Here is a 115,343-nt window from a genome sequence, read left to right on the forward strand (position 1 = left end):
AAGCAAGAACAAAGCAAGAACAAAGCAAGAACAAAGCAAGAACAAAGCAAGAACCTACACGAACTTATAAGAAGGCGGTCTGCGAAGTTTTTGTTGATGAGTACCGCCACGGCTGACGAGCACTCTGATCACTTCGCCACGGCTGACGCGTACCCTGATCCCGGACTGTTCACCGGCGCCGGATCAGATCAGAAACATCGCCACGACTGTGGTGACGGCCAGACCGATCATCACCGGCTTCAGGTTCCGCCGGGCCAGCTCGAAAGGATCGACGCCGCAGATGGCGGCGGCTGGAATAAGCGCCCACGGGATGAGTGTGCCGCCTCCGACCCAGATGGCCGCCACCTGGCCGAGAGCGGTCAAGGTTGCGGCTCCGGCGCCGAGGGCGGAGGAGAACAGGCTGGCGACCGAGCCGGCCAGCGAGATGCCGGAGAAGCCCGACCCGTCCAGCCCGGTGATGGCGCCCACGGCTGTCAGTGTGACGGCACTTGCGGCCGGATGGACGGGCACGGTCTGGGCCAGAGCCAGCCCGAGATCATTCACGATCCCGTGCGAGAAGGCCGGCAGGACATGCCCGTACAGCTCGGTAAGAGCCGCGTCGCCGAGGTAAAAGAAGGCGGCGATCGGAATGACGGGACCGAATACCTTAAAGCCGAAATGAAATCCGTCCACCAGGTAAGAGGTCGTCTTTCCGAATCCGCCCCGGCGGTGAGCCATGAGCGAGACGAGCAGCAGGATCAGGGCGGCCGTCCCGCCGATCAGCGCGGTCGCCTCCCCTCCCTGCAGGTTCAGCTCGAACATGGCCGCAATGTCGGCCGCGAACAGCAGAGGGATCGCGACCGCAAGAGCGAGGCGCTTCCTGCCGGTCAGCAGCTTCCCGGCGGAAGAAGCGCCACCGATGACGGGAGCGGGCGGCTTGATGGCGCTTTCCGGCTTCAAGGCTCCGCTTCTCAAATCGCGCCGCAGGAACCAGAAAGCCGCCGCGGTCGTGACGGCTCCCATCACGGCGACGAGCGGGACGGAAGCTTCCATGACGCTTCCGACGGGAAGTCCGGCGGCGTCGGCGGTCAGCTTCGGCGCTGCCTGGATGACGTAGTCGCCGGAAAGCGCAATGCCGTGGCCGAACAAGTTCATGGCCACGGCCGCCCCGATGGCCGGCAGACCGGCCCTGACCGCCGCCGGAAGCAGCACGGCTCCGATCAGCGCAACCGCCGGGGACGGCCAGAAGAAGCACGAAACGGTCATCATGACGATGCCGATGATCCAGAAGGCCGCTCCCGGGCTGCGGATGAGCTTCGCCGCGGGAGATATCATCGTGTCGCTGACGCCGGACAACGAGAGAACCTGGCTCATGCCGACAATGACCGAGATGACGAGAATGGTCGGCAGAAGCTCCTTCATGGCATAGATGAGGCTGGAGAAAATACCCCCGACCGATTGAGGAAGCGAGCCGGTAGCGGCAAGGCCCAGCACGAAAATGCCGATCAGACAGACCGGCGTCGTATCTTTGCGAAACAGCATAAACCCGATAATCAGGGCGATAAAACATACATAAACGATATGCAGACCCACCAGTTCCACACTCACGGGAATCCCTCCGTCTTGGGCTTACATCCTGTACTGCCTACAGCTTATGCAGGTCCCGGATGAAGGTTCCCGGCCGGTCCGGACCGGCGGAGGACAAAAAGAAACCCCCTCGTCCGAGGGGGTTTTTAGCAGTTAATAAGAATCGTTATTTATCGTCTGAAAGTTGTTCCTGCTATTTAAATAGGGTCCATTTGTAGGTTATGTAGGGTCAGCTTCATTTCATCTCTATTTATACGGGTTTACTGGCTTGCTTAGTTACGCTGTTCTTCCGCGCTTTCCATTTTGGCGCTGAATTCGCATTTTTCTCTTGAGTAAATCGTTGTACAGCTATTGAGGCTCGAACGGATTTTCACCTGGTCCTGGTTGTACTTTTCGATAAAACCTCGTCCGATTTGGACATACACATCGTTGTGATCCATTCCCCAGATGTAGACTTCGGTCTGCGAGAGTGCTGCGGCGAACAATTCGACATCCATTTCCAACAATTTCGTTCCATAAATCATCTCATCGTACACCCCAACTCCATAGTAAATCGTATTTCTATCGTTCCTACAAGTATAGACAGGTCGGAGCTTTCAATAATCACACACCTTGGCAGTTTTTTTGTCCGGAATCAGTTTCTTTTGTCAAAAATCGCGGGATTCGCTACAATCAGAGGAGGTTAGACAGCAGGTTAACGGATAAAGGGGAAAAAAGCATGAAATTCGAAGTGGAATTTATCTCATTTTTTGTCATACGCGAAGAAGGGCCCGGCAAAGCTTACCGTCATTTTCAAACTTTGGACGGGGACGCTTACGAAGGCAGCGCGCTGGAACAGTTTCTGGGCGGCGAATTTGCCCGGCTTGCCAAGCGCAAGGTGGAACGCAATCCGCAGTCCGAGCAGGTTCCGACCAAAATCGGACGATTTATAACGGAGCCGGGGTGCGGCCTCGAAACGAATCCGAACTACAATATGTTCGCCAGACTGCGCGGCGCCGCGTCCCGGGAGGATTTCCTGAAAGAAAGCGACGAACTGGCAAGAGCCTACATTCAGACGAGCTCGGTGCGCAGCGGAGCGCTTATTACGGCCAGCGCCAAGCTGCCGCAGTACTTTGACGAGCCGTTCGTATTCGTGATGAAATGCGATTTCGAGCCTAAAATCGCCCGCATTACGGACGAATCCAGCCTGCTTCACGAAGTGGAAATGGCGATCAACGCGAAAAATATGAAAGCGATCCAGTATCCGTATATGCCGGAGGTCGGTATGCTAGAGGATTGGGAGCTGAAAATCCATCAGCCTTCGCACGCCAAATATTTCGAGGATCTGCTGAAATTCGTGGAGTATGAGAAATCCATGCCCGAACTGCTTAATCATCAGGTGGTCAACCTGGTGCAGCAGCATATCGAGCAGACGCTCGAAGCCCATCCCGAGCAGAAGGAAGCGGAAGAACGGGATCTTGAACTCTGGGCCGCAAGCGAGAAGCGGGAGCTGCAGGAGAAGTGGGCGCCGGAGCTTGTCATGGAGGCCGCCAACTTTCTGGTGGAGCAGCAGCCCGATTTGGGCATGACCTTCAAGCTCGATCATCTGACGGTAAAAGGAAAGCTGGCGGATTACGGGAGGAAAGTTCATTTTGCCAAGTTCGGGGACCGGTACGTCGTACTGCTGAGCGGAAGCTCCCTTCATTTCGAGAAGGGGGTTTCACCCGTGGAGCTTCTTCAGCCCGAAGATATCCAGTCCGTCCTAGCCCGTCTTGAACGCGAAGCCGCAGAAGACGCCGAAGGCGGAGATTTTTAAAAGTCGCGTACGTCCGTTTCAGGGTGTGGTAAAATAAGGATTATGGCAAGGGAGTTGATGAGCTGTGGGAATTTTGGACGGTTTATTGGGCAACGCTTCGGAAATGTCTCCGGAGAAGCTTCAGAAGGACCTGGAGCCGTTTCTCATCCAGGGAGAGCAAGTGCAGGTCGCGTACAAAATTATCCGGGACGGTTTCGTATTTACGAACAAACGCCTGATTCTTATCGACAAACAAGGGGTGACGGGGTCCAAAGTCGAATATATGTCCGTGCCCTACAAGAGTATTATCCGGTTTGCAAAAGAAAGCGCGGGGACGTTCGATCTGGATGCCGAGCTTAAAATCTGGCTGTCGAGCACGCATGAGCCTATCGTCAAGAAGTTTAACAAAAGCGCCAACATCAATGACGTGTACGCGATGCTGAGCCGGTATGTTTTGGGATAAAACGAATGAATATGAAAAAGCCTTCCGGCCCGAACGGCCGGAGGGCTTTTTTGGCGTGAAGACGGAATCCTGCGGAGAAAAGAAGTTACTCCCCTAAAACGTTTTCGGGCTTCGGTTCAGGACCTTTGCCGTCGGCCAGCTTGTCGCCGAACTGATCGAGTCTGCCCGGATGACTGGCCGGACCGCGATTTTTGGGCTTGCTGTTTCTACCTGCCATGGAATCCACCTCCGGCTATTAGTTTGCTTGCAGAGGAAGCAATTCATGCACCGGCTGAAGCGGAATAGCGAGAAAAATAGCGAAGAGGCGCCCGCGAAAATTGGCGTACGATTCTAACTATACAAATTGTATTTATGTTGATACAATATGTATCGAACAGCCTATTAATCTCTCATGACGGCAAAAACAGGAGGTAGGGAATGGGAGGAGCGACGAAACGGTTTTCGCATCCTTTGGAACCGCAGCTTGTGCGGGTCAACAAAAATTTATACATCAGCCGGGGAGACCCGCAGTATTTCGATAAAGTCATCCGTTATGCCGATAAAACGTCTCCCGAAGCCCATTATCGGATGGGAGAGCGTGCGAGGAAGCAGGGAGACTTATCCAGGGCGCTTTTTCATTATCAAGAGGTGATGAAAACGTACCCCTCTCCGTATTACTCCGACGCCAACCGGGCTTTGCATGAACTGGCGGAGCGGGAGGAAAGCGACCTGGCGGGAGTCCGGAAAGAGCTGGAGGCTGCGACGGGAAGAAAATTCAACAAGTTTTTGCGGACTTTCCTTTACGCGCTCATCGTCATCAATCTTATTCTGTTGGTCGTTCTTCTCTCTGGAGAAGGAGGCAAGCAGACCGCTTCCGCCGCGGAAAACGGACCGCCTCCAAGCTATGAATCGCATGCAGTGCAGCCTCAACAAGGAAACAGCTTCTCGCCGGAAGCTGCTTCTTTACGCCCGGAGGGGTTTTCGGGTGTGGAAGCGGACGAACGGCCATATCTTGTGCGGGTTGTCCCTGACACGGACAACGCCCGCGCGGAGGCTTTGATTCGACGGGAAATGGAGCATCTTATCGGACGGAATCCGCAGAAAAGCCGGGTCATTTACGGAATCCGCCAAAGGGGCGGCACTGCGGATTTTTCGGCGGATACGGCAGCGGGACAAGCGTTTCCGGCCGGCGGCCCCGCGGAATTGGAGAATGCTTTCGTACTGGCGCAGTATGTGCCGGCGCTTCGCAAACCCGTGGAGATCACCTATCTGGGTGAAGGCGCTCCACGCGCCGAAGTGCTCACGCGGATAGGGACCCAGCTCATCCGGACGGCGCTCCGGACCTACGCGGCCGACCACGGAGGGAAATTTCCGGGGAGCCTGGACGAGCTGGTCCGGGACTATCCCGGAAATTACCTCAGCTTCGTGCCGCGCGAAGCCGTATCGGGCTCCATCCGGGTGAGCCCGTCCTACGACGGTGGTGGCGGGTGGGTTTACCGGCCCGCCGCCGGAGACGCCGGTTCGGCCTTGACGCCGAACCTGCCGGGAGCTTCGCTAGCGGGTGTCCTGCCTCCCGCTAGCGCCGCCGCACAGGCGAACGTCCCGTTCGAGCCTGTGCAGGTGAAGGTGATCAAGCGGGAGCACCGCTTGATCTTAACAGCCGGAGGCGCGGTGCTGGAAGCCCGCGCCGGGATCGGCCGTCCGGAGTCGCCGACGCCGGACGGCACGTTCGCCGTGCGGGAGCGGGTGATCGCTCCCGCGGGCGGGACGCCGGGCGTGTACGGCGCCGCGGCGCTCGGGCTTGGCGCCATAGCGGTGCACGGCACGGCGGATGCCGCGTCTGTCGGCGCGGCGCGCTCGCTCGGCTGCATCCGGCTCGGCGATGCCGACATGCTGGCGCTTTTCGCGCTCGTGCCGAAGGGCAGCGCTGTCCGCGTCGCCGAAGCTGCGTCAGCCGCCGATGGCCGGTCTGCGGCCGGCGTGGCCACCGTCGGCAGGCTGGACCTCGCAGCCGCAGCCGCGGCGCTGAAGCCGCCGGGAGCGCCCGGCGTGCGGGAGTCCGCCCCGGAGGGGAGCGTTTTCCACTGGCTGGGCTGACGGTCCCGGTTAGGCGGCTGTGCCCGGACAGGGAAGTTTCCCTGCCGCCCCTTTGTATTTCCTTCCCGCATCCCCTACAATAGGAGGGACAGTTGACGGAAACGAACCGGTTGTATAGCGCAGTAGCACTAGCGGCAGAAGTTTCCGGACAGCACACATCCGGGAGGAACTTATCATGCTTATTATGAACGAGAAAATAAAAGCGGCCGAGGTCGAGCTCACGGGATTGAACGGGGAAAAGCTCGGAGTCCTGACGAGGGAAGAAGCGCTGAAACTGGCGAAGGAAGCGGACGCCGATCTGGTCTGCACGTCTTTGATGAGCAGCCCTCCGCCATGCAAGCTTGCCTCTCGCGGAACGGCGAAACAGGCAGCCCAGAAAGACAAACAGGCGGCCCGCCGTCAAGACAAGCCGCTGAAAGTGAAAGAGCTGAGGCTAACTGTACATATCGAAGACCACGACTATGAAACGAAGCAGAGACAGGCCGAGAAGCTTCTGGCTTCGGGCAGCGCCGTACAGCTCGTCGTCCGCATCCAGGGCAAAGAAGGACCGAAAGCGAAGGAGCTTCTGGAACGGCTGGTTAAGGATCTTTCAGCCGCCGGTATGAAGGAGACGAACATCCAGGTCAGCGGCAAGCAGGCGGCTGTCCGGATTAATCCGCTGTAGAACGGCACATCCCAGGGTCCCCGCGGCCCTCCGTTACAAACTAAAGAGCAGTCTCCCGGACCGGGCAGACTGCTCTTTTGCGTTTACATCTGCCCGATCCAGTCAGGGCGGGCAACTTGTTTCCAGCGGGCGCGAATCGCTTCCACCTCTTCCCGGGGAAGCGGACCCTGACCGGCCAGGCGTGCGTTCTGGACCCAGCGGCCGGGCTTGCTCGTCCCGACGATCACCGTCGAGACGCCCGGTACCGATAAGGTGAAGCGCAGCGCTTTTTCGATGGAATCTTCCAGATCTCCGTTCAGAAAATCATACTGCAGTTCCTGAAGCCGGTCCCAGTATGTATGCCGATACGGACTTTCGGGCTTTTGGCCGGTCCGCCATGCCGCGTTGGCGATCGGACGTTTGACGGTAATGCCTATGCCTCTTTGAGCCGCTTCAGGCAGCGTTAATTCTATCGCTTCCTGATCCGCGATATTGAGCGAAGTTTCGAGTGAATCGAATACACCGGTCCGGATCGCGTACAGAGCCGCTTGATGGTCCCCGCTGTAGCCGATATAACGCGTTTTGCCTTGTTCCTTGGCTCTTTTCAGAACCTCGATGACTTCTCCCCGCCGCAAAATTTCTTCGGAGCAGCTGTGAAGGTGGATCACATCCACATAATCCGTATGAAGCCTCTTCAAACTGCGGTCGATACTCTGCTCCAGCAGCCTCGGATCCCAATCTTCGAAATCCAGGCCGGAGGCGTGACCGCATTTCGTAAACAGATAATAATCGTCCCGGCGGTGCGAGACTGTTTTGCCGATCAGCTCTTCGCTCGTCCCGTAGCATTCGGCGGTGTCGATGAGATTAAGCCCGGCGTCCAGCGCCGTACCGAGCAGCTTTTCGGCCGCGGCCGTTTCCAGACCCTCCAGTCCGATTTCCGCCGCTCCGAGGCCAAGCATGCTTACCTTCATGTCCGTTTTGCCGTAAGAACGTTTTTCCATGCTGCACCAGCTCCTTTCCCGTACGATTACCCGGGTAAACGTCCGGTAAATCCTTTTTGCCTGCAAGGGTCAAAAGAAAAACAGCTTCACCCGGGAAAGGGGAAGCTGTTTGCGGAAGCGCGCCGATTACTGCAATCGGCGGATCCGGCGTAAACCGAAGGCCAGGTTTACTTCAGGTTTTCGGGGTTCAAGCACTCCAGCTCGGGAATAACGAAACGTCCGTCCTTGCGGATGAGGACATCGTCGAACCAGATTTCGCCGCCGCCGTATTCGGGACGTTGGATAAGCACGATATCCCAGTGAACGGAAGAGCGGTTGCCGTTGTCGGCGATTTCATAGGCTTGTCCCGGCGTAAAGTGAATGGAACCGTCGATTTTTTCATCGAACAAAGTATCTTTCATCGGCTGCAGAATGTAAGGGTTCACGCCGATCGCAAATTCACCGATATAACGTGCGCCTTCATCCGTGTCCAGAATTTCATTCATGCGGACGGAGTTGTTGCTCGTCGCTTCCACGATTTTTCCGTTTTCGAATTTCAGGACGACATTCTCGAAAGAAGTACCGGAATAGACGGTAGGCGTATTATAAGAAATGACACCGTTTACCGTGTTGAGTACGGGCGCCGTATACACTTCGCCGTCGGGAATGTTGCGCTTGCCGCAGCATTTGATCGCCGGAATGTCTTTGATGGAGAACGAAAGATCGGTTCCCGGAGAAACAAGGCGGACCTTGTCCGTACGGTTCATAAGCTGAACCAGGGGTTCCATGGCCGTTTCCATTTTGCTGTAATCGAGGTTGCACACCTGGAAGTAGAAATCCTCGAACGCTTCGGTGCTCGTGTTGGCCAGTTGGGCCATGGAGCCGTTCGGATAGCGCATTACGCACCATTTCGTGTGGTTGACACGCTGGTTGGTCACCGGTCTGGAGTACACGCTCATGTACAATTTCAAACGGTCTTCCGGCACGTCTGCGGTTTCCGTTACGTTGTCGCCGGCGCGCACGGCCACGTAAGCCTGCATTTCTTTCATGCGGCTCAGTTCGATCTCGGCTTTTTTCTCCAGCGTTTCGCGTGTGGCGCCGAGCATCATGCTGCGGTTGATCGCCGGATCGCGCAGTTCAACGATAGGATTTCCGCCGGCGGCGTAAACTTCTTCGATAAAGCATTTCGCAAGCTCGGGATCTTTGACGCCGATCAGCTCGATCAAAATATTTTCGCCCGGCTGAAGTTCAACCGAATAGTGGATAATGTTGCGTGCAAACGTAACCATTCTTGGATCTCTCATGGGCAGGAACTCCTTCTATGTAAAAAATTTCAGTACGGGGTACTGAAGGCATGCTTCTTACCATTATAGTACATTTTGCGGATGTGTAGAAGACGGCTCCAAAAATAGTGCATAAACTGGAATATGCATTCTTCTAACGGTCAATTAATTTGTGGCGGCGCCGCATGTTCGCGAGTACGGTGTGTTCATCGGGACCGTTTCGGGTAAAATGAAAGCAAACATGAAATCCTAACGAAAAACGGCCGCAAGGAGGCGAAGGCAAGTGGCGAGAGGAAATACGATGGTGCCGTTCGGGTATGAAGAAGAGCCGCCGGCACAGCGGGGTACCCTGCTCATTTTCGAAACGTTCGAAGACTGGTCGGAGCACGAAACCGATATGGTGGCAGCAATCGCGGATGAGCGCAAATTCAGAAAAGTCGTCTTGTATCCCCAGCATGAAGAAAGCTTGAGACGAATGGGCGTTCCCTGCGCCGCCGCGTATCATAAACGGGTGAAGCTGCTGGAGGAGCTGCTCGGGAATAAACCTGCGGAACGGTACACGATAGACACGTGGGAAGGCAAACGAAAGAAATATACTCCGCTCGACACGTCGCTCCGGTTTTTGACCGACAAATACGCCAGTCCTTATTTTGTCATGATGAACGATCGTTATGCAGCGGAATTTGCGGGGTACAAAGGCTTTGACGAATGGATCCGCAAACTCCGGCTGATCGTCTGGAGACGGTTCGGCGTGCCGCTTCCGGGCAAACTGATGGCTTACGGGGACCGTTTGGACTTTATCGGGGAAAACGGGGAAAGCGTTGAAGTCCAAAAAAATTAACCGGGGGTCGATTCACAAGCGTTCCAGCCGATGTTACAATAGTCGGGGTGTTTTTCAATAGGCTGGGAGGTTTAACATCATGAACGTATCGTCGGTAAAGACGATGAGTCCGACACGCCGCCTGGTACTTCTGCTGCTGGTTGTCATCATTTCCGGTTTAAGTCAAGGACTTCTGCTTCCGCTGCTGACTATCCTGCTGGAACAAACAGGCGTATCGTCGGGAGTTAACGGGTTTAACGCCGCTGCCATGTATATCGGCAGCTTCGCGTCCATGTTCGTCGTCGAACGGATTCTGCTCGCGCTCGGGTATAAGAAAATTCTAATTCTCGGAATTGCCATGGAGACAGTGGCTATTTTGCTGATTCCCGTATGGGGGAATCTTACGTTCTGGTTCATTTTGCGGTTCATTATCGGATTCGGGAATTCCATCCTGCACTACACGACGCAGCTGTGGATACTGACCTCGGCTCCCCAGGAACGCAGGGGCCGCTATATTTCCTACTACGGCATGGCGTACGGAGTCGGCTTCAGTATCGGTCCTGCGGGCATTAATCTGCTCGCGCTCGGTTCATACGCGCCGTTTTTGACGGTGGCGGTGTTTTATACGGTCGTTATCATGCTGCTGCAAAGGCTTCCCGACCAGAAGGTGCAGTCGGAGGGAAAAGAGTCGCCCGCCCAGAAGCGGTACGGCACAGCGGCCAAAATCGCCTGGTTCGCGCTTATCCCGACCTTCCTGTACGGCTACACCGAAGCGGTGCTGAACAGCAGCTTCCCGCTCTACGGTCTGCGGCTGGGACTCAGCGATACGTCGGTATCCATGCTGCTTCCGCTGGTCGGCTTCGGCGGGCTGATTCTCCAGCTTCCGCTCGGCATGCTGAGCGACAAAATCGGCCGCAAGCCCGTGCTTCTGGCGGCTGCCGCGATGGGAGCCGCCGCGTTCCTCGCGGTGCCGTTCGCCGGAGATTCCGTCTGGGGAATCGGCCTTCTTCTGCTGACGGCGGGGGGCATGATCGGTTCCTTCTTCTCGCTGGGACTCGCGTACGCGGCCGATCTGCTTCCGCGGGAGCTTCTGCCGTCGGCCAATGTGATCGGCTCGATTCTGTTCAGTATCGGCAGCGTGGTGGGGCCTAATCTGGGAGGGCTCGGCATCCAGTATATCTCCCTAAGCAGCCTCTTTTTCCTGCTGGGTTCCGTTTATGTCTTGTTCGTTTTTACGGGACTTGCGATCCGGATCCGGAGCAAGGGAAGAGGAGACGGTGGAATCCGGGAAGCGTGAAGTGCCACGCGCGCTCCCTGCCGCAGGCTGCCTGCCGGCTGTCGGCGGCCTCGGCATCCGTGCCGGATCAATCCGTCAGGACGGGTTGTACGCGTGCTGTTACAGCATGCAAGACCCTCAAGTTTGATTACAAACTTTGAGTCAAACCAAAGGCTCCGCCTTTTCCAACCCAAAAAGAAAGACCCGGACACAGCCGAGGCTGAATCCGGGTCTTTTTCATGTGTCCGCGTACTGCCGCCGCTTCTTCAAGCAAGCGTATGACAATCGGCGGGTTTAACTCGATTGATCAAGAGCTGTAAAGCGGTAATGGAAAGAGCGCTTCGGGTTTAGTTAAGATCCGTCAGAAGCGTATCCATATAGCTTTCCGTCAGCGTCGTGAGCAGGCGTATGCCGATCTCGTTTTCTCCGCCTTCGGGAATGATGATGTCCGCATACTTCTTGGACGGCTCGATAAAGGCGTCGTGCATCGGTTTTACCGTCGTGATGTATTGGTCGACAACCGATTCCAGAGAGCGGCCCCTTTCGTTCGTATCCCGCATAATGCGGCGCAAAATCCGGACGTCCGGGTCCGTGTCGACAAACACTTTGATGTCGAGCGCTTTGCGGAGATGCTCGTCCGTCAGGACGTGGATGCCTTCGATGACAATAATCGGCGTGCCTTGGATGAGCAGCGTGTCCGAAGAACGGGCGTGCTGTGTAAAATCATATATCGGGACCTGAATCTCGCGGCCTTTCCGAAGCTCGCTGAGATGTTTCAGCAGAAGTTCGTTTTCAAAAGCGTTGGGATGATCGTAATTGATTTTCGCGCGTTCATCCATGGACAGCTCGCTGCGGTCCGCATAGTAATTATCCTGGCAAATAAGTGTGACGTTTTTCGTTCCGAGCTCGTCTATGATCGAACGGGCGACCGTTGATTTCCCCGAACCGGTTCCCCCGGCTATCCCAATGACTAACATAAATTATGAAGGCCCTCCCTGTTCAGCGCCTTTAAGATAAGGACGGCGCTTTATATACCCTGAATAGTTTATCATAATGTAGAATTTTTTCAAAAAGAAAAAGCTCCTTTCGGAGCGTAAATCACCGGACTTGCTTCGGCGTGTGGTAATGATCTTCGTTTGCTTCCAAGTCCTGCTTGGCCTGGTGAAGCTGTTCGATCGTCTGCTGGAGCTGCTGGCCGTACTGATCCCCGTCGAACGAAGAGATTTGGGCTTCCGCTTCGGCTACCTGCCGCTTGGCGGAACCCAGTTTGGCCTGCGCCCGCTGGATCGCATTCGGATCGGCCTGTGTAATGGCCCCCTGAAGCTCGTGCTCCGCTTCCTGCGCCGCCAGAATGGCCGCGTCCGCCGCCTCGACGGCATGCCGGATAAACTGCTGGTGCTGCTGACTTTCTACCATGCGTGAACAACCTCCTTTTTCTATACGATGTACATTCTCGGGCAGATTCATTCGGTTATTTCCCGGAGCGGAACTATTTCCTGGGCAAGCGCAAATTTCGACACAATATTCTGAATATTCAAATGAGATCTTCAGTTCATGGACGACCCGTTATGGAGTGACGTGATTTGGGCATCCTACGAAAGATAACGACAGCGGAGGTGAATGTGCAAATGCCTTTCAATAAATCGACCAAAATCGACGACAAACAGAACAAAAGCCGGCTGAAAGCGGAAGCCGTGACCTTAAATTCGCGCAAAGCGTCGGAGTATCCGCCGAACTTAAACGAAATTAATAAAAATGAATCGTAGTATGTCAGGCTGAATCGAAGCTCATGTTCACTGGTTTAAAAGGACGCTGTTCCCGCTGAGGACAGCGTTTTATTTTTACTTGCAGGAAAGCGGATTTGTCAGGGAAAGCACGGGACTGCCTACAAACCCGGGAAAATCCCGGTAAAATCAGGATGGGCGCCGTTTTGTTTAGCGGTAAAATTGTAGTATGCTAATCATAATGGAACGAGAGATATATGGGGAGGGGCGGAAATGGCTTCACTTGGTTTGGTGCTTGAGGGTGGAGGAATGCGCGGCGTTTATACCGCGGGTGTCCTTGAGTATTTAATGGAGAAGGAATGGTATGTTCCTTACGTAATCGGCGTTTCTGCCGGCGCATGCAATGCGGCATCGTATCTTTCCCGGCAGCCCGGGCGCAACAAGAAAGTGACGATCGGTTACATTACCGACCGCAGATATATCAGTTACCGCAATCTGTTCCGCGAAAAGAGCATCTTCGGAATGGATTTTATCTTCAACGAGATTCCGAATAACCTGGTTCCTTTCGATTTTCAGACGTTTTACGGGGAAAGTCATGAACTTGTGATCGGAACGACGGATGCCGTAAGCGGAGAAGCTGTCTTTTTCCGCAAAAACGAAGCGCCCGAAATGTCGCTTTCGCTTATCCGGGCATCAAGCTCGCTTCCGTTCGTTTCCCAGCCGGTGCTGTATCAGGAGAGAACGCTGTTTGACGGCGGAATCACGGCGCCCATTCCGATTCATCAGTCGATAAAAGACGGGAACGAACGCAATATCGTGGTGCTTACCCGTCCGAAGGGTTACCGGAAGAAACCGTTCAAGCAGCAGTGGCTGGCCCAGCGGTTTTATCCGGCTTATCCCGGCCTTGTCCGCGCTATGGTGGAACGCAGCCTCGTATACAACCGGACGCTGGATGAAATCGAGCGGCTGGAGCGGGAAGGCAAAGTCATCGTGATCCGGCCCTCGGCCCCGTTCAAGGTAGGGCGGATGGAGAAGGATTCATCCAAGCTGGAAGCCCTGCACGATCTGGGCTACAAAGATGCCGCGGAAGCGAAGGGGAAATTGCGGGAGTGGCTGTCTTAGCGGACAAGGTGATGACCATCATCTGGACAAATGGGGGCCGTATGCTATAATAGACCCAGAAATGCACGACAACCGAATAAGACGCAGGGGTGCTGGAATCGGCCGGCTGAGATTGTATCCCATAAAGATACTGACCCTTACACCTGATCTGGATAATGCCAGCGTAGGAAACCGTACGGATACTACCCGACTTTATGTGCGCTCCCGATCAGGGGGCGCTTTTTGATTTGTCTGCGGATAAAGAAGGGGAGAGAAGACCATGAAGCGGGTTATACGTACAACAGCGCTTGCCGCGGCTTTTGCCGTTGCGCTTGCCGGATGCGGCAAATCAGGGGGAACCGAAGGAGGGCAATCGTCGCCGGGAGCGGCGCAGACGCCTGCCGCGGTTCAGAAAACGGATATCAAGATCGTTCTGGACTGGTCTCCGAATACGAATCATACGGGCCTTTACGTTGCCAAAGCCAAAGGCTATTTTGCGGAAAAAGGGTTGAATGTCGACATCATCCAGCCGGGAGCGGGAGGCGCGGACGCGATGGTCGCTTCGGGTGCCGCGGATTTCGGCGTAAGCTACCAGGAAGGCATTACGCAGGCCCGTACGCAAAGCGTGCCGATCGTATCCATTGCGGCGATTATCCAGCACAATACGTCGGGTTTCGCATCTCCGGCCGCTAAAAATATCAAGAAGCCTAAAGATTTCGAAGGCAAAACATACGGCGGATGGGGATCTCCGGCCGAAAATGCCATGATCGACTCGCTGATGCAGACCGAGAAGGCCGACCCGTCGAAGGTGAAAATCGTCAATATGGGCGACGCGGACTTCTTCACTGCAGTGAAACGCGATATCGATTTCGCCTGGATTTATTACGGATGGACGGGCATTGAATCCGAGCTTCGTAAAGAGCCGTTAAATATGGTTTATTTGACCGATTATTCGAAACAGCTCGATTACTATACACCTGTTCTCGCCACCAGCGAAAAAGTGATTCAAGAAAAGCCCGAACTCGTGAAATCGTTCCTGGAGGCGGCTTCTAAAGGCTACCAGTTCGCGATCGATAAGCCCGAAGAGGCGGCCGGCGTTCTGTCGGAAGCGGTCCCCGAACTGGACAAAAACCTCGTGCTCGCGAGCCAGAAATGGCTGAGCCCGAAATATAAAGACGATGCTCCGCGTTGGGGCGAGCAGAAAAAAGAAGTATGGGAAAACTACGCGAAATGGATGCTCGATCATAAGCTTCTGGAGAAAAGCCTGGAAGCCGACAAAGCTTTCACGAATGACTTTTTGCCGGCTGCCGGCAAGTAATGTCCGGGACGGACACCTCGTCCGTCCGGCATTCTTTCATACATAATGCCGATCTGTAAAAGTCGGCCGGGAGGACTATCTTATGGCTAATGCACTCGTCAGTATTCAAATTATCCCGAAGACGAAAAACGGGGAAGACGTGATCCCCTATGTGGACCGCGCAATCGAAGTCATTCAGCAGTCCGGCGTCAAGCATGAGGTTCATCCGCTGGAAACGACGATGGAAGGCGATTTGAACGAACTGCTGGACGTGATCCGGAACATGAACGAAGCGATGATCGAGTTCGGCAGCCCCAATGTCATCTCGCAAGTGAAGATCTATTTTAATCCCGAGGGCGCTTCGATGGACAAGCTGACGGAGAAATACCGTCCATGATCCGTTCCTTATGGAAGAAAGGATGGCCGCCTTTACTGACGGCCATCCTTCTGCTGCTTTTATGGCAGCTTGGCGTCACTTGGGCCGGTACGCCGGCCTGGAGGCTTCCGGCGCCCCTGCAGATCGTGGAGGAAGGCATCCGGCAGGCGCCCCTGCTGGGCAAGCACGTAAGCTTTACGGTCTCCATCACGCTGCTGGGCTTTGCCATCGGATCGGTGCTGGGACTGATCATCGCCTGCCTGCTGCATGTAATCCCCGGAATGAAAGCGGCCTTCTATCCGCTGCTGGTTTTGTCCCAGAACGTTCCGACGATCGCGCTGGCGCCGCTCTTGATGATCTGGTTCGGTTTCGGACTGCTGCCGAAGCTTATCGTTATTACGCTTGTCTGTTTTTTTCCGGTAACGGTTGCGGCGCTCGGAGGGCTGTCGAATCCCGATCCGGGCATGCACCGTTATCTGGAAATGATCGGAGCGCGGCGCAGCCAGCTGTTCTGGAAGCTGGAGCTGCCTTACGCGCTGCCGTCCGTCTTTTCGGGGCTGAAAATTTCCGCCACTTACAGCGTCATGGGCGGAGTTATCGCCGAATGGCTCGGTTCCGATAAAGGAATCGGCGTTTTTATGCTGCTGGCCAAGTCATCCTTCCGCACGGACCGCGTGTTCGTGGCCATCTTCCTTATTGTCGTTCTGAGTCTCCTTCTGTTCGGAGCCATCGTGCTGCTGGAAAAATGGACCGTCCGCTGGAAGCACGATAAACATTAGGAGGAATGAAACGATGAAAAAATTGGAGCTAAAAGAAATTTCGAAGTCGTTCTCCACAGGCGGAAGCGATACGAAAATTCTTAACGGGATTAACCTTCATGTGAACGAAGGCGAATTTGTCTCGCTGATCGGTCCTTCCGGAAGCGGGAAAACGACGCTGTTTCATCTTATAGGAGGACTGATCCGGCCGTCGTCGGGACAAATTTATATGGAAGGCCAAGACGTGACCGGCCGTAAAGGGCTCGTCAGCTATATGCCCCAGCAGGCGTCTTTGTTTCCATGGAGGAATGTGGAAGAGAACGTGATCATGGCCCGGGAAACGGCGGGACTGCCAAAAGCGGAGTCGCTGGCTCTTGCGAGGGAATGGCTGGCTAAAGTAGGGCTCCAAGGTTATGAAAAGGAGCATCCCCACGTCTTGTCCGGCGGAATGCAGCAGCGCGTCTCGTTTCTGCGGGCTCTGCTCAGTCCCCGGGAGCTGATGTGCCTCGATGAACCGTTCGGTGCGCTGGACGCGTTGACGCGTGAAGACATGCAGCACTGGCTGCTTAAGATATGGGAACAGAATAAGCGATCCGTCCTGTTCATTACACACAGTCTGGAAGAGGCTCTGCTGCTGTCGGACCGCATTTATCTGTTATCGGATAAACCGACAAGGGTCGAAAGGGAAGTTATCGTTCCTTTCGAACGCCCGCGGGCGCTCACGATTACGGAAGACCCTGCGTTTATCTCGATGAAAAGAGAAATGATCAATTTGATGAAGTCCGTAGGAAGCGGAAGCTGAAACATTGGCTCCCGCTGCCTGCGGGCTATCTTGTATAGGGGGGCGTCACGAAATCGACCCCCGGAGCGGAGGCTGCGGCATGAAGGAAACGGAGGTTGAATCGATGAAGGAACCGATACAAGAAGCGACAACGGACACGGCAACGAACACGGCAACGAACACGGCAATGGACACGACAATGGAGCAAATAAGGGAACCGTTAAAAGAACCCGAATTTATAAGAGAATCGGTAACGGACCAGATAATAGATCCGATAGAGGGAGCAACGGAGGAGCCGGGGGTTGAGACGAACAGGAGCGCAGCCTTGGAAGACAGCCAGGCGCTTAATCCCGACGAACTCCGTTACATCGATGCTCATATCCACCTGGAACAGTATGGGGAGCGAGAGCTGGATTTGATTTTCCAGGATATTGCGGACGATATTCCCGTCTCCATGCTGCTTGCCGTGTCCATGAATCTGGCTTCTTGCGAGAGAACCCGCCTGCTGCACCGCCGGTATCCCGGCATTGTCCGGCCCGCCTACGGATTTCATCCGGAGCAGCCGCTTCCTTCGGCGGATGAGCTTGCGGAGCTTCTCGGCTGGATTGAGGAGACCGTTCACGAGGCCGTGGCTGTAGGGGAAATCGGTCTCCCTTATTACATGCGGACGGAAGCGGAGAAGGCCGGCCAGCCATTTTATCTGCAGCCCTATGTGGATTTGCTGGAGCGCTTTATTGCTTTTGCCGCTAAACATAACAAGCCGGTCGCTTTGCACGCCGTTTACGAGGACGCAGACCTCGTGCTTGACCTTTTGGAGAGGTACGATATAGAACGCGCTCATTTTCACTGGTTTAAGGGTTCTGAAAAAACAGTCGAACGTATGATCGGTTTAGGGTATTATATATCTATAACCCCGGATATCTCCTATGAAGAGGAAATCAGGCAGCTGGCGGCCCGTTATCCGCTGGAGCTGATAATGGCCGAAACGGACGGTCCGTGGCCGTTCGAAGGACCTTATAACGGCAGGATGACACACCCGTTGATGGTGGCCGACGTCGTACGGCATATTGCGGGGATTAAATCGGTCAAGCTAGAAGATGCAGCTGCTCAAGTTTACAAAAACACCTGCACCTTCTATAGGTTGCAGCCGCAGTCTTCCGGATGACAGATCTTACAGAAACGGGAGGGTACATACAAATGGAACTTACACGATGCGGCTGGGTTAACCAGGACCCGCTCTACGTGAATTATCACGATCAAGAATGGGGAGTCCCGCAGAGGGACGACCGGAAGCTGTTTGAGATGCTGTGTCTCGAAGGAGCGCAGGCGGGTCTAAGCTGGTACACGGTACTTAAGAAGAGGGAGCACTACAGGAATGTGTATGACGGTTTCGATGCGGAGAAAATGGCGGAGTACGGCGAGGACAAGCTGGCCGAGCTGCTGCAGGATCCGGGAATCATTCGAAACCGGCTGAAAGTCGGCGCGTTTGTCCGCAATGCGCAGGCTTTTCTGAAAATCAGGGAGAAAACGGGCAGCTTTGCCGACTATATCTGGAGTTTTGTGGACGGGCAGGCCGTGCAGAACCATTGGAGTTCGCTGCAAGAAGTACCTGCCAGTACACCTCAATCGGATGCGATGAGCAAGGCGCTTAAAAAAGAAGGATTTACTTTCGTAGGCACAACGATCTGCTACGCGTACATGCAGGCAACGGGACTGGTCAACGATCACTTGACGACATGTATATGTCATCCGTCCAACCGAAATAAATAGGACGTTCCAAAGCGGGCTGAGTACATGGTGCTCGGGTCACATAACGGTGGCGATGCAGGGTAAAGGCCGGGTTAAAAGAGGAATCATGCATAGTTTGGGAGGATCAGGCCAAAATAGGAGAAGAAAAAGGGAACCTTTAAAGCGGGGTTCCCTTTTGGTTTGTAAAGAGGGGATAGGCGGGCGGTTCAGGCGTACATCAGGATCTTCTCCTGCAGGCTCGAACGGATAAATTCGATGCGCTTGCGGATATAAAAATCGAGTGCCGCGCCTTTAAGCTCTCGGGGAGAAACTCGTGTGTCTGTATCGTTATCTATAATGGTGACGGAGCCGTCATCAAAAAATTTAAAAGTCAAGTCATCCCATTGAGCATTCGCTTCGCCCAGCAGGTCGTCGATCTGCCATGAATGCAGAGCCTCTGTATCATTCAACATTTTCTGAAACCAAAAATCGCGTTCGATGAAGCGGACATTTTTCCACAGACTCACAGCAAAACCCTCCTTGGGGTCGCATACGATAGTATGCGAACGAATGTTTGTTTTTAGTATACCAAACGTTCGTTCCCGTGTGAAGTAGTTTTGCCATATTTTTTCTGAAAATGGCAATCATTTTCGTGAAAACCCGTCATTTTTTAACCGGAAGCGGGAATAATAGGGCAAACGAAGGCTCCGGGCAATTGGAAATTATCCAAAAGGCTGTACAAAATGCGCTTAAACAGGAGCAAAAAGACGCAGAATAAAGAAAACGGGGTATTTGAAGATATTCACCCCGTATCAATAAGGAATTATTTTCTATATAAGAAAGCGGAATAAAAGAACATTATTCCGTTATATAGAGCGCTTACAAAAAGAGTGTTTACAGAATCCGCGAACGGAGTTATGATAAAAACATATCTTGTATACAAGTATACCAGAAGGGGAAATTGACATCATGAGAATTGGTATGATCGGTCTCGGTAAAATGGGTTACAATCTCGTTCAAAATTTGCTCCGTCACGGGCATGAGGCAGTCGTATTCGATAAAGATCCCGCTCCGGGAAAGCGGCTCGCCGAGCTTGGCGCAGCAGCATCGGAAAACCTGGAGGAACTGGTTGCGAGCCTTCCCGCTCCGAGAACGGTGTGGATGATGGTTCCGGCTGGGAAAATCGTCGACAGCGTAATCGATTCTCTGCTTCCGCTTCTCCAAGCGGGCGACGTGCTTATCGACGGAGGAAATTCCCACTATAAAGAGTCTGTGGAGCGCTCCGAAAAGCTCGCCGCACAAGGAATTCATTACATGGATGTCGGAACTTCCGGAGGAACGGAAGGAGCCGAGCACGGCGGCTGTTTCATGATCGGGGGAGACAAGGAAGCGTTCGGTAAAATCGAGCCTCTGTTCCGCGACATGGCCGTTGATAAAGGGTATTTGTACGCCGGAAAGAGCGGTTCGGGCCATTTCCTTAAAATGGTTCATAACGGAATCGAATACGGGATGATGCAGGCGATCGCGGAAGGCTTCGAAGTGCTGGACAAAAGCGGCTTCGACTTCGATTACGAGAAGGTAGCGGAAGTATGGTCGAACGGCTCCGTTATCCGGGGCTGGCTGATCGAGCTGGCCGGACAGGCTTTCTCCAAAGATCCCAAGCTCGAAGGAATCCGTGGGGTTATGCAGAGCTCGGGCGAGGGCAAATGGACCGTGGAGACCGCACTGGATCTCGGGGCGAACGCGCCGGTTATCGCGATGTCCTTGTTCATGCGCTACCGGTCGCTGGAAACGGACACGTTCCACGGCAAAGTCGTGGCCGCGCTGCGCAATGAATTCGGCGGACATGCCGTGGTCCGAAGCGGGGATTGATCTCAATACCCGCCGGATACCCGCCGGCCGGACAACGGACCGGAAGCTTCTCCGGCATGGATGCTCCGGCTGAAGATGTGCTACAATTGACGTGACTTTGAAGGCGGGAAGAGGATTCCTTCGGGACTGCTTTTCAACCGCCGGACAAGGTCAGCGTACGTTCAGCCCATCGGTAAGGAGAGTTGTGCATTATGCGTTATCCGTCCGCGTGGCTCAGAGGCGTTTCATTGGGAGAGTCCATCGCCAGCGAGTTAAGACTGCAAATTATTAGCGGGAGCATCAAACCCGGTGAAGTGATTTCCGAAAACCGCGTCGCATCCGACTTCGGCACAAGCCGTTCGCCTGTCCGTGAGGCTCTGAAAGCGTTATCCAACGAAGGACTGATCCGGCTGGAACGCATGGGAGCCGTCGTGCTGGGGCTTAGCCAGACGGATGTGCAGGAGTTATACGATGTCCGTTTTATTATCGAAAGTTTCGTGCAGGACCGGCTTGCCAAAGCCAATCAGGCTTCGCTGATCGGTAAACTGAACCAGATTATCGACAGGATGGAGCTGGCTGTAAAACATGGCGATCCTGAGGATTTCGCCTTTCAGGACATCACGTTTCACGAGACGATTATCGAAGCGGCTCGTCATAAAAGGGTGCTGCATTTGTGGACCAGCATCCGGCAGATCGTCATCACGGTTCTTCTGATTACAACGGATGAAATTTTTTCGCAGGGAGAAGACAAGCTCCTGGAAGTCATCGAGAAACACCGCGCTATCGTGAGGGGTCTCGAAACCCATGATCCCGCTGTTATCGGGCAAGTGGTCCGCAATTATTTCGCCGATTCCCGGCAAACTCTTGAAACCAGTTTACCTTCCTGATAGGCGGGTGAAGGTGTAAGCGACCGGTAGAACGGCGCTTGCGCACAAATAAACTTGTCGACAGGTATACAACATAAATGTTTGATCGAAAACCGAATGAAAGCGCTATTAGGCGATAAAATTTTGAATTTCACCTGGAGGTCAGTCATGAACAGCATTTTCGGACTTAGTCATTCCGTCACTCTATTAGTCTGGACTCTGATATCGATCGTGTTTTTAGTGGTGTTTATCGCTAAATTCAAATGGAATCCGTTTGTTACCCTCATTATATCGGCGCTTATGCTCGGCCTTCTGTCCGGAATGAAAGCGCAGGACGTCATTAAGGCGGTCACCGGAGGGCTGGGCGGCACGCTGGGCACGATCGCGATCGTCATCGCGCTGGGCACCATGCTCGGCAAAATGATGGCGGAATCCGGCGGCGCCGAAAAAATCGCGACGACTCTGGTCGACCGGTTCGGTGAAAAACGTGTCCACTGGGCCATGATGGTTGTCGGCTTTATCGTCGGGATTCCCGTGTTTTTTGAAGTGGGTCTGATTTTGCTCATCCCGATCGTCTTTACGGTAGCACGCAAAACGAAAATGCCGCTTTTGCAGATCGGGATTCCGATTCTGGCCGGTCTTTCGACGGTTCACGGCCTTGTGCCGCCACATCCGGCGCCGATGATCGCCATTGATGCGTACAAGGCGGATTTGGGCAAAACGATTCTTTACTCGCTGCTGATCGGATTGCCGACGGCGATTATTGCCGGACCTCTGTTCGGTAAATTTATCGGGAAACGGATTCAAGCCGAACCGCCGGCCAAATTGGCCGAACAATTTGCCGTCAGCGAAAACCGGAATTTGCCGGGCTTCGGCATTACGCTGTTTACGATTCTCCTGCCGGTCATTCTCATGCTGATCGGTTCCGTTGCCAACATTGTCGATCCGAAAGGCACAAGCAGCCTGACTGTTTTCTCCGAATTCATCGGGCATGAAATTATCGCGCTGCTGATCGCCGTCGTCTTTTCGTTCTTCTCGCTCGGCTTTGCCCGCGGCTTCAAAAAAGAAGATATCTCTCGCTTCACCAGCGAATGTCTGGCGCCGACGGCGACCATTATTCTGATCATCGGCGGGGGCGGCGCGTTCAAGCAGGTTCTGATCAGCAGCGGCGTGGGGGCGGCCATAGCAGAATTCGCCACCCAGGCTAACGTGAACGTGATCCTGTTCGCTTGGCTCGTAGCCGCGCTTATCCGGGTGGCCACGGGTTCCGCAACGGTAGCGATGACTACCGCAGCCGGCATTGTCGCGCCGGTGCTCGCGCTCACGCCGGGCGCTAACCTGGAGCTTGTCGTCCTTGCGACGGGCGCGGGTTCCATCGTCCTCTCCCACGTCAACGACGCCGGGTTCTGGATGGTGAAAGAATTTTTCAACCTGTCCGTTCCGCAGACTTTGAAATCCTGGACGGTCATGGAAACGCTGCTGTCGGTGATCGGTCTCGCCTTTATTATGATTCTGAGTGTTTTTGTTTAAGGAACGTTCCGCAGACAGCCCGGACAGGCACCTACGTCCGGGCCGTCAGTCTTAACAGAGAAAGAAGGAGTAGGAAATGAACAGCATGACCCGCTATATGATCGGAGTCGATATCGGAACAACGAGCACTAAAGCGGTGCTTTTCGAAGAAAACGGAAAGGTCGCCGCCAAAGCGGGCGGCGGCTATCCTTTATATACTCCGACCTCATCAACAGCCGAGCAGGACCCGGACGAGATCTTCCAGGCTGTCCTGAAATCGGTGAGAGGCGTCATGGACCAAGCCCGGATACTGCCGGGCGAGGTTCTTTTCGTTTCTTTCAGCTCCGCCATGCACAGCGTGCTTCCCGTAGATCGGGACGGAAAACCGCTGATGCGCTGCCTGACCTGGGCGGATAACCGGAGTGCGGAGTGGTCGGGGCGTCTAAAAAAAGACCTGGGCGGCCACGAGCTATACCTGCGAACGGGCACGCCGGTCCATCCGATGTCGCCGCTCACCAAGCTGATGTGGCTTCGTCACGATCATCCCGAGATTTTCGGCCAAACGGCCAAATTCATTTCGATTAAAGAATACGTATTTGCCAAGCTGTTCGGGACGTATCTCGTCGATCACTCCGTCGCTTCGTCCACGGGCCTTTTCAACCTGCAGGCGCTGGACTGGGACGCGCAGGCGCTTGAGCTTGCCGGGATTACTCCCGACAGGCTGTCCATGCCCGTACCGACGACTCACGTCGTCGAAGGCTTGAACGCGTCTTACGCGGCCGAGATGGGGCTTGCGCCGTCTACGCCGTTTGTCGTCGGAGCAAGCGACGGCGTCCTGTCCAACCTCGGCGTAAACGCGATAGAGCCCGGCGTCGTCGCCGCGACAATCGGGACCAGCGGGGCCATCCGCACGGTCGTGGACCGGCCCGTAACCGATCCCAAAGGGCGCATTTTCTGCTATGCGCTGACGGAATCGTACTGGGTGATCGGGGGGCCGGTCAACAACGGGGGCATGCTGTTCCGCTGGGTGCGCGACGAGCTGGCCGCCTCGGAAGTGGAGGCCGCCAAAAGGCTCGGCATCGACTCCTACGATCTGCTGACCCAGATCGCGGGGCAGGTCCGCCCCGGCTCCGACGGGCTTCTTTTCCATCCTTACTTAAGCGGGGAGAGGGCTCCCCTGTGGAATCCGGATGCGCGCGGTTCTTTCTTCGGCTTGACCCTGCATCACAAAAAGGAGCATATGATCCGCGCGGTGCTGGAAGGAGTCATTTTCAACCTGTACACGGTGCTGCTGGCCATGGAAGAGAAAATCGGACGGCCGGCGCGAATACACGCTACAGGCGGGTTTGCGCGTTCGGCTCTCTGGAGGCAGATGATGGCCGACATTTTCGATCAGGAAGTCATCATTCCCGAAAGCATCGAGAGCTCCTGCCTGGGGGCGGCCGTGCTGGGCTTGTACGCGACGGGCCGGGCCGATTCACTGGGCGTCGTTTCGGGAATGATCGGGGCAACGCATAAGCATGAGCCTGACAAGGCCAGTGCCGGCATTTATCACAAGCTTCTCCCGATCTTCATCGGCTTGTCACGGAAGCTGGAAGAGGAATACTCGGCGATCGCCGCTTTCCAGCAGGAAGTTTTTAAGGCATAAAATGAACCTGTCAGATAGACGGTATAAATCTTCTATAAAATAAAAGCATGACGGAAAATTCCGTTATGCTTTTTTGGTGTAAATAACTATTATTTTGATGTTTGATAAATATATTTAATCAATAGAATTAAAAAAGTGTTCACCACTTCTTCAAATAAGCTTGAAGACGCTTCCTTTTCATGTAAGAATGGAATAGATTCAACCTTATAGATGTGGAGGAGAAGGAGAAGCATGTCAAAACTTAAAATCGGCGTTATTGGCGCCGGCTCGATTTCCGAACTGCATTTCGGCGCGTACGCCAAAAATGAGCAAGTTGAAATTCATGCCGTTTGCGATTTGAACGAAGAGCGGGCCAAAGAGAAAGCTAAACAATACGGTGCTGTGAAAACGTTTACCGATTACAAACAACTTCTGGCCGATCCCGAAATCGATGCCGTCAGCATCTGCACCTGGAACAATACGCACGCGGAGATCAGCAAAGCGGCCGTTGAAGCGGGCAAGCACGTGCTCGTCGAGAAACCGCTGTGCAAAACCGTGGAAGAAGCGCATGCCGTGCAGGAAGCCGTCCGCAAGTCCGGCAAAGTGCTGCAGGTCGGTTTCGTACGCCGCTTCGGCACGAACACGAAGGTTGCGAAACGCTTTATCGATTCCGGCGAGATCGGTTCGGTTTACTATGCCAAAGCTACCGTTCTGAGACGTCTGGGTAATCCCGGCGGTTGGTTTTCGGACGTGGAGCGTTCCGGTGGCGGCCCGGTTATCGACATCGGCGTTCATGTGATCGACCTCTGCTGGTACCTGATGGGCAAACCGAAGGTGAAATCCGTTTCCGCCGTTACATATGACAAGTTAGGCAACCGTTCACATATCGAGAATTTGAGTTTCTATAAAGCCGCGGATTACGATGCGGCAAAAAATACGGTCGAAGACATGGCTTCCGCTTTGATCCGTTTCGAAAACGGCGCGGCGCTGTCCGTTGAAGCCAGCTTCACGCTGCATGCGAAGAAAGACGAAATTTCCGTCAAGCTGTTCGGAGACCAGGGCGGGGCCGAGATCGAGCCGGAACTGATGCTCGTCACTGAGAAGCACAATACGATTCTGAATGCGACGCCTCAGATCGATCATCTGACATTCGACTTCGAAGCGGGCTTCCGCCGCGAAATCGAGCACTTCGTTGACTGCTGCCTGGGCAAGCATGAAACGATTTCACCTGTGGAAGACGGTCTGGAATTGATGAAAATTCTTTGCGGAATTTACGAATCCAGCGCAGCCGGCAAAGAAATTCAAGTAAACTGATTATAGTCGAGGGGAGAACTCCAATATTATGAGTATCCGCGTTCCGAACCCGATCGGGGTTATCGTAGACAGTTTCGGGCTGCCCGTCCGCGAAGGTCTTCAGAAAGCGAAGGATGTCGGCGCCGACGGCGTGCAGATTTATGCCGTTAAGGGCGAGATGTACCCGGACAACCTGACTGCCGCGCAGCGCAAGGAGCTTAAAGCTTATATCGATTCGCTCGGGCTTCAGGTTTCGGCACTCGTAGGCGATTTCGGGGGCCACGGCTTCCAAGTCCGGGCCGATAACAAAGAAAAGATCGAGAAATCGAAGCGCGTTCTGGACCTGGCTCTGGAACTCGGCACCAATATCGTGACGACTCATATCGGGATCGTTCCGTCCGAGAAGGACGACGTTTACGAAGCGATGCAGGAAGCGTGCGAGGAGCTGGGTCAATACGCCAAGAGCGTGGACGCGTACTTCGCGATCGAGACCGGTCCTGAGCCGGCCGCTCACCTGAAGAGCTTCCTGGACACCCTCAGCACGAACGGAGTATCCGTCAACTTCGACCCGGCCAACATGATTATGGTCACGGGCGACGACCCGGTGCAGGGCGTCTATACGCTGAAAGACTATATTGTGCACACGCATGTAAAAGACGGCCTGCGCCATAAAGAATTCGATCCGCGCATCTTGTACGGAGCGGTCGGTTTCGAGCCGATGGCACATGAGCGCATTGCCGAAATGCTCCGCGAGGGCGAGCTGTTCGAGGAGCTGCCGCTCGGAGAAGGCAAGGTCGACTTTGACCGCTATTTCCAGGCGCTCCAGGAAATCGGTTATGAGGGCTACCTGACGATTGAGCGCGAAGTCGGCGACGATCCTGCGGAAGATATCCGTAAGGCCGTCGAATTTATTAAAGCTTACCGCTAAGCCTCAAGACGCCAATAAAAAAACCTTTCCGGCCGGTTATACGGCGGAAAGGTTTTTCGTTCCTGTTCGTCGTTCTTAGAACGCAGGCAGGACGGAGCCTTGGTATTTGTCTTCGATGAATTTCTTCACTTCGGGCGTTTGCAGAGCTTCAATCAGCTTTTGAACAGCCTCGGATTTCGCGTTGTCTTCGCGAGCCGCGACAATGTTGGCATAAGGGGAATCTTTGTCTTCAACGAACAGAGCATCTTTGGCAGGTACGAGCTTCGCTTCAAGCGCATAGTTCGTATTGATCAGGGCAAGATCCACTTCGTCCAGAACACGCGGAAGCATAGCCGCTTCGAGTTCTTTGATTTTGAAATTCTTTTTGTTTTCTACGATATCTTTTGCGGTTCCGGCAATGCCGACGCCTTCTTTCAGCTTGATCAGGCCATTCTTCTCCAGAAGAGCGAGAGCGCGTCCGCCGTTGGAAGGATCGTTCGGGATGGCGATCGTTGCGCCGTCTTTCAGTTCGCCGATCGCTTTCACTTTACGGGAGTAGCCGCCGAACGGCTCGATATGAACAGTGCCTACGCTGACGAGTTTAGCGCCTTTGCTTTTGTTGAACTCTTCCAAATAAGGAAGGTGCTGAAAGAAGTTGGCGTCGAGCTGCTTCTCGTTAAGCTGCGTGTTCGGAAGAACGTAGTCCGTAAACACTTTAATGTCCAGGGTAACGCCTTCCGCTTTCAGTTTCTCTTTAACGGACTCGAGAATTTCGGCGTGCGGTACGGCAGTGGCGCCGACTTTCAATGTAACGGCGGCTTTCTCGCCGGCGCCTGCGCCGGAAGCCGGTGTAGCCGTAGCCGAAGGTTCGGCTTTTTGTTTGCCGCAGGCTGCAAGAGCCGTCAGTGCGACGATTAGAAACAAGACGAGCAGTGAACGTTTTTTCATCAGGGTTTCCTCCTTGGATTGGGTTATCTATCGCATCATTTGCGCGTGAAATAGAGAACGAGACGGTCTCCGATCATCTGCAAAATTTGCACGAGAATAAGCAAAATAACGACGGTTGCGATCATAACTTCCGTCTGGAAACGCTGGTAACCGTAGCGGATCGCCAGGTCACCGAGACCGCCGCCGCCGACCATGCCGGACATGGCCGTGTAGGATACGAGCGTAACGGTGGTGATCGTAATGCCGGCGATAAGGCCGGGAAGAGCTTCCGGCAGCAGGACGCGGCGGACGATCTGGAACCGGCCCGCGCCCATGGACTGGGCGGCTTCGATAATGCCGCGGTCCACCTCGCGCAGAGCCGTCTCGACGAGACGGGCGAAGAAAGGCGCGGCCGCGATAACGAGCGGCGGAATTGTTCCCTTGACGCCGATGGAGGTGCCCACGAGAAGTTTCGTCAGCGGGATCGCGGCGATCATCAGAATGATGAAAGGGAAGGAACGCAGCACGTTAACGATAAACGAGATTACGATGTTGAACGTGCGGTTTTCCAGCAGACTTCCTTTTGAAGTCAGATAGAGCAGCACGCCGATCGGCAGCCCGATTACGAACGTGAACAGGGCCGAAAGGCCGAGCATCATCATCGTGTCGTTCGTCGCGGTACCGATCTCGCTCCAGTCGATTTTAGACCAATCCATTCGAATACACCTCCACATCCAGGCCGTGCTCGCGCAGCAGGCGGATCGTATTCTCCGCCGCATCCCGCGGCCCTTGCAGACGGACGACGAGCTGGCCGTAAGGCGTGTTTTTCATCCGGGAAATGGTTCCCTGAAGGATGGAGAACGTTACGCCTGTCTGCTGGACCGTTCTGGATAAAATCGGCTCGTACGTAGTTTCACCGAGAAAGGTGATTTTCAGCACCGTGCCGTCCTGGGCAGGAATTCCGTCCGCGTCCGGCTTGTCGATTTCAACCGAATCCGCAACCTGTTCGATGAACTGGCGGGTTACGTCGTGCCGCGGCTTCAGGAATACTTCCGCCACCGGCCCCTGCTCCACGATCTGGCCTTCATGAATGACGGCGACGCGGTCGCAGATGGAGCGGATAACCTGCATTTCGTGCGTAATGAGCACGATGGTGATCTTCAGCTTGCGGTTGATATCCAGCAGCAGATTGAGAATGGAATTCGTCGTCTGCGGGTCGAGGGCGGAGGTCGCTTCGTCGCACAGCAGGACATGCGGATTCGTCGCAAGCGCCCGCGCGATGCCGACACGCTGTTTCTGGCCCCCGGACAGCTGGGCGGGGTACTTCTTGCCGTGCTCGGTCAGCCCGACCAGGGCCAGGAGCTCGCTGACGCGGCGCTTCGCTTCCGACTTGGCCGTACCGGCCAGACGAAGCGGGAACGCGATGTTCTCTTCCACTGTGGCGGAGGAGAGGAGATTGAAATGCTGAAAGATCATACCGATCCGGCGGCGCTGATCTTGAAGCTTTTTGGTGCTGAGGGCCGTCAAGTCAACGCCGTCTACGATGACGCTGCCCTCCGTCGGGCGCTCCAGAAGATTGATCGTCCGGAGCAGGGTGCTTTTGCCGGCGCCCGAGTGGCCGATAATGCCGTAAATCTCGCCTTTTTCGATCGTGAGATTAATTTCTTTCAGGGCGTGTGTTGTGCGGGATCCGCTACCGTATTGCTTGCGCAGCTTTCTGATCTCAATCATTGCTTCACCTTCTTTGCTTGAAAAATAAGAAAAAGCCCATTTTGTAAAGACAAAAAGGGCTTTTCCGGTATCGAAAACGACCTTCTCATCTGCCAGAATCCGCCTGGATCCTGAAGGAATTGGCACCATTGTCATCGCGCATATTGCTGCGATCGGTTGCCGGGCTTCGCAGGGCCTTGTCCCTCCGCCACTCTTGATAAGAATCGGTATAGTTATGAGGTTGTCCGAAATGAATCGGTAAAACGACAATTCCGAGTATAACCTATGGTTTTTTTGAAGTCAACGGTTATTTTACCGCAGGTAAATATAAACATTTAGGAGATGTACAGCATGGCTTTCATCCAATGTGATTTTTATTCCGAAGTACTAGGCATGTCCACTTCTGTTCAAGTGATTCTGCCTCAACGGACGACCGGCCAAATCGGGCTGGAGGGCAGCGCGGCGGGCCGCAGGCACCCGACCTTGTATCTGCTGCACGGGTTGTCGGACGACGAATCGATCTGGATGCGAAGAACCGCTATCGAACGGTATGCCGCTCCTCTCGGGCTGGCCGTCGTCATGCCGAATGCGGCGCGCAGCTTTTATACGGACATGGAGAACGGGTACGATTATTGGACATTTCTGTCCGAGGAGCTTCCGCAGCTATGCCGTTCCTTCTTTCCGTTATCGGACCGCCGGGAGGACAACTTCGTGGCCGGATTGTCGATGGGAGGCTACGGAGCTTTCAAATGGGCGCTGAAAAAGCCGGAACAGTTTGCGGCCGCCGCCAGCTTGTCGGGCGTTACTCGGGTGAGTGAGATCGAGCAGCGGTTTCCGCGAGACTTCCGGCTCGTTTTCGGAAACAACCGGGAGCTGCTGGAAGCAAGCGATCTGTTCGGGCTGGCCCGGCATGCGGCGGAGAAGAAGCTGGAGCTGCCGGCGCTTTACCAGTGCTGTGGGACGGATGATTTTCTGTATAAGGAAAATATCGCCTTCCGCGATTACGTGCGCGCTCTGAACATTCCCCTCCTATATGAAGAGGAAAAGGGGAGAATCCACGATTGGAGCTACTGGGATCAACAGATCAGCCGGGTTCTGGATTGGCTTCCGCTCCGGGATCAAGCGGAATAGAGCCGCGTTTCCCTCACTCTGCGGAACTGCCGCAGCACCAAAAAAGCTTCCCCGCCGTATGGTTGGGGAAGCTTTTTTTGTTTCACGCCGGGTTTCACGCCGGGTTTCATGCCGGGTTTCACGCCGGGGGCGTTTACGCTTCGAGTTCAATCTCGAACGTTTTGATTTCATAAGGCTGAAGCACGAACGAAATCGTCCCGTCATGGACGACAGGCCCTTCGGGCTTCTCCATCAAGTTCGTCTCCCGCCAGGAAACGATGCGGAAGTCGCTCGTCAGCTCCAGCATATTGCGGCTGCCGGAGTAGTCGTGAACACGCACGATGACTTTGCCGGAATCTTCGGCTTTCTTGACGGCGGAGATCATCGCGGTGTCTCCCGACAACGTGAACATGGAACGGGACGGTACCGCGGCGGTTCCCTCCGAAGCCCGCAGCGGACTGTTCAGCATCCACGCCTCTTTCACGGTCCCGCCCTGCAGCCAATCTCCCCGGTGGGGAAGCAGGGAATAGGTGAACGCATGATGCCCCTGGTCCGCATGGGTATCCGGGTGGGTCGCGCATTTGATCAAGGTGAGACGCATCATATTGCTCTTGATATCGTATCCGTACTTGCAGTCGTTGAGCAGGCTGACGCCGTAGCCCCGGTCCGAAAGGTCGGCCCACTGGTGCCCGACGGTCTCGAACCGCGCCCAATCCCAGCTCGTGTTCCAGTGATTCGGACGCTTCACGTTGCCGAACTGGATGTCGAAGGTCGCTTCCGTTGTTCGGATATCGACAGGGAAAGCCGCTTTCAGCAGCTGCTTCTGCTCGTGCCAGTCGGCTTCCGTCACAAAATCAATGCGCGGGTGGCCGGCGTACACCACCAGATCCTGGCTGACGGACGAGTTCCGGTACACCCATTTGAAACGGATCACGGCTTTAAGCGGTCCTTCCTCGACCAGCTCGGCGCCCTTGAAATCCACGATTTCTTTCATAGTCTCCTGATAAAAAAGATCAATATCCCACGCCTCGTGAGCAAGCGGTTTATCCTCGAAAAGCTGAAGCACGTTGCCCCTTGCGCCGGGAGCCAGCACTTCGCGCCACTGTTTTTTATCATATATGCGTGTCAGTTGGCCCTGGGCGTTCCATTCCAGCACATAAAACGGCGTGCCTATCCCGTCACCATTCCAAACGAAAGGAAGCGGTGAATCTTCACGTCCCGGACCGGCCTCAAACTTAACGGTGGTGTAGCCCATCGGCGGAATGTTTTCCACTTCCACGGTCCACACATTATCGTGAAGCTGCGCCACAAGGGCATTGCCCTTGTGGTCAAACCACTGGCCGGATTTTCCCGGCTGCGGAGCCGCAATCGACACGAGCTCCGTTACCGTCCACGGCGACGAGTTCCAAACGGTGTAGACGTCTGCGCCGGAAAGATCCTTGCCTGAGGCAATCGCCTCGACCGCTTGCGAATCTACGCCGCGGCCGATCGCTTCCGCTTCTTCGTACTCGATAACGCTGTCCTCGTACACTTCACGGATGGAAGAACCGGGGATGATGTCATGGAACTGGTTGCGGAGAATGATTTTCCAGCCTTCGGTAAGTTCTCTGCCTTTATACAGGCTCCAATCGTTATGGAGAACGCTCTGCATGGTATTGAGCCATTCCGCTTCGCGGTAGGCGAGCTCCAGCTTGCGGTTCATCCGTTTGTTGTAAGCTTGGCTTGTGTAAGTGCCGCGGTGATATTCCAGGTACAGCTCCCCGTCCCACGTGTGTACGTACGCGTCGGTCTCCGCCACGGTTTCCTGAAGCCGTTCGAAATAGGCGTCCGCGCGCCCCGTTTCCACGTTAGGCAGACCGGGCAGGCTGTTCAGTCTGCGGCGCATCTCCAGCATGTCGCGGTTCACACCGCCGCCTCCGTCCCCATAGCCGTAGGAGAGCAGCAGTTCCCGGTTCATTTCCTTATCGCGGTAGCCGTCCCAGATTCCTTTTACCGTTTTCGGGATGATCTGGCCGTTGTACGTATAGAACCAGGAGTCGGGCCCGGACCAAGGCTCCGGCGTCGTAATGAAGTGCGTGAGCACCTCGGAACCGTCGATTCCGCGCCAATGGAACGTATCGAACGGCATCCGGTTGTACTGGTTCCAGCTGATTTTCGTCGTCATAAACGTATGAATGCCGGATTTCTTCAAAATCTGCGGCAGGGACCAGCTATAGCCGAAAACGTCCGGAAGCCACAAATATTTGCACTCCGTGCCGAACTCGTCCGCGAGGAAGCGGGTGCCGATCAAAAGCTGCCGTACAAGCGATTCGCCGGAAGTGAGGTTGCAGTCGGCTTCCAGCCACATGCCTCCGCCCGTTTCCCAGCGGCCTTCCGCCGCGCGCTCCTTGATCGCCTCGTACAGCTCGGGGTAGTCCTGCTTCACATATTCGTAAAGCTGAGGCTGCGTCTGAAGGAAGGTGTAGTCCGGGAACAGTTCCATGAGCCTCATCACGGTGGAGAAAGAACGGGCGCATTTCTCCCGGGTATGTTTAAGCCGCCACAGCCAAGCCACGTCGATGTGCGTATGCCCGACACAGGTCACGGTGACGTCGGATCTTTTGTCCATTCCCTCGATGCGGGTATTCAGATCTGTTCTTGCGGCATTTACCGACGCGTAAAAATCTCCGCAGCCGGGCTCGGTCCAGTCGATCAGCTTAAACGACTGATTCAGAGCATGAAGCAGCGCCGTTCTCTCGGGGGCATTGGCATCCAGAATCCGGACGGTGTCCAGCGCCGCCTGCGCGGTGAAATACAGGTCGTCCGCGGCTTCGTCCAGCCAGCAGAACTCGGCCTGTCGGATCGCATGCGTCTGATCCTGAGGCTGTCCCCCTCCTTCCAGACCCGACCAGAGACGGAACAGAAGAGCCGGAGACGTACCTGCGGCATCATCGGGAAGGAACACTTCCTTGTGATTGGAATCGACCCCTTGATACGGCTTGCCGTTCCAGTAAAACAACGACTCGAATCCCGAATTGTTGCCGCCTCCCGTATCGCCGAAATCGAAACGGCCGAGAATGCGTCTGCCGGACCAGCCCTCAGGAATATGTATTTCAGCGGACAGCCACAAATAAAGATCGCGGCCTTTCCACGAATTTCCGACGTTCATCGTCTTCCAGTCCCCGGCGGGAGCGGGAAGGCCCGGATTGATTTCTTTGCGGTGGTCTTCCAGAGAAAGAAAAGACGGAATGGGATGTTTATCCCGGTAGCGAAGCTCGGATAGTTCACGGATACGTGACTGCAATTTGTGTTCGGTGAGGAACATGTCGAAGAAACCCCCTGTTGGAACCTGATTAGGGAGCGAGAAAAGGAGGAAAATCCTGTCTTTATGGAGCTGCGGATGATTATAGGGTAGCTCCATTATAGTCCGCGGAGTGAGGGGAATGCAATTGCCTAATTTCCCCCTTCGGTGATAAGCTTATACGCGAATTGAGCGAAAGTGACGGTGCCGACTCATGCCGAGCTTAAAAACGTTTTACCGGATTCACCTGAAAAAACGGATGTTTAACAAAATTCTTCTTTTTTACTCGATTGTCATGGTGCTGCTGTTTCTGGGCGTGTCGATCCTGGCTTATCAGTACTATGAGCAGCGCAGCGTGCGGGAGCAGACGGACCGCGTCCTTAAAGATCTGGATATTGTAAGCGTTAACTTGAATCAGCTGTACGAACGGATGTATTCGGCTATCCAGCAGTTGTACACGGACGCGGCGGTGAATGAGGATTTGACTTATTTTTTGTCGCACGAATATGAGGAGTATTTAAAAAGGCGGCTGAACCAGTACATCCAAAGCAGCGGGACGGAGCCCAAAAATTTCGACAGCCAGCTCCGGTCGTTTCTCAAAGACGAGCCTTCCATCGCGAATATACTGTTGTACAGCAAGGGGCAGCGGTTTTTTTATTTTATGAATCCCGTCAGCCAGCGGTTTTATTACCCGTCGGAATTTCCGCAGGACCGCCCCGGGTGGTTCGATTCCGTAGTCAATCATCAATGGCAGCTGACGGACAATCAATCCGTCCTCTGGGAGGCGCGGAAAGACAGCGGACCTGTCTACTCCTACACCCATATTTTAAAAGATACCGTATCGCTTCAAAAATACGGGGCTATTGTTTTCGATCTGAATACGGATACGATCAAGCGGCTCGTCGAGAGCAAGCTGAAGGACCGCGGGGCTAAAATGTTGATCATGACGTCCGGCGGACAGGTTATTTACGATTCCGAGAACCGGTATCAGGGGCAGGCCTATCCGTACTGGCATCGTCTGCAGGAGCAGAAGGACTGGGTGGAGCTGGAGGAGCCGTCCAAGGTGAACGTGCTGACGATCGGCAATACCGGGATGACGATCGCCGGAATTATACCGAAATCGCAGATCGAGCAGAGTATGCACGCGATCCGTCTGAGTCTGATCGGAATTACCGCGCTTTGCATAGCGGTGAGCTTTATGTTCACGTTTACGATCATCCGGCAGTATTCCAAGAAGATCCGCAAAATCGTGACGCATATCCGGCGCCTTCAGGAGGGCGATTTGAGCGCCCGCATCGTGCTGGACGGCGAGGATGAGCTGCAGGATATTTCGCAAAATTTCAATTACATGTGCGACCGGCTCGAAACGTACATCGATCAGGTATACCGCTCGGAAATCAAGCAGAAAAATGCCGAGCTCGTGGCGATGCAGGCGCAGATCAATCCTCATTTTTTGTATAACACGCTGGAAAGTATCCGCATGAAAGCCATCACCTCCGGGGCGAGAGATGTGGGGCAGATGATCTATATTCTGGCCGCCCTGTTCCGGGACATGATCCGCAAGCAGACGAACGTGACTCTGGCGGAAGAAATGGAGATGAACGGCATGTACTTGAAGCTTTTTCAGTACCGTTTTGAAAACAGGCTGAACGTCGAGACGCACCTGGATAAAAACGCGGCCAACTGCCAGGTAGTCAAGCTGCTCATTCAGCCGGTGGTCGAAAACTACCTCGTGCACGGGTTCCGGCCCGAATCGGATTCGAACCGCATCGCCGTAAGCATCGTGCGCGAGGATGAGATGATCGTCGTCCGGGTGGCGGACAACGGCAAGGGAATGCCCTCGGAGAAGCTGGCCGAAATCCGCAAACGGCTGGAGAGGAAGACGGATTCCGAGGCGCTCGGCGGAGGTTCGCTGGGCCTCGTCAACGTCAACGAGCGGATACGCTCCCACTATGGCGGCGAATTCGGCCTCACGATCGACAGCGGGCCGGATCAAGGCTGCGAAGTGACGTTGACGCTTCCGGCGATACAGGGGGAGATGCTTTCATGAGAAAACTGTTTTTTGCCGACGACGAGCCGCTAATCGTCCAAGGACTGTACAACCTGCTGCCATGGGAGCAGTTCGACCTGCAGATCGCGGGCTCCGCCCGGAACGGCCTGGAAGCGCTGGAGAAGCTGAAAGAAGAGCCCGTGGATCTGCTCATCACGGATATTATGATGCCGGAAATGACCGGCCTGGAGCTGCTTCGCCGGGTCAAGCTGCTGAATCCGCGGACCAAATTCATTATTTTGAGCGGCTACGACGAATTCAAATACGTGAAGGAAGGTATTTTGCTGGGCATTGAAAATTACCTGCTCAAGCCGATCAATATCGACGAGCTGGAATCGACGGTCAAGCATATTTTGCGGGACTGGGAACGGGAAGAAATCAGCCGGTTCCGCCTGGACGAAGACTGGAAAATACTGCGGAACAATATTTTGCACCGCTGGGCGAACGGGACCATCGATAATAAAGAGTTCAGGGAGCGGGCGAGAATGCTCGGCATTCCCATTGATCACGGGGTTTACCGCTCGGCGGCGCTGCGGATCGTGACGGAAAACGAGCCCGCCTTCCAGTTTTACCGCCTTCCAGGCCTCGCCGAGGAAAGCGAGCGGATCGGCACGGAGGAGCTGCCGGAGAGCTGTGAGGTGATCGCTTTTCCGAGGGACGGCGATGAAATTACGCTCTTGTTCGCTCTGAGCGGCAGCGAAGTGAGCGTGCTTCCGGCCTTACGGAGAATGTCGGAGTGGATCGCAAGCTTTACGGGGTTTCGGGTCTGGTGCGCCGCCGGGCAGCCCGAAGAGCTGTATCAGGGCTAACCCGCCAGCGCCCGTGCCGTGCAGGAATGGTTCGGGGACCACTTGATGAGCGAGCACGCGGGCGTGGTGATTGACGACCTGGCGGCTTACGCCTTTACTGAGGGGGAACCTCCGGCTCCGCCCGAGCCTGCGATGGACATGTTCGTCAAGCTGCTGGCTGAGGGAAGACGGAAGGAAATCGGCGAATTTGCGGATTCGTTTTTTCACCGGAGCGGCAGTGCCGGGCCTGTACCGCGACAGCCTTATTTCAATTCGGCTATCCAGCTCATGCTGGCGGTCAAGGAGATGGAGAAGCAGCCGGATTACAGCGACATTTTCGCGGCCCTTTCCCGGATTCAGACGCTGAGCGGACTTGCCGCACAGATTAGGCGGGTGGCGGACGCGATGCTGGACAGCCGTTCCGACGCGGCCCGCGAGTACAGTCCTCACGTAGCGGCGATCCTGGAGCAGGTGAAAGAGCACTATTCCCGGGAGCTGTCGCTGAAGACGCTTGGCCAGAAGCTGCATATGCACCCGAATTATCTCGGGCAGCTTTTCCAGCAGGAGGTGGGAACCAGCTTCTCGGATTATGTGAACCAGTACCGGGTGGAGCGGGCGACGCACCTTCTTCTCCATACGGACCGGAAGACGGCCGAGATCGCCCAGGAGGTCGGCTATTGGGACTCGTCTTACTTTTACCGGACGTTCAAGAAATACGCCGGCGTATCTCCGACGGAACTCCGCTCCATGTATACCAAAAGGTAAAAATAGGAAAAGCATGCGTGTGCACCTGCATCCGCGTGCTTTTTTTTATAAAATCGCCTAAGGTTTCTTTAATTTCTCCATCTTGGATTAGATTTTTCAACTATACGGCGGAGGCGGTCAGCGGAGATAATGAGAACGGGAGCGAGACGGAAAGTCCCGCGCGAGCTGCCGTTGTTGATTATAGGGGATTAACAACCGTAGAAGACAACCTAAGAAAAGGCAAAGGAGGGAAAAACGCCGTGCCTGGCATCGTGAAAAGTTTAGTGAGAAACCGGGCGTTTCTCTTGTTGGTGCTGCCGGGAGCGATCTGGTTTATTATTTTTGCCTACCTGCCCATGTTCGGTACGATCGTGGCGTTCAAAGACTTTCGTATTCATCCGGACGGCTTTTTTGCAAGCGTTTTTAACAGCGAATGGGTAGGACTCAAAAATTTCGAGTTCCTGTTCTCCACCAACGACGCGTATATCATCACACGCAATACGATTTTGTACAACCTGGCTTTGATTTTTCTGGGGCTGGTCTGTGCGGTAGGTTTCGCGATCGTCATGAACGAGCTGCTGAACAAACGGCTGACCAAAGTGTATCAGACGGCCATGTTTATGCCTTATTTCCTGTCCTGGGTTATTATCAGTTACTTTGTGCTGATTTTTCTCAATATGGAAAAGGGCGTGTTTAACCAGATTCTCGCGTACTTCGGGGCCGATTCCGTCAACTGGTACAGCGAACCGAAATATTGGCCGTACATTCTGATTTTTATGGGCATCTGGAAAAACATCGGCTACGGCAGCGTCGTCTATCTCGCCGCAATCGCGGGTATCGACCGTTCGTATTACGAGGCCGCCATGATCGACGGAGCCAGCAAGTGGCAGCAGATCAAGTACATAACGCTTCCGCAGCTCAAACCGCTGATGATTATTTTGACCGTACTGGCGCTTGGCGGCATTTTCCGTTCGGACTTCGGCTTATTCTTCCAGGTGACAAAAAACTCGGGTGCTTTGTATCCGGTTACAGACGTGATCGACACGTTCGTTTACCGCGGTCTGACAGTTATGGGCGATACGGGAATGAGTACGGCTACCGGGCTTTATCAGTCGGTTGTAGGTCTGATTCTGGTTTTGACGGCCAATTATGCGGTGCGGAAAATCGAAAAAGAATATGCCGTCTTTTAAATGTAAAAGCAGCAAGGATCCGGCTAGGGGGTGCCAGCAATGTCAGACTTGAGCGGATCGGTTAAGGCAGGAACGACGGCACAGGCCCGGAGGGGCAAGAAGCCGAAAGATTTGAATGCGATATCGCCGTTCTGGAATTTCGTATTCTCGACCGGCGTGGGTTTGTTCGCTTTGTCCTGCGTGTTTCCGTTTCTGTTTATTATTATCATCTCGTTCACCGACGAGAAAACGCTCGCTATCGAAGGCTTCAGCCTGGTGCCGAGCCAGTTAAGCACAGCCTCGTACCGGTTTCTGATGAACTCGGGGCAGCAATTGCTCCAGTCATTCGGAGTCACGCTTCTGGTGACGGTGCTGGGTACTCTGCTGACGCTGTATCTCGTCGCCACGTATGCGTACGCATTATCGAGAAAAAGCTTCGAGCAGCGGAGATTTTTCAGCTTTCTCGCTTTTTTCACGATGCTGTTCTCGGGAGGCCTGGTGCCGTCGTATATCGTGGTCACCCAGTTTCTTCATCTGCGCGATTCGATTTGGGCGCTCATTCTGCCGTCCGTGCTGAACGCTTTCTATATTCTCGTCATGAGGACGTTCTTCTCCACGACGGTGCCGGACGCTATTGTAGAATCGGCCAAAATCGACGGAGCGACCGAATTCGGCGTATTCACGCGGATCGTGCTGCCGATTTCACTGCCTGGCATTGCGACGATCGGTTTGTTCAGCACGCTCGCGTTCTGGAACGACTGGTTCAATGCGCTGCTTTATATCGACAAGCCGACGCTGATTCCGCTTCAAACGATGCTGATGCGCATTCAGAACAACATGGATTTTGTCGTTCAGAACAGTTCCAAGGTCGTGTCGTATGATATTGCGGCCTCGCTTCCGACGGAAACGGTGCGTATGGCGATGGTTGTGCTGGCAACACTGCCGATTGCGCTCGCTTATCCGTTTTTCCAAAAATATTTTATCCAGGGGCTGACGATCGGATCGGTCAAGGAGTAGGCTTCGGCGCCTTCTTCTTTACAAGGCCGGGGGAAAGATCATGCCTGTAAAGAAAGCGTTATCATTACTATTTTGTCAGGGGGATTCAGGAATGGCGGGAAAAAAAGCGCTTCTGTTTATGCTCGTACTGATGCTGGCATTCGGATCGTTGCTCGCAGGCTGCGGAAGCAAAAGCGAGGGCGGAGACAGCAAGCAGGGGGCCGGCGATTCGACCGAGAAGGAAGTTAAATTGAAAGTGTACCTGATCGGCGGTCCGCAGCGGGACTTGCCTAAAGTTCAGGAAGAAATCAATAAATATGTGAAGGAAAAGATTAACGCCACGCTTGATATTACGATGATCGACTGGGGCGATTATTCCAAACGGATGCAGGTGCTTTCCGCGTCGGGGGAAAATTTCGATATCGCCTTCACGTCTTCGTGGGCGTTCGAGTACCGGACGAATGCGGCTAAAGGCGCGTTTATGCCGCTGAACGACCTGCTCGACAAATACGGCAAGGGCATCAAGGAAGAGCTTGATCCCCGTTTTCTCGAAGGAACCAAAATCGACGGAAAGAACTACGCCGTTCCGGTCAACAAGGAGCTTGGCGAGCAGTGGGTATGGCGCTTCAATAAGAAATACGTGGACAAATACAAGATCGATATAACCAAAGTACGTACGCTTCAAGACCTGGAGCCGTACCTGAAGCAGATCAAGGAAGGCGAGCCGGAAGACATTACTCCGCTTGCCGTGCCGAAAGGATTCAAGCCGTATATTCCGTACGACTTTATTCTCGGAGACGAATTCCCGGTCGGAATGAAAATCCAGGATAACGCTTCGGATTTCAAATTCGTCAATATTTTGGAGACTCCCGAGCTGAAAACTTCTCTGGAAACGATCCGCAAATACTACCAGGCGGGATATTTGCGCAAAGATGTCGCCACGCTTGACGGCATCGACAATATCAAGACGGGCAAATGGTTCGTGGACCGCGAAATTACACAGCCGTACGCGGATCTGGGCTGGTCCCGGAGCGCAGGCTACGACATCGTGTCGACCCCGATGCAGGACCCGGTCGTGTTCACCGGCTCGGCTTCCGGCGCGATGCACGCGATCTCGGCAAACTCCAAAAATCCGGAGCGCGCCATGATGTTCCTGAACCTGCTCAACACGGACAAATATTTGCGCAACCTGTTCAGCTTCGGAATCGAAGGCACGCACTACAAGAAAGTGTCCGAAAATGTCATCGAAGATCTGCCCGCTATGAAAGACGGCTTCCAGATGCCGGGCTTCGCACTCGGAAACATGTACCTGACGTACCTGCACAAAGAAGAACCGGCCGACAAATGGGAGGCGTTCAAGAAGTTTAACGATTCGGCGAAAGTATCGCCGACGTTCGGTTTCAACTTTGACGTCGATCCGGTCAAAACCGAAGTGGCGGCCATTTCCGCCATCTCCCGCGAGTTTTACCCGGCCATTATGACAGGATCCGTAGACCCCAACGAATATTTGCCGAAAGCGATGGAAAAAATGAAGGCCGCCGGCCTCGATAAAGTCATCGCCGAAGCTCAAAAACAGTTTGATAAATGGAAAGCGGAGAAAAAGTAAGGCACCTTCTCCTCCTATAAAAGAAGCGGCCGCGGTCGTGATATTCCCCCCATTTAAGCGGATAGTATGCGAAAAACGTACTATCGTTTACTTGGAGAGGCGATGTCAGAGATGCGGCCGCTTTTTTACATGGATTCCGGACACGGCGAGGCCATGAAGGAAATTTCCGCCAGACGTATTTAATATGTACATGCAACCTTTAATTCGTCCACTAGGAACGGATTTAACCCCATTGTTATAATGAAAGCGTAATCATTGCCAAGCCGGCGACAAACGGGAGGGAAATTATTCAGAATGCTCATCAGGCAGCGAGAGCGGTCCGGCGCGTCATTCTCAAAGGGCTGTTGCCGTTCCGCTGCCTACGAAAGTCTCAACTTACATAGGAGGTCACAAATGAAAAAGATTGGCGTCAGTCTGGCCGTATCCATCACGGCGTTCGCGGCGATGGGGTTATCCGCTTCCGCGGCGCAGCCCCATTCCTCGTACTGGTATCCGGAGCAATTGCTGAAATGGAGCCCGGGTTCCGATCCCGACGCGAAGTTCAACCGCGGCTCGATCCCGCTGCAAGAGCGCTTTACGGGCGATAAAGTGAACGCAAACGCGTCCAAGGAGCCCAAAATCGTGGCGCTTTCCGCGCTTAATGCGGGAACGAGCGGCGTTCCTTCCCAGGGCTCCGACAAATTTACGGCCAATACGTTCGGATATTGGCAGTACGTGGACAAGCTCGTCTATTGGGGAGGCTCCGCCGGAGAAGGCATCATCGTGCCTCCGAGCGCCGATGCGATAGACGCGGCCCACAAGAACGGCGTGCCGATCATGGGCACCGTATTTTTCCCGCCGAGCGTGTACGGGGGCAAGTACGACTGGGTGAAGCAGACGCTCCAGCAGAAGCCGGACGGATCGTTCCCGGTAGCCGACAAGCTGATCGAGGTGGCGAAAACGTACGGTTTCGACGGCTGGTTCATTAACCAGGAAACCGAGGGCGGAACTCCGGCGGATGCGCAGAAGATGAAGCAATTCCTGGCTTATCTGGAAGCCCGCAAATCCCCGTCCATGCAGATCATGTGGTACGATTCCATGACCAAAGACGGTACGATCAGCTGGCAGAACGCGCTGAACGACAAGAACGAGATGTTCCTGCAGGACAAGCAGCAGAAAGTTTCGGACAGCATGTTCCTCAACTTCTGGTGGAAGGACCTGGCCGGCTCGGCCGCCAAAGCGAAAAGCCTGGGCCGGAGCCCGTACGAGCTGTTCGCGGGCATCGACGTCGAGGCCAAAGGCTACGATACCGGCATACAGTGGGACATGCTGTTCCCGAAAGGCAAGCTGGCGGCGACTTCGCTGGGCATTTACCGTCCCGACTGGGCGTTTAACAGCGCGGAGAACATGAAGGACTTTTTCGCCAGGGAGAATAAGTTCTGGGTCGGCCAGAACGGTAATCCTTCCGATACGGAGACAAACCTTGCCTGGAAGGGCATGGCTCATTATGTCGCCGAGCAATCCCCGGTCAACAAGCTGCCGTTCGTGACGCATTTCAACACGGGAAGCGGGCAGCAGTACTACGCGGACGGCAAACTAGTGCGCGATAAAGGCTGGAACAACCGCAGCCTGCAGGATATTTTGCCGACCTGGCGCTGGATGGCGGAGAGCAAAGGAACCGCGCTTAAACCGAGCTTCGACTGGACCGACGCCTATTACGGCGGCAGTTCGCTCAAGGTGGAAGGGACGCTGAGTCCGGCCAATGCCACGACGCTCAAGCTGTACCGGACGGACCTGACCGTCGAACCGGCCACTAAACTGTCGGTTACCTATAAAACTTCACAGAAGCCGGGGATGAAAGTCGCCTTGACTTTTGCGGGTCCGAAGGAAGAAGTCGTTTATCTGGACGTGAAGGATAAAGTTCAGCCGGGCTGGACGACCGAAACGTTTAATTTGACGCCTTATAAGGGAAAACGCCTGACATCGATTTCGCTCGTCTTTGGCTCCAAAGAAACGATTCCGGCTTATGCGATCAACATCGGCAAGCTTTCGGTCAGCAGCGCCAAAGAAGAAAATCAGGCGCCTCTGCCGGCCGTTAAGGACCTTAAGGTCACCGGCTCCGATTTCCGCGACGGCATTTACGGAGATGCCCGCCTGGAGTGGACGGCTCTAGGCAAGGATGTGAAGCAGTATGAAATTTATCGGGTGCTTCCGGACGGTAAAGAGGAGTTCATAGGAGCTACTCCCAATAACGTTTACTATGTTCCCGAGATGAAAAGAAGCAATAAAGAAGACACGACCGTACTGAAGGTGGTCGCGGTCAACGGGCAGTACCGGGCGGGGCAGGCCGCCGAGACGGCGATCGGGTGGCCGGCTTATCCGAAACCGGAGGCCCGTTTTAAAACGGATAAAACGCTTGTCGCTCCCGGTGAGCAGGTGAAGCTGATCGACCAGTCGACGGAAGTCACCGAAGAGTGGCAGTGGACGATCAAGGGAGGAAGCCCTTCCGCAAGTACGGACAAACAGCCGGTCGTGACGTTTGCCGAAGAAGGGACGTACAGCGTAACGCTTACGGCCAAAAACAGCTCGGGCCAAGATTCCGTGACCAAACAGGCGCTTATTACCGTCCGCAAAGACGCGGGGGAGGCCGTTAACCTGGCGCTGGGCAAAACCGCCAAAGCGGACAACGCCTGCGGTCCCGCGGAAGGAGCGGCTAACGCGGTGGACGGCAAAGTGACGGACAACAGCAAATGGTGCGCCTTGGGCAATCTGCCTCACTGGCTCACGGTAGATCTGGGAGCGGAGAAGACCATCAGCGGATTCGTCCTGAAAAATGCCGAAGCGGGCGGCGAATGGGCAGGCTTCAACACGAGCGGCTACACCGTGCAGGTGAGTGCGGACGGCGTTACGTGGACAGACGTCCTTGAGGTTACAGGAAACACCGCCGGTGAAACCTATGATGCAGTAGCACTGGTGAAGGCGCGCTATGTGAAGCTGAACATCGTTAAAGCGAGCCAGGGCGGGGATACGGCGGCCCGGATCTACGAATTCGAGGTGCGCGGACTTCAGTAAACCGGATCAACGGATTCGCATAAGCAGCCGCCAGGAAATTGCGGCAACAAAAAAAGACCGTTTCGTCAGCCTGCGGAGGCTGTGCGGAACGGTCTTTTTTGTGCAGGTAAAGCGCTCTGCCGCGGCAATAGCGCTGTGGAGAGCGAAGCGGACGGAGCCGGCAGCCGCCAGGTCAGCCGATGCTCTCCGCGCTCCCGGCGGCGGTGCCTGTCCCGCCGGCCGACAGCCGGGGCCAGGAGGCCTCCCACTCGCGCAGGCCTGCTTCGACTTCGTCGCGGGGAAGCTTGCCCTCTTGCAGCGCTTCGTCGCTGCAGTCGAGCAGCCGCCGGTAGAAGGCGGCGCCCCACCCGGGAAGATCGGCGTCTTCCGGAGCGCCTCTGTCTTTCAGCTCATAGAGCAGGTTCTCCGCTTCGTCATAGCTTCCGGCGGCGGAGCAGTACTCCATGAGCTTGAACAGGACATGCGGAGGCTGGCGGTACGCTTTCAGCCGGTGGTTCAAGTAGGCGATCTCCGCATGAAGGGAAATATCGTCCGATTCCGCGCCCAGCTCGGCCGCCATCAAATAAAAATACAGCGCATTGACTCTGCGCTGGTAAGCTTCGCGCTCCCCGGACATTTCTTCGTAAATGTCCGCTTCCTCGCGGAGCAGCTTGGCGGCTGCCAAGAGCTTCTCGCCGCTCAGCGAGGCCCCCGTCATCAGCATGCGCAGAGCGTCTTCCTCCGGAACGGAGCCGAGAAGCTTGGACGGAGGCAGCTGCATCCGTCCGTAGAGCTCGCCGAGCGCGGCCAGTGCTTCCGCATGCTTTTTCTCTTTGCGGAGCTTGAGGATACGGGTGGCAATCGCTTCGGTCATCTGCGTGATCATCGTCAATAAGTAATCTTTCCGTTCGAACAAGCTCGTTCCTCCTTATCGCGGCGGCGCGTTCTGCCAGGCAGCGGCAGCCGGGGTGATTTAGCTGTTGGCTTCGTTATCCCGCTTCGAGGCGATGTGGCGTGCGATGGCCACGCCATGCTTGCGGCCCGTCTCGATGAAAATCTCGTTGGCGTTGTGGCCCGAAGCGATAACGCCGGCGACATACAGACCCGGCACGTTGGATTCCATGGTCTCGGGATCATAAAGAGGCTTCAGATGCTCGCCTTGAAGCTCCACGCCCGATTCGATCATCAAGGTCCGGTCGGGCCGGAAGCCGGTGAGAGCGAGAACGAAATCGTTATCGAGTACGGTTTGCGTCCCGCCGGTGTCGACGGTTACCGTGAGATCGTCGATCTGTACGACACGGGAAGAGTAAAGCATGCGGATATGGCCCTTGGAGACCATGCTTTCGAAAATCGGTCTCACCCAGGGCTTGATGGACGGAGACATTTGCTCCTGCCGGTACACGACCGTAACTTCGGCGCCGACGCGCATCAGATCCAGTGCCGCATCGATGGCCGAATTGTTGCCGCCGATAATGGCGACCTTCATATTCGTATAGGGATGTGCCTCCCGGTAATAATGAGTTACTTTCGGAAGGTCCTCTCCCGGGATTCCGAGCAGGTTCGGCGTATCGAAATAGCCGGTTGAAATGACCACATGCTTTGCTTCGGTTTCGATCTGCCGCCCGCCGCGGTTCACGGAAGTGACGATAAAACAGCCGTCCTTCTTACGAATGGAAGTGACTTCTTCGTAGCTCCGGATGTTCAGATCGAAATGGCGGGCAACGTTGCGGTAATAAAAAAGTGCTTCCTGGCGGCTGGGCTTGTCGCTTGGCGTCGTGAACGGGATATCGCCGATTTCCAGCAGATCGGGCGTACTGAAAAACTGGAGATGGGTCGGGTACAAATAAATGGAATTCACGATGCAGTGCTTCTCGATCACGAGCGCGGGGATGCCCGCTTTCTTGAGTTCGACGGCAGCCGAGATTCCGCAAGGACCGGCTCCGACAATGATGACTTCTTCCATAAGATGGTGGCCTCCTTCCGTCACGGATGAAGACAGGCGTAAATATTCCTACTTGCGTCTGACAGTAAGCAGCGACGGTTTTTATTCCATAGTAACGCAATCGGAGATAAAAACACAACCTGACGGCCCATGCATGTCCCGGCGTTTTTTGCGTCTTATTGAATCTGAACCGTGATCGGGCGGGCAAAAGAAAAAGCACGTTCCGGCGGGGAACGCGCCCATGTACAAGACGGGACGGTTCCTTACTGCCGGAACGTGCTTCTTTTAGCCGTGTCCGCCCGGGGCCGCAAGGCCGGCCCGCTCTACGAGCCGGCGGCTCTCTTCATTGAGCCCTGTAACGGATACGTGTTTCTGGAGAAGATCGTATTTCAGGATTACTTTGGAAATAGCCGTAACGGCCGAATGATCCCACACGTGGGAATGGGAAAAGTCGATCACGATCCGCTGCGGATCGTTCATATAGTCGAACTGCTCGATGAAATGCGTCATCGTGCCGAAAAACATTTGTCCGGATACGGTATATGTTTTGGTACCGGCGGCATCCATACTTGCCGTCGTGCGTATTTTGGCCATTTTCCAGGCGAAAACGACCGCGCTGATCAGAACGCCAGCGAAGACGCCCTTGGACAAGTCGTGAGTGGCAACGACAATCGCTACCGTGACAATCATAACCAGCGCGTCGGACAGCGGAATTTTCGCCATTTGGGGAATGGACTTCCAATCGAACGTACCGATGGAGACCATGATCATGACGCCGACGAGAGCCGCCATCGGAATTTTCTCGACGACGGGGCCGAGCACAAGGATCAGGAACAGCAGGAACAGACCGGCAACCAGCGTGGACAAACGGGTCCGCCCGCCCGACTTGATGTTGATGACGGATTGTCCGATCATGGCACAGCCCGCCATTCCGCCGAAGAAGCCGGTAACGACGTTGGCGACGCCCTGACCGCGGACTTCGCGATTTTTGTCGCTCGGCGTATCCGTCATTTCATCGAGGATCGTGGCCGTGAGCAGCGATTCGAGAATCCCGACAAAAGCAAGTGACAGAGAGAACGGGAAAATGATTTTGAGGGTTTCCCACGTAAACAGGACTTGCGGTACATGGAACAAAGGCAGCGAGCTTGTGATCCGGCCCATGTCGCCGACCGTATTGACCCCGATGCCGAAAGAAATGGTAACAATGGAAACCAGGATAATTGCCGCAAGTGCGGACGGAAACGCCTTCGTGAATCTCGGCAGAATGTAAATAATGGCAAGCGTTACGCCGACGAGCGCGTACATGACCCAGCTTTGACCGGCAAAATGAGTAAGCTGCGCCATAAAAATAAGGATCGCAAGCGCGTTCACGAATCCGGTCATAACCGATTGGGGCACAAAGCGGACCAGTTTGCCAAGTTTAAGCAGACCGAGAATATATTGAAGGATTCCGGTCAGGACCGTCGCCGCGAACAGGTACTCCAGGCCGTATTGTTTGACAAGCGGAGCCATAACGAGCGCCATCGCTCCTGTGGCCGCCGAAATCATGCCGGGTCTGCCGCCGAAGAATGAAATGACGAGCGCCATCGTAAACGAGGCGTACAGTCCGACCATGGGATCGACCCCGGCGATAATCGAGAAAGCGATAGCTTCCGGAATAAGCGCCAGCGCTACCGTTATCCCCGACAAAATGTCGCTGCGCGGATTGGAAAACCAGGTTTTATTCAGTTGTCTAAGCAAGTTGAGAATCCTCCTCTGGTATAAGTTCAGCTGGTGTATAGGGTGACTTTCCACTCTCAGGAAAGTCGGGGCCGTTGATCACTACAAGACATTATAACGAAGAGAGGAAGGCGTTTCATTTCGAATAAAGACGGTGATAGCGCTTAAATCGCCTTTTTTCTCCCGTTTTCTTGTTTTTTCGAAAAAATAAAGACTTCTTATTGATGATTCCACGCGTATAAGAGGATGACGGACAGGGGGAAGAAATTCAATCAATCATCCGTCATTTGGAGCGGACTTTCTTTTTTGGAGTAGGAGGAGTAGAGTAAAAGGGTGCTCAGTTATTATTTACATAGGGGGTTGTCGTTCATGACATCATTCCAGAAACAACTGGAGAAATATGCCGAACTGGTCGTAAAAGTAGGCGTTAACATTCAACCGGGACAGATTCTGTACATCGAATCGCCGATCGAAAGTGTGGAGTTTACGCGTCACGTCGTAAGAAAAGCTTACGAAGCGGGCGCCAAATTCGTTGAGGTTAACTGGAGCGACGAGCAGACGACGCGCATTCGGTACGAATCCGCGCCTGACGAGTCGTTTGATTTCTACCCGGAATGGACGGCGAGAATGATGGAGCAGCTTGCCGAAGGCAACGGGGCTCTGCTGAATATCAAGGTGCCCGATCCGGAACTGTTCAAGGGCATCGATACGGGCAAAATTTCCCGTGCCGGCAAAGCGGCTTCGATCGCGAGACAACGCTTCCAGAGTTATGTGCGCAACCATAAATTCAGTTGGTGTCTCGTCAAAGCGCCGACTAAAGCGTGGGCGGACAAAGTTTTCGCCGATTTGCCCGAGGACGAGCGCGTATCCGTCATGTGGGACACGATCTTTAAAATGAACCGTGTCGACAAGGACGATCCGGTCGCCGCCTGGAAAGATCATATCGCTCAATTGTCCGAGACGCATGAGCGGCTGACCGGCAAGAAGTACCGCCGCCTGCATTATAAAGCGCCGGGAACGGACCTGACCGTGGAGCTGCCCGAAGGCCACTTGTGGCTCGGCGGCGGGGGCGAAAACGAGCAGGGCGATTATTTCGTCGCCAATATGCCGACCGAAGAAGTGTTCACCATGCCGAAGCGCGACGGAGTAAACGGAACGGTATCAAGCACAATGCCGCTGAACCTGGGCGGCCGTCTCGTCGATAAGTTCAAGCTCACGTTCAAGGACGGAGTCGTGGTCGACTATACCGCCGAAGTCGGGCAGGAGCATCTCAAATCCCTGTTCGAAACCGACGAGGGAGCGAAGCGTCTCGGAGAAGTGGCGCTGGTGCCGCACGATTCGCCGATTTCGAATTTGAACCGGATCTTCTACAACACCGGCATCGACGAGAACGCGTCCTGCCATTTTGCCGTCGGAAGCGCGTATCCGTTCACTCTGGAGAACGGGACCAAGATGAGCCAGGAAGAACTGCTGGAGAGAGGCGCCAACGTGAGTCTGACGCACGTCGACTTTATGGTCGGCTCCGCCGATCTCGACATCGACGGGGAACTGGCTGACGGCACGATTGAGCCGGTCTTCCGCAAAGGCAACTGGGTAAAATAATGGGTTATTCCGTGCAAAAAGCGCCGGGGACTTTTCAGTCCCGGCGCTTGTTTTCTTTTATTGCCGTATGGGCGTTCGTCCTTATAAATTGCGGCTGTTCTCGTCCTGATGGGTGCCGCTGATCTCGTTGCGTGTATTCCATTCCTCCGCCTGAGGCTCGATGTCCTGTTTGCGGTCAACTTTGTGCTCCTGCTCGGGAGAATTGCGGTCGGGATTTTTCTCGTTGCGAACTTCTTGTCCTTTGGGTTGTTCCATGTCCATTCCCTCCTAAATGTGTCGGTTATGTATACATACCCTTCCCGGAGCGGGGGAAAACAAGCGGTACTTGCGCCACACGGCCGTGTAAGGCTTATAATAAGGAGGAAGCGGATCGGAACGGTCCGGAACGAAACTACGTACATAGCCGACTCATCGTGAACCACGGTTCGGGAGAGTCATCGGGAGGAGGAGCCGAAGCATGCAAATTAAGATCACGGAAACCGCATCGGATCTTTTCAGGAAAGACTGGGGATTCGGCGACGGGGATCAAGTTCGCATTTTCGTGCGTTACAGCGGCGGCGGCGAGGATGCCTTTACGTTCGGAATCATTAAGGATGCTCCGCATTACCCGGCCGTTACGGCCGAAGCCGGAGGCGTCACCTTTTTTATGGAGGAAAAGGATGTCTGGTATCTGGAGGGCAAAGATCTCCACGTAGACGGCATCGCCGAAGAAATCGTTCTGAAACGGCTGTGAAAAGGTCAGTCTTATAACCGGAAGGAGTCGGATACGCATGGCCCCTGTAGTCGCTTTTATATACGCGCACCCGGACGACGAATCGTTCGCGAGCGCCTGCCTGATCCGTTCTCTCGCGGACCGGGGAATACGCACCGTCCTGCTGTCCGCCACGCGCGGAGATGCGGGCAGACCGGGACCGCTCGGTCCCATGACTCCCGAGCAGCTATCCGCCGCACGGGAGATCGAGCTGCAGACCGCCTGCGATCTGCTGGGCGTATCGGCCGTGAAGCACCTGGGGCTGCCGGACGGCAAGCTGGCCGCGCTGGACAGGGCGGTGCTGGCGGAAGCGGCGGCGGAATTTCTGAACGAAACGGGAGCGTCCGTCGTCGTGACATTTCCGGCGGACGGAATCAGCGGCCACCCGGATCACATCGCCGTTCATCATGCGGTGAACGAGGCCGTTCTCGGCGGACGGTGTCCTCACGTTCAGAAGTTGTATTACAACCTGCCCTTCGCGGGCGTAAAAGCGGATGAGCCTTCCGTACTCAGGCTCGAAACCGCGCCCTGCTGGAAGATCAAAGCCCGGGCCCTTCTGGCGCACCGGTCCCAGCAGTTTTCCGTGGAGAAGGCGTTCGGTCCAAGCGCAGCGCTCCTGGAGAACAAAGAGTTTCCTTACGAAAACTTCAGGCTCGTCTGGCTGCGCGGCGAGATAAACCCCCTCCGCAAAGAAGAATCCGTATTGGACGATTTGATGTAGCGCCCAGACAACTACGCTGCATCCGGCGGCTTAAACCGCCTATTCCGCCAAGCGCCCGTAAGTCAAAAAGCTCCGTACAAGCTGTATTCAGCCTGTACGGAGCTTTTTCTGCGCGAATCGTTGTGTGCCGGTATTACGCCTGCCGGAAAGAGAAAAATTTGCGGATCGTTTCGTTGACGGTCCGGCTGAATATCGGTTTGCTGATATAGTCGTCCATGCCGGCGGCAAGGCATTTTTCCCGGTCGCCTTTGAGTGCGTTTGCCGTAACGGCCACGATAATCGGATATTCTTCCGGTTTGAGAGCTTCCTTGATCATCCGTGCCGCATCCAGGCCGTTTATTTCCGGCATATGCACATCCATGAACACGAGGTCGTAACGTTCGGTCAGCGCAGCTTCGACGACCTCGCTGCCGTTGTCCACCACGCGGACAGTATGACCTTGGTTGGACAGCATTTTGACCAGGACGAGCTGATTGATCCGGTTGTCTTCCGCCACGAGGATTTTGAGCGAATGACCGGGAGATTTCTCCACGGTCGTATTCTCCGGGAGAGGCGTGACAACTTCCGGGTCCAATTCTTTGAGAACGACGGTGAAAAGGAAATGAGCGCCGGATTCTTCCGGCTGCTCCACCCAGATCTCGCCTCCCATAAGCTCGACGAGTTTCTTGCAGATGGCGAGCCCGAGCCCGGTTCCCTGCGTTTCGCGCGTCATGAAATTATCAAGCTGATAGAACGGCTGGAACAGCTTGCCGGCTTTTTCCTTCGGAATCCCGATTCCCGTATCCTTGACCTGGAACAGAAGCTTTACGGCTCCTTCCGACTGGGCCTGCTTTTTGACGGAAACGGTAATACTGCCTTCACTCGTAAACTTGACGGCATTGCCGATCAGGTTAATAAGGACCTGCTTTAACCGTTTGGCGTCTCCAAGAAGGACCGAAGGCATATTCTGGCTCATGGCACAGGTCATTTCCAGATTTTTTTCCATCGCTTTGGACGTCAGAAGATCGACGGACTCCAGGATGCAGGAACGGATATCGAACGGTTCCTCGGTGAGGTCCGTTACGCCCGACTCGATTTTGGAGAAGTCGAGAATATCGTTGATGATGCCGAGCAGCGTGTTGCCGCTTTTGCGGATAATATTCAAATATTCTTTCTGTTCCGAGCTGAGGGTGGTTGTTTCAAGCAGAAGGTCCGTCATCCCGATTACCGCATTCATCGGCGTCCGGATTTCATGACTCATCATGGCCAGAAACTCACCCTTGGCTTTGTTGGTGGCTTCCGCGGTTTCCTTCTCGATCATCAGCTTTTTCTGCTCACGGATATCTTTGGCGATAATGTAGTAGCCCACGTTCGCTTCGCTGATGATGATGGGAGCGATCGTTGTCAGCACCTCCACGATGTTGCCGTGCTTGTCGGTAATTTTGTCGATGCGCTTTTCAGCGGAGGTGTCTTTCAAAGAAGCTTCGAGAATATCCGTAATATTTTCCGTACAGAAGAGCTCGGAGAATTTGGCGCCGATCATCTCGTGAACCGCGTAACCCGTCATCTGCTGCGCCATCAGGTTGCTGTTCAGGATTTTTCCTTCCAGGTCGATCGATAAAACGGCGTCGTGGTTGTATTTTTTCAGTGAAGTATAGCGTTCGACCGTTTCCTGGAGTTTGCGCTCCACCAGCTTGCGGTCCGTGATGTCTTGGATCGTTCCGTTGATTTTAAGCGGAATGCCCTGAGTAGAGTACGTGACAAGACCGCGGATATGCAGGTATCTGTCTTCGCCGTCTTCCCTCCGGCTCCGGTACTCGAAGCTGAGCTCTTTGTCGGTCAAAGCTTTATCGAGCTGTTCTTTAAAAGCGGGGCGGAGATCATCGCTGACCAGGCTCAGAATGCCGTGAACAACCGCTGTTTCCGGATCTATGCCCGACACCAGGAAGAGCTGGTCCGAGAAAAAGATCTCGCCGCTTGAAATATCCCATTCCCAGCTCCCCATCATGGCGATGCGCTGGGCTTCCGCGATAAATTGTTCGTTCTTTTTGCGGTCTGAAATTTCTTGTCCTATTCGCAGAAAAAGCTCTTCGCCGCTGTCGCCGCTTAACGTTTTCGCGCTTAAATCAAACCAGAGCTGTCGGCCGTCTTTGTGAATCATTTTGATTTGCCGTATGTTTTCTTCACTGACGCCGGCAGGGGAAGGTTGAATTTGTAAATGGGAGGGAGAGGCATAGAGCATATCCTCGCTGTTCCCGATAAGCTCATCGGACGAATAGCCCAGTATCCGCCGGATGGAAGGCGAGCAGTCCAGAATCGTTCCGTCCGGGGCCGTATAATAGAAAATATCCCGGGAATGTTCGGAAATGAGCCTGTACTGCTGCTTGATTTTATTCCAGGCTTGCGCGTCTTCAAGGTCTGATGAAAGCTCGGACGCCTCCAGGACATAACAGTCGGGAGTGCCGGGCAAGTTCCCGGTCAGACGGCTTGTTGTAAGCAGGACGGGGATTTCCCGCCCGGATTTATGAAGGAAGCGGATTTTTTGTACATATCTGTCGGGTGCGGAAGTTGCCGGGTCTTCATCTCTCCGGTCGTCCGGATGGATTAGGTCCTTTAAAGTGAAGCGGGCGAGTTCCTCGGTAGAATAACCGCACAGCCGGCACCAGGGCTCGTTTACCTGAATCCAGACACCGTCGGGGGAATATAAAGCAAAGCCGTGTTCCGCATGCGTAAATAAATAGTCCGCGAGGGACTGGGGATTAATTTGCAGACCGGTCATGTAAGTTACCATCTCCTTGAGACTGAATAAAATGTGTTTCAAAATTAATCCGTTGGGTTTATATACCCGAATTTTAACGAATGAAACAGACAAATTTCAACAAAAAAAGATGAACAGCCATTCGGGCTGTTCATCTCCGTACATTACCCGGTCAGGAAGGCTGTCCGGTTTTTTCTTTGGCGGGTACGACGCGGGCGTTCCCCATAAGAAATACGATAATCACGGCCAGAACGATCGGTATGACGGCGGCCATGAAGGTGAAGGCGATCGACTCGGACAAAGCATGAATAATTTTGTTTAAAATCTCCGGCGGAATCAGGGCGCGTTTGTCCGCCTGGAAAATTTGCTGCGGATTGCTCATATCGATTCCGGTCATTCCGCCGCCGTTCATTCCCTGGAAGGCGGCCTGGATTTTGTCGGTAAAGACGTTCGACTGAATGCTGCCGAAAATCGTAATGCCGATCGTCATTCCGAACGATCTCAGAAACGAGTTCGTGGAGGTCGCCGTGCCGCGGTACCGGGGTTCCAGATCGTAGGTCGAAGCGGTAGGCAGCAGGGAGAACGAGAAGCCGACGCCGAAACCGGCGATGATCATAAACACGGTCAGCAGCGCTCTGCTCGTTTCGGGCGTCAGTCCCCCGAGGAGGTACATGCCGGCGAGGAACGAGAAGACGGAAATAATCATCAGATTCCGGAAGCTCGTTTTCGTCTGGAAAATACCTCCTATCGCGCTGCCCGCCACGCTGCCCAGCATCATCGGCGTCAGGATAAGGCCCGCGTTCGTCGCGGAACCGCCGAAGACGGCCTGCACATAAATGGGGATATATACCGTCAGAATAATGAAGGTGGCCCCGTACAGCAGCGCCAGAAGCTGGGAAGTCGCGAACAGGCGGCGCTTGAACAGCCAGAACGAGATGATCGGGTCCTTCGCTTTCCGTTCGATGATGAAGAAGAGAATGAAGAACACGGCAAAACTCGCAAACAGGCTCAGGATCGGAGCGGAGTCCCACGCGTATTTCTTGCCGCCGAGCTCAAGGGCGAACATAAGGCTCACGACCGCGACGACGAGCGTAATCGCTCCCCACCAGTCGATGCGCTGCTCGACATGCTGCGGAGATTCCTTGTAGGCGCGCATGATGAGCAGCAGCGATAGGAGACCGATCGGCAGGTTAACGTAGAATACCCAGTGCCAGCTTATGTATTCCGTGATGTAAGCGCCGAGCAAGGGGCCGAGCACGCTCGCCGAGCCGAATACCGCACCGAGCAGTCCTGTCATTTTACCGCGCTTCTCCGGCGGGAAAATATCGAACACGATCGTGAATGCGATCGGCAGCAGCGCGCCGCCTCCGATTCCCTGAATCGCCCGGTAAATGCTGAGCTGCACGATGCTTTGGGCTATTCCGCACAGGGCGGAGCCCACCAGGAAAACGATCAGCCCGAAAATAAAGAACCGTTTGCGTCCGTACATGTCGGACAGCTTGCCGAAGATCGGCATCCCGGCCATCGTGGTTACCATATAGGCGGACGTGACCCAGACGAATTTGTCGAAGCCGCCCAGGTCCGAGACGATGGTGCCCATGGCTGTAGCGACAATGGTGTTATCCATAGCCGACATCAGAATGGCCAGCAGCAGCCCCGCTACGACCTTGTTAAGATGGTTGTCTTTCTGAATCAAGGGGAAATCCTCCTCTGAATAAGTTTCGGTCCTAGATTAACGATCCTTCTTCGGCGTCTGGAAGACATCTCCTTTGCAAAAAAAGGTTTATTCGATAAAATAATAAACATCCCGTCAACCCAATTATCTTGATTTTCAAGATAATTTCTAGTTTATGAGGAGGAATTTTACTTGTCAAGCGTTTTACCTGAATATGAAGAGAAAGTGCTGGAGCTGACAGGGCTTATGCGTAAACTATCTACGCGTATCGTTCTTTTTCAACAAAATGCGGCACATTCCCTTGGGGTCATACATACCGATCTGAAAACGGCGGATATTCTGAACGAAAAAGGACCGGTCACGGCCGGAGAGCTGGCCAGGCTGACCGGATTGACGACAGGCACCGTCACGGCTCTGATCGACCGGCTGGAGCAGGCGGGATTCGTGCGCAGGGAAAAGGACCCTCACGACGGCCGCCGCGTCATTATCGTTCCGGTCAAAGAAAAGCAGAGTGAAATCAGGGCGCTGTACAGACCGCTGGGAAATATGACCCGGGAAGTATGCAAGGACTATACGGCGGATCAGCTGGATCTTATTAATACGTTTCTTTCGCGGATGGTCGGCGTGTTCGAGCAGGCGAACGGCAGCGTGAGCATATCCAAGCAGGAAGGCTGTTCCTGTAAAAAAAGCGGCACCGGCAGAAATGAGTCTCAGTAAGACCCGCCGGCTGCTCCTGCAAACAACGCGGGAAGCTGCCGGATGTCCATCCCGGTTCCCGCTGCTCCTGGCAAATAAAGCGTCATGCTGCCGGTTGGCGGCTGCCCTGCCCGTGTGTGGGGGCTGCCGCGATTTATATACCGGGAGGCCCACGGGCTCCTTATGCCGGAGATGTTGTCTCCGGGTCCGTCGTCTCCGGTTATTATTCCGGTGCGTACACAAAAAAAGACATCAAAACTTCCCCTGAACGGGAGTGTTGATGTCTTTTTTAGCTGAATCCGTTTTCACCGATGCATACGGGGGATAGCCCGGCGTAACAATCTCCGGGCGGATTAGTCGCAGCGGGCGAGATCTCTTACGACGTCGGCCAGCGTAGCGCCGGCAAGCTCCCGTTCCATAGCGAGCTGCGCCCGGTTGAACCGGGTTTCGAGCGTGCTTTGAATGTTCTTGCCGACGGGACAGTCGGGATTCGGATTCTCGTGCATCGCGAACAGCTCGTCCTGCATGTCTCCCTGAACCGCCCGGTATATATCGAGCAGGGTAATTTCTGCGGGAGGACGGCCCAGAGCGGCACCGGCGACTCCGGGGCTTGTCCGGGTCAAGCCGGCTTTATTCAGCATGCCGGTAATCCGGCGGATGACGACCGGATTCGTATTGACGCTTCCGGCTATATACTCGGACGTGTTGCGTCCTTCTTTATTCAGCTCCAGCAGCGATAAAACGTGAACGGCTACGGCAAAGCGGCTGCTGATGGTCATAGGTCTCACCTCCGTCAAACAGATGCGGACGATTTTCATTTACGCGCAAATGCGAACTCTAAATAGTATAGGTACGCATATTCCCGCTGTCAATCCTCGCACGTCACTCGGGCTGAAGCCACGCGGAAGACCAATGTTCCACTTCACGGATAATCGGTTCCAGGGCAAGGCCTTTCTCGGTCAGCGAGTATTCGATCCTCACCGGAGTTTCGGGATACACATTCCGCCGGATAATCCCCTCCTGCTCAAGCTCTTTCAATCTTTCGGACAAGATTTTCCCGCTTAAAGGCAAATTCGATTCTATCGTACAAAAACGCTGCGGACCGGCTAACAGCTGATAAACGATAAGGCCGGCCCAGCGTTTGCTGATGAGCTGCATTCCTTTTTCGAAACGGGGACATAAGTTCGATTCTTTCATCAGGCATCCCTCCTTCCTCCAGTATACGCTCATTTAGCTAATAAAAATATAGTAACGGCAAATAAATAAATTACTTGACATTATAAAGTTACAATCATACACTAGGTTACGAAAAGTAACTTAATAATTTTTATAGGAGGACCTGCATATGATTCCTTCGTTATTTTTAGCCCACGGTTCACCGGCGCTGGCTATTCAAGATACGAAGTATACGGCATTTTTACGTGAATTGGGACAACAGTGGAAACCGAAAGCGATCGTCATTTTTACGGCTCACTGGGAGAGCGAGGTTCTGACTTTGACTTCGACGGACGGGGCGTACGAGACGATTTATGATTTCTACGGTTTTCCGGACGAACTGTATCAAATTACTTATCCGGCCAAAGGATCTGCCGGGCTGGCTTCACGGCTGGAAGGCATGTTCCGGGAAAAGGGGATCGAGACCGGCACCGATTCCGGAAGAGGGCTCGATCACGGTTCATGGACCCTTCTTTACAAAATGTTTCCCGAAGCGGATATCCCCGTGATCCAGCTCTCCGTCAATCCCCATCTTCCGCCTGAGAATCAAATTCTTATCGGTGAAGCTCTGCGTGGACTCGGAGAAGAAGATATTCTGGTCATCGGGAGCGGAGTAACGGTCCATAATCTGCGGATGGTGAACTGGGGACAGGAAGAACCCGAGCCGTGGGCCGTCGAATTCGACGACTGGCTTATCGAACGCACGCTTACGCGGGATACGGACAGTCTGGTCCGTTACGAAACGCTCGCTCCCCACAGCCGGATGGCCGTGCCCAGAGCGGAGCATTTCGTGCCGTTTTTCCTGGCGCTCGGCAGCGGACAAGAAGAAGCGGCTCCCCGGGTGATTTACCGGGATTACGAATTCGGAACCTTAAGTTACTTGTGCCTGCAGTTTTGATTCTGATTCCCGGGCCGAATCCATATGAATAAATCGAAAACCAAATAAAACCAATAATGGGAGGATGTTAGTAATGAACGGAAAAACGGAAATCGGTCTGCTGATCGTCAGACTGGTGTTAGGGGTAACTTTTCTGGTCCACGGACTGGACAAATTTCAAAGCGGGCTGGGCAATATCGCCGGCTGGTTTGAGAGCATCGGCCTTCCCGGCTTTCTGGCGTATGTAACGGCCGTTATTGAAACGGTAGGGGGAGCGGCAGTCATTCTCGGTCTCGGAACCCGGATCGCTGCGGCCTTGTTCGGCGTGCTGATGATCGGGGCGATGTTCAGCGTCAAATTTTCCGCCGGGTTTACCGGAAACGGCCAATCCGCGGGCTTCGAGCTGGATCTTGCGCTGTTCGCTCTTTCGCTGCTTCTGGTATTGACGGGCAGCCGCTATCTGGCGGTAGACGGTCTGTTCCCGGGCTCCCGGCAGACGGAAAGCTGAGCGGAAGCCGCGGCGAAGCTGCCAAGAGCGGTAACTGTCCCGGTCATAAGGGCGCAGCCCTATACAAAGCAGAGGTTTATTCGGCCCAGGATTGCGGTTTAAGCCGCTGTCCGCAGTTCGAAGCGGAACACGCTACCGGGCTGAAGGCAAGAAGCATGGCGACCTTGCCGATGAGCGCGGGCGATCCGGGCAAGGTTTCGTTTCAAGCGGGTAGTCGACTGTCATCCGTCTTTATCCGGCCTTACACGGCCGGCACGAACTCAGCATCGAAGCGATGCTGGGTTTTTTTGCTGCGCGGAAGCTGCATTTACCGGGGAACGACCGGATACAAATATCCCTTGGAGGCAAAAGAAACACGGCCCGTTTCTTCCGAAACGACAAGGACGATGGCGTCGCTCAGTTCCGTAATGCCGATGGCCGCCCGGTGCCGCGTGCCGAGCTTGGGCTCTGCCTGGACGATATGGGACAGGGGGAGAATGTTTTTGGCGGAAACGATCTCGTTGAACTTGATCAGGACGGCGCCGTCGTGCAGCGGTGTTCCGGGATAAAACAAAGACTCCAGCAAGGACTGTGTAACGGAAGCCCCGATGTTCACTCCCGGCTGGATCAGCCCGTCGAGCGAGTCGTTGCGCTGCACGACAATCAAGGCGCCGTGACGCCGCTTGGACAAATTTTGTACACTGACGGACAGCTCCGTATATTTATCGGTAAAAGGCGAGAGGTAACAGTTCAAATAGAAAGTGGAAGCCCGGGACTCGATATTCAGGAAATTTTCCTTAATGCCTTCAATTTCGCCCAGCATACAGTGATTTTCCTCGTCGAGTGTCTGGATGCTCCGCTGAAGTCGGGAAATCAGCTTTTCCAGGTCGTCTTTCAAATTCTGCTTCATCGGTGAAAAATCGCAATCGGCATAAGGGATCGCCAACAGGTTCACATCCTTTTCGCACAACGATAGTTGGTTTCATTGTTTGCATCCTGACGGCATAATACACGTCCGTCGGGCAGCTAAGTCCTGCCACCTGCCGGCGTATGCTGGTAAACGTACGAATGCAAACCAGCCCTGCCGGGCGAGCCGGCAGAGCTGGTTTCTAACACGGTCAGAAACCTTGATATTGCGGTTCTTCGTTTTCCAGCTGCTCAACGCGCCCTTGTACTTGGGAAACGACTTCCTGAGTAGTTTTGGCGGCATTTTCGAACAGCGATTTCGCTTCCTGGTTTTGCGTGCTCAGGGCAAACGCCTCCAGGCTCGCCTGGGCGCTTTTCAGGGAAGCGAGGCAAGTTTTTACTTGGGAGCCTACTGTCATGGTCAACACCTCCTTATCAAGAGTTCCTGTTTCTCAATGAACAAGACGTAATCTAACCGCACCTAACCCGTTTCATTCACGTTTGCGGCTGGAAAGAAAGGCGGACAAATGACGGCGCGAAAGAATAAAACGCCGCGGAAAAGGACAACTTTTTTTAGGAACCCCAAGGATGAATTCAAGGAAAGACGAAGAAGGAGGGACCGGATCATGCCGGATTGGATCGTGGTTGCTTTGCGTACCGTGATGGTCATCGTCATCGTACTAGCCGCGGCGAAGCTGCTCGGGAAGAGGCAGAACAGCCGGTTGACGTTTTTTGAAGTGACAACGGGAGTCGCGGCGGCCGTTCTGGCCGTCTATATAACGCTGAACCGCACCGCCGACTGGTATTTGGGAATTATAGCTCTGCTTGTGTGGATTTTGGCCGCCGTCGGAATCGGTTTTCTCCAGTTGAAAAGCAAAGCCGCCCGGGATCTCATCGATAACCGGGAGACGATTCTTATCAAAAAAGGGAAGATTATGGAGGAAAACCTGAAGAAGGAACGGCTGACTACGGACGATCTGCTGCAGAGCCTGCGCCGGAAAAACGTATTCCAGGCAGCCGACGTCGAATTTGCGGTGATGGAAGCGAGCGGTGAAATCAACGTGCTTTTGAAAAAGGAAAATCAGCCTCTGACCCCGAAGCATCTCGGCATCAAAGTCGGTCCGGCGGAAGAGCCGCAGGCCGTTATTATGGACGGCAAAGCGCTTGACGAGCCTTTGGCCGCCATCGGACTGAACCGGGGCTGGCTTCAGACGCAGCTCGAAACGATGGACGCGACCATCGACAACGTTTTTCTGGGACAAGTGGACTCGTACGGAGAGCTTTACGTCGATTTGTTCGACGACAAGCTGCAGGTTCCCCAGCCTCAGAAGAAAGCGGCCCTGCTCGCCCTGCTTAAGAAATGCGAGGCCGATATCGAGATGTTCGGCCTGTCCACGAACGATCCGGAAGCCAAACGGATGTTTGAGAAATGCTCCCGGTCCATGGAAGGAATGATTACCGGGCTTAAACCGCTTTTGTCCCGCTAGTAAGGTAGAGCGGAGGAGAGAAGCGTTCGGACACCCATCGGGGAAGTGTCTCCCTGTATGGGTGTTTTCCGTTTTGGAGAACAAGTTTGATTTTTGCGGCAGGAAGCGTGTACATTTAGAGGAGAAAGCGCAGCACTTACATAACATTACGGGTTGTTCAAGCACTTATCATGAGGAGGAATGTGAATGTCCGGTCAAGGAGAACGTTTGCTGGTCTTTGTCGGTTCTTATGCGGAACCGGAAGGTCCTGGTGTCTATGTGATGGAATTAAATGAAGAAACGGGCGGGCTCACGAAGCTGGATGAAGTATCCGGCCTTAAAAATCCGACGTTCCTGAATGTGGACGTGCAGGGACGCAAGCTCTACGCCATTTCGGAGGGAACGACGAGCGAAGGGAACCGGACGGGTTCCGCGTACTCGTATACCGTCGATCCGGAGAAGGGGAGTTTGACGGAAATGAACCATGCCGTCACCGTAAACGCGCCGACCTGCCACATCCAGAGAGACGCAAGCGGACGCTACCTCGTTGTGGCGAGCTATCACGGCGGCTTGGTCGGTCTCGTCGAGCTGCGGGCGGACGGCACGCTCGGCAGACTGCTCGACGTGAAGCAGCATGAAGGCCATGGCCCCAACCCAGAGCGTCAGGAGCAGCCTCATCCGCACTCGGCTTTCTTCAGCCGGGACAACCGGTTCGTGTTCGTGCCGGATCTGGGTCTGGACCGGATCGTATCCTATGCCCTGGATACGGAGAACAACGTGCTGAAGCCGCACGGGGAAACTCCTGTGCCGCCGGGTGCGGGTCCGCGCCATATGGCCTTTCACCCGGGCGGCAGGCTGGCGTTCGTCATCAATGAAATCGACTCCACGGTAACGTCTCTTCGTTATGACGAAGAGACGGGTGTGCTTGAGCCGATCGAAACGGTGACGACGCTGCCCGAAGGGTTCACGGGCGAGAACATCTGCGCCGAGATTGTGGTTTCGGAAGACGGCGCATTCGTGTACGGCTCCAACCGCGGTCACGACAGCATCGTGGTGTTCGCGGTGGACGAGGCAGGCGGGAAGCTCACGCTTGTGGAGCATGTGTCCGCGGAAGGCAAGCATCCGCGCAACTTCGCCTTGACGCCGGGCGGCGCGTTCCTGATCGCGGCAAACCGCGACACGGACAACATCGCGACGTTCCGGGTGGACCGCTCCAGCGGCAGGCTGCAGTATACCGGGCAGTCGGCCGCGGTGTCGAAGCCGGTCTGTGTGCGTCCGGCTTATTTGTAAGAGCCGCCGCGCGGCGGGAGTGCATGCTCCCGGGGGCGTGTTCACGCTTTGAAGGGCGGCGCAGCTTCCGCCGCAGCCGGCATGATGGCGTTGCCAGGCCGTGAAGGCTTGGGCGAATGCGGCGGGCTGGCTGCGGGGCAACCCGCACGCCCGCACGTGCAGCCCGCATGCCTTTACGGGCAAGTCGTGCGCGCGAGCCTCAAGCGGTGAGTCTGCACACTGGCGCGCGGCGGGCTGCGATAACGGGAAGGAAAAGGAAAGCGGAACGTCTGCATGCGGACGTTCCGCTTTTTTTGCCGCTTTCCCGGAGGGTGTTGACAGCTTGTAACTTTATAAGTTACAGTAAACGTTGTTCTTTTTACGGGAGCTTTCGTTTATAGTAGGAACGGACAAAGCAATCAAAATTTCACAAGATAGGGTTGAATCGGATGAGTAACAACAGTCTTGCCTCATCGGAAGGGGCAGGCCGTTCGCGGAAAATTACGCTTGCCGTCATTCTCGGTTCCTTGTCGGCTTTCGGACCGCTGTCGCTGGATATGTATCTGCCGGCGCTTCCGCGGCTGGCGGACGATCTGCATACGACGGCTTCACTGGCTCAGCTGAGCCTGACCTCCTGCCTGCTGGGCCTCGCGATCGGGCAGGTTTTCGCGGGTTCCATCAGCGATATCAAAGGCCGCAGAGCCCCGCTTATGACCGGACTTGCGATCTATACGGCCGCATCCTTGCTGTGCGCTGTCGTCCCATCGATCTGGGGACTTATCGTGCTCCGCTTCATACAGGGAATGGCCGGGTCTGCGGGCATCGTGCTCTCACGCGCGGTCGTGCGGGACATGTACAGCGGACCGGAGCTGACGCGGTTTTTCTCGCTCCTGATGCTTATTAACGGAGTGGCCCCGATCCTTGCGCCTATTGCGGGCGGGCAGCTTCTCCAGTTCACCTCCTGGCAGGGCGTATTTATCGTGCTGGCCTTGATCGGCGTCATCATGCTGCTAGCATCCTGGAAAGGCCTGCCTGAAACGCTGCCCCCGGGCAGGAGAACGAAAGGCGGCGTCAAGCAGACGGTCGCCGTATTCAAAACCTTGCTGCGCGACCGCATCTTCATGGGCTACGCGCTGTCGCAGGGGCTTGTGGCCGCGGCCATGTTCGCCTATATTTCGGGATCGCCGTTCGTGATCCAGAACATTTTCGGCGCATCGCCCCAGATGTTCAGCCTCTTCTTCGCCATCAACGGCCTGGGCATCATCCTGGCGGGTCAAATCGCCGGGCGCCTCGCCGGAAGGGTGAGCGAGACGAAGCTGCTGGTCAGCGGCCTGGTCATTGCCGGTCTCGGAGGCGTCGCGCTCCTTACGATGATTCTTGCCGGAGCCGGACTGGCGGCTATCCTGATTCCGCTGTTCTTCGTGGTGTCGAGCGTCGGGATCGTAAACACGGCGGGATTTTCCCTGGCGATGCAGAACTACGGGCATTCCGCCGGCAGCGCCTCGGCCTTGCTCGGTCTGCTTTCGTTTATTTTCGGCGGACTCGTCGCGCCGCTGGTCGGAATCGCGGGAAGCGGTACGGCCGTACCAATGGGCATCGTCATCGCATCGGCGGATGTCGGCGCCATCCTTTGTTATTATTTCATGGTCAAGCGTCACGAAGCGCGCACTTCGTAGTCGTCCGCATCGGCGGCGGGGCTGCGGATGCACGCGGACGTGGCTGCAAAACGGTTGAATACTCGTTGCTTCCGATTAGTGAAGCAGGAGATTCAGCCGTTTTTTGTGCGCGAAAAAATACTTTTGGGGGGCTGTAAAAAAAGGATGCTTTTTTGTTTGAAATAGGTTACACTATAAAAGTAGGTAACTTACAAAAAAGAGGTGGCTAAGAAATCATGGATTTCAATACTGCTGTAAAAAACAGACGCTCGATCTATGCGATCAGCAAAGACGCCGTCGTCTCGGACGAAAAAATTGTAGAACTGGTAAACGAAGCTGTTCAACATACGCCTTCATCTTTTAACTCCCAAAGCGCGCGGGTGGTCGTTCTGCTGAACGAACAGCATGACAAGTTCTGGGATCTTACTACGGAAATTTTGCGCGGCATCGTCGGTGACGGCGAGAAGTTCGAAGCAACCGCCCAGAAAATGACGCTCTTCAAAAACGGCTACGGAACGGTGCTGTTCTTCGAAGATCAAGCGGTCGTGGAAGGGCTGCAGCAGCAATTCGCGGCCTATGCCGACAACTTCCCGATCTGGTCCCACCATTCTTCCGGCATGCTGCAATTCGTCGTTTGGACGAGTCTGGAAGCCGAAGGCTTCGGCGCTACCCTGCAGCACTACAACCCGCTCGTAGACGAAGCGGTGCGCAGCGAATGGAACGTGCCGGCCACCTGGAAACTCGTGGCTCAAATGCCTTTCGGCAAGCCTGCCGCGGAAGCCGGCGAGAAACAGTTCGCGCCGCTTGAAGACCGCGTGAAAGTGTTTAAATAAGCATTTCGGCTCTATTCTAAAGACCTTCTCTTCCGGGAGAAGGTCTTTTTTGACTGTCTGGCGGGTTAAATTGCCTTCTTGCGGATTTTTCTCGCGTGTACAAGGGCGTTTGAGCTATATTCGAAGGGGATAGGACATACACACTCGCCGCCGGAAGAAAGCCGGCATATTCTGTCCTATCACACATGACGTTGAAGAGGTGAGGAGAATGGCTGTATCCCAGCATCCGATCATGGGCACTTCGCAAGCTTCGTTAGATGTCATCACAGCATTCATTCGCAAGGTTAATCCGTCCTTCAACACGGAAATAGCCAGGCAGTTTCTGAGCGTGGGTGCCAAATACGGTGTCCGGGGCGATGCCGCCGTCGCTCAGTCCATTCACGAAACGAATTGGTTCCGGTTCGGGGGAGACGTCAAGCCCGAGCAGAACAACTTCGCGGGAATCGGGGCGACGGGGGGAGTTCCCGGCAACAGCTTTCCGACAATCAAGGACGGGGTTACGGCTCAGATTCAGCATCTTTTCGCTTACGCGTCCCAAAATCCGCTCCCGGCGGGGGAGACGGTCGTCGATCCGCGGTTTTCGCTTGTCACGCGCGGCGCCGCGCCGAACTGGGAAGATCTTGCCGGCCGCTGGGCCGTTCCCGGCTACGACAAGAAAAAATATGCCAGCCTGCAGGCTGCCCTGGAAGCGGGAGAATCCTACGGGCATTCCGTCTTGAAGCTTTACGACAGTATGGTGGCGGCAGCTCCGGCGCCCGGTCCTTTGAAACCGCTTATCGTGATCGACGCCGGCCACGGCGGCACGGATTCGGGCGCTTCGGGCAGCGGACTGCTGGAGAAAAACTTGACGCTTGCCCTGGCGCTGCAGGTCCGGGACCGGCTCGTAAACGGGTACGCTGCCAATGTGAAGCTGACCAGGAGTACCGACGTTTTCGTCGCCTTGTCCGAACGCGCCAATCTGGCGAACGGCTGGGGAGCGGCTTATTTCGTCTCCATTCATATCAATGCCGGCGGAGGACAAGGATTTGAATCGTATGTATATCCGGGCACTTCGGGCGGAGTGACGGGTCAGAAGCGCACAATTGTGCATGATACGGTTTTCAAGTATTTAAGCACCCTTGGGGTCGCGGACCGGGGCAAGAAAGAAGCGGATTTCGCGGTATTGCGGGAGACGGATATGTCCGCCGTGCTTCTTGAAAACCTGTTTATCGACAACGCCGTGGACGGCAAGCTGCTCGGCAATTCCGACGTACTTCAAAATCTGGCGAACGCCATAGGGGACGGGGTGGCAAAAGCGATGGGACTGAATCCGGGGGTTCAACCGGAAGTACCGGACTGGAAAAGAGAAGGCGTGGATTGGCTTTACGAGAAAGGCTTACTGACCGATCCGGCATGGAAAGACAAACTCGACGAGCCGCTTCCTTTGTGGGCGGAGGCGGCTGTTCTGAAGCGCCTGTACGATCTTCTAAGCGGAGACGGCGCGTAATAAACGCAGCGGAAAAAAGCTGTCGGCAAACAGGCCGGTCCGTACACGGGAGCGGCCTTTTTTATGTGCGGATTCCGCCGGAACGATCTTCAGGCCGGAGCCATTTTCGCCGTTCAAGTGGAAGGCTTTCTAACGGGCTGCCTCCTTTTGAACCGGGAACGGAACATGTCGGCCAGCAAATACAAGACGGGAATCAGCTCCGCCAGCAGCATCATGGGTACCTCGGCCGTACCGGCGAACCGGTCCAGTGTTTCGGACGATTTCACCATCCAGAGGCAGAGGAAGACGACTGTAACACCGAAAGGCAGTGTGAGAGTCCGGGTATCCTTCATTTTCAGAGTCTGCGTGATCGCGATCACCGAGATATACAGGAAAAGGCTGATTTTGACGAGCAGCGTAAATAACCACATCAGAATGAGAATCGGGTCCATGTTCTGGATAAAATTGCCGAGCTGAATGTAGCGGGTCATTTCCAGGTTGGCATAAGTCAGATTGGCTGCCAGGGAAGGGCCGAAAAGGAGCACCATCGGAATGAGATTTCCCAGCGTCAAAATCCCGGCGGTGACGATCGCCCATACCAGTGCCTTCATCGTTTGTCCCGTTCTTTTGAATTTGGGGAAAAACAGCGCGATAAACGTCATTTCTCCGAAAAGGCCCGTAATAATGGCCGTTGCTTTAAAAATGCCGTGACCGTCAAAATTGGTGATGAGGGATACGGCCGAATAGGGTACGATATCCTGGCAGGAAGCTACGGCAACCAGCACGACAAGAGCCAGCGTCAAGAAGAACACACCTTGCGTCGAGCGGAAAATATTCGTCACGCCCGAGTGGACAAGCCTTGTCGTGCATAGTCCGAGCAGGCCGGCCACGGCCCAGAGAGGAGTGCCCGGCAGGTAAATTTCGACGATGAAGTCCGTCAATTGCCTCAGGACAAGCGCCGCCGTAAACAAATACACGAAAGCCATAAACAGGACGAACAAGTAATGCAGAGGCCGTCCGATAATCTCCTGGCCATACTCTGCCATATAGCGTCCGGGTCTGCGGCAGCTTAATTTGTAAGCCAGGTAGGTGAGAACGCCTCCCAGGAGGCAGCCGGCAATGACGGGAATCCAGACCGAATATCCCGCATTATCGATAAGGGGTGCCGCAAGAAAACTGACCAGCGTAGACAAAAGATACTGCGTGAACAGCATATAAGTCTGCAAAGGGGTTATTTTGTCCATGTTTGCCTCCTTTAGCGGATTAAGACGTCACATTCATGGAGCCGAATACGATTTCGAGCCATTCGATCAGCGATTCCCCGTTCGCCGAATGCTGGAGAAGCAGCATGCAGACGCAAAGAACTCCTGTTACGCTTAGCGAAACGGCGAAAGTCCGTTTCTTTTTGCCGCAGCGTACAAGATATCTCCACTGGAACCTCATGACAATTGCATACGTTAACAGGACGGCAATCATTTCGAAACCTCCTTGTCCTTTCGCGGCTCGATCGTGAACGTTTTCTTGACTACTCCGATTCGGCGGATGGTGGCGTCCGTCGTGCAGCGGATCTCCACATTTTTGCTGAAAAACTCATCCCAGTCTTTACTGAGCCGGTTCCACTGCTTGGGGTATTTCCATTCCAGGTATCGGTTGAGCTGGAATGCGTCGGTGCCCATCTGCCGGGTTAATCGGATCGAGTGTTCGACATCTTGCCTGATTTTGTCTTCCACGCTTTTTTCCATTTTCTTAAGCTGCTTATGATCCTTTAAATTAATCGAGGAGTAAGAAGCGACGATATCCAGGTCCGTTTTTACGTCAATGTCGAAAGTGAGGGTATCCCCCATAAACAGCGGCCGGATCCGCGTCGAATTCCGTTCGACGAGCAGGCTTACGACTTTACCGTCCGTCGGGGAAGGCACCGTGATCTCCCGGGTTTCGGGCTTGCCTTGTATCCATAATGCCCCGGCGGCTTTTTGGCCCGGCAGGGAGCCGATCATTTTGTCGCCCTTAAACACCGCCGCTCCGTCGGGACCCATCCAGTTCTGTTCGTTGGATTCGTTCATAATACCCGTCTTGCCGAATACGAGCCGGGTCGCCAAAAAATCCCCGCCCATGTAATGGGCTTTCAGAATATCCTTAAAATTGATCGACGTCGCGATTTTACGCCGGCCGTACGCGTAGAAGATGTCGGACGGAAAACGTTCCATCGTCAGAGGCAGCTGGATGACCTGGTCGGCGGGGCCGTGCGTTACGAACAAGTTCGCATTGATATGCACACGTGGCTCCCTGGCGATCAGATCCAGAAGGGAACCGATTCCTTCTTCCGCATACCGGTTCCCGATGATGACGACACGGGTCTGTCCGAATGTGATTTTCCGCGAGAGATCGTTCTGAATTTTACGGAAAGCGTCGCTTAAATTCGAATCGATTTTCGAAAAATACGTAAAAGGCTGGCCCTGGGATTGGGAGGAGCCGCCCACTTCGCCGGGTATCAAACGGTTCGCCAGGGGCATGCCCAGCACAAGCTCATATCCGTCGTCCGTCTTGTCCACCATTACGATCCGTACGAATGCCCGGTCGTTCAGTTCAACGGAGGACCAGCACCCGGCAAGCATGAGGAGAGAAAGGAAGATGCCCGCTAATCTTGCCGTCATGCGCATGCTCGTTCAATCTCCTTCCTCGGCGGGATTTGCCCAGCTGCGGCCATCGGGTTTCTGCCTGTGAAGATTGCGGGAGGAAGTAAACTTGGGCCGCGTGATCATCGTCCACCAGGGTGCCCTCACGAAAATATCTTTCAGATCTTTCGGAACCATCGGCACGACCGGTGACAGGTAGGGGATGCCGAACGACCTCAGCTCCGTGAGATGGATATAAATCAAAATCATGGCGCAGGCGATGCCTACGAGTCCGAATCCGCCCGCCAGAATCATGATGGGAAAGCGCAGCAGCCGGAAGGAAAGCCCGAGATCGTAGTGCGGGATAATAAAAGAGGCGATGCCTGTCAGCGAGACGATAATGACCATCGCCGCGGAGGCGATGCCCGCCTGTACGGCTGCCGTCCCGATAATAAGCGCGCCGATTATGGAGACGGCCTGTCCGACCGATTTCGGAATACGGGTGGCCGCTTCCCTCAGCGCTTCGAAGAATACTTCCATGATCAGCGCTTCGACAAACGCCGAGAACGGGACGACTTCTCTGGACGAAGCGATCGTAATCAGCATTCTTTCGGGGATCGTTTCGGGATGAAACGTCGTGACGGCGATATAAAAGGACGGCAGCAGCAGAGACACGAACAGGAACACGTAACGGATCCAGCGGATCCACGATCCCGCCCAGAAGCGCTGGTAATAATCTTCGGCGGACTGCATCATCATGAACAAGGTTGTGGGCGCCATAATGACAATGGGCGTGCCTTCCACGATAATGGCGATTCTGCCCTCGAGAAGGGCGGAGGCGACGACATCGGGACGTTCCGTATACTGCAGCTGCGGAAAAGGTGAGTACGGATTGTCTTCGATAAACTCCTCCAGATAGCTGGAGCCCATGACCGAATCGATGTCGATGCCGGCCAGCCGTCTGGCCACTTCTTCGACCAGAGAGGGATTGCAGACGTCTTCCATGTAGGCCGTAATGACCCGCGTACGGGTCTTCGTGCCGATAATTTGTTCCGTGCATTTGAAATCGGGCGTTCGGAGCCGTTTCCGCAGCATGGACAAATTGTCCTGGATACTCTCGACGAACGCTTCCCTCGGCCCGCGGATGACGGTTTCGCTGTTCGGTTCGTCGATTTGTCTTTTGATATAGGAGCTCAGTCCGAACGACATCATGCGGGGCTCCCGGTCAAGCAGGAGCAGGGCGCTGCCCTCCAGAATATCCTGGAGCGCGTCCGACATCGTCAGGAGCGTTTTCTGCCGGTCGGCGGGAAGCATTTTACGTTCGAACAGATTTCCGGCAAGAGTTTCTTCGTCCTGCACGAACCCGTCGCCGAGAATCACTTTCAGCACGCTCTGCTGCAAATCGTTCCGATCCACGGAGCCTTCGATAAAAACAAGGAGGCAGGGCGTATTCATCCCCGCCGTAAAGGTGTGATAAACGACATCGGAGCAGTGGGCGAGCCGAGCTTTCAGCCAGCCGGTTCTCTCGGCCAGAGAAGCGCCTTCCGGTTCCTCCGTGCCGCATGGTGCTGCCGGAGCGCCGCTGTCCGTAGTCTCTTTTGACGACTCCTTCGCCGGGCGTTTGGGAGGACGGTTTGCAATTTTGGAAAAACCGCGAAGAAAAAATGCCATGGCGTATCCTCTGCCTTTACTCGTGAAGTCTCCTTAGTTTGTCTTCAAGCGTTTTCTTTATTCTGGATGCGAAGGAATGAGAAGGAACGGCCTTTTTCAGGCTGGCACCGAATCGAGCTTGCGCTGTTATGGCAAATCTGATAAAATTTTCCGGCTGTCTCTAAAAAGAGCGAAAACAACCGCCTGATCGGGGGAGAACAGGAGAAGAGAAGGAATGAAACTATTACTGATCGGACCCGGCGGTTCGGGGAAATCGACCTTTGCCCGGGAACTCGGCGAGAAGCTGGAGCTGCCTCTTTACCATCTGGACGCGTACTACTGGAAGCCCGGCTGGGTGCCGACCCCCAATGAAGAATGGGACGAATTTCTGGGGAAGCTGATCCGCGAACCTGCGTGGATCATGGACGGAAATTACGGCCGAACGCTGGATATGCGCCTGAAGGCTGCGGATGCCGTCATTTTTTTCGATCTGCCGTCCTGGCTGACCGTTTACCGGGTCATCAAACGCCGCATCATGTACCACAACCGGACGCGGCCGGATCTTAATGAAGGCTGTCCCGAACAGCTCGATTGGGAATTCGTCAAATGGGTGTGGAACTTCCGCCGGGACAAAAGGCCGCAGCTTCTGAAAAAGCTGGACAACTGCGGGGATCATGTCCGGGTCTTCATTGTGAAGAACGGAAAAGACAAACAGACAATTTCGGAGGAGCTTCTTTCTCTCCGTTCCCTCCTCTGACTGCAAAGGCATTCTGCGCAGGCTTTCTTTTGTCAAGGAATGCCGGGCGCCCTAGACTCTTTTTCAGGCGGCTTTTGTTTGAAAGCGGGCGGTTTGAGGTACTTAGGTATATCTACGGAAGGAAGGTGAGTCCCATGACGGAACCGAAAAAAACGAGCCATGAACTGGAACGCCAGACTCAGCAAAAAGGCAACCGAGACCATCCGGAGCAGTATCCGACCGAAAACGAAAGCCTCTTCGATCTTCACGAAAGCGAACAAAATGTCGATCCGATTCCGATGGAAGATTTAAATATGGAGCAGAAGGAAGAGAAGGACAAGACCGCCACGAAGTCCAATTCTTCCAGCCCGGACAAGTATCATTCGGGCTTCTGAAACAGGCTCCGGGATGCTTAGGCAGTCCGGGCCGCACACGAAAGCCGGTGCCCGCTTAACGAAGCGGACACCGGCTTTTTCGGCGTGCGGTCTGTGCATGGAGGGGGGAGGCCACTTTACCGCCCGAAACGTCAGGCGCCCGCGGTTTATACGCTCCGGTCCATGAGCTGCATCAGCTTCATCTCCGTGGACGATTCCTGTGCGGGAGTATAGATGCTGCAGCGCAAATCCGTGCTGCCGCGGACCTGCAGGGACGTCAGCTCGAACAGCATTTTTCCCGCCTTGGCATGGCGGAACTCGATGAGGACTTCCGGGGCGGAGCTTACCTTGCTTTGTTCCCACAGCCGGTTGAACTCGGGATAAGTTCCCTTCATCCCGGCCAGGAAACCGTTGTACCACTCGTCTTCGAAATACTGGCCGTAATAGGCGCGGAAGATAGCCAGAAAGCCGCTGACGAAATCTTCCCAGTTTACCGCCAGCCGGCGGAATTCCTTGCGCGCAAACAAGAGGGAGATCATGTTGCGCTCCCCGGGCGGTATCTTCTCGAAATCGAGAAAAACTCGCGTGGCCGCTTCGTTCCATCCGACAATCGTACACCTGCGGTCAGAGATGATGGTCGGACAGTTTTTCAGCTCCTGCAATATTTTCTGCAGGGAGGGAGAGATTTGCGGCAGCTCTTCATGGAGCAGCCGGATGCCTGAGCTTGTTTCCAGCGCCAGGGAAGTGAGATATTTCCGCTCATCTACCGTCAGCTGCAGAGCGGAAGCGATATTTTCCAGCACGGAGGCCGACACTTTGATATCGCGTCCCTGCTCCAGCCACGTATACCAGGTAGTGCTGACTCCAGCGAGCTGGGCCACCTCCTCTCTGCGCAGCCCCGGAGTTCTTCTCCTCGTACCGGCGGGCAGCCCCAAGTTTTGCGGGAGCAGTTTGGCCCGCTGGCTTTTCAGAAAAGCCGACAGAGCCTCCAGCCGTTCTTCCTTGTTCATTTCCTCATCTCCTTAGGACCTTATCCTAGTAGTTATTATACTAAAATAAACTACAACTTGTAATAGGATACATGTGGTGACAAGATGAGGTTAAGGATTATGGACAGCTCTTATGGAGGAGGATATACGATGGAACGAGTCGTTATTACAGGAATGGGCATTATCTCGCCGCTGGGCAACGGGGTGGACCCGTTTTGGAAGAGTCTGGTGCAGGGACAATCGGGCATTTCCCTGATCGATACCTTTGATGTCACGCGTTACAAATCGAAAATTGCCGGTCTCGTGCGCGATTTCGACGGCGAGGCTTTGTTCGGCCGCAAGGAAGCGAGAAAAATGGATCGCTTCAGCCAGTTCGCTCTGGCCGCCGCCGATCAGGCCCTGCTGGACGCCGGGCTGAATCTGGACCGGACCGACCGCGAACGCGTCGGGGTGTACGTCGGCTCCGGCATCGGCGGCATCGGCACCCTGGCGGAGCAGAACCGGGTGCTGCTGGAACGCGGGCCGGAGCGGGTCAGCCCCACGCTCGTGCCGATGATGATCGCGAACATGGCGGCGGCCATGATCTCGATCCGGCACCAGGCGCTCGGGCCGACGATGTCGCCGGTCACGGCCTGCTCCATCGGCAACAGCGCCATCGGCGAAGCGTTCCGCACGATCCGCACGGGCGACGCGGACGTCATCATCGCCGGAGGCTCGGAAGCGGCCGTCAGCGAAATTTCGCTGTCGAGCTTCGGCAACGCCACGGCGGTTTCCACGCGCAACGAGGAGCCCGCGAAAGCGAGCCGGCCGTTCGATGCGGGAAGAGACGGCTTCGTGATGGCCGAAGGGGCCGGCATCCTCATTCTGGAGTCGCTGAGCCATGCTCGGCGCCGGAATGCCCGCATCTACGCGGAAGTGATCGGATATGGCGCAAGCTCCGACGCCTACCACATGGTGGCGACTCATCCCGAGGGAAGAGGAGCGCGGCAGGCCATGAAATCGGCTCTGGCGAGCGCGGGAATCGCTCCGGGCGAGGTGGACGTCATCAGCGCCCACGCGACGAGTACGGGGGTAGGGGACAAGTCCGAAACGTTCGCGATCAAAAGTCTCTTCGGAGAAGACGCCTACCGCATACCCGTCACGGCCAACAAATCGATGACGGGCCATATGCTCGGAGCGGCAGGCGGTGCGGAAGCGATAGCGCTCGTCAAAACTTTGCAGGAAGGCATTATTCCTCCCACGATCAATCTGGAGCAAAGGGACCCGGACTGCGATCTGGATTATGTTCCCGGTACGGCGAGAAAAGCCGAGCTTGAAATCGGCCTTTCGAACTCGTTCGGGTTCGGCGGACACAATGCGGTCATCGTGCTGCGCAAATACAGGGAGTAGCCGGATAAACGCTTTGGCATAACTGAGGCATGTCCATAACAGTGTTTCAAAACAATCCGCAGATTTGGAGAATATCTCCGGTGCCCGGCAAAGCCGACTCTCCGACGGTCATGCCGATTGCCTGGAGAAAAGACGGTTCACACAGCGTGAGGGTCAAGTAGAAAGCGGAAAAATCCGGCATTTAGAGACAGCTTGCATGAGCTGTCTTTTTTTACCTATAAAAACATAAAATCTTACATAGTCTTACATAAAAGGAAAAGGAATAAAGCGGAAGCCTGTCGAATACATGGCTAAGGAACAACAGACGTGAAGGCTGGAGGGGATAGCGCGGGAGGAGAACAAAACCAGTAACGAAGATGTCAAAAGCGGTTTTCCGGGTGAGCGGGCTCCGTCAAACGTTTCCGTGTCCCCGGGCAAAAGAGCCGGCAGCGGCTCTGCGGTGAGAGCGGCGGCTCTTGTCCTGCTGGCCGTCCTCTGCATACGGGAGTATACCGGGACCGGTACGCCCGACCAGGACCCGTATCTCATTACGGACTACAGCCGCCTGCATCCGGTTAAAGTGGAGCGTGTCGCGGAAGGCCGTGAGGAGGAACAGCTCGTCAAGCTGCTGGAGGAAGCCAAGGCGAAGAAGCTGAGCATAGCCATAGCGGGACAGCGTCACAGCCAGGGCGGCCATACGTATTACAAGGACGGAATCGTCTTGGATATGACGCCTTACAACCGTGTCCTTTCCTTCGATCCCGGGGCCCGCACCATCCGGGTTCAGGCGGGTGCGACCTGGAAAGACGTACAGGATTTCGTCCATCCTTACGGACTGGCCGTCAAAACGATGCAGTCCCAAAATATTTTCACCGTCGGCGGCTCCGTGTCCATTAATGCCCACGGCCGGGATATCCGCCACGGCTCTATGATCAGCAGCGTCGAGTCGTTCCGGCTCCTGACCGCGGACGGCGTCATCAAAGAAGTCAGCCGGACGGAAAACGCGGATTTGTTTGCCTACGTGCTCGGCGGATACGGCCTGTTCGGCGTGATCCTGGATGTCACGCTGACGCTCGCGGAAGATGAAGTTTACCGGATGACCACGGAAGCGACCCGGGTGGAGGATTTCGGCGCCTTTTTCAAGGAACGGGTGAAAGGCAGCCCCGACGTCCGCATGAGCATCGCGCGGATTTCGACGGCTCCGGAACATTTCCTGACGGAGATGTACGCGACTCTGTACACGGCCGATCCGTCGCTGAAGCTGGCCGATTATAACCGGCTTCAGACGAAGGAATACGGGGTTTTGCCGAGCAAGGTCCTGTTCCACTTGAACCGGAGCTCGAATTGGGGCAAAAATTTGTTCTGGTCGCTGCAAAAGAACTATTTTTCCTACCGCCAGAACGAAATCGTCTCCCGGAACAACGCGATGCGTTCGGAGTCCCTTTTCATGGAATACCGGGAAGCGGGGAAGAACGATCTGCTTCAGGAATATTTTATTCCGGTGGACGAATTCGCGAATTTTGTAAACCGCCTGCGGGGCGTGCTGCTTGAAGAGGACCTCAATCTGCTGAACATTACGGTCCGGTATGTGAACCGCGACGAAGAAGCCGTGCTGTCTTACGCGCAGGACGATATGCTTGCTCTGGTATGCCTGTTTAACACGTCTCTGTCGGAAGAAGCACAGTCGCGGTTTAAAGCGGGCATCCGGCGAATTATCGACGAGGTGATCCGGAGCGGAGGGACCTATTACTTGCCTTATGCCGCCTATCCGAGCGTGGAACAATTCCGCGCGGTTTACCCGCGGCACGAGCAATTTTTCCGTAAAAAAGACGAGGTGGACCCCGGTCATCTGTTTATGAACGCATTTTATGAAACATATAGAGGGGATAAATAGATGAATATCCGGTGGCTTATCCGCTTCCAAAGCGTAATCACGCTGGCATCCGGGATGATTTATCCGTATTACCTGCTTTTCCTGAAAAACCTGGGAAACAGTTATTCCAAGTACGGGCTAGCGTTCGCGGTTTTTACCGTCAGTTCCGCGGCGGTTTCCCGCTGTCTGGGAACGCGGCTTGACCGCTCCGGCAGGGAAATCCTGGCCCTCAGCTCGCTGGGGATGATGGCGTCCATGCTGGCTTTTCCCTGGGTCGGCTCCTATGCATGGGTGCTCGTCGTGCAGGCGTGGATGGGCATATGCAGCGCCATGCAAAGAATGAGCGAGAGGCTCCTGCTCGCCGAATACACGGACCGCGGAGCAAGAGGGCCCGCTCTGGGGACCTATCATTTCTGGACGTCGATTTCATCCGGATTTGCCGTTATTGCCGGAGGCTATCTCATCGATTGGCTCACGATCGACGTGCTGTTTTATGGGAGCGCGTTGTTGTATGCGGCAAGCGCCTGGATGATCTGGCGGCTCCGGGGAGGGGCGTCCCGCAAAAGGGAGACGGCCGGATAGTTGTAACGACAGCCGATAAACCATATACTGGAAGAGGCTTGGTTGGCGTCCGCGGGGAGTGAGTCCTATGAGGAAAGGAACGTATTTTCTACTCAGCTGTCTGCTGTCGCTGCTTTCCTGCTATACGGAATTTAAAAAGCTTGAGTACGTTGTCTTGTATGGCGATCTGAATGCGTCCGGAGCGGATAACATGGCCGGCGCAGCGGTTGCCATGGTCGTTTATCCCTTGTTTGCCGCTGTGTTTTACGGGATTATACACGTTGTTTTTTATGCATTTTCGCTGTTGAAATACAGGGACGTACCGGTAGAGCCGCTGGCCGTCCTGTTCCGCAAAGATTCGCGGCTCTTGAACGGAGTCCGCCTTTTCGGATGGGGGCTGCTGCTTTATATGAATACGCATCCCGAAAAATTCGGCTTATACACCTGGTGGATGTATCTGGTTTCTAATCTCGTTGGATTGAATTTATTGGTGTGGATCGTGGGAATCATCCGGGAAAGACGCACAGAAAGGCATCTGCGCTCACTATAATAAGGAGAAGAAGATGAAGAAATATATTCAGCATCAGGCACCAATACTGCCCGTTAAGGATGTACTGAAGGCGCTTGAATTTTACCGCGACGTGCTTAAGTTTGACCTGGCCTGGGTTCTGGAGGATACATACGGATCGGTTTACAATGGGAATATCGAGGTTCATTTTACGAAATCGGACAAGGTGGAAGCCCAGACGCTTTATTTTTTTGTCCGGAACGCGGATCAAGTCTATCAATTTTTGAAAACGCAGCAGGTGGATTTCATAGAGGAAATCCAATCCAAGTCTTGGGGAATGAGAGAGTTCGTGATCCGGGATTTGGACGGACATCGTCTCCGTATCGGGCACGGGGAGCGGAACAAACACGAGATAGAAGTGCTGTCGAGAGAAATCGGCTGAAAAGGCGTTAGACCGCCGGGCCGAAAGACTGCAAAACCGAGGACGCAAAGCTTGAAGACACATGCATAAGGATGCAGGTCTGATTTAACGAAACGGGGTCGGACAAAAGATGGACACGATTGGATTCATTTCCTGGGCCAGCATCGTTTATCTGCTAGTTATCATCGGAATCATCGCCATTTTTATTACCAGCTTATCGATGTTTATCCGCACGAGAACTAACCGTAAACTGTTTACGCTGTCCAAGCTGCAGAGAATCGAGGACAAGCTGGATCGTTTGCTGGATATGCAGGCTCAGACACAAAACAACAAACCGGATCAGGGGCGTTCGGGCGAAGGGCCCGAGAATGAGCGGAAATACTGAGTCCGGGCAAGAAAATCGGGAGGCCGTCTTCTCATTGGGGAAGGCGGTTTTTTGACGGATCTGTTGACAGATCCCGGAAATCTGTGTACGATACGATTTATCGTAATAGTTACGAATAATCATTCAGATTTTTATACCTTAATTGTAAAAAGGAGACCGTGATGACAACTTGGAATCTGAACGGCATGAAGCATCATCTCTTCTTCTGTAACGGAGGCAGCTGCACCAAAAAAGGGGCGGAAGACGTTGTCGAGGCGATGCGCGATGAAATCAAGCGGCAGGAAGCCGACGTCCGCATCCATACAACCCGGACGCGCTGTCAGGGCAGATGCGAGGATGCCTGTGTTATTACCGTGTACCCGGAGGGAGTATGGTACAAAGAAGTGACTCCGGAAACCGGCAGGCGTATTGTCCGTGAGCATCTGATCGGCGGCAGCCCCGTGGAAGAACTCATCAGCTATACATATGAAGACGAACTCGTAGCCAGACCGGCTGCAAAAGAAGGACAAAGCAAGACGAAACGGAAAGAAGCACAGACGAAGTAGGCGCAGGGAAAGCGGCAAATGAAGGAAGCAAGCGAACAAAACAGTGAGGAAGCGGACAAAGTTTTAATAACGAATGTCCGCCGCGGCAGGTCGTCCCGAATTTCCAAGCGAACCGCCGCCGTTTCCGGTTTTTCCGCCGCTTCTCTATGTCTGGTAAACGAAAGACCGGTTCTGCCTGGCGGAATCCGGTTTTTTTCGGTTTTTTGGGGGAGAATCCGGGTTAAGGGGTAAGAAAGATAAGGTAACTCTTAAACCCGAAAGGAGCCAACCCATGAAAGCCGTAACTTACCAAGGGAAGAAAGACGTGAAAGTCAAAGAGGTCAAGGACCCTATTCTCGAGAAAAAGGACGATATTTTGGTCCGGATTACCACTACCGCCATTTGCGGTTCCGATATTCACCTGGTAAACGGGATGGTTCCGGGGATGCCTGAAGGCTACGTTATCGGGCATGAGCCGATGGGGATAGTAGAGGAAGTCGGTCCGGAAGTGACCCGCGTGAAGAAGGGCGACCGCGTGATTATTCCGTTTAACGTTTCCTGCGGGGAATGTTTCTTTTGTAAAAACCAAATGGAGAGCCAATGCGACAACTCCAACGATAATCCCGCCAAAGACACGGGCGCTTATCTGGGCTATTCGGAAACCTACGGGGGGTATCCCGGGGGCCAGGCCGAGCTGCTCCGCGTCCCTTACGGCAATTTCATGCCGTTCGTCGTTCCCGAAGATGCGGAGATGGAGGACGAGCAGATTTTGTTCCTGTCGGACATTTTGCCGACCGCTTATTGGGCGGTTGAAAATTCGGGAGTCAAAAAAGGCGATACCGTCATTATTCTCGGAAGCGGCCCCGTCGGCCTGCTGGCCCAGAAAATTGCCTGGCAGAAGGGTGCCAAACGTGTCATTGCCGTTGACCACGTCGATTACCGGCTGCAGCACGCCAGACAGATCAACAAGGTCGAGGCTTACAATTTCAAGGAAAAAGACGACATCGAAAACTATTTGTTCGATTTAACGAGCGGCGGCGCCGACGTGGTCATTGACTGCGTGGGGATGGACGGCGAGAAATCCGTCGTGGAGAAGGTAGAGACGGTCCTTAAGCTCCAAGGAGGAACGCTGGGACCGGTCCAGACCGCCACGAAGGTCGTCCGCAAAAACGGCACGATCCAGCTGATCGGCGTTTACGGGTTAACCTACAACATGTTCCCCTTGGGAGATTTGTTTTCCCGGAATATCACACTGAAGATGGGGCAGGCACCCGTCATTCATTATATGCCCGAGCTTTACCGGCAGATTAAGACCGGCGAGCTTGACACGACGGATATTATCACCCACCGGCTGCCTTTGACGGATGCGGAGCACGGTTATGAGGTCTTTATGAACAAGCTGGAAGATTGCATCAAAGTCGTCCTCAAGCCGTAACGGCCGTTCATAGATTCGTGTGAAAAAAAGAGCGGTGATTCTTGACGGAATCACGGCTCTTTCTTTTTTGCCGGATCAATTAGCTCGTCCAGCATGTCAGGTAAAACAAGCCGGACTTTATCGATTATTTTCGGGAAGCCTTGCGGCGCCTGATTTTGAACAAAATAAACCGCCGTCTGTCAATTCGACGGGCGGCTTTTTCATGTTAGGCAGCGGGGGACGGCGGGGAACGAGCGGCAACGGTATTTCAAAAAAAATTGTCTGATGCCATCGCTTCATTTCCGCCTGCGACAATTAATTTAAGCCCTGTCATGAAATTTTCGTCATCCGTACCGCCGACATTAATAGCTTCCATAATGTTTGTTAATTCGCCGCTGTTTATTGTACGCTCGGGCAGCGTTTCCCAGCTTTGCTCGTCCGCCTGTTCCTCCATCACACAGCCAAACGTATAACGAATAACGGTAAGCATAACAATTCTGGCTGTTCGTATATCCATTCCTGCACTGCGAAGGGAGGCAAAAGAAACTTCCAAAAACTTCGCTAAAGTTCCATGGGGAAAAGGATGCGCACCGGCTATCACACGCCCGCCATCAGGATAAGAGAGCATAGCCTTACGAAACAATGCGATATGCTCAATCAGCCAATCCTGCCAGGACTGCTCCCTTTCTCTTGGAACGAAATTTCCCATCTTTTTTTGTAAGATGTGCTCGGCCATGTAGTCCACAATCATGGCTTTGTTTTTGAAATGCCAGTAAATGGCCGGGGCTTTGACATCTAGCTTTTTTCCGATATCACGAATGGATAATTCGTCATATCCTTTTTCGGCCAGTAATTCAAGCGCCGCTTCGACGATTTCCTGTTGTCTTTCGCTTAGTTTCAATTGATCTTCCATGTTCGCACCTCTTTTGTTTAATTATAAGACATAACATGCGAATTTAACAGTGTTACATTATTTTTGTATACTCACTTGACAAATTTCCTTTAACACCGTTATAGTAAAAATCAATTCAATATAACACTGTTAAGGAGGGGGCGCAGAGTTACCGGCGATAGAAATACATGGTTTAGTCAGTCAAAACAATTGGAGATAAGACAGAAAGGATGGATTGGATATGATGTCTGAAAAAATCACTCATGTTCCTGTATTGATTGTCGGAGGGGGATTGGCGGGTCTTTCCGCAGCGTTATTCTTGTCGCAGCATAGCGTACCCTATGTACTTATTGAACGTCATGGAAAAACAAACATTCATCCAAGGGCGAGGGGCTTAAACTTTCGGACAATGGAATTATACCGAGAACTGGGGCTGGAACAAGCAATCGAAGAGATCGGTGCGCAGTTGGCCAAAGGCAAAGGGTGGTACACGGCCCATACATTAAGAGAGGCAGAGTTTGATCCGGATAAAATGGATATCCCCAAAATACTGCCGGAGTCTGTGAAATCGTATTTTGCTACCCTTAAAAAGATAAGTCCTGCTTCCAGCGTCCGTACTGCACAAAATCTGGTCGAGCCCATCTTGCTTGAAGCAGCTCGCGAACGTGGGGGAGATCTGCGTTTTCATACGGAATTGACTGCTTTTGAACAAAATGAAGACCATGTTAGGTCTACCGTTCTCAATCGTACAACGGGTGTGGAAGAAACCATAGTAGCAGACTATATGATTGCTGCTGACGGTGCAAAAAGCCCGGTTCGTCAAAAGCTGAACATCAGGATGACCGAAATGAATTCGCACGGTCATATTATTAATATTTATTTTGAAGCAGATCTCGAACATTTTGTAAAGGGACGCGAATTCAGTGCGTGCAACATCACACGTACGGGGGCGGCAGGCGTGCTGCTTGCAATTAATAATCGTGACCGTTGGTGCTATCACGTTTCTTATGATTTTGAAGGCGGTGAGACTGCTGCTCATTTTTCAGAAGAACGATGCCGGGAAATCATACAAAAGGCGATTGATTTACCGGATCTCCAAGTAAAGATATTGAGTGTGCTGCCTTGGGAAGCAGCGGAAAAGGTCGCTGAGCAATTTCAACAGAATCGCGTTTTTTTAATCGGGGATGCAGTTCACCTCATGCCCCCGACTGGTGGTTACGGAGCCAATACGGGTGTACAAGACGCTCATAACTTGGCATGGAAATTGGCGGCAGCCGTTCATAAAGCGGCCGGCCCTGAACTGCTGGAAACTTATGAGGCTGAACGTCGTCCCGTCGCCCAAATGACGGTTTCAGAGGCCGGGCGAATCGCTGACTCGGGTGTGTTTTCGGCCATGAAAAAACAGACGGAAAAGAGGACATCTCCGTTTGACGATCTGATTGTATCGGTTGGCTATCATTACAAATCCAAAGCCATCCTTAAACAGGATGCCGCTCCTTCATCGCTCGATCATTTTGAACTAAAGGGGCGTCCCGGTACGCGGGCCCCTCATATTTGGGGCGAATATCAAGGTAGGGAATGTTCCACGCTTGACTTGTTAGGAGTAGGATTTGTTTTGTTTGTAGGGGAAAAAGCCGAGGGATGGGAGGATGCGGCGAAGTACGTATCCGGGCAGCTTGGTGTCAAAATCAGTACTTATAACGTAGGACAGAATGGAGATTTCATTGACAAAGATCATGGCTGGCAGAATGCTTATCAAGCCAAGGAAAAGAGCGTTGTTCTCGTTCGCCCGGACGGTTTTGTGTGTTGGCGCTGCGAAGAACATATGGAGCAACCGACCTTAACATTGGAAAAGGTGTTTGCCCAGCTTCTCGGCAAAAAATGAGCTTAACGTAAGCGCCAAATAACCCACGTCTGTTGTGTCAGATGGGGGTTATTTGACGTTTAGACTCCAAACGCGCAATTATTAATAACTCAATTTTCGGTGCGCTCAAGCTTAGGTTGTGAAGTTTAGCAGGTGGAAATCCTGCTTGGGCAGGCTTTAATTCATTCGGCAGTTGATTCAGCTCCGTCTGATGGTCTATCATGATGGAAGTTACTTCATCTGTCTGATAGTGAAAGCCCGACTCTTACACTTTACCAAACGAAGCGGTGTTTTTTCTATTTTGCGAGACCGTCTATCTGATCGCCTATAAACCTTATAGCTACAATGACTCAAGCCGATTTTTGTTCTGCGAAAATTGAGTTACGGCATTATGAAAGACTGCCGCAAATTCATCCGTAAAGGAACGGGGCGTTATGATGTATCTGCACGAAGTGATCAAACTGAACGACAACATCCGGAATCCGCACGAGTATCCGTTTCATATTCCCGCGATCGACAAGCTTGACCGGTTGAAATTCCATAAAAACGTCACGTTTTTCGTCGGCGAGAACGGCTCCGGCAAATCGACCCTGATGGAAGCTATCGCTTACCAATGCGAGTTCAATACGGGCGGAGGAGACCGGAACAATTTGTACGAGCTGGATTCGTCGGAGGCGAAGCTGGGAGACTATTTGCGGCTGTCCTGGATGCCGAAGATGAATCAGGGCTTTTTTCTGCGGGCGGAGTCGTTCTATAATTTCGCCAGTCATATCGACGAGATGGCACGGGAAGACGCGAGGGCGTACGATGCCTACGGCGGCAGGTCGCTTCATGAGCAGTCCCACGGCGAATCTTTCCTGTCCCTGTTCAAAAACCGCTTCGGAAGAAGGGGCATTTATCTTCTTGATGAGCCGGAAGCCGCGTTATCTCCGGCCCGCCAGCTCGCTTTTCTGAGCATTATCCATGAGCTGGCCAAAACGTCGCAGCTTATCATTGCGACTCATTCTCCCATTCTGCTGGGCTACCCCCATGCGGATATATACAATTTCAACGAATCGCCGGTCAGACTTACCTCGTATGAAGAAACCGATCATTACCGGATTACCCGCAGGTTTCTGGAAAATCGTTCGTTTTATCTCCAGGAACTGTTGGATTGATCGCGGCTCGACTCCCCAAAAAAGCAACCCGTCCTAAAGGAAGGATTGCTTTTTTTGTGTCCGCAGTAAAGCGGCAGGCTATGGGGGAAAGCTACAGCAGCGTCCAATGCTTACCTGCATCGGACGTCTTGAGCAGCTTCGATTTCTTGCCGTCCTCCGAGCCGAGCAGCAGCCAGCCTGTCTGCGGGGTTGCGAACCCCATCCGGATCACGTTCGGATTGGCTTTGAGCGTATCCGTCAAAACCGGATCGGCAGGGACAGGATTCCAGGTTCCGCCTCCATCCGAAGTCGCATGGAGAACTTTATTCTTGAATCCCCAGCCATGGAGGCTGTCCGCGAAAGCCAGGTTGTTTTGCATACCGGTCCGCTTATACGTCCATGTTTCTCCGCCGTCTTCCGTTACGTAGGCATCGCGGCTGTCCGTACTGCCGTTCAGTGTCTGTACCGGAATCCAGCCTTTGCGGGAATCATCCTTGAAGAAAACGGGCGCTCCGTCCAGTGTAACCGATGAATCGTTCAGCTCCTGCGGAAGCTTCATGGGGACGCTGTTCCACGTTTTCCCTCCGTCCCGAGTGCGGTACAAGACGGGCTTTTCTTCGTTGCCCGCGAGAGCGATCCAGCCGTTTCCGGTGTCCCTAAAGGTCATGCCGGACGCATGTCCCGACAAGGGGAGCGTTCCCGGCGCTGGTTTGTCCATGGAAACGCTCGTCAGCGGTTTCCAGTCCTTGCCGCCGTTGTCCGTGCCGTACAGCGTTTTCTCCGATTTGCCCATCGCCGCATCGGAGGAAGTAAGCATCCAGCCGTGCAGGGGATCGGCAAAGGAGAGGCCGGCGGCGGAAGTCGGTTTATCCAGCGTACTCCGGGTCCAGCTCCGTCCGCCGTCCGCCGTATAAGCGGTCACAGCTTGCCTGCCGTCATTGGCTGCGGCCGTCCAACCGTGCCGTGCGTCGAGGAAGTAGAGGGAGCCGCCGGCCAGAGGCGCTCCGCTTTTGACCGTATCGTCCCAGGGGTGCAGGAGGGTCCAGTTCCGCCCGCCGTCATCCGTACGGTACAGCCGCAGGGAGCCGTTCGTTTCTCCCCAGGCGAAACCCTCCGTCTCCGAGATTAACTGAAAATCGGCCAAGCGGGTCTGGATCTGAGCCGGATTCGCCGATGCGGTAGGCTCCGCGTTTTGGGAAGCGGCCGTTCCGGAAGCGGGGGCCGGGCTTGCGGCGGCGGATGCCGCTGCGCCTCCGGTACCCGCCGGGCCGCCCGCTGTCTCCGTGCTCCCAGGGCTGCAGGCGGTAAGGGAGACCGCCGTGAGAAGCGCGAGCAGGGCGGTTTTTTTTACGGGAAGATTCGTCGTCTTCATTGCAATCACTCCGTTTCGATACAGGCTGTTCGACATGTTGTTGTCTGGTTTATCCGCTGTCTTCTAGTATTCTTACCCTTCCGCTCGTCTCGGGGAGCACATTTTGGAGGATTGTTACTTTTTTGAAATAATTCGAGCATGACTCTTGCAAAATATAGGGTAGGGGGGTATACTATGACCATACGAATGAACAAGAGGTACTTTTCCCATCTTATAAAATAAGCGGATATTGAGGCGGAAAGAGGTGTTTCGAAATGACGGCAAACGTGAAAGCGGCCGGGGAAGAGGCAGCGAAACAGGCAAACATGCAGATAGCGGGTATGACCTGTGCGGCTTGTGCCAACCGGATCGAGAAAGGTCTGAATAAAATCGAGGGCGTACAGGCGGCCAATGTAAACTTCGCTTTGGAACGCGCGACGGTTACCTACGATCCTTCCCGGGTGAATACGGCTCAATTGGAGGAAAAAATCAGCAAGCTGGGCTACAGCACCGTGAAGGAAGCCGTAGATTTTCAGCTCGAGGGCATGACGTGCGCGGCCTGCGCCAACCGGATCGAGAAAGGGCTCGGCAAAATGCCGGGCGTCACGTCCGCGACCGTCAACTTCGCGCTGGAAACGGCGCATGTCGAATATCAGGCCGGCGAGGTTACCCCCGCGGATATGCAGCGCAAAGTGGAGAAGCTCGGCTACAAGGCTCTTCTCAAGCAGGAGCAGGGAGACCCGGCGGTACACAGGCAGGAGGAGCTTAAGCGGCACAAGCGCAAGCTGATTCTTTCGGCGATTCTGTCCCTGCCGCTGCTCTGGTCGATGGTCAGCCACTTCACCTTCATGTCATCATGGGTCTGGCTGCCCGACTTGTTTATGAACCCATGGTTCCAGCTGGCCCTTGCCACTCCGGTGCAGTTTTATATCGGACGCCAGTTCTATACGGGAGCTTATAAAGCTCTGCGCAACAAAAGCGCCAACATGGATGTGCTGGTGTCGCTCGGTACTTCCGCGGCTTATTTCTACAGCCTCTATCTGACCGTGGAGTGGGCAAGGCACGGCGGGAACGTTCACCATGGGCCGGAAATGTATTACGAAACGAGTGCGGTTCTGATTACGCTCGTTCTTCTCGGCAAGCTTTTCGAATCACTGGCCAAAGGCCGCACCTCGGAAGCGATCAAATCGCTGATGGGACTGCAGGCCAAAACGGCGCTTGTGATCCGGGACGGAAAAGAAGAAGCGGTACCGGTCGAAGAAGTGATCGCGGGCGATATCGTGCTGGTCAAACCGGGGGAAAAAATACCGGTAGACGGGGAAGTGCTGGAAGGCAGCTCTTCGGTGGATGAGTCGATGCTGACTGGCGAGAGCCTGCCTGTCGGTAAAAAAGCCGGAGATCCGGTCATCGGGGCGACGCTCAACAAAAACGGCAGCCTGAGAATCCGGGCGACCAAAGTCGGCAAGGATACCGCGCTGGCCCAGATTATTAAAGTGGTCGAGGAAGCTCAAGGCTCCAAAGCGCCCATCCAGCGCGTGGCGGACGTCATATCCGGCATATTCGTACCGATTGTCGTCGGTATAGCGCTTGCGGCGTTTGTGATCTGGTATTTCTGGGTTACGCCGGGTGATTTTGCGGGAGCTTTGGAAAAAGCGATCGCCATCCTCGTGATTGCCTGCCCTTGTGCACTCGGCCTGGCGACACCGACGTCGATTATGGCAGGGTCCGGACGCGCGGCGGAGCTCGGCATTCTTTTCAAAGGCGGAGAGCATCTGGAATCGACGCACAGAATCGACGCGATTATTCTGGACAAAACGGGAACCGTGACGAAAGGCAAGCCGGAGCTTACGGACGTGTTGACCGCCTCGATGGACGAGAAACGGTTCCTGGAGCTGCTGGGCGCCGCGGAGAAAAATTCGGAGCACCCTCTGGCGGAAGCGATTGTGAGCGGCATTGCGTCGAAGGGCGTTCAGATTCCGGCCTCGTCCGAATTTGAAGCCATTCCCGGCTTCGGAATCCGTGCGGTTGTGGACGGACAGGAAGTTCTGGCGGGAACGCGCAAGCTGATGAGCCGCTACGAGGTAGACGCCGGGCATGCGGACGAAACGATGGCGCGGCTGGAGCAGGAAGGCAAAACGGCGATGCTCGTGGCGGTCAACCGCAGCTATGCGGGGCTCGTGGCGGTCGCCGATACGGTCAAGGAGACGTCGAAGGAAGCCGTTGCACGCCTGAAGGCAATGGGCATCGAAGTTATCATGATTACCGGCGACAACGAGCGGACCGCCCAGGCGATTGCCCGACAAGTCGGGATCGAGCAGGTAAGGGCGGAGGTGCTTCCCGAAGGCAAGGCTGAGGAAGTGAAGAAGCTTCAGGCCCAGGGCAAGAAAGTGGCGATGGTCGGCGACGGCATCAACGACGCCCCGGCGCTGGCGCAGGCCGATATCGGCATGGCGATCGGCACCGGCACGGATGTCGCCATGGAGGCGGCGGACGTCACCCTCATGCACGGCGATCTCAACTCGATCCCCGACGCGATCTATATGAGCCGCAAAACGATGGGCAACATCCGCCAGAACCTGTTCTGGGCGCTCGGCTACAACACGCTGGGCATACCGGTCGCTGCGCTCGGCCTGCTCGCCCCGTGGATCGCCGGTGCCGCCATGGCGCTCAGCTCGGTGTCCGTTGTGCTGAACGCGCTGAGGCTGCAGCGGGTAAAGCTGTAAGTCTCCGGCCCCCGTGCCCGGCCGCAATACTGCCCGCGTGAGCGGGGCTGCCGCCCATTTGCAGTTTGGCGCTCCGTGTGAAGCACCCAGCGTGCGGTACTCCGCTCACATGACGGCGGTAAGCAGCTCGCACGGGAGCCGCGGCAAACTTGTAAAGAGCCTTTCCGAAGCGTATGAGGCTTCGGGAAGGCTCTTTCTTTTCTTTCCCGTTCTTTCTGGTATCATAAGAGGACGCGACGTCCGAACCAGGACGGACAAAAATAGAGAGTTTTTTGGCCGGAAAGGAGTGCCGGATGAGTTCTGCATTGACACGCAAAGCGGTCCAGCTGTTATGCGGCCGGACCGCTTACGATAAAGGAGAGGCGCTGAACCGCTCCGGAAAAGTTGTTTTTACCTACCATGACCCCGTCCTGCAAAGTGTGGAAGCGACCGTGGACGACCGCGAGAGCTACCTCGTCAAAGTGACCGTACAGTCCGGCGGCGGGATCGACGCGGAATGCACGTGCCCGTCGCTTCCTTCTTTCAGACAGCCCTGCAAGCATACGGCGGCCGTGCTGCTCAAGCTGCTCGATTCCAGCCGGACTGACAAGGACTTCCCGGGTGCGGCTCTGCTTGGCCGATCATCCGGAAGCCCGGCTGAGAGCGCGGCGGCACCCGCGGGATCGGCGGAGTCCGGTCAAGAGGGGGAAGATTCCCCTTATGACACCGAACTGACGAGCAGCATGCTGGGACTTTTCGGGGGAAGCCGGCGGCCGGGGAGCACCCGGTTTACGCGGGATGAACGGGACACGCTGGAGCTGGAAATCGTGATCCGGCCCTTCGCCTACGGGTTCCGTAAAGTCATGCTCGCCGCCGAACTGAAAACCGGACCGAAACGATTATATATCGTACAAAAAATAAGAGATTTCCTGGAGCGGCTCGACCGCAGGGAAGCTTACGAATTTTCCAGAGTGTTCACGTATGAACCGAATCTCCACGGTTTCCTGCAGGAGCACGATCAAATTTTGCGGCAGCTTATCCAGATTTACCAGAACGAAAACCTGTACAGGGAAACCGGCTATTCGTCCGGCTCTTCCGCGAAGGCGCTGCCGGGAGGGGAGCGGCTGCTGCCCATTCCGCCGTTTTCGTGGACGTCCCTGCTGCCGCTGCTGACTCAAGCGCCCGGTGTCAAGCTGGAGCTTGCGGAAGGCGTTTACGACGGCATCCGGATGTCGGAAGAGCCGCTGCCGCTCTCGTTTGACTTTGACCGCTCGGAAACGGGCGGCTACCGGATGGACGTAGAAGGGCTGGACCGCATTACGGTTATGGAAGCGTATGGAATCGTCCTGTACAAAGGCGAGCTGCTGAAGCTGCCCGCTCATCACGGCCAGCGGCTTGCGGAACTGAAGCGGCTCATGGAGACGGCTCACCGGAACCGGCTCACCATTACGCCCGGCCAGATGGAGCCGTTCATGGAGAAGGTAGTCCCCGGTCTGATGAAGCTCGGACAGGTCCGGATCGCTCCTTCCGTGTCGGACCGGATTTACCAGACGCCGCTTAAGGCCAAGCTGTATCTGGACCGGGTCCGGGACCGGCTGCTGGCGGGTCTGGAATTCCATTACGGCAATGTGGTGCTGAATCCGCTGGAGGAAACCGGCCGCCAGCGCGGAACCGACTATATTGTGATGAGGGACACCGAGAAAGAAGAAACTATCATCCGCCTTATGGAACAGAGCTCGTTTGCCAAGACGGAAGGCGGCTATTTCTGGGACGATGAGGAAGCGGAGTATGATTTCCTCTATCATACCGTTCCCCTGCTGGAGCGGATGCTGGATATTTATGCGACCTCGGCCGTAAAAGAAAGGCTGTATACCGGTTTCCCGCCCCAAATCACGGTGGAAGTGGACGAGCGCACGGATTGGCTTGAGTTCAAATTCGAGCTGCTCGGTCTGCCGGAAGCGGAGATCCGGGATCTGATCCGGTCCATGCAGATCAAGCGAAAGTATCACCGGCTGCCGAACGGCTCCCTTGTTCCTCTGGAAAGCGCCGAGTTCCAGGAAATAATCGCACTGATGAACGAAGCCGGAGCCGGAAAAGGCGATATGACGGATACGGGCTTCCGTCTGCCGGTTACCCGCGCCATGCACTTGACCGACACGCGGGAAAGGGGAAGCTCCGTTAAACTCGGCAAGTCGTTCCGGCGACTGCTGGACAATATGCGGAATCCGGACAACCTGGATTTCCCGGTGCCGGAGCGGCTTTCTCCCATACTGAGGGATTACCAGAAGTTCGGTTACCAATGGATGAAAACGCTGGCCCATTACCGTTTCGGCGGTATTCTGGCGGACGATATGGGACTCGGCAAAACGATTCAGAGCATTGTCTTTCTCGTGTCCGTTCTGTCGGATATCCGCAAAAAGAAGCTGCCCGCTCTGATCGTTTCCCCGGCCTCGCTTGTGTACAACTGGCTTCACGAGCTGGAAAAATTCGCGCCGGAAATCCGCGTCGTTATCGCCGACGGGACTAAAACGCAGCGAAGCCGTGCGCTGCGCAAAGGAACGAGGGCGGATGTCGTTCTTACCTCCTACCCGCTGCTCAGGCGGGACATGGATCTTTACGCGAAAGAATCGTTCCACACGCTGATTCTCGACGAGGCGCAGATGTTCAAAAACTATACGACGCAGACCGCTCATGCCGTCAAACAAATCCGGGCGCTCTACCGCTTCGCTCTAACCGGCACACCGGTTGAAAACAAGCTCGAAGAGCTGTGGTCGATCTTCGACGCGGTCTTCCCGGGGCTTTTTCCGGCCCGTCAGGCGTTTAACGAACTGTCCCGGGAGGCGGTAGCCCGGAGATCCAGGCCGTTTCTGCTGCGGAGGCTCAAAACCGACGTGCTCAAGGAGCTGCCGGACAAAATCGAAACCGTGCAGGCATCGGAGCTGCTGCCGGAGCAGAAGAAGCTGTACACCGCTTTTCTGGCGAAGCTCCGGCAGGAAGCGCTCAAGCATCTTCACGAAGAAAGCTTCCAGCAGAACCGCATCCGCATCCTGGCCGGCTTGACGAGACTTCGCCAGATTTGCTGCCATCCCGCTTTGTTCGTCGACGGCTACGAGGGAAGCTCGGCCAAGTTCGAGCAGCTGCTGGAGATTGTCGAAGAATGCCGAAGCGCGGGCAAGCGGATGCTGATTTTCTCCCAGTTCACCGAAATGCTCGGTCTTATTTCCCGTGAGCTCGGCTATGAAGGAGTGCCGCATTTTTACCTGGACGGCAAAACGAAGGGAAGCGAGCGGGTGGAGCTTTGCAGCCGTTTTAACGAAGGGGAGAAAGAAGTGTTCCTCATATCGCTGAAAGCGGGAGGAACCGGACTTAACCTGACGGGAGCGGATACGGTCATCCTGTACGATTTATGGTGGAATCCGGCTGTCGAACAGCAGGCTGCGGACCGTGCCTACCGGATGGGCCAGAAGAAAGTGGTGCAGGTGATCCGCCTGGTCAGCCAGGGTACAGTTGAGGAGAAAATGTTCCAGCTTCAGCAGAGAAAGCGCACGCTTATCGAGGAAGTGATCCGTCCGGGAGAAGAATCGGTGTCCACGATGACGGAACAGGAAATCCGCGACATTTTGATGCTGGATGAGAAAATGGAAATAGGCGAAAGTTAAGATTGACCCTCCCGTAACGTGATAGTGTAAAGTTCATAACGAGGTGATGTTGTGGCTTATAAGGTGAAGGAAGTGGCGGATCTGGTGGGCGTGAGCGTACGCACGCTTCATCATTACGACGAAATCGGCCTGCTTGTACCCGACTCGGTTAACGCAGCCGGCTACCGGCTGTATACGGACCGGAATCTGGAAAGACTCCAGCAGATTTTGTTTTTCAAAGAAATCGGCTTTGCGCTGCAGGAGATCAAGACGATGCTGGAGAGTCCCGATTTTGACCGTAAACGTGCGTTAATCGGACACAAGGAGCTGCTTCTCCGGAAGAAGAAGCGGCTGGAAGACATCATCGATACGGTGGACAGAACGATTGCTTCTGTCGAGGGAGGTATTCCGATGAGAAAAGAACAATTATTCGAAAGCTTCGACCGGACCCCGCTGGAAGAGCACAAAAAAAAGTATGCCGCCGAAGCGCGCGAAAAGTACGGCATTCAAACGGTGGACGCCGTGGAGAAACGTGCAGGTTCTTATACCAAAGAACAGTGGGCGGATATTATGGGGCAGTCCGGGCGGATTTATGCCAAAGCGGCTGCCGCAATGGAAGAAGGCCCGTCAAGCCCGATGGCGCAGGAAGCGGCGGCGGAACTCCGGCAGTGGATTACCGGCCACTTTTACGAATGTACGCCGGAAATTTTCAGGGGACTCGGCGATCTGTATGTAACGGACGAACGGTTTACGGCCAACATTGACCGGCACGGGGTCGGACTTGCCGCTTTCCTGAAAGACGCGATGCATATTTACTGCGACCGTCTGGAAGAAACGGGTGAGGACCCGGCATACCGATAAAACTCAAAAAGATCCGGAGCCGTTTAGGCTCCGGATCTTTTTGGCTGCGCGGTATTCGTGGTTGACTGACGTTATGTGGCGCCGAACACCGCGCACCGGGAGCTTTACGCGGTACGGGTTGCGGATGTTCAGGAACCCGGTTAATACAAGGGTGCCCCCGCGTTTCAACCGGTAAAATCAATCTCCAGAACGGCGGGTTTCCCCCCGGTCTGGAGAGGCACGTTACTCGGCCGGGGTTGCGGATCCTTCCGTGATCCAGACGGTTTTGTCCTGCACGGGGTTACGCTTGCCGGCTTGCGGCGCAATTTGCGGGTAGCCGACATAGACGAGGGCGACCATCTCGTCTTTCTCCTGCAAGCCGAAAGCCGCTTTCATCCGGGGATGATACATCGGATCCCCGGACCGCCAGATGGAGGCAAGCCCCAGCCCGTGCGCGGCAAGCAGCATATTCTGCACCGCGGAGTGGGCGGCGGCGAATTCCTCCATCCGGTTCACGGCCGGATCTTCGGAGGGAGAAACCGCGACGCCGATGATGACCGGAGCGCGGTAGGCTTTGCTCCCCTGCTTGGCCCGCAGCTCTTCAAGCGCTTCGCCGGAAGCGTCCGAGCCCTCTGCCGCGATATCCGCGTAGGCTTCGGCGAGGACGCTGCGCCCGTCTCCCGTCATGACGAAGAAGCGCCAAGGCTCCGTACACCGGTGGCTCGGTGCCCAGTTGGCCGCTTCCAGCAGCTCCTCGATGATTTCGCGGGGAACCGGGTCGGCTTTCATTCTTCCGACGGATCTCCGCCCGCTGATGGCTTCGGTCAGCTTCATATCTGTAGGCATGACTGCACCTTCCTTTTCCATTGATAAAAGTTCTCAATGATTCAAGCATAGGCGGGGCCGGCAAAGATGTCAACCGCACGTTTCAGAAAGAAGCCGGGGCTGCTTTCCCGCATAGTTTTTTCCGGGCCAGGAAAACTAGAAAGAAAGCTTTTTTACAAGCGAAGGGAGAGTAAAGCGATGAGTGACAAGCATCCTAAAGGCCGCGTGGAATTCAGACAGCCCCCGGTCAAACTGACGGCCGATCTTCCCGGCGATCCCGAAATGCGCGAGCATCTGGACGAAATGAGAGAAAACGACGGGTACCCCGGGTCCTGCGGAATCCTGAACACTCCTAAAGAATCGGGGGAATAACCCGCTTCCGCTCCGCCCGGCGAGCTCCGCCACTGATAACCTTGACTGCCTGCGGTCACGGTTTTTCTTTTTATACGCGCATGGGTAAGCATATAAAGCCGCAAGGCGGCTCCGGGGTTCAAGAGTTCCGATCCGTCGGTTGGGAATATAGCAGCCTCTTGCTGCTGTACAGCAACGGATTCGTCCAAGGTTACATCTTCTTGACGTGCAGGGGCAGCTTGGTCGTGTATAATATGGAGAAAAGTTCGGAGCGAAATCGGAGGAACGGCATGGACTACAAAATACTTGTTGCAGATGATGAACAGACGATAACGAACGCAATCGCATATGGCCTCAAACGGGAAGGATTTATCGTGGAAACGGCCGCGGACGGGGAGGAAGCGCTGCGTAAAACAGAGTCGTTCCGGCCTCATGTGCTGGTCATGGACGTCATGATGCCCCGGCTGACGGGTTTTGAAGTGTGCAGAAAGCTGGAAAACCGCAAAAACCTGGGCATTTTGCTTCTTACCGTTAAAAACGACATTGTGGATAAAATACTCGGGCTCGAATTGGGCGCGGATGATTATATGACGAAGCCGTTCGATTTGCGGGAGCTGATAGCCCGCGTAAGGGCGCTGTGCAGACGGCTGGATAAAAGCGAAAAGGGCGAAGAGCTCTCCGTTTTGAAGATCGGCGAGCTGAGTCTACATCCCGAGCAGAGGCTTGTGAGCCTGAAAGGGGAGGCGCTTAATCTCACTCCCAAGGAATTCGATCTGCTTGCACTGCTGCTCTCGAATTTAAAAAGAGCGTTTTCGCGCGAAGAATTGCTGGATCTCGTGTGGGGAATGGACTACGCCGGCGGAACGCGCACGGTCGATATTCACATCCAGAGACTGAGAACGAAGCTTGGCGAGCCGTACCAGAACGTGCTCCAGACCGTCTACGGAGTCGGATACAAAGCGGTCGGGGAAGTGCCATGCGGATAAGCTTGAAATGGAAGTTTGCGCTGTTTATCGCCGCGCTTCTTCTGTTCGCCGTCGGTGTGCTCAGCGTGCTCGTTTTGACCGGCGTACACAGGTATCAGAAAGAAGAAATGGAGAAGACACTGAACCGGCAGGCCGAAATAGCGAATAACCGGATCGGGCAGCAGTACGTGACGGGGACACGCTTCGATCCTCAAACCTTCATGCAGCTGCAGGGGCAAAATCTGGTCGTCGAAATCGGAGCGGCGAGCGGCATGAGGTTCCTGCTCTACGATATGACGGGCGCCGCAGCGGGAGATTCGCTTCCCATGGCTGAATCCCCCGACGTAAGCGGCGTGCTTTCCCATGCCCTGAACAACAAGATCGTCTACAAGGTCCTGGGGGATACGGAGGATTATTTGGCACCGGTGCGGGGCCCCGACGGACAAATCGGCGTTCTTCATTTTCAGGTGTCGCTGGCGGCCCAGAACGCGTTTTACCGGAATCTGCAAAATTCCTTCCTTGTGGCGGGCAGCGCCGTCCTGCTGCTCAGTTTCGTCCTCGGTCTCTTGTACATGAACCGCCAGGCGAAGGCGATCCGGCGGCTGAAAGAAGCGGCCGACGACATCCGGATCGGTGAATTTATCGCCGCTCCGCCCTTCCGGCGCAAAGACGAGCTGGGCTCTCTCAGCGCCGGCATTTACGAGATGAGCCGGGCTTTACAGGCCAGTCTGCGGACACAGCAGCAGTTTATCAACAACATCAGTCACGAACTCAAAACACCGCTGACCTCCATCCGTGCTTACACGGATTTGCTTCATATGTATGAGGATGATCCCGGGCTGGTCCGGGAGGCGCGGGACGTTATCGATAAAGAAGCGGTGCGGCTTTATGAGCTCGTCGAGAAAGTGCTGAAGCTGGCCGCGCTGGAAAAGTATGAATTCGAACAGCAGCCGGAGAATGTCAGGATCGACCTCCTTCTGGAGGATCTTGCCTCCCGGATGAAAGGAAAGGCGGAGAAGTTCGGCGTGACCATCTCCCATGAACTCTTTCCGGCGGAAGTGTGGGCGGACCGGGAAAGCCTGATTCAGATTTTTCTTAATCTGCTGGACAATGCCATTAAATATAACGTCGAGAACGGCACCGTTCTGATCCGCAGCCGGACCACGGAGGAAGGCGCACTTGAGATCGAGTTCACCGATACGGGCCTCGGGATTCCGGAAGACCGCAGAGAACGCATTTTCGAACCTTTTTATACGGTGAACAAGGACCGGGCCCGGAAGTCGGGAGGCAGCGGCCTCGGGCTGTCGCTCGTCAAGCAGCTTGTAAACAAGCAGCAGGGGCAAATCCGGGTTGAACATCCCGTAAAAGGCGGGACGTCGTTTATCGTGACTCTTCCGTTAGGGCCAAGGTGAAAAGTTTTGCCGAAACATTTACAAGTTCGAAACAAGTTGAAATCTTGCGGAAAACTTTGAGGGGTATAGTCTAAACAGAGCTTGAAAGGAGGACATCATTCTGAAGCTCGGTACAATCGGTAGGCGGCTGACCGTATGGGCGGGTATGATGTTCCTGCTCGCAGCCGCCCCGGGATGCGAAAGGTCGCCTTCCCCGTCGGTGACCGTAGTGGATCCGCCTGCCGCGGAAAACAGCGGGGATACCGTGCTGGCAGGAATCCGGCACCTCGATAAGTTTTATGCGATGGGCTGGAGCCCGCTGGGCGAACTAATCGGCATCCCGGGCGCTTCCCCGGTCGGCGCCCCTTTGGAGTTCCGGAATCTTACCGGAGACAAAATCCGCGATACAGGGATAAAGGGAGCGACAGGGGTTCAGATGTCCCCGGACGGCAAGAATGCCTGGGTGTATCACCGCTATGAGGGAACAGCGGATTTATATCAACTTGAAACCGGCCGTGTTATCCGGATCGGACCTCAAACCCGGGAATTCCTTGGAGCATGGATAGATGACAAGTCGTATCTGGCTGGGCTTACGGAGCCGAATAACCGGCTCGTCCGATTCGGCACAGACGGCGAAATGACGCCCGTGGAGCATGAAGACGTGCCGTCCGGCATCGTTAGAGCCTCCATTAAAGACGGCAGGCTGTATGTGCTGAGCGGCGACCGGGAGCTGACCGTGACGGAAACGGGCGGCGGATCTTCCCGGATCTGGAGCCGGAGCGGAGTTGCCGACTTCGCCGTGTCTCCCGGCGGGCAGCGGATCGCCCTCGTCACCGTTACCGGTCCCGATCAAAACGCGCTCGTTTTGGCCGACGCCGCACGGGGCGGCAGTGAGAAGCCGGCGGCGAGGGGGCGCCTCCTGCAGCAGCTGTCGTGGTCACCGGACGGAAGCCGGCTCGCCTTCTCCGTCTTCAGCCCGGATCAGGGAATGACGGGACTCTACGTGATGAATGCGGCCTCGGGCCGGATGGTTCCCGTCTCCTATAAGCCCAATTTAAAAAGCATCATTGAATGGAGCCCTTCGGGAACCTCCTTTACGGTCAGTGAATTTCTGTCCGGTGAGATTACGGACCGGTTATTCACGACCCTCTATCAATTAAAATAAGATTCAGACACAGAGAGAGTGAACGGAAATTGAAAGCGAACCTAGTCAAACAAGCGGCGGTATGCACCCTGCTGACCGCATCCCTGCTTGCCGGATGCGGAGCACCGGACGGGAATGTTCAAGTAAAAGAGCCGTCCGGATCGGGCTCCGCCCAGCCGGCTTCCCCGGGCACGGGAGCGGCCGCAGGCGGCAATGTCCTCGCCAAGCTTCAGCTGAAAATCTCCCAAGCCAAAGAAGCGCGGGAAGTCACGGCTTTCCTTGACGAGAACATGCCCAAAGCCGATAAAGCGACGGCAGATAAACTGTTTATCGAGCTTCAGAAATTTTACGACACGCATCTGCCCGGGTTGAACGCCAGTTTTTCCGAAATGATGGGCCAGCCGGGCACGGCGGATAAAATGCGCGAAATCGGCTATCCCGCGGATTTCGACAAGATCGTGAACGACGACACATTGAAGCAGTGGCTGAAAAACCAGACGGCAGCCAAACTCCAGCTGTCCGATAGAGAGGGCAGCTATTACTGGAAAGTCGACTATGAAGCGTTAAGTAAAGCATATGCGCCATACGTGTCGGACGAATTGAAGGCGTATCTGGCCATCCAGTCGCTGGAAAACAAGACGCCTTTCCGTTCCGACGCCAGCCTGAAAATAGCGCGCGACGGGCTTGGAGAGCGTATCTTGGCCGCGGAGAAGTTTTTGAACGCCTATCCCAAGGGGCCGAAAGCGGAAGAAATGCTGGCTCTCTACAGCGAATATTTGCACGAATATATTCATGGCTACCGTTACGAGGCCATCGACGAGCCGAGCATGAAGCTCATCCCGCTCGTGAAGCAGAGCTACGAGAAACTGGTCAAGACCAACCCGGATTCGAAAACGGCCGGCATCGTGAAAGAGTATTTGACGGTCATCGACGCGAACAAGGACGTTATTTACACCCCCGGCAAAAAAGGGGAAAGCATCATCGGCGATCCGAAACCCGGCATCGGCGCTTTCTGGAAAGGGCTTGACGCCCGTATCGCCGCCGCATTTCCGGATGTGTTATCCGCAAATTGAACGACAAAGGATGGGATGAAGGATGAAACGGATAAAAAAATGGACAACCGTACTGACAGCCGGAGGCGTTCTTCTTCTTTCGCTGAATTCGACCACGCAGGCTTACTGGCTTTTTAAAGATATCGATCAGGTGGCCTGGGCTCACGAAAGCATCGTCAATGCGTACCAGATGAATGTCATCGACGGTATCGCCGATCACGAATTTGCCCCGCAGAGCCAGGTTACGTGGGCGCAGTTCATTAAAATGGTTGTGTTGACAGACAACCCCGCCTTTAAGGCAAACGGTGCTTCAAACGGCGGCTGGTGGCAGCCGTACTTTGAGGAAGCCATGCAGGGCAAGGGCTTTATTGACGGCAGTGTAAAAAAGGAACAAATGAACAAGCCGATCTCCAGGCTGGAGCTCGCCCGAATCGTCAGCCGTGTGATCGATCCGTCCCTGCGTTCCAAGCCCGTGGACGACAAAGCGGCGGCCGACATCAGCCGGAAGAACGGTATTCTTCAAGGCAGAACCGATACCGATCTGGCGCTGGGGCAAAATTTGACCCGTGCCGAGGCAGCCGTCATTATCGACCGTCTCTTCGAAAAGAACGGCAGGTACGGCAAACGCCACGATACGCTTCAGGTGAAAGCGGAGAACGGCAATTTTAGCCTGAACGGATTGGCGGCGGGTCAAACGGTGGAGGAAGTCCACGCGCTGCTCGGCAAACCGTTCGCGGGCGGCAAAGACGAAGCGGACGGCAACCCGCAGGAGTTTTATAAAAATTTCGTCGTCACTTATTATGAGGGAAAAGCGAGCATGATTACGTTTAAGGGCGCGGACCAAGATCTCCTGCAAGCCAAAAAAGACTTGGGCGGAGCGGCCGTTTTCCGGAATGCGGACACGACATTTTATTATTTCCCGGCGTCCGCCGAGCTGCTGACGGCAGCGGACAGCACCGTCTATGTCCGTAAGGACGGCAAGAACTTCCCTTCCTACGTTAAGGGGGGCGAGCTGGAAGCCGTTAACGAAGCGGCCAAGGCTTACGAAAAGCAGCTCAAATAGCAAATCAAATAAGCAAATCAAATAAGAAAACCGCGCTAACCTCAAAGCCGCAGTCATGCGGCTTTTCTTTTTTATCTACACCCGATTTCTCAAAAATGCTTGGGCCATTTCTCCGTTTTTAGAGCCGGACCACAGGCTTCCTCAAATTCGCAACTCCCTGCAGCGGAAGTTATAATCTTCTTGGGAGTGCCTGATCCTTTTTACAAGCTGAGGAATTTCCATCCCATCTACATCTTTTCTACATATTGTGCAGGTAAAGTAAAATAGGGTCCGTACGGGCCCTAATCCGGCAACGCCAACTAAAGGGGGAATCTGCCCTGAAGACGATTCTGGTAGTGGATGACGAAGAGAAAATCAGGGAAGTCATCGTATCTTATCTGCAAAAAGAAGGCTTCCGTACCGCCGAAGCGGGCAGCGGCCAGGAAGCGCTGAACATTGTCCGGCAGGGAGGCGCCGACCTGCTCGTCCTGGATTTGATGCTGCCCGATATGGACGGGGAACAGGTATGCCGGGAAATCCGGCGGACCGACGCCCTGCCGGTTCTGATGCTTACGGCCAAAGCGTCTAAAACGAATCAAATTTACGGTCTGTCGCTGGGAGCCGACGACTACTTGACGAAGCCGTTTGATCCGCGCGAACTTGTGGCACGCGTCAGGGCAGTTATGCGCCGTTCGGACGACAGCCAGCTGCTGGCGGACCGCGTTTCTTTTCAGAACGGGCATCTGGAGATCGACTCACTGCGGCAGGCCGTATTCTGCGAAGGAGAGCCGGTAAGCCTGACGCCTATCGAATACAAACTGCTGATCGCGCTTGCCCGTTATCCCAAAAGGAGCTTTTCACGGGACGAGCTGGTCGATAAAATTATGGGCTACGCCTACGATGGAGACGTGCGGACTATCGACCAGCATGTAAAGAACATTCGTCAGAAAATCGAGAAGGATCCGAAAAATCCCGTCTACATCCAGACGGTATACGGAGCGGGATACCGTTTCTCCGGTGAGCTTAAGTGAAGAAGAAGCTGCATGTCCGGCTTGCCGTCATGATCGTCGCGATGGCTACGGGAATTCTGCTCATCTCGACGGCGACCATTCTGATCAGCACGCATTATCACATCACGATGTACATGAACCAGGCCGACGGAGCGATGCACGACATGCCCCGGCTCAATACGCACCTGGAACAAGCGATTATGCAATCGGTGCTCTGGACGTTCCTGGGTTCGATTGTGCTGGCCGCCTGCATGGGCTTCTTCGTGGCGAAGCGGGTATCGGCTCCCCTCGTGGAGATGAAGGCTGTCGCCGAGAAAATGACCGGAGGCCAGCTCGACAGCCGGACCGCCGTGAACGGAGACGACGAGCTGGCGGAGCTCGGGCGTTCGATCAACGAGCTGGCGGAGCAGCTGCAGAGGCTGGAGAGGATCCGCATCACGATGACGGAGGATATCGCCCACGAGCTCCGCACGCCTCTGGCGACTTTGAAAAGCCACATGAGGGCGCTGGAGGACGGTATCTGGGAGCCGACGCCGGAGCGCATCCATTCGTGTTACGAGGAGATCGTCCGTCTGGCCGATCTCATTAACGAGCTGGAAGAGCTCAATGAGCTGGACTCGCCCGTATTCCGCCTCAACCGGACGAAGGTGCCGCTGGAAACCGTGATGGTGAAGGTCAAGGGGTTTATGTCCGCCGCCTTTCTGGAAAAAGAGATCGCCTTTACCGTCGATGCTCCCCGGAGCGTGTATCTCGATGCCGATCCCGACCGGCTAACGCAAATTCTGGTCAATTTGCTGAGCAACGCTTTGACCTATACGCCTCCGGGCGGAGAAGTAGCGCTCAAAGGCAGGCGTGCGGGAGACAAGGTGCTCATCACCGTCAAAGATACCGGGCCGGGTATACGGGAGAGCGATCTGCCGTATATTTTCGAGCGCTTTTACCGGGGCGACAAGTCGCGCAACCGCAGGTCCGGAGGCAGCGGGCTCGGACTTGCCATCGTCAGCAAGCTGGTGGAGGCGCACGGAGGCCGGGTTTCGGCGGCCAACGAACGGGGAGCGGTATTCCTGATCTCCCTTACCGCGGCCCAGCCGCCGGCAGTTGTGACGAAGGGTTTGCCGGAGCCGGGAACGGCTGCCGAATAAACGTTTTGAATATTTTCGGCTGCGTATGCCCTTCCTACACAGGTTCTTCATAACTGATGGGTAAACTGATCATCAGAACCATTCAGAATTGTGAAGGAGGCATACGCAAAATGAAAAAACGGATAGGCGCAGGGATGATTATTTTGACCGCATCGCTTGCTCTTACGGGCTGCTTCGGCAATCCTTCCAATAACACAGCCGGTGCGGGAGCGACGGCTCAGCCCGCAACCGCGGGTAGCGGGGGGAACGATTCGAAGACGCCCTGGATCGCGTCCAAAAACACGACGCGCATCAATTCGAGCGATCCTTTCGAAGCGGCGGTGCTCACCTCGCGTACGTTGTGGATGGCCACAAGCGACGACAATCGCCCCGGCGGCGTCGTGCTCGTTAACCCCGAGGAATGGCAGGCCGCTCTCGCGAGCGCCGATCTGATTCATCATCCGAACAACGGACCGGTGCTTTTCGTCAACAAGGACGGCATTCCGGATGTGACCGTCCGCGAGCTGAAACGCCTGAAGCCGGCCGGTGTCGCGTCCAATCAAGGCGTTCAGGCCATTCTCGTCGGAAATCTGGACCCTAAAGTGGAAAAACAGGCCAAAGAACTGGGCCTGAAAACGGACAAGATCCCGGCGGACAACCCCGCGGCGGCGGCGAAAGCGATCGATGCCTACTATGCGAAGGTTGCGAAGGAGACCCCGCCTTCCGTTATCGTGGGCTCCAGCGAGAGCAAGGAATACACGATGCCGGCCGTTAACTGGATCTCCCATATGCCCGAACCTCTGCTCTACGTGAGCAAGGACCAGGTTCCGCAGGAAACGATCGACGCCTTGAAAACGCGGGGCGGCAAAGCCAACATCTACCTGCTCGGCCCCGACTCCGTCATTTCCGCGGCCGTCGAGAAGCAGCTTGGCGAATACGGCAAAGTCGTCCGGATAGCGGGGAAGGATCCCGTCGAGAACAGCATCGCGTTTGCCAAGTACAAGGACCCGGCCACGGGATTCGGCTGGGGAATCACGACGCCGGGCCACAACTTCTCGCTGATCAGCAAGGAGAACCCCGATCTGGCGCTGGCTGCCGCCCCGTTCTCGCATCTGGGCAAGCACGCGCCCCTTATCTGGACGGAGAAGGACAAGCTGCCGGACTCCGTCATGACTTACTTGATGTCCGTGCAGCCGAAGTATGACAAGTCTCCCGTCGAAGGCCCGTTCAACCACGCGTGGCTGACGGGAGACGAGCGCTCGGTTTCGGCCGCGGGCCAGGGCGAGATCGATTCGATGCTCGAAATCGTCTCCAAAACAGGCGGCGGACACGGAAGTCACGGCGGCATGTCCGGTATGCCGGCAGCCGGTGACCAGCCTCCCGCGGCCGGCGGCGGTACCGGAGATAGCTCCGGCACAAGCGCAGGCACAGCCGGCACGGGCTCCGGTACGGGAAAAACCGACATGCCGGGCATGTCTCATTCCGGCCATTAACGGAACCCGGGACCATAGACGCGTAAACGACAAAGAGAACGCCTGCGGGGCGTTCTCTTTGTTTTGGCGGAGAAGCTGTGGGGCGCGCTTCTGCCGGTCCGGGTAAGCGACGCGCCTTGCGTATGCCGCCCGGCAGGTCCGGGACGAACGCTGCGGCTTGTACTATCAAGTCCGAATAGGCAGCAGCCGCAGAGCATGAATGCGCGTAAAAGCGAGGACCGACGTCATCCCGGCTGCCCCTTTATCCGGGGCCTGTTTTTCGTTGGGGCTCCCGCCTTATTCCACAACCCCCGTGCGGAGCAGTTCCATGTTCAGATGCACATCGACGGACATGGAGGACATTTTGTCATGCCAGTCACTCTTGGTCAGCGTGCTTCCGCGAAGCGACTGGCGGTAGATCTCTCCGAAACCGACGGGATCTGTTTTTAACTCGATCATTTTGGCGAGCACGCTTTCCGTTTTCTTCGTAAATTCCTCGGTTACAAGCTTCTCGATCGTGCGGATCACTTCGGGCTCGGTTAAATTGATCCCCGCCGAAATTTCCTCCAAAATAAATTTCAGCTTCATATTCAAATCGTAAGCGGGCTTGCCGCGGTCCGTGATGCGGATTTTTTTCTTCGAATGGACAATCCGGACGACCGTATGAATATGTTCCCGCCGGTCTTCGTTATTTTCGCTTAAATAAGGCTCCAGCTTCTTCTTGTCCAGCTTCAGCTCGAAGGTACCGGCTTTGAACCGGTTGCGGATCAGCTTCAGATAAGCGGCGTCGCTGTTGGACAGCATTCCGACAACTTTATCGGATTGGAATAATGCCGTCTGCTCGGAGGCGATCGTCTCGCCCTTCCGGATAAAAACGGGGAGGATGGGATCTTTGCCCGCAGAATAATAATCCCGCAGAAATTCGTGGAGCGTCGGCGAAATAATTTGTCCTTCCAGCACGTTTTGCTTGATCGTATCGTACAGGTATGTCCCGATATTGCTGATACTCTTGTACGGGTACTGGAGCAGATCGGCTGTTTTTTCGGTGCTGACACCCAGATAGATTTTCGTGCCGATGGAAGGATCGCGGATCAGAGAATCGACGAGATCGATCAGCCCGTCACGGGCGATCGCTTCCTCGTATAAGACGACGCGAAGCTGACCCAGCATCAGCTTTTTGGAGGATTTGCGGTTCTGGTCTTCCCGCAGCTTTTTGGTCGTGTAAGCCTGGTTGGACAGAATCGTTGCCCGGTGGCCGGATTCTTTATCCAGAGTATACATAACGGATGTACCGCTGAGGCGGCTGCCGGGGCCTTTGTCGTAACCAAGCGCCACCACCAGACCGATTCTCTCGAAGACTCGCCTCTCCACGCATCCCGTCAAGACCAGCACCGCCGCAAGGACCATCAAGCAGAGCCGACGCATTTTCACCGGGAGCCACCTCCGTTTCCGGGCTGTACGGTCTTTTTTTTGAAGAGCAGGAACATGCTCAGCAGGAGCGGATACACAAAAGCCATGTACATGCTCACTTTCCCGGCTATTTCGTTCAGCTGCTTGATTTCAAGTCTGCTGCTGAAAAACGTGCAAATCACAAATAAAATAGCGACGACGAGGTAAAGGGACCCTCTTTCCTTCAGCGGGCTCATTTTCGGAATACCGCGGGAGGCGGCCCAAACATACAGCATCACGTTCGGCAAAATTCCGATAAGATAGAGCGAAACCGTAATATATTCAACGCGCTCGATAAAAGGAAACTCCACGATTTTCAGCAGAGTCAGAGTCGGCCAAATGGTATGGATAAGCTGTCCTCCGCTAAAATAGACAAGCGCCGTCAGCATGTAAATGAGATAAGTAACCGTAGTAAACACAATAGCAAAATGCGCGTATCTAGGCGCTTTTTTTGTATCCCGTATAAAAGGAAACACAAACATCAGCAGTTCAAACCCGACCACCGAGAACGAGATCTGTTCCGTTCCTTTCAGAAATTCCTGCGGTGAATGATTCAAGACGGGAAGCAGGTATCCCCAATCCGCATACTGGAGGGGGTAATAGAACAGCAGCATCTCGAAGGTTATGATCAGAATACTTATAAATCCGATTCCGACAATCACTTTGATGCCTCCAAGCGCTCCATACAAAGTAAGGGCAAGGATCATAAGGGCCAGGAACCAGGGAGGCATGTCCGGAAAAATCCACGTCTGCACGATTTCCGCATAATTCCGGATAATCGTCAGAGCGATGAGGACCAGATAAGACACATAGAGGAAGGACATAACGCCGCCCAGCCATTTTCCGAAAGCTTCTTTCTGAATGCCGTAAAGATCTTTGCCCGGGTATTTTTTGAGAAAGGAGAACATGGCGATGACGACAAGATGGCAGAACAGTCCGGCGAGCAGGACGGTAATCCATGAATCCTGGCCGACCATTTTGTAAATTTTGCGTTGAAAGCTGGCTCCTCCCACGCCTATCTGGGCCGTCGTAATGATAAAGAAAAGCAGATAGGCGCGCAGTGAAATGCGGGAAGATTCCGGATAGCTGTTCATGTCAATCACCTAGTTTTCTTCTTGAAATTGTTCGAACAAATCTATTTTTTGTCTGTTATCCGGGGTTTCGGAGTCGTCCCCTTTCTTTTTCCGGGCTTGGAAAGAGAAGGTTTTGACAAGGCTGTCCATAAATTTGCCGTAAGGCCGTCTGATAAACAATTCGGTAAACTCGGAGCTGTCAAACGGATAAAACGGCTTCAGGTACGGCGTGCCGAGCGACGTGAGCCTCAAGAGATGGAGAAGCAGAAAAGACACGCCGATGACGATGCCGATCCCGCCCCAGAACCCGGCGATTAAGATCATCGGGAAGCGGAGAATCCGGATGGCCGTCCCCATCATAAATCCCGGGGATGTGAAGGAGGCCAGTGCGCCGAGCGCGACGATCATGATGAGCAGGTTGCTCGTGAATCCGGCCTGCACGGCGGCCTGCCCGATGACGATACCGCCCACGATGCCCATCGTCTGTCCGACTTTGGTCGGCAGTCTGGCGCCCGCTTCCCGCAGAAGCTCAATGATGAACTCAAGCAGCAGCGCCTCGAACAAGGGAGGGAACGGAACCTTGGCCCTGGAGCTTGAAAGCGGGTCGAGCAGGGCCGACGGAATCATCTCATAATGAAACGTGAGCGCCGCCACATAGAGCGGAGTCAGCAGCATGGAGAAGAAGACGGCCAGCATTCTCAGCGTGAATACGAAAGCCGACATCTGCCAATGCACGTAGCGGTCTTCTTCGGCTTTAAAAAAGTCGATGAACGTGGAAGGGCCGATTATGACCCGGGAGCTGCCTGCGGCAAGTACGACTACTTTGCCTTCGAGCAGGGCGCCGACTGTCCGGTCGGGCCTTTCCGTCAGGAAATACATCGGAAAGATGCTGTCGGGATTATCTTCGAGCAGCTTGGAGAGCATGCCGCTGTCCAGAATGCCGTCCGTCTTCAGATTGGACAGGCGTTTGCGGACGGTTTCGGTGTACGTATTGTTGTTGAGTCCTTCCATGTAGCACATGATGGTCCGGGTTTTGGTCTGATTCCCGATAACGAACGATTCGGTTTTGAGCAGCGGATCGTTCAGGATGCTGCGGATCAGAGCCATGTTCTGGTCCAGCGATTCCGCGAAGCTGACCTGCGGCCCGAAAATCTGGCTCTCGTTCTCCGCGGCCGTCAAGCTCCGTCCGGGAAAATGGTCGGCCTGGAGGACTACCCCTTTGTCGAAAGATGCCGGATGAATGTAGATCCAGCCGGCGAGCATCAGGGAGGCGATTTCAGCCCAATCCTCTAATTTTTTGCCGCTCCCTACGGGCAGATAGGAGAGAAGCTCATCCGGCCCGAGGCCCCCGCCCAGCTCCAGCAGCGGATGGAGAATATCGCGGTGCAGAACATCTTTGTTGATCAATTGATCGAGGTAGAACAGCTCATAGCATTCTCCCGGTATCCCGATGATTTTGCTTTGAACCTGGTTGGTGTCCAGAGAGCAGTAAGTTATGAAATCCTCATAGGTGCGAATGGTAAAATCAGACATGGGGCCGTCATATCCTCCCTTGCGGGCTTGGTCCCCTTAGTATGACCGGAAGGAGCTTTCTTTACTTACATTTAGCGGGAAGAAAGGAAGCTACGGGACGAAAAACGCAGTTTCGGGACCTGATCCGGAAGATAAGCCCTGTGGGTATGTGATGTAGTGGTAAAAAAGCGGAAGGGCCAGCACCCGACAACGGAGGGAAACATTCATGGAGCCGAAACCGGAAAGAAGCTTGCTGCGGAGGAAACAGCGGACAGTTCAAGGAAGTTACGCCGCTGCCTGGAGGAGCACAGGTTGAGGTCATGCCGGGGAGCCGGACGGAATCTGGCGGAATCGAAAGCGGAAGGGACCTTGGGCATGATTCTGCTCCCCGGCTTCGGGGATAACCGCGTTATGCGCGGAGGCTCCTACTCTGCCACAGCTCCTACTGCAACCGTTACCGGATTGCCGCCAGGAGCAAAAACACACCGGACAGCTCAGCCGGCAATATCGGGTTCCGCTGTGCCGCCGACGCTTGAAGCAGGCGTGCCACCGGGGCCGTAAACGAGGCACGGAGGCTGGAATACCGACCGCGAACCTGCTATAATGTGGGAACCGAGGTGATGAGTGATGGGGAAGAAGAAAAGACCCGCCCCTGCGCCGCGTGCGGCCGATACGGATAAGCCCGCCACGCTTAAAGACCTGCTGAATCCGCAGGTTCTTGAGAAGCTGAAGGCCCAATCCGACCAGATGAAAGCGGACGAGGCGAACCGGCGCGAGGAAGAGCAGCGGAAAGCGGCGGAGGCCCGCAAGGCCGAGCAGAAGCGGCTTGACAACAATTTCGAACATTTGCTGGCCAACAGCGAGATGGATTGGCGCAAATACAAATAAGCAAGCACCCAGGCAGTCTGCTCCGGCAGGCTGTTTTGGTTTATGCGGGCCTACCGCTTCCGCTTGCTGGGGGAAGGTGCGAGTTGCCGCCGTGCGGCTTCCATTATATAATTATGTAAGCATATACAAATACGGAAGGAGCTTAAAGGATGGAACAACTGCAAAGTTTGGCCGATACGTTTAAGCTCATGGGGGACAAAACCCGGCTGACGATTCTCGCCCTCTTGCGGGAACGGGAACTCTGCGTCTGCGATCTGGTGGACATGACGGGAATGTCCCAGCCGAGCATTTCGCAGCATCTGCGGAAAATGAAGGACGCGGGACTGGTAAGCGAGACGAGAAAGGGACAGTGGATCTACTATTCGCTGGCCGCCGACCGTAAGGACCGGACCCTGGAGCTGCTCCGCCAGGTTCCTTCGATGAAACACATAATCGCTGAATCGGAAGAGAACACGGACGGAAGCGGCCGCTGCGGCTGAGCCCGCAAAAGCCATGCCTCCGCTAGAAGCCGCGCGTGCAGCGATCCCGCGGCGCTTCGTTCCGCCATGCACGGCCCGGAATATATCCGGGCTTTTTTTACTGTTGACACTGACATCAATGTGAGGGTTTATAATAGCCTCAGGAACAAATACAGGCAGAGAGGAGTTAGCCGGAATGAAAATCGGAGAGCTTTCCGCCCGTACCGGAGTCAGCATCCGCTCCCTCCGCTATTACGAGGAACAGGGCCTGCTTTCACCGATCCGCGGGGACAACGGATACCGGGAATATGCTCCGTTCGCCGTCGAACAGGTGCGGACGATCCAGCTGTATCTCGGGCTTGGACTCAATACCGGGCAAATTTCCGGGTTTCTTCACTGCGTGTTGATGAATAATGAAGCCTTCTGTTCCGAAGTGCTTCCGGTTTACAAGCAGAAGCTTTCAGAAATCGAAGAACAGATCGGGGTGCTGCAGGGCATCAAATCGAATCTGGAAGAAAGAATCCAGTATATTTTAAACAACGGAACCAAGGAGGAGAAAATTCAATGAGCCTGATAACCGTAAACGATGCCACATACCCGGATCATATTAACGATGAAGGCGTGACTGTAATCGATTTTACCGCGGCGTGGTGTCCGCCCTGCAAAACGCTTCTGCCGATTCTGGAGGAGCTCAGCGCGGAGTATGCCGGTAAAGCGAACATCCTGAAGATCGACTGCGACGACTCTCCGGAAGCGGCCTCGGCCTTCGGTGTCATGTCGATGCCTACCGTGCTTGTCCTGCATCGGGGACAGCCGGTCGAGAAACTTGTCGGGCTTCGTCCCAAATCCGTATACGCGTCCGTTCTTTCCCGATATATCGGCTGATTTATTTCCTGCTTTGGCGGCCGGAGAATGAAAACGAAAGATTTCGTTCAACTTATACGGAAACGGGGTAAAAGAAGGTAGAGTCTCATTACGAGAAGGAGGGGTACCTATGGCTAACGAGCTCCAGCCCGTCACGGACTGGTTAAATTCGAACACGAATAAGTCAATCCGGATCGCCAAAGAGGAACAGGAAGATATCGACCGCGTCGATCTTCAACTAAACCAGTTTGAATACCGGGAGTATCAGCCCGAAACTCCGGACGATTATACGAACGGCAGTGCGCTGCTTCTTTATGGAGAAGGCACGGTTCTCAACAACGGCAGTGAAGAAGCCCTTCCGCAAGGAACCTTCGTCATCCCGCTGGAAGGCCTCTCCGTGGCGGATCTAAGCGAGGACAGCGTCGTGCTGAAAACCGAACGCGCCATTTACTCGCTGACTCTCCAGTAACCGGCCGGTAGCCGGGCACATAGGACGACCGATAGCCCCTCTTGCGGGGCTATTTTTTTTGCTCCGGGCTGTCATTGATCGTGTAAGGATGAATAAATGGCGGATAAAGCGCGTCTATTAGAAGGAGACGTTTTTTGTGCCGTCGCAGAAAACGTAATCTTTCCCGATGAAAGCGATTCCATAAAATTTGGAGGAATAATCCGCATTTATAACAAAATAAAAATGTTATTATCCATAATTTCATCTTAAGGAGGGTTTTTAATGAAAGCATCTTTTCGATGGCTTCCCTTGGTTATGAGCGTTGGACTGCTGTTCACGGCAGCCTGTTCCAAACCGGAGAGAGATCCGGGAACGTCCGCATTGCCGGTCGCTTCCGCTGAGCAGTCAAGTAAGGGAGACAAGAAGGAAATTACGTTCTGGACGATTGCGCTGAGCCCGACCTTCGATGATTACTTAAATGGAGTCGTTAAAGATTTTGAAAGTAAAAATCCCGGCGTGACGGTGAAGTGGCAGGACATTCCTTTTGAGGCCATTGAACAGAAAACGCTTACATCTGCTGCCTCGGGCTCTTTGGCCGACGTGCTGAATCTCAACACGGATTATTTGAAAAAGCTGGCCGCTCTCGGGGCCGTCGCCAACATGGATGAACTGGCTGCGGACGTGAAGAAGGATTACTTCGAAGGCGTCTGGTCGGCCGGCGAATTTCAGGGAGTTTCGTATGCACTGCCCTGGTATTTGTCGAACAGCGTTCAGCTTTATAACAAGGAGCTTCTCAAAAAAGCGGGCTTTGACGCTCCGCCGAAGACGGAAGAAGAATCGTGGGAAATGTCCCGGGTGATCAAAGAAAAGACGGGTGTCTACGGAAACACGCTGAAAGATATTCACTTGTATCTGCCTCAGAACGGCATCAAGCTCGTCAGCGACGATTACAAGAAAGCGGCTTTTAACAATGAAAAGACGCTTGAAATTTTCAAAAAATTCAAGGAGCGGTATAAAGAGGGGCTCATTCCCGATGAAATTTTGCTGAACCAGGCAAAGCCCCAGGAGTGGTACGCGCAGGAGAAAATCGCGTTCTGGGGAACGGGGCCGCAGCTTTTCCGGCAGGTGAAGGATTTGTCCCCGCAGGTCTATGCCAAATCGGATTCGACCGGCGCGCTGGTCGGCTCCAGCGGCAAGGTGAACGTGGCCATCATGAATATCGCCGTTTCCGCCAAAAGCAAACATAAAAAAGAAGCTGCCGATTTCGCCAAGTTCCTGACCAACGGGGAGAATCAGCTGAAGTTTGCTCGGATCGTCGCCATTCTGCCTTCCGTCAAGAAAGCGGCGGAAGATCCGTTCTTCACGAAAGGGAAGGATTCAGCCGATCCCGCCGAGAAAGGCCTTTACTATGCGGCCAAACAGCTCGAAATTTCGGAAAACATGTTCCCGCCGGTCGAGAATATTTCGAAAATCAACAAAGCCATTAACGACGAGTTTCACAAGGTGCTGCTGGAGGATAAAGATCCTGCCCAAGCGCTGAACGATGCCGAAGCGGCCGTAAACAAGCTGCTTAAATAGGAAGAGCCCGCTTCGCCGACATCACGATTTACGGAAGAAGACATGATCCCGCCGCCGGGCTGCGCACACGCACGTGTACCGTCCGGTGATGAACGGACAGGAGGTCTCTTCGAGATGTACAAGACGATTCACGCCTGGGCTTTCCTGGCGCCTGCAGGGCTTTTGCTGCTCCTGTTCAGCATACTCCCTGCCGCGGCCGCCCTTTATCTCAGCTTTACGTCTTATAACGTATTCGAACCGATGGAATGGACGGGGCTGGCCAATTACCGCGCCCTCCTGGGGGATCCGGAATTTTGGCGGGCGATGTTCAATACGTTCTACTACTGGCTTCTCGTTACGCCGGCCTTGGTTATTCTCCCCGTTTTTCTCGCCATTCTCGTCAATCAGGCTCTGACCGGCGTGAAAATTTTCCGCCTGATTTACTACTTTCCGGCGCTTGTATCCGTCGTCGTCACGGCTTTCTTATGGGGCTGGATGTTTCAGAGCGAAGGCATTTTCAACTACATGCTGAGCTTGTTCGGAGCGGAGCCGGTCAAGTGGCTGACGAGTAAGTATTTCGTGATGCCAAGTCTAGCGATCGTGACCGTCTGGCAGGGGCTGGGCTATTATATGCTGTTTTATTTAGCCGGCCTGCAGGCCGTGCCGGAAGATCTGTACGAAGCGGCGGAGCTGGACGGCGCCGGCTTCTGGAGCAGGCATATCCGCATCACGTTTCCTATGCTGAAGCCGGTTGTTTTCTTCGTTTCCGTCGTCTCCACCATGGGAGCCTTCAAAGAATTCACGCTCATGCTGACCATGACCGAGGGAGGGCCTATCGGAGCTTCGACGACCGTTGTGTACATGGTGTTCGACGAAGCCTTCAAGCAGTTGGATATGGGCTATGCCAGCGCCGTCTCGTTCGTGCTGTTTGTCGTCATTCTGCTGCTAACGCTCGTCAACAAGCGTTCGATGGAAGGAGAGTGAGAATGGCGATGAGGATAGAACCGCAAGCCGCACCTCCGGCACCGTACCGGCGGATAGGGCGGAAGAGACGACCGGCAGTCCGGCACCTGTTTTCTTACGTGTGCCTGACTCTGATTGCGGCCGTTATGATTGCTCCCTTTTTGTGGACGCTGTCCACCTCTCTGAAAGGGCAAAATGAGGCCCTGTACTCGATGCCGCCCCGTTTTATACCCGAGCTGTTTACGCTCGAAAACTATGCGACGGTGTGGAATTCCCTGCCGCTGCCCTTGTACGTATGGAACAGCACCGTGCTCGCCTTCTTCGGGGTGCTGCTTCCGGTCGTATTTTGCTCCATGGCGGCTTTTCCTCTGGCAAGGATGACATTCAGAGGGAAGGAAGCCGTATTCCTGGTCATTATCGCGACGATGATGATTCCGGGCGAGGTGACCATGATTCCCGTCTATCTGATCCTGAACAAGCTGCATCTTCTCGGTTCGTATACGGGCGTCATTCTGCCCGCCGCCGTATCGGCTTTCGGCATTTTTCTGATGAGGCAGGGGTTTCTCGGCATCCCCAAAGAAATCGAAGAATCGGCCGTGATCGACGGGGCGGGCGTGGTCCGGATTTTCCTGCTGATTATGATGCCGATGGTAAGGCCGATGCTGGCGACGCTTGCCATTCTTAGCTTTATCGGCTCATGGAACAATTTTTTATGGCCGTACCTCGTCATTGAGGACGACCGGCTATATCCGCTTACGTTGGGGCTTTACAAGCTCAAAGGCACGTTCGTCACCAACACCAGGCTGATCGCGGCAGGCTCGGTTATCGCCCTGCTTCCCGTTCTCGCCGTATTTATCGGCTTCCAGAGCTATTTTATAAAAGGCGTGCAATCGGGCGCGGTCAAAGGGTAAGCGCTTTATTGCCCGGGTGGGAAAGCCGCGGTGCGTTACGGGCGGCTTTTTCTTTTTTTACATAAAAAGTCCGGAACCGGGCAGGATAAGAATTCCTTTATAAAACGCGCAAATTGTATTATAATTTCTAGTGGATCACTGGACATGAACGCCATTGATTATTGGGGCAGACAAATTTAGGATCCTTGGACGTAGACGCCAACGGTTTAAAGGAAGGTTACTTTTGGAGAAGAAGACTGCACTTAGCCAATTATCAAGCCAGACGGGAAAGATGCTCAGGGAACGTTTCGGCAAAGGACCTGAGTCCATTTTTATCTCGTATAATGAATACGGCATTACTCTACATTTCCGGAATTTCGTAAGTGCGGTTGAAATGATTCTGCTGGATAAGCAGAAGGGCGAGGCTGTCCGCGAAACCCGCCAGATGGTTATGGATGTGCTGCTGCCGGATTTGAAGGAATTCATTACCCAGACCGTGGGCATCGCGATTGAGGAAATCTATTATGACTGGGATTTGGAAGATCACTCGGGCATTATGATCGGCTTGACGAATAAATCCCTCGATGTGGATATACAGGAGAAATATGCCGGCTACGAGAAAGTTCACCAGCAGGTGAGTGATGTAACGGCACACGTACAAAAAATCCCCGAACGTATTTATTCGTTCTGGACGAATCCGAGAACGCTCATTATCGTCAGGGAAGGCTTGCTCATCATGCTGGAAAAAGAGCTGATTAAAACGGGCTACGAGAACGCCCTGAGGGTCGCCAAAACCTCCCTCGAAAAAAAGCTCTTACTGCATGATGTCGATATGGAACAAGCGATCGGCAGAACCGTAACCGGGTTATATCTGGACTGGGACTTCGAAAGAGACAGAAGCGTTCTGGTCTATACATTTAAATAAATAAACGGACTGAATGCCCAGATATCATACATACGCTGGTCATGAGCCAAGAACACGCGAAAGCGTGTTTCTTGGCTCTTGCTCTTTATCGAATCAAATCGCTATAAGGAGGAATCCGGAACTCTTGATACACTTACATGGAACGAGAAAACATATGCCGTATGATCTGGCGGAGGGCGGCAGAACGTCCGGCGAATCGGATACTTTTTCACCGGGACCGCTGCCCGAGAAGCCCAAAACGAAAGCCTATACGTATACGTTGGAACGAAAAATCAGGCTCCCGGAAAAATTAGCCGTTTCTAGGGAACTGGATTTGACGGGCGCCTATCTGTTATTCCGCTTTTCGGATTCACCGGGCCGGTCTTATCCCGCTCTTACGCTGCTGCCTTCGGCTCCCCCGAAGACATATTCCGGTGACGGGGAGGAGTTGTCCATCCTGATCGCGGAAGACAACCCGATGAACCGGAAGCTGCTGCAGACGATTCTGAGAAAGCGCGGGTTCGAACCCGACATCGCGGAGGATGGAGCCGAGGCGGTCGAAGCTTTTGAGCGGAAGGCATACGATCTCATCTTTATGGATATCGCGATGCCCAACATGGACGGCCTGGAAGCCGCGAGAAGAATCCGTCAGGGGGCGCCCGCGGACAATAGTCCCGTCATCGTCGCCGTGACGGCTTACGCCCGCAAAGAGGACCGGGTGAACTGCCTCGCGAGCGGGATGCAGGATTATGTCAGCAAGCCCTTCCGTATCGCGGAAATCGAAGATGTGCTGACGAAATGGATCGGATATATCAACGGACTGAAAAAATAAAAAAAGAAGCTGGTTTTCGGCAGACGAAAATCAGCTTCTTTTGTGTTGAGGTGCCGCGGGGCTCCCCGGACATCTTCATTTGCTTTATTTGTTTCATTTGCAGGAGATTACAGGATGAAAAGGGAGGTTGGTGGAAAAACTGAAAAGGTGCTTTGACAAAGCGTAAAAGAAATTGTTACACTAGGAGTCCGTCAAAATTCAGGGTTATCCCCGCGGAATAGAACCCTTTACCAAATTCTAACTACGAAAGAAGCGTCTGCATAATGGAAAGCAAATTTGTCAAAGAAACAAGATGTATGAAAGTAGCCCGTGTATTCCCTCCCGATGTTAACAACCACAATACGATGTTCGGCGGTAAGCTGATGTCTTATATCGACGATATTGCCTCCATCTCGGCGTCGAAGCTCTGCCGGGTTACGGCTGTTACGGCCTCGACGGACTCCGTCGATTTTCTATACCCGATCCGTCCGTCCGATTCGGTTTCCCTGGAGTCTTTCGTCACCTGGACAGGCAGGACATCCATGGAGGTGTTCGTCAAAGTTATTACAGAAGACCTGGTGACCGGCGTAAGAAAAATCGCGGCGACCGCTTTTCTGACCTTTGTCGGCCTGGATGACGACAACAAGGCGGTTCCGGTTCCGAGAGTCATCCCCGAAACGGAAGAAGAGAACAAGCTCTACGAAACCGCCGAACACCGCGCGGAAATTCGTAAGGTAAGAAGAGAAGCCAGCAAAACGTTTGCCGACTTCCTGCTGACCAAATACCCTTGGGAATAAGCTCCGGCAGGCCGGGAGCGCAAGCAAAAAGACTTCGGCAGTAAAAACCGGAGTCTTTTTTATTTTTTTGTTTCGACCCGAGAATAATCGGGTAAATAAACAGTTTATTTCCTTTCCGGAATTCGATATAATAGCTGTTAACAACAACGAAGATTATCGAGGAAGGGATTGAAGATCGGTTGAAAAATCGGTTGATTGAAGATCGTGTGAAGCGGCTGTTGAGCGTTTCGAACAGTCAGGTTCGCGTCGAGCTGGAGTCGCATTTTCCCGGAGGACGGATGGCCGGCGGAAAGTACAACATGGGCCGTCATCTCATTACCTTATATATAGAAGAAATTAAAGCTCAGTGCACGCAGCTGTACGGTTCGCTCGACAGGCTGGATGCGTATG

At 54.6% G+C, this 115,343-nt stretch carries 108 protein-coding genes, 1 pseudogene and 2 riboswitches (1 of these 111 cut by a window edge); of the genes and pseudogenes, 76 read left to right on the forward strand and 33 right to left on the reverse strand.

All coding sequences use genetic code 11. The features are described 5' to 3' along the window. Positions 1–183: 183 nt before the first annotated feature. A complete protein-coding gene (locus tag C4S74_RS03430) occupies positions 184–1,587 on the reverse strand; it encodes a hypothetical protein (protein ID WP_103993939.1) in 1,404 nt (467 codons plus the stop codon). Between the two features lie 251 nt (positions 1,588–1,838). Next, positions 1,839–2,090, reverse strand: coding sequence for a hypothetical protein (locus tag C4S74_RS03435; RefSeq protein WP_258042356.1), 252 nt, complete (start codon positions 2,088–2,090; stop codon positions 1,839–1,841). Positions 2,091–2,284: 194 nt separating this feature from the next. Here C4S74_RS03435 and C4S74_RS03440 point away from each other — a divergent pair, with 194 nt between their 5' ends. After that, complete coding sequence (locus C4S74_RS03440; RefSeq protein WP_103993941.1) at positions 2,285–3,361, forward strand: DUF3900 domain-containing protein; 1,077 nt, start codon at positions 2,285–2,287, stop codon at positions 3,359–3,361. 64 nt (positions 3,362–3,425) lie between these two features. Next, complete coding sequence (locus tag C4S74_RS03445) at positions 3,426–3,803, forward strand: PH domain-containing protein (RefSeq protein ID WP_103993942.1); 378 nt, start codon at positions 3,426–3,428, stop codon at positions 3,801–3,803. 85 nt (positions 3,804–3,888) lie between these two features. Here C4S74_RS03445 and C4S74_RS26910 read toward each other — a convergent pair whose 3' ends face one another. Further along, positions 3,889–4,020: a hypothetical protein gene (locus tag C4S74_RS26910; RefSeq protein ID WP_009672691.1), complete on the reverse strand. Its 132-nt coding sequence runs from the start codon at positions 4,018–4,020 to the stop codon at positions 3,889–3,891. A 200-nt stretch (positions 4,021–4,220) separates the two neighbouring features. Between C4S74_RS26910 and C4S74_RS03450 the strand changes: the two genes are divergently transcribed. Beyond that, a complete protein-coding gene (locus tag C4S74_RS03450; protein ID WP_103993943.1) occupies positions 4,221–5,879 on the forward strand; it encodes a L,D-transpeptidase family protein in 1,659 nt (552 codons plus the stop codon). Positions 5,880–6,054: 175 nt separating this feature from the next. After that, on the forward strand, positions 6,055–6,543 hold the full coding sequence (gene infC / locus C4S74_RS03455) for a translation initiation factor IF-3 (RefSeq protein WP_181024284.1): 489 nt from the start codon (positions 6,055–6,057) through the stop codon (positions 6,541–6,543). Positions 6,544–6,626: 83 nt separating this feature from the next. Here the strand turns inward: infC and C4S74_RS03460 are convergent, their stop codons facing one another. Both C4S74_RS03460 and C4S74_RS03465 read right to left on the reverse strand, forming a co-directional pair. Then, positions 6,627–7,523, reverse strand: a complete 897-nt coding sequence (locus C4S74_RS03460) for an aldo/keto reductase (RefSeq protein WP_103993945.1) — start codon at positions 7,521–7,523, stop codon at positions 6,627–6,629. 167 nt (positions 7,524–7,690) lie between these two features. Then, entirely contained in the window at positions 7,691–8,806 is a 1,116-nt protein-coding gene (locus tag C4S74_RS03465; RefSeq protein ID WP_103993946.1) for an aminopeptidase, read from the reverse strand. 262 nt (positions 8,807–9,068) lie between these two features. Between C4S74_RS03465 and C4S74_RS03470 the strand changes: the two genes are divergently transcribed. Continuing rightward, positions 9,069–9,626 (forward strand): hypothetical protein, encoded by a 558-nt coding sequence (locus C4S74_RS03470; protein ID WP_103993947.1) that lies wholly within the window; start codon positions 9,069–9,071, stop codon positions 9,624–9,626. A gap of 79 nt (positions 9,627–9,705) precedes the next feature. Further along, positions 9,706–10,902 (forward strand): MFS transporter, encoded by a 1,197-nt coding sequence (locus C4S74_RS03475; RefSeq protein ID WP_103993948.1) that lies wholly within the window; start codon positions 9,706–9,708, stop codon positions 10,900–10,902. A 326-nt stretch (positions 10,903–11,228) separates the two neighbouring features. Here C4S74_RS03475 and udk read toward each other — a convergent pair whose 3' ends face one another. Then, positions 11,229–11,858: a uridine kinase gene (gene udk, locus C4S74_RS03480; RefSeq protein ID WP_103993949.1), complete on the reverse strand. Its 630-nt coding sequence runs from the start codon at positions 11,856–11,858 to the stop codon at positions 11,229–11,231. A 121-nt stretch (positions 11,859–11,979) separates the two neighbouring features. Next, complete coding sequence (locus tag C4S74_RS03485; protein WP_103993950.1) at positions 11,980–12,297, reverse strand: hypothetical protein; 318 nt, start codon at positions 12,295–12,297, stop codon at positions 11,980–11,982. 212 nt (positions 12,298–12,509) lie between these two features. On the opposite strand from C4S74_RS03485, the gene C4S74_RS26355 reads away from it, so the two are divergent. The 8 genes from C4S74_RS26355 (at position 12,510) to C4S74_RS03520 (ending at position 18,688) form a co-directional block, all read left to right on the forward strand. Next, the gene (locus C4S74_RS26355) at positions 12,510–12,647 is read left to right on the forward strand and encodes a hypothetical protein (protein WP_181024285.1); all 138 of its coding nucleotides are present in this window, start codon (positions 12,510–12,512) and stop codon (positions 12,645–12,647) included. Between the two features lie 231 nt (positions 12,648–12,878). Continuing rightward, complete coding sequence (locus C4S74_RS03490) at positions 12,879–13,727, forward strand: patatin family protein (protein ID WP_103993951.1); 849 nt, start codon at positions 12,879–12,881, stop codon at positions 13,725–13,727. Positions 13,728–13,802: 75 nt separating this feature from the next. Beyond that, positions 13,803–13,915: riboswitch (TPP riboswitch) on the forward strand. A gap of 71 nt (positions 13,916–13,986) precedes the next feature. Continuing rightward, positions 13,987–15,024, forward strand: a complete 1,038-nt coding sequence (locus C4S74_RS03495) for an ABC transporter substrate-binding protein (RefSeq protein ID WP_103993952.1) — start codon at positions 13,987–13,989, stop codon at positions 15,022–15,024. 82 nt (positions 15,025–15,106) lie between these two features. Beyond that, positions 15,107–15,400 (forward strand): MTH1187 family thiamine-binding protein, encoded by a 294-nt coding sequence (locus C4S74_RS03500; protein WP_103993953.1) that lies wholly within the window; start codon positions 15,107–15,109, stop codon positions 15,398–15,400. Next, a complete protein-coding gene (locus tag C4S74_RS03505; protein WP_103993954.1) occupies positions 15,397–16,158 on the forward strand; it encodes an ABC transporter permease in 762 nt (253 codons plus the stop codon). The genes C4S74_RS03500 and C4S74_RS03505 overlap by 4 nt, the downstream gene beginning before the upstream one ends. Positions 16,159–16,171: 13 nt before the next feature. Further along, positions 16,172–16,939, forward strand: coding sequence for an ABC transporter ATP-binding protein (locus C4S74_RS03510; protein ID WP_103993955.1), 768 nt, complete (start codon positions 16,172–16,174; stop codon positions 16,937–16,939). 79 nt (positions 16,940–17,018) lie between these two features. After that, positions 17,019–18,083 carry a TatD family hydrolase gene (locus C4S74_RS03515; RefSeq protein WP_258042357.1) on the forward strand — a complete coding sequence of 355 codons (1,065 nt, stop codon included), beginning with the start codon at positions 17,019–17,021 and terminating at the stop codon, positions 18,081–18,083. A gap of 32 nt (positions 18,084–18,115) precedes the next feature. Then, positions 18,116–18,688, forward strand: a complete 573-nt coding sequence (locus tag C4S74_RS03520) for a DNA-3-methyladenine glycosylase I (protein WP_103993956.1) — start codon at positions 18,116–18,118, stop codon at positions 18,686–18,688. Between the two features lie 185 nt (positions 18,689–18,873). Here the strand turns inward: C4S74_RS03520 and C4S74_RS03525 are convergent, their stop codons facing one another. Further along, positions 18,874–19,173 carry a hypothetical protein gene (locus tag C4S74_RS03525; protein WP_103993957.1) on the reverse strand — a complete coding sequence of 100 codons (300 nt, stop codon included), beginning with the start codon at positions 19,171–19,173 and terminating at the stop codon, positions 18,874–18,876. A gap of 442 nt (positions 19,174–19,615) precedes the next feature. Between C4S74_RS03525 and gnd the strand changes: the two genes are divergently transcribed. The 6 genes from gnd to C4S74_RS03555 all read left to right on the forward strand — a co-directional run bounded on the left by gnd (position 19,616) and on the right by C4S74_RS03555 (position 26,720). Next, positions 19,616–20,518, forward strand: coding sequence for a phosphogluconate dehydrogenase (NAD(+)-dependent, decarboxylating) (gnd, locus tag C4S74_RS03530; protein WP_103993958.1), 903 nt, complete (start codon positions 19,616–19,618; stop codon positions 20,516–20,518). 191 nt (positions 20,519–20,709) lie between these two features. Then, a complete protein-coding gene (locus C4S74_RS03535; protein ID WP_103993959.1) occupies positions 20,710–21,384 on the forward strand; it encodes a GntR family transcriptional regulator in 675 nt (224 codons plus the stop codon). Between the two features lie 147 nt (positions 21,385–21,531). After that, positions 21,532–22,893, forward strand: coding sequence for a GntP family permease (locus C4S74_RS03540; protein WP_103993960.1), 1,362 nt, complete (start codon positions 21,532–21,534; stop codon positions 22,891–22,893). 76 nt (positions 22,894–22,969) lie between these two features. Continuing rightward, positions 22,970–24,520: a gluconokinase gene (gene gntK / locus C4S74_RS03545; RefSeq protein WP_103993961.1), complete on the forward strand. Its 1,551-nt coding sequence runs from the start codon at positions 22,970–22,972 to the stop codon at positions 24,518–24,520. Positions 24,521–24,751: 231 nt separating this feature from the next. After that, entirely contained in the window at positions 24,752–25,813 is a 1,062-nt protein-coding gene (locus C4S74_RS03550) for a Gfo/Idh/MocA family protein (protein WP_103993962.1), read from the forward strand. A 28-nt stretch (positions 25,814–25,841) separates the two neighbouring features. Next, positions 25,842–26,720: a sugar phosphate isomerase/epimerase gene (locus C4S74_RS03555; protein ID WP_103993963.1), complete on the forward strand. Its 879-nt coding sequence runs from the start codon at positions 25,842–25,844 to the stop codon at positions 26,718–26,720. A 75-nt stretch (positions 26,721–26,795) separates the two neighbouring features. Here C4S74_RS03555 and C4S74_RS03560 read toward each other — a convergent pair whose 3' ends face one another. Genes C4S74_RS03560 through C4S74_RS03570 form a run of 3 tightly spaced genes read right to left on the reverse strand, consistent with a single transcriptional unit; the run spans position 26,796 to position 29,357 of the window. Next, positions 26,796–27,647 (reverse strand): MetQ/NlpA family ABC transporter substrate-binding protein, encoded by an 852-nt coding sequence (locus C4S74_RS03560; RefSeq protein WP_103993964.1) that lies wholly within the window; start codon positions 27,645–27,647, stop codon positions 26,796–26,798. Positions 27,648–27,682: 35 nt separating this feature from the next. Then, entirely contained in the window at positions 27,683–28,342 is a 660-nt protein-coding gene (locus C4S74_RS03565; protein ID WP_103993965.1) for a methionine ABC transporter permease, read from the reverse strand. Beyond that, on the reverse strand, positions 28,329–29,357 hold the full coding sequence (locus C4S74_RS03570; protein ID WP_103994262.1) for a methionine ABC transporter ATP-binding protein: 1,029 nt from the start codon (positions 29,355–29,357) through the stop codon (positions 28,329–28,331). Before C4S74_RS03570 ends, C4S74_RS03565 begins: the two co-directional genes overlap by 14 nt. A gap of 82 nt (positions 29,358–29,439) precedes the next feature. After that, a riboswitch (SAM riboswitch) is annotated at positions 29,440–29,560 on the reverse strand. 127 nt (positions 29,561–29,687) lie between these two features. Between C4S74_RS03570 and C4S74_RS03575 the strand changes: the two genes are divergently transcribed. Then, entirely contained in the window at positions 29,688–30,467 is a 780-nt protein-coding gene (locus tag C4S74_RS03575) for an alpha/beta hydrolase family protein (protein ID WP_103993966.1), read from the forward strand. Positions 30,468–30,600: 133 nt separating this feature from the next. On the opposite strand, the gene C4S74_RS03580 is transcribed toward C4S74_RS03575, so the two are convergent. After that, entirely contained in the window at positions 30,601–33,750 is a 3,150-nt protein-coding gene (locus tag C4S74_RS03580) for an alpha-mannosidase (protein ID WP_103993967.1), read from the reverse strand. Between the two features lie 190 nt (positions 33,751–33,940). Here C4S74_RS03580 and C4S74_RS03585 point away from each other — a divergent pair, with 190 nt between their 5' ends. The 7 genes from C4S74_RS03585 to C4S74_RS03610 all read left to right on the forward strand — a co-directional run bounded on the left by C4S74_RS03585 (position 33,941) and on the right by C4S74_RS03610 (position 44,130). After that, positions 33,941–35,776, forward strand: coding sequence for a sensor histidine kinase (locus C4S74_RS03585; RefSeq protein WP_103993968.1), 1,836 nt, complete (start codon positions 33,941–33,943; stop codon positions 35,774–35,776). Next, a complete protein-coding gene (locus tag C4S74_RS26915; protein ID WP_258042358.1) occupies positions 35,773–36,585 on the forward strand; it encodes a response regulator in 813 nt (270 codons plus the stop codon). The genes C4S74_RS03585 and C4S74_RS26915 overlap by 4 nt, the downstream gene beginning before the upstream one ends. Before the next feature lie 45 nt (positions 36,586–36,630). Beyond that, complete coding sequence (locus tag C4S74_RS26920) at positions 36,631–37,329, forward strand: helix-turn-helix transcriptional regulator (protein ID WP_258042359.1); 699 nt, start codon at positions 36,631–36,633, stop codon at positions 37,327–37,329. Positions 37,330–37,568: 239 nt separating this feature from the next. Then, positions 37,569–38,498 (forward strand): sugar ABC transporter permease, encoded by a 930-nt coding sequence (locus tag C4S74_RS03595; RefSeq protein WP_103994263.1) that lies wholly within the window; start codon positions 37,569–37,571, stop codon positions 38,496–38,498. A gap of 39 nt (positions 38,499–38,537) precedes the next feature. Continuing rightward, positions 38,538–39,494 carry a carbohydrate ABC transporter permease gene (locus tag C4S74_RS03600; RefSeq protein ID WP_103993969.1) on the forward strand — a complete coding sequence of 319 codons (957 nt, stop codon included), beginning with the start codon at positions 38,538–38,540 and terminating at the stop codon, positions 39,492–39,494. A 91-nt stretch (positions 39,495–39,585) separates the two neighbouring features. Then, positions 39,586–41,079 (forward strand): ABC transporter substrate-binding protein, encoded by a 1,494-nt coding sequence (locus C4S74_RS03605; protein WP_103993970.1) that lies wholly within the window; start codon positions 39,586–39,588, stop codon positions 41,077–41,079. A 393-nt stretch (positions 41,080–41,472) separates the two neighbouring features. Continuing rightward, a complete protein-coding gene (locus tag C4S74_RS03610) occupies positions 41,473–44,130 on the forward strand; it encodes a discoidin domain-containing protein (protein ID WP_103993971.1) in 2,658 nt (885 codons plus the stop codon). Between the two features lie 172 nt (positions 44,131–44,302). On the opposite strand, the gene C4S74_RS03615 is transcribed toward C4S74_RS03610, so the two are convergent. The 3 genes from C4S74_RS03615 to C4S74_RS03625 form a co-directional block, all read right to left on the reverse strand. Further along, positions 44,303–45,025: a DUF6483 family protein gene (locus tag C4S74_RS03615; protein ID WP_103993972.1), complete on the reverse strand. Its 723-nt coding sequence runs from the start codon at positions 45,023–45,025 to the stop codon at positions 44,303–44,305. 57 nt (positions 45,026–45,082) lie between these two features. After that, positions 45,083–46,072, reverse strand: coding sequence for a YpdA family putative bacillithiol disulfide reductase (locus C4S74_RS03620; protein WP_103993973.1), 990 nt, complete (start codon positions 46,070–46,072; stop codon positions 45,083–45,085). Between the two features lie 264 nt (positions 46,073–46,336). After that, on the reverse strand, positions 46,337–47,791 hold the full coding sequence (locus C4S74_RS03625) for a SulP family inorganic anion transporter (RefSeq protein ID WP_103993974.1): 1,455 nt from the start codon (positions 47,789–47,791) through the stop codon (positions 46,337–46,339). 348 nt (positions 47,792–48,139) lie between these two features. On the opposite strand from C4S74_RS03625, the gene C4S74_RS03630 reads away from it, so the two are divergent. Further along, positions 48,140–49,372: an aminopeptidase gene (locus tag C4S74_RS03630; protein ID WP_103993975.1), complete on the forward strand. Its 1,233-nt coding sequence runs from the start codon at positions 48,140–48,142 to the stop codon at positions 49,370–49,372. 81 nt (positions 49,373–49,453) lie between these two features. On the opposite strand, the gene C4S74_RS26365 is transcribed toward C4S74_RS03630, so the two are convergent. Then, positions 49,454–49,627 (reverse strand): hypothetical protein, encoded by a 174-nt coding sequence (locus C4S74_RS26365; RefSeq protein WP_181024287.1) that lies wholly within the window; start codon positions 49,625–49,627, stop codon positions 49,454–49,456. Between the two features lie 202 nt (positions 49,628–49,829). On the opposite strand from C4S74_RS26365, the gene C4S74_RS03635 reads away from it, so the two are divergent. Both C4S74_RS03635 and C4S74_RS03640 read left to right on the forward strand, forming a co-directional pair. After that, positions 49,830–50,105 (forward strand): HesB/YadR/YfhF family protein, encoded by a 276-nt coding sequence (locus C4S74_RS03635; RefSeq protein WP_103993976.1) that lies wholly within the window; start codon positions 49,830–49,832, stop codon positions 50,103–50,105. Positions 50,106–50,142: 37 nt separating this feature from the next. Beyond that, positions 50,143–50,844, forward strand: coding sequence for a PIG-L deacetylase family protein (locus C4S74_RS03640; RefSeq protein WP_103993977.1), 702 nt, complete (start codon positions 50,143–50,145; stop codon positions 50,842–50,844). Positions 50,845–50,977: 133 nt separating this feature from the next. Here the strand turns inward: C4S74_RS03640 and C4S74_RS03645 are convergent, their stop codons facing one another. Both C4S74_RS03645 and C4S74_RS03650 read right to left on the reverse strand, forming a co-directional pair. Continuing rightward, positions 50,978–53,602, reverse strand: coding sequence for a PAS domain S-box protein (locus C4S74_RS03645; RefSeq protein ID WP_103993978.1), 2,625 nt, complete (start codon positions 53,600–53,602; stop codon positions 50,978–50,980). Positions 53,603–53,753: 151 nt separating this feature from the next. Beyond that, positions 53,754–55,277: an MDR family MFS transporter gene (locus C4S74_RS03650; RefSeq protein ID WP_103993979.1), complete on the reverse strand. Its 1,524-nt coding sequence runs from the start codon at positions 55,275–55,277 to the stop codon at positions 53,754–53,756. A 225-nt stretch (positions 55,278–55,502) separates the two neighbouring features. Here C4S74_RS03650 and C4S74_RS03655 point away from each other — a divergent pair, with 225 nt between their 5' ends. Then, positions 55,503–55,973: a MarR family transcriptional regulator gene (locus tag C4S74_RS03655; RefSeq protein WP_181024312.1), complete on the forward strand. Its 471-nt coding sequence runs from the start codon at positions 55,503–55,505 to the stop codon at positions 55,971–55,973. A 332-nt stretch (positions 55,974–56,305) separates the two neighbouring features. Here C4S74_RS03655 and C4S74_RS03660 read toward each other — a convergent pair whose 3' ends face one another. Both C4S74_RS03660 and C4S74_RS03665 read right to left on the reverse strand, forming a co-directional pair. Further along, on the reverse strand, positions 56,306–56,731 hold the full coding sequence (locus C4S74_RS03660; RefSeq protein ID WP_103993981.1) for an Rrf2 family transcriptional regulator: 426 nt from the start codon (positions 56,729–56,731) through the stop codon (positions 56,306–56,308). A gap of 103 nt (positions 56,732–56,834) precedes the next feature. Next, a complete protein-coding gene (locus C4S74_RS03665; protein WP_103993982.1) occupies positions 56,835–57,149 on the reverse strand; it encodes a helix-turn-helix domain-containing protein in 315 nt (104 codons plus the stop codon). Between the two features lie 148 nt (positions 57,150–57,297). On the opposite strand from C4S74_RS03665, the gene C4S74_RS03670 reads away from it, so the two are divergent. After that, positions 57,298–58,065 (forward strand): class III extradiol ring-cleavage dioxygenase, encoded by a 768-nt coding sequence (locus C4S74_RS03670; protein WP_103993983.1) that lies wholly within the window; start codon positions 57,298–57,300, stop codon positions 58,063–58,065. Positions 58,066–58,138: 73 nt separating this feature from the next. Further along, positions 58,139–58,552: a DoxX family protein gene (locus tag C4S74_RS03675; protein WP_181024288.1), complete on the forward strand. Its 414-nt coding sequence runs from the start codon at positions 58,139–58,141 to the stop codon at positions 58,550–58,552. 307 nt (positions 58,553–58,859) lie between these two features. Here C4S74_RS03675 and cdaS read toward each other — a convergent pair whose 3' ends face one another. After that, positions 58,860–59,477 carry a sporulation-specific diadenylate cyclase CdaS gene (cdaS, locus tag C4S74_RS03680; RefSeq protein WP_103993985.1) on the reverse strand — a complete coding sequence of 206 codons (618 nt, stop codon included), beginning with the start codon at positions 59,475–59,477 and terminating at the stop codon, positions 58,860–58,862. Between the two features lie 172 nt (positions 59,478–59,649). Further along, the gene (locus C4S74_RS03685; protein ID WP_103993986.1) at positions 59,650–59,856 is read right to left on the reverse strand and encodes a DUF1657 domain-containing protein; all 207 of its coding nucleotides are present in this window, start codon (positions 59,854–59,856) and stop codon (positions 59,650–59,652) included. Between the two features lie 207 nt (positions 59,857–60,063). Here C4S74_RS03685 and C4S74_RS03690 point away from each other — a divergent pair, with 207 nt between their 5' ends. The 5 genes from C4S74_RS03690 to C4S74_RS03710 all read left to right on the forward strand — a co-directional run bounded on the left by C4S74_RS03690 (position 60,064) and on the right by C4S74_RS03710 (position 66,146). Continuing rightward, positions 60,064–60,924: a DUF421 domain-containing protein gene (locus tag C4S74_RS03690; RefSeq protein ID WP_103993987.1), complete on the forward strand. Its 861-nt coding sequence runs from the start codon at positions 60,064–60,066 to the stop codon at positions 60,922–60,924. A gap of 186 nt (positions 60,925–61,110) precedes the next feature. After that, complete coding sequence (locus C4S74_RS03695) at positions 61,111–62,193, forward strand: lactonase family protein (RefSeq protein WP_103993988.1); 1,083 nt, start codon at positions 61,111–61,113, stop codon at positions 62,191–62,193. 428 nt (positions 62,194–62,621) lie between these two features. Continuing rightward, complete coding sequence (locus tag C4S74_RS03700) at positions 62,622–63,848, forward strand: multidrug effflux MFS transporter (RefSeq protein ID WP_103993989.1); 1,227 nt, start codon at positions 62,622–62,624, stop codon at positions 63,846–63,848. Between the two features lie 215 nt (positions 63,849–64,063). Next, positions 64,064–64,660, forward strand: a complete 597-nt coding sequence (locus C4S74_RS03705; RefSeq protein ID WP_103993990.1) for a nitroreductase family protein — start codon at positions 64,064–64,066, stop codon at positions 64,658–64,660. Between the two features lie 208 nt (positions 64,661–64,868). After that, a complete protein-coding gene (locus C4S74_RS03710; RefSeq protein ID WP_103993991.1) occupies positions 64,869–66,146 on the forward strand; it encodes an N-acetylmuramoyl-L-alanine amidase in 1,278 nt (425 codons plus the stop codon). Between the two features lie 113 nt (positions 66,147–66,259). Here the strand turns inward: C4S74_RS03710 and C4S74_RS03715 are convergent, their stop codons facing one another. From C4S74_RS03715 to C4S74_RS03730, 4 genes are read right to left on the reverse strand one after another with little or no spacing between them, the layout of a single operon-like run. Further along, positions 66,260–67,369 (reverse strand): GerAB/ArcD/ProY family transporter, encoded by a 1,110-nt coding sequence (locus C4S74_RS03715; protein ID WP_103993992.1) that lies wholly within the window; start codon positions 67,367–67,369, stop codon positions 66,260–66,262. Positions 67,370–67,388: 19 nt separating this feature from the next. Beyond that, positions 67,389–67,601: a hypothetical protein gene (locus tag C4S74_RS03720; RefSeq protein WP_103993993.1), complete on the reverse strand. Its 213-nt coding sequence runs from the start codon at positions 67,599–67,601 to the stop codon at positions 67,389–67,391. After that, positions 67,598–68,785 carry a Ger(x)C family spore germination protein gene (locus C4S74_RS03725; protein WP_103993994.1) on the reverse strand — a complete coding sequence of 396 codons (1,188 nt, stop codon included), beginning with the start codon at positions 68,783–68,785 and terminating at the stop codon, positions 67,598–67,600. Before C4S74_RS03725 ends, C4S74_RS03720 begins: the two co-directional genes overlap by 4 nt. A gap of 6 nt (positions 68,786–68,791) precedes the next feature. Further along, entirely contained in the window at positions 68,792–70,411 is a 1,620-nt protein-coding gene (locus C4S74_RS03730; protein WP_103993995.1) for a spore germination protein, read from the reverse strand. 214 nt (positions 70,412–70,625) lie between these two features. Between C4S74_RS03730 and C4S74_RS03735 the strand changes: the two genes are divergently transcribed. Next, positions 70,626–71,147 carry a DNA topology modulation protein gene (locus C4S74_RS03735; protein WP_103993996.1) on the forward strand — a complete coding sequence of 174 codons (522 nt, stop codon included), beginning with the start codon at positions 70,626–70,628 and terminating at the stop codon, positions 71,145–71,147. Positions 71,148–71,281: 134 nt separating this feature from the next. Beyond that, the gene (locus C4S74_RS03740; RefSeq protein WP_103993997.1) at positions 71,282–71,521 is read left to right on the forward strand and encodes a hypothetical protein; all 240 of its coding nucleotides are present in this window, start codon (positions 71,282–71,284) and stop codon (positions 71,519–71,521) included. A gap of 146 nt (positions 71,522–71,667) precedes the next feature. On the opposite strand, the gene C4S74_RS03745 is transcribed toward C4S74_RS03740, so the two are convergent. Next, entirely contained in the window at positions 71,668–72,510 is an 843-nt protein-coding gene (locus tag C4S74_RS03745; RefSeq protein WP_103993998.1) for a helix-turn-helix transcriptional regulator, read from the reverse strand. A gap of 129 nt (positions 72,511–72,639) precedes the next feature. Here C4S74_RS03745 and fabF point away from each other — a divergent pair, with 129 nt between their 5' ends. The 8 genes from fabF (at position 72,640) to C4S74_RS03790 (ending at position 79,564) form a co-directional block, all read left to right on the forward strand. After that, positions 72,640–73,878, forward strand: coding sequence for a beta-ketoacyl-ACP synthase II (gene fabF / locus C4S74_RS03750; RefSeq protein WP_103993999.1), 1,239 nt, complete (start codon positions 72,640–72,642; stop codon positions 73,876–73,878). 439 nt (positions 73,879–74,317) lie between these two features. Further along, on the forward strand, positions 74,318–75,751 hold the full coding sequence (locus tag C4S74_RS03755; RefSeq protein WP_103994264.1) for an FAD-binding oxidoreductase: 1,434 nt from the start codon (positions 74,318–74,320) through the stop codon (positions 75,749–75,751). After that, the gene (locus C4S74_RS03760; protein WP_103994000.1) at positions 75,752–76,312 is read left to right on the forward strand and encodes an MFS transporter; all 561 of its coding nucleotides are present in this window, start codon (positions 75,752–75,754) and stop codon (positions 76,310–76,312) included. 67 nt (positions 76,313–76,379) lie between these two features. Continuing rightward, positions 76,380–76,841: a hypothetical protein gene (locus tag C4S74_RS03765; protein WP_258042360.1), complete on the forward strand. Its 462-nt coding sequence runs from the start codon at positions 76,380–76,382 to the stop codon at positions 76,839–76,841. Positions 76,842–76,854: 13 nt separating this feature from the next. Then, positions 76,855–77,241, forward strand: coding sequence for a VOC family protein (locus C4S74_RS03770; protein WP_103994001.1), 387 nt, complete (start codon positions 76,855–76,857; stop codon positions 77,239–77,241). Between the two features lie 109 nt (positions 77,242–77,350). Further along, positions 77,351–77,605 (forward strand): DUF4083 family protein, encoded by a 255-nt coding sequence (locus C4S74_RS03775; protein WP_146065474.1) that lies wholly within the window; start codon positions 77,351–77,353, stop codon positions 77,603–77,605. A 161-nt stretch (positions 77,606–77,766) separates the two neighbouring features. Continuing rightward, complete coding sequence (locus C4S74_RS03780) at positions 77,767–78,150, forward strand: ferredoxin (protein ID WP_103994002.1); 384 nt, start codon at positions 77,767–77,769, stop codon at positions 78,148–78,150. Positions 78,151–78,421: 271 nt separating this feature from the next. Beyond that, entirely contained in the window at positions 78,422–79,564 is a 1,143-nt protein-coding gene (locus tag C4S74_RS03790; RefSeq protein ID WP_103994004.1) for a zinc-dependent alcohol dehydrogenase, read from the forward strand. A 247-nt stretch (positions 79,565–79,811) separates the two neighbouring features. On the opposite strand, the gene C4S74_RS03795 is transcribed toward C4S74_RS03790, so the two are convergent. Continuing rightward, complete coding sequence (locus C4S74_RS03795; protein ID WP_103994005.1) at positions 79,812–80,456, reverse strand: TetR family transcriptional regulator; 645 nt, start codon at positions 80,454–80,456, stop codon at positions 79,812–79,814. Between the two features lie 220 nt (positions 80,457–80,676). Here C4S74_RS03795 and C4S74_RS03800 point away from each other — a divergent pair, with 220 nt between their 5' ends. Both C4S74_RS03800 and C4S74_RS03805 read left to right on the forward strand, forming a co-directional pair. Further along, positions 80,677–82,320: an FAD-dependent oxidoreductase gene (locus C4S74_RS03800; RefSeq protein ID WP_103994006.1), complete on the forward strand. Its 1,644-nt coding sequence runs from the start codon at positions 80,677–80,679 to the stop codon at positions 82,318–82,320. Positions 82,321–82,736: 416 nt separating this feature from the next. Beyond that, positions 82,737–83,456, forward strand: a complete 720-nt coding sequence (locus C4S74_RS03805) for an AAA family ATPase (RefSeq protein WP_103994266.1) — start codon at positions 82,737–82,739, stop codon at positions 83,454–83,456. Between the two features lie 91 nt (positions 83,457–83,547). Here the strand turns inward: C4S74_RS03805 and C4S74_RS03810 are convergent, their stop codons facing one another. Next, positions 83,548–84,807 carry a hypothetical protein gene (locus tag C4S74_RS03810; protein ID WP_103994007.1) on the reverse strand — a complete coding sequence of 420 codons (1,260 nt, stop codon included), beginning with the start codon at positions 84,805–84,807 and terminating at the stop codon, positions 83,548–83,550. Between the two features lie 254 nt (positions 84,808–85,061). Between C4S74_RS03810 and C4S74_RS03815 the strand changes: the two genes are divergently transcribed. The 3 genes from C4S74_RS03815 (at position 85,062) to C4S74_RS03825 (ending at position 91,987) form a co-directional block, all read left to right on the forward strand. After that, on the forward strand, positions 85,062–87,509 hold the full coding sequence (locus C4S74_RS03815; protein WP_103994008.1) for a heavy metal translocating P-type ATPase: 2,448 nt from the start codon (positions 85,062–85,064) through the stop codon (positions 87,507–87,509). 293 nt (positions 87,510–87,802) lie between these two features. Beyond that, on the forward strand, positions 87,803–91,147 hold the full coding sequence (locus tag C4S74_RS03820; protein ID WP_103994009.1) for a DEAD/DEAH box helicase: 3,345 nt from the start codon (positions 87,803–87,805) through the stop codon (positions 91,145–91,147). A gap of 51 nt (positions 91,148–91,198) precedes the next feature. Beyond that, entirely contained in the window at positions 91,199–91,987 is a 789-nt protein-coding gene (locus C4S74_RS03825; RefSeq protein ID WP_103994010.1) for a MerR family transcriptional regulator, read from the forward strand. 222 nt (positions 91,988–92,209) lie between these two features. Here the strand turns inward: C4S74_RS03825 and C4S74_RS03830 are convergent, their stop codons facing one another. Further along, entirely contained in the window at positions 92,210–92,812 is a 603-nt protein-coding gene (locus C4S74_RS03830) for a nitroreductase (RefSeq protein WP_103994011.1), read from the reverse strand. A gap of 177 nt (positions 92,813–92,989) precedes the next feature. Here C4S74_RS03830 and C4S74_RS26370 point away from each other — a divergent pair, with 177 nt between their 5' ends. The 9 genes from C4S74_RS26370 (at position 92,990) to C4S74_RS03870 (ending at position 102,360) form a co-directional block, all read left to right on the forward strand. Beyond that, entirely contained in the window at positions 92,990–93,163 is a 174-nt protein-coding gene (locus C4S74_RS26370) for a hypothetical protein (RefSeq protein WP_181024289.1), read from the forward strand. Between the two features lie 269 nt (positions 93,164–93,432). Further along, positions 93,433–94,128, forward strand: a complete 696-nt coding sequence (locus C4S74_RS03835; RefSeq protein WP_103994012.1) for a response regulator transcription factor — start codon at positions 93,433–93,435, stop codon at positions 94,126–94,128. Beyond that, entirely contained in the window at positions 94,119–95,519 is a 1,401-nt protein-coding gene (locus C4S74_RS03840) for a cell wall metabolism sensor histidine kinase WalK (RefSeq protein WP_103994013.1), read from the forward strand. Before C4S74_RS03835 ends, C4S74_RS03840 begins: the two co-directional genes overlap by 10 nt. 148 nt (positions 95,520–95,667) lie before the next feature. Beyond that, on the forward strand, positions 95,668–96,663 hold the full coding sequence (locus C4S74_RS03845; RefSeq protein WP_103994267.1) for a WD40 repeat domain-containing protein: 996 nt from the start codon (positions 95,668–95,670) through the stop codon (positions 96,661–96,663). A gap of 29 nt (positions 96,664–96,692) precedes the next feature. Continuing rightward, a complete protein-coding gene (locus C4S74_RS03850; RefSeq protein ID WP_103994014.1) occupies positions 96,693–97,715 on the forward strand; it encodes a hypothetical protein in 1,023 nt (340 codons plus the stop codon). Between the two features lie 22 nt (positions 97,716–97,737). Beyond that, the gene (locus C4S74_RS03855) at positions 97,738–98,757 is read left to right on the forward strand and encodes an S-layer homology domain-containing protein (RefSeq protein WP_103994015.1); all 1,020 of its coding nucleotides are present in this window, start codon (positions 97,738–97,740) and stop codon (positions 98,755–98,757) included. Between the two features lie 317 nt (positions 98,758–99,074). Further along, the gene (locus C4S74_RS03860) at positions 99,075–99,767 is read left to right on the forward strand and encodes a response regulator transcription factor (protein WP_181024315.1); all 693 of its coding nucleotides are present in this window, start codon (positions 99,075–99,077) and stop codon (positions 99,765–99,767) included. Beyond that, positions 99,764–100,888 carry a cell wall metabolism sensor histidine kinase WalK gene (locus tag C4S74_RS03865; RefSeq protein ID WP_103994017.1) on the forward strand — a complete coding sequence of 375 codons (1,125 nt, stop codon included), beginning with the start codon at positions 99,764–99,766 and terminating at the stop codon, positions 100,886–100,888. Before C4S74_RS03860 ends, C4S74_RS03865 begins: the two co-directional genes overlap by 4 nt. A 110-nt stretch (positions 100,889–100,998) precedes the next feature. Next, positions 100,999–102,360, forward strand: coding sequence for a cell wall-binding repeat-containing protein (locus C4S74_RS03870; protein ID WP_103994018.1), 1,362 nt, complete (start codon positions 100,999–101,001; stop codon positions 102,358–102,360). 276 nt (positions 102,361–102,636) lie between these two features. Here C4S74_RS03870 and C4S74_RS03875 read toward each other — a convergent pair whose 3' ends face one another. The 3 genes from C4S74_RS03875 to C4S74_RS03885 are packed head-to-tail and all read right to left on the reverse strand — an operon-like array spanning position 102,637 to position 106,394. Next, entirely contained in the window at positions 102,637–103,764 is a 1,128-nt protein-coding gene (locus tag C4S74_RS03875) for a Ger(x)C family spore germination protein (RefSeq protein ID WP_258042387.1), read from the reverse strand. A 2-nt stretch (positions 103,765–103,766) separates the two neighbouring features. Then, positions 103,767–104,882, reverse strand: coding sequence for a GerAB/ArcD/ProY family transporter (locus C4S74_RS03880; protein ID WP_103994268.1), 1,116 nt, complete (start codon positions 104,880–104,882; stop codon positions 103,767–103,769). Positions 104,883–104,891: 9 nt separating this feature from the next. Further along, the gene (locus C4S74_RS03885; protein ID WP_103994020.1) at positions 104,892–106,394 is read right to left on the reverse strand and encodes a spore germination protein; all 1,503 of its coding nucleotides are present in this window, start codon (positions 106,392–106,394) and stop codon (positions 104,892–104,894) included. 384 nt (positions 106,395–106,778) lie between these two features. On the opposite strand from C4S74_RS03885, the pseudogene C4S74_RS03890 reads away from it, so the two are divergent. The 13 genes and pseudogenes from C4S74_RS03890 to C4S74_RS03950 form a co-directional block, all read left to right on the forward strand. Further along, positions 106,779–106,909: pseudogene (locus C4S74_RS03890) on the forward strand (SUMF1/EgtB/PvdO family nonheme iron enzyme); the annotation flags it as partial. 91 nt (positions 106,910–107,000) lie between these two features. Then, positions 107,001–107,261 carry a YqkE family protein gene (locus C4S74_RS03895; protein ID WP_103994021.1) on the forward strand — a complete coding sequence of 87 codons (261 nt, stop codon included), beginning with the start codon at positions 107,001–107,003 and terminating at the stop codon, positions 107,259–107,261. 149 nt (positions 107,262–107,410) lie between these two features. Continuing rightward, positions 107,411–107,740, forward strand: a complete 330-nt coding sequence (locus tag C4S74_RS03900; RefSeq protein WP_103994022.1) for a metalloregulator ArsR/SmtB family transcription factor — start codon at positions 107,411–107,413, stop codon at positions 107,738–107,740. A 175-nt stretch (positions 107,741–107,915) separates the two neighbouring features. After that, complete coding sequence (locus C4S74_RS03905; RefSeq protein ID WP_103994023.1) at positions 107,916–108,287, forward strand: MerR family transcriptional regulator; 372 nt, start codon at positions 107,916–107,918, stop codon at positions 108,285–108,287. Further along, positions 108,284–108,604: a co-chaperone YbbN gene (locus C4S74_RS03910; RefSeq protein ID WP_103994024.1), complete on the forward strand. Its 321-nt coding sequence runs from the start codon at positions 108,284–108,286 to the stop codon at positions 108,602–108,604. The genes C4S74_RS03905 and C4S74_RS03910 overlap by 4 nt, the downstream gene beginning before the upstream one ends. A gap of 109 nt (positions 108,605–108,713) precedes the next feature. After that, a complete protein-coding gene (locus tag C4S74_RS03915; protein ID WP_103994025.1) occupies positions 108,714–109,052 on the forward strand; it encodes a hypothetical protein in 339 nt (112 codons plus the stop codon). A gap of 261 nt (positions 109,053–109,313) precedes the next feature. Further along, the gene (locus C4S74_RS03920) at positions 109,314–110,609 is read left to right on the forward strand and encodes a sugar ABC transporter substrate-binding protein (protein WP_103994026.1); all 1,296 of its coding nucleotides are present in this window, start codon (positions 109,314–109,316) and stop codon (positions 110,607–110,609) included. 114 nt (positions 110,610–110,723) lie between these two features. Further along, positions 110,724–111,572, forward strand: coding sequence for a carbohydrate ABC transporter permease (locus C4S74_RS03925; protein WP_103994027.1), 849 nt, complete (start codon positions 110,724–110,726; stop codon positions 111,570–111,572). Between the two features lie 2 nt (positions 111,573–111,574). Beyond that, positions 111,575–112,462: a carbohydrate ABC transporter permease gene (locus C4S74_RS03930; protein ID WP_258042361.1), complete on the forward strand. Its 888-nt coding sequence runs from the start codon at positions 111,575–111,577 to the stop codon at positions 112,460–112,462. A gap of 223 nt (positions 112,463–112,685) precedes the next feature. Then, entirely contained in the window at positions 112,686–113,366 is a 681-nt protein-coding gene (locus C4S74_RS03935; protein WP_103994028.1) for a Na-translocating system protein MpsC family protein, read from the forward strand. 124 nt (positions 113,367–113,490) lie between these two features. After that, on the forward strand, positions 113,491–114,177 hold the full coding sequence (locus C4S74_RS03940; protein WP_258042362.1) for a response regulator: 687 nt from the start codon (positions 113,491–113,493) through the stop codon (positions 114,175–114,177). Between the two features lie 263 nt (positions 114,178–114,440). Then, positions 114,441–114,953: an acyl-CoA thioesterase gene (locus C4S74_RS03945; protein ID WP_009672792.1), complete on the forward strand. Its 513-nt coding sequence runs from the start codon at positions 114,441–114,443 to the stop codon at positions 114,951–114,953. A gap of 179 nt (positions 114,954–115,132) precedes the next feature. Next, a protein-coding gene (locus C4S74_RS03950) for a hypothetical protein (RefSeq protein WP_258042363.1) crosses the window boundary here: on the forward strand, positions 115,133–115,343 show its start. It continues 263 nt past the right edge of the window; only the first 211 of its 474 coding nucleotides appear in the window; the start codon lies at positions 115,133–115,135; the stop codon falls past the right edge of the window.

It is taken from the genome of Paenibacillus sp. UNC499MF (genome assembly GCF_900107975.1).
In the GTDB taxonomy this organism is placed as follows: domain Bacteria; phylum Bacillota; class Bacilli; order Paenibacillales; family NBRC-103111; genus Paenibacillus_F.

Excerpts from the sequence above, each read along its gene's own strand:
- C4S74_RS03435 (WP_258042356.1), bottom strand. The coding sequence starts at position 2,090 with ATGATTTATGGAACGAAATTGTTGGAAATGGATGTCGAATTGTTCGCC.
- C4S74_RS03440 (WP_103993941.1), top strand. The coding sequence starts at position 2,285 with ATGAAATTCGAAGTGGAATTTATCTCATTTTTTGTCATACGCGAAGAA.
- C4S74_RS26910 (WP_009672691.1), bottom strand. The coding sequence starts at position 4,020 with ATGGCAGGTAGAAACAGCAAGCCCAAAAATCGCGGTCCGGCCAGTCAT.
- C4S74_RS03450 (WP_103993943.1), top strand. The coding sequence starts at position 4,221 with ATGGGAGGAGCGACGAAACGGTTTTCGCATCCTTTGGAACCGCAGCTT.
- infC (WP_181024284.1), top strand. The coding sequence starts at position 6,055 with ATGCTTATTATGAACGAGAAAATAAAAGCGGCCGAGGTCGAGCTCACG.
- C4S74_RS03460 (WP_103993945.1), bottom strand. The coding sequence starts at position 7,523 with ATGGAAAAACGTTCTTACGGCAAAACGGACATGAAGGTAAGCATGCTT.
- C4S74_RS03465 (WP_103993946.1), bottom strand. The coding sequence starts at position 8,806 with ATGAGAGATCCAAGAATGGTTACGTTTGCACGCAACATTATCCACTAT.
- C4S74_RS03475 (WP_103993948.1), top strand. The coding sequence starts at position 9,706 with ATGAACGTATCGTCGGTAAAGACGATGAGTCCGACACGCCGCCTGGTA.
- udk (WP_103993949.1), bottom strand. The coding sequence starts at position 11,858 with ATGTTAGTCATTGGGATAGCCGGGGGAACCGGTTCGGGGAAATCAACG.
- C4S74_RS03485 (WP_103993950.1), bottom strand. The coding sequence starts at position 12,297 with ATGGTAGAAAGTCAGCAGCACCAGCAGTTTATCCGGCATGCCGTCGAG.
- C4S74_RS26355 (WP_181024285.1), top strand. The coding sequence starts at position 12,510 with ATGCCTTTCAATAAATCGACCAAAATCGACGACAAACAGAACAAAAGC.
- C4S74_RS03490 (WP_103993951.1), top strand. The coding sequence starts at position 12,879 with ATGGCTTCACTTGGTTTGGTGCTTGAGGGTGGAGGAATGCGCGGCGTT.
- C4S74_RS03495 (WP_103993952.1), top strand. The coding sequence starts at position 13,987 with ATGAAGCGGGTTATACGTACAACAGCGCTTGCCGCGGCTTTTGCCGTT.
- C4S74_RS03500 (WP_103993953.1), top strand. The coding sequence starts at position 15,107 with ATGGCTAATGCACTCGTCAGTATTCAAATTATCCCGAAGACGAAAAAC.
- C4S74_RS03505 (WP_103993954.1), top strand. The coding sequence starts at position 15,397 with ATGATCCGTTCCTTATGGAAGAAAGGATGGCCGCCTTTACTGACGGCC.
- C4S74_RS03510 (WP_103993955.1), top strand. The coding sequence starts at position 16,172 with ATGAAAAAATTGGAGCTAAAAGAAATTTCGAAGTCGTTCTCCACAGGC.
- C4S74_RS03515 (WP_258042357.1), top strand. The coding sequence starts at position 17,019 with ATGAAGGAAACGGAGGTTGAATCGATGAAGGAACCGATACAAGAAGCG.
- C4S74_RS03520 (WP_103993956.1), top strand. The coding sequence starts at position 18,116 with ATGGAACTTACACGATGCGGCTGGGTTAACCAGGACCCGCTCTACGTG.
- gnd (WP_103993958.1), top strand. The coding sequence starts at position 19,616 with ATGAGAATTGGTATGATCGGTCTCGGTAAAATGGGTTACAATCTCGTT.
- C4S74_RS03535 (WP_103993959.1), top strand. The coding sequence starts at position 20,710 with ATGCGTTATCCGTCCGCGTGGCTCAGAGGCGTTTCATTGGGAGAGTCC.
- C4S74_RS03540 (WP_103993960.1), top strand. The coding sequence starts at position 21,532 with ATGAACAGCATTTTCGGACTTAGTCATTCCGTCACTCTATTAGTCTGG.
- gntK (WP_103993961.1), top strand. The coding sequence starts at position 22,970 with ATGAACAGCATGACCCGCTATATGATCGGAGTCGATATCGGAACAACG.
- C4S74_RS03550 (WP_103993962.1), top strand. The coding sequence starts at position 24,752 with ATGTCAAAACTTAAAATCGGCGTTATTGGCGCCGGCTCGATTTCCGAA.
- C4S74_RS03555 (WP_103993963.1), top strand. The coding sequence starts at position 25,842 with ATGAGTATCCGCGTTCCGAACCCGATCGGGGTTATCGTAGACAGTTTC.
- C4S74_RS03560 (WP_103993964.1), bottom strand. The coding sequence starts at position 27,647 with ATGAAAAAACGTTCACTGCTCGTCTTGTTTCTAATCGTCGCACTGACG.
- C4S74_RS03565 (WP_103993965.1), bottom strand. The coding sequence starts at position 28,342 with ATGGATTGGTCTAAAATCGACTGGAGCGAGATCGGTACCGCGACGAAC.
- C4S74_RS03570 (WP_103994262.1), bottom strand. The coding sequence starts at position 29,357 with ATGATTGAGATCAGAAAGCTGCGCAAGCAATACGGTAGCGGATCCCGC.
- C4S74_RS03575 (WP_103993966.1), top strand. The coding sequence starts at position 29,688 with ATGGCTTTCATCCAATGTGATTTTTATTCCGAAGTACTAGGCATGTCC.
- C4S74_RS03580 (WP_103993967.1), bottom strand. The coding sequence starts at position 33,750 with ATGTTCCTCACCGAACACAAATTGCAGTCACGTATCCGTGAACTATCC.
- C4S74_RS03585 (WP_103993968.1), top strand. The coding sequence starts at position 33,941 with ATGCCGAGCTTAAAAACGTTTTACCGGATTCACCTGAAAAAACGGATG.
- C4S74_RS26915 (WP_258042358.1), top strand. The coding sequence starts at position 35,773 with ATGAGAAAACTGTTTTTTGCCGACGACGAGCCGCTAATCGTCCAAGGA.
- C4S74_RS26920 (WP_258042359.1), top strand. The coding sequence starts at position 36,631 with ATGAGCGAGCACGCGGGCGTGGTGATTGACGACCTGGCGGCTTACGCC.
- C4S74_RS03600 (WP_103993969.1), top strand. The coding sequence starts at position 38,538 with ATGTCAGACTTGAGCGGATCGGTTAAGGCAGGAACGACGGCACAGGCC.
- C4S74_RS03605 (WP_103993970.1), top strand. The coding sequence starts at position 39,586 with ATGGCGGGAAAAAAAGCGCTTCTGTTTATGCTCGTACTGATGCTGGCA.
- C4S74_RS03610 (WP_103993971.1), top strand. The coding sequence starts at position 41,473 with ATGAAAAAGATTGGCGTCAGTCTGGCCGTATCCATCACGGCGTTCGCG.
- C4S74_RS03620 (WP_103993973.1), bottom strand. The coding sequence starts at position 46,072 with ATGGAAGAAGTCATCATTGTCGGAGCCGGTCCTTGCGGAATCTCGGCT.
- C4S74_RS03630 (WP_103993975.1), top strand. The coding sequence starts at position 48,140 with ATGACATCATTCCAGAAACAACTGGAGAAATATGCCGAACTGGTCGTA.
- C4S74_RS26365 (WP_181024287.1), bottom strand. The coding sequence starts at position 49,627 with ATGGAACAACCCAAAGGACAAGAAGTTCGCAACGAGAAAAATCCCGAC.
- C4S74_RS03635 (WP_103993976.1), top strand. The coding sequence starts at position 49,830 with ATGCAAATTAAGATCACGGAAACCGCATCGGATCTTTTCAGGAAAGAC.
- C4S74_RS03640 (WP_103993977.1), top strand. The coding sequence starts at position 50,143 with ATGGCCCCTGTAGTCGCTTTTATATACGCGCACCCGGACGACGAATCG.
- C4S74_RS03645 (WP_103993978.1), bottom strand. The coding sequence starts at position 53,602 with ATGACCGGTCTGCAAATTAATCCCCAGTCCCTCGCGGACTATTTATTT.
- C4S74_RS03655 (WP_181024312.1), top strand. The coding sequence starts at position 55,503 with ATGCGTAAACTATCTACGCGTATCGTTCTTTTTCAACAAAATGCGGCA.
- C4S74_RS03660 (WP_103993981.1), bottom strand. The coding sequence starts at position 56,731 with ATGACCATCAGCAGCCGCTTTGCCGTAGCCGTTCACGTTTTATCGCTG.
- C4S74_RS03665 (WP_103993982.1), bottom strand. The coding sequence starts at position 57,149 with ATGAAAGAATCGAACTTATGTCCCCGTTTCGAAAAAGGAATGCAGCTC.
- C4S74_RS03670 (WP_103993983.1), top strand. The coding sequence starts at position 57,298 with ATGATTCCTTCGTTATTTTTAGCCCACGGTTCACCGGCGCTGGCTATT.
- C4S74_RS03675 (WP_181024288.1), top strand. The coding sequence starts at position 58,139 with ATGAACGGAAAAACGGAAATCGGTCTGCTGATCGTCAGACTGGTGTTA.
- C4S74_RS03685 (WP_103993986.1), bottom strand. The coding sequence starts at position 59,856 with ATGACAGTAGGCTCCCAAGTAAAAACTTGCCTCGCTTCCCTGAAAAGC.
- C4S74_RS03690 (WP_103993987.1), top strand. The coding sequence starts at position 60,064 with ATGCCGGATTGGATCGTGGTTGCTTTGCGTACCGTGATGGTCATCGTC.
- C4S74_RS03695 (WP_103993988.1), top strand. The coding sequence starts at position 61,111 with ATGTCCGGTCAAGGAGAACGTTTGCTGGTCTTTGTCGGTTCTTATGCG.
- C4S74_RS03700 (WP_103993989.1), top strand. The coding sequence starts at position 62,622 with ATGAGTAACAACAGTCTTGCCTCATCGGAAGGGGCAGGCCGTTCGCGG.
- C4S74_RS03705 (WP_103993990.1), top strand. The coding sequence starts at position 64,064 with ATGGATTTCAATACTGCTGTAAAAAACAGACGCTCGATCTATGCGATC.
- C4S74_RS03710 (WP_103993991.1), top strand. The coding sequence starts at position 64,869 with ATGGCTGTATCCCAGCATCCGATCATGGGCACTTCGCAAGCTTCGTTA.
- C4S74_RS03715 (WP_103993992.1), bottom strand. The coding sequence starts at position 67,369 with ATGGACAAAATAACCCCTTTGCAGACTTATATGCTGTTCACGCAGTAT.
- C4S74_RS03720 (WP_103993993.1), bottom strand. The coding sequence starts at position 67,601 with ATGATTGCCGTCCTGTTAACGTATGCAATTGTCATGAGGTTCCAGTGG.
- C4S74_RS03725 (WP_103993994.1), bottom strand. The coding sequence starts at position 68,785 with ATGCGCATGACGGCAAGATTAGCGGGCATCTTCCTTTCTCTCCTCATG.
- C4S74_RS03730 (WP_103993995.1), bottom strand. The coding sequence starts at position 70,411 with ATGGCATTTTTTCTTCGCGGTTTTTCCAAAATTGCAAACCGTCCTCCC.
- C4S74_RS03735 (WP_103993996.1), top strand. The coding sequence starts at position 70,626 with ATGAAACTATTACTGATCGGACCCGGCGGTTCGGGGAAATCGACCTTT.
- C4S74_RS03740 (WP_103993997.1), top strand. The coding sequence starts at position 71,282 with ATGACGGAACCGAAAAAAACGAGCCATGAACTGGAACGCCAGACTCAG.
- C4S74_RS03745 (WP_103993998.1), bottom strand. The coding sequence starts at position 72,510 with ATGAACAAGGAAGAACGGCTGGAGGCTCTGTCGGCTTTTCTGAAAAGC.
- fabF (WP_103993999.1), top strand. The coding sequence starts at position 72,640 with ATGGAACGAGTCGTTATTACAGGAATGGGCATTATCTCGCCGCTGGGC.
- C4S74_RS03760 (WP_103994000.1), top strand. The coding sequence starts at position 75,752 with ATGAATATCCGGTGGCTTATCCGCTTCCAAAGCGTAATCACGCTGGCA.
- C4S74_RS03765 (WP_258042360.1), top strand. The coding sequence starts at position 76,380 with ATGAGGAAAGGAACGTATTTTCTACTCAGCTGTCTGCTGTCGCTGCTT.
- C4S74_RS03770 (WP_103994001.1), top strand. The coding sequence starts at position 76,855 with ATGAAGAAATATATTCAGCATCAGGCACCAATACTGCCCGTTAAGGAT.
- C4S74_RS03775 (WP_146065474.1), top strand. The coding sequence starts at position 77,351 with ATGGACACGATTGGATTCATTTCCTGGGCCAGCATCGTTTATCTGCTA.
- C4S74_RS03780 (WP_103994002.1), top strand. The coding sequence starts at position 77,767 with ATGACAACTTGGAATCTGAACGGCATGAAGCATCATCTCTTCTTCTGT.
- C4S74_RS03790 (WP_103994004.1), top strand. The coding sequence starts at position 78,422 with ATGAAAGCCGTAACTTACCAAGGGAAGAAAGACGTGAAAGTCAAAGAG.
- C4S74_RS03795 (WP_103994005.1), bottom strand. The coding sequence starts at position 80,456 with ATGGAAGATCAATTGAAACTAAGCGAAAGACAACAGGAAATCGTCGAA.
- C4S74_RS03800 (WP_103994006.1), top strand. The coding sequence starts at position 80,677 with ATGATGTCTGAAAAAATCACTCATGTTCCTGTATTGATTGTCGGAGGG.
- C4S74_RS03805 (WP_103994266.1), top strand. The coding sequence starts at position 82,737 with ATGTATCTGCACGAAGTGATCAAACTGAACGACAACATCCGGAATCCG.
- C4S74_RS03810 (WP_103994007.1), bottom strand. The coding sequence starts at position 84,807 with ATGAAGACGACGAATCTTCCCGTAAAAAAAACCGCCCTGCTCGCGCTT.
- C4S74_RS03815 (WP_103994008.1), top strand. The coding sequence starts at position 85,062 with ATGACGGCAAACGTGAAAGCGGCCGGGGAAGAGGCAGCGAAACAGGCA.
- C4S74_RS03820 (WP_103994009.1), top strand. The coding sequence starts at position 87,803 with ATGAGTTCTGCATTGACACGCAAAGCGGTCCAGCTGTTATGCGGCCGG.
- C4S74_RS03830 (WP_103994011.1), bottom strand. The coding sequence starts at position 92,812 with ATGCCTACAGATATGAAGCTGACCGAAGCCATCAGCGGGCGGAGATCC.
- C4S74_RS26370 (WP_181024289.1), top strand. The coding sequence starts at position 92,990 with ATGAGTGACAAGCATCCTAAAGGCCGCGTGGAATTCAGACAGCCCCCG.
- C4S74_RS03835 (WP_103994012.1), top strand. The coding sequence starts at position 93,433 with ATGGACTACAAAATACTTGTTGCAGATGATGAACAGACGATAACGAAC.
- C4S74_RS03840 (WP_103994013.1), top strand. The coding sequence starts at position 94,119 with ATGCGGATAAGCTTGAAATGGAAGTTTGCGCTGTTTATCGCCGCGCTT.
- C4S74_RS03845 (WP_103994267.1), top strand. The coding sequence starts at position 95,668 with ATGTTCCTGCTCGCAGCCGCCCCGGGATGCGAAAGGTCGCCTTCCCCG.
- C4S74_RS03855 (WP_103994015.1), top strand. The coding sequence starts at position 97,738 with ATGAAACGGATAAAAAAATGGACAACCGTACTGACAGCCGGAGGCGTT.
- C4S74_RS03870 (WP_103994018.1), top strand. The coding sequence starts at position 100,999 with ATGAAAAAACGGATAGGCGCAGGGATGATTATTTTGACCGCATCGCTT.
- C4S74_RS03875 (WP_258042387.1), bottom strand. The coding sequence starts at position 103,764 with ATGCGTCGGCTCTGCTTGATGGTCCTTGCGGCGGTGCTGGTCTTGACG.
- C4S74_RS03880 (WP_103994268.1), bottom strand. The coding sequence starts at position 104,882 with ATGAACAGCTATCCGGAATCTTCCCGCATTTCACTGCGCGCCTATCTG.
- C4S74_RS03885 (WP_103994020.1), bottom strand. The coding sequence starts at position 106,394 with ATGTCTGATTTTACCATTCGCACCTATGAGGATTTCATAACTTACTGC.
- C4S74_RS03895 (WP_103994021.1), top strand. The coding sequence starts at position 107,001 with ATGGGGAAGAAGAAAAGACCCGCCCCTGCGCCGCGTGCGGCCGATACG.
- C4S74_RS03900 (WP_103994022.1), top strand. The coding sequence starts at position 107,411 with ATGGAACAACTGCAAAGTTTGGCCGATACGTTTAAGCTCATGGGGGAC.
- C4S74_RS03905 (WP_103994023.1), top strand. The coding sequence starts at position 107,916 with ATGAAAATCGGAGAGCTTTCCGCCCGTACCGGAGTCAGCATCCGCTCC.
- C4S74_RS03910 (WP_103994024.1), top strand. The coding sequence starts at position 108,284 with ATGAGCCTGATAACCGTAAACGATGCCACATACCCGGATCATATTAAC.
- C4S74_RS03915 (WP_103994025.1), top strand. The coding sequence starts at position 108,714 with ATGGCTAACGAGCTCCAGCCCGTCACGGACTGGTTAAATTCGAACACG.
- C4S74_RS03920 (WP_103994026.1), top strand. The coding sequence starts at position 109,314 with ATGAAAGCATCTTTTCGATGGCTTCCCTTGGTTATGAGCGTTGGACTG.
- C4S74_RS03925 (WP_103994027.1), top strand. The coding sequence starts at position 110,724 with ATGTACAAGACGATTCACGCCTGGGCTTTCCTGGCGCCTGCAGGGCTT.
- C4S74_RS03930 (WP_258042361.1), top strand. The coding sequence starts at position 111,575 with ATGGCGATGAGGATAGAACCGCAAGCCGCACCTCCGGCACCGTACCGG.
- C4S74_RS03945 (WP_009672792.1), top strand. The coding sequence starts at position 114,441 with ATGGAAAGCAAATTTGTCAAAGAAACAAGATGTATGAAAGTAGCCCGT.